At 71.1% G+C, this 114,615-nt stretch carries 106 protein-coding genes, 1 tRNA gene and 1 pseudogene; 73 read left to right on the top strand and 35 right to left on the bottom strand.

Going from position 1 to position 114,615, the window contains the following annotated elements:
- Nucleotides 1-134: 134 nt before the first annotated feature.
- Entirely contained in the window at nt 135-728 is a 594-nt protein-coding gene (locus tag IF655_RS18715) for a TetR/AcrR family transcriptional regulator (RefSeq protein WP_199585997.1), read from the top strand.
- 92 nt (nt 729-820) lie between these two features.
- Here the strand turns inward: IF655_RS18715 and IF655_RS18710 are convergent, their stop codons facing one another.
- From IF655_RS18710 to IF655_RS18700, 3 genes are all read right to left on the bottom strand, one after another.
- Nucleotides 821-2,035, bottom strand: a complete 1,215-nt coding sequence (locus IF655_RS18710) for an acyl-CoA dehydrogenase family protein (protein WP_199585995.1) — start codon at nt 2,033-2,035, stop codon at nt 821-823.
- A gap of 6 nt (nt 2,036-2,041) precedes the next feature.
- On the bottom strand, nt 2,042-3,064 hold the full coding sequence (locus IF655_RS18705) for a phosphotransferase family protein (RefSeq protein ID WP_199585993.1): 1,023 nt from the start codon (nt 3,062-3,064) through the stop codon (nt 2,042-2,044).
- Between the two features lie 181 nt (nt 3,065-3,245).
- Complete coding sequence (locus IF655_RS18700) at nt 3,246-3,545, bottom strand: hypothetical protein (protein ID WP_199585991.1); 300 nt, start codon at nt 3,543-3,545, stop codon at nt 3,246-3,248.
- Between the two features lie 126 nt (nt 3,546-3,671).
- Here IF655_RS18700 and IF655_RS18695 point away from each other — a divergent pair, with 126 nt between their 5' ends.
- Nucleotides 3,672-4,604 (top strand): NADP-dependent oxidoreductase, encoded by a 933-nt coding sequence (locus tag IF655_RS18695; protein WP_199585989.1) that lies wholly within the window; start codon nt 3,672-3,674, stop codon nt 4,602-4,604.
- 60 nt (nt 4,605-4,664) lie between these two features.
- Here the strand turns inward: IF655_RS18695 and IF655_RS18690 are convergent, their stop codons facing one another.
- Genes IF655_RS18690 through IF655_RS18675 form a run of 4 tightly spaced genes read right to left on the bottom strand, consistent with a single transcriptional unit; the run spans nt 4,665 to nt 6,870 of the window.
- Nucleotides 4,665-5,012 carry a DUF202 domain-containing protein gene (locus IF655_RS18690; protein ID WP_374100299.1) on the bottom strand — a complete coding sequence of 116 codons (348 nt, stop codon included), beginning with the start codon at nt 5,010-5,012 and terminating at the stop codon, nt 4,665-4,667.
- Nucleotides 5,000-5,392 (bottom strand): DUF202 domain-containing protein, encoded by a 393-nt coding sequence (locus IF655_RS18685; RefSeq protein ID WP_199585985.1) that lies wholly within the window; start codon nt 5,390-5,392, stop codon nt 5,000-5,002. The genes IF655_RS18690 and IF655_RS18685 overlap by 13 nt, the downstream gene beginning before the upstream one ends.
- 21 nt (nt 5,393-5,413) lie before the next feature.
- Nucleotides 5,414-5,929 carry an NUDIX domain-containing protein gene (locus tag IF655_RS18680; protein WP_199585984.1) on the bottom strand — a complete coding sequence of 172 codons (516 nt, stop codon included), beginning with the start codon at nt 5,927-5,929 and terminating at the stop codon, nt 5,414-5,416.
- A 29-nt stretch (nt 5,930-5,958) separates the two neighbouring features.
- Nucleotides 5,959-6,870, bottom strand: coding sequence for a DMT family transporter (locus IF655_RS18675; RefSeq protein ID WP_199585982.1), 912 nt, complete (start codon nt 6,868-6,870; stop codon nt 5,959-5,961).
- 387 nt (nt 6,871-7,257) lie between these two features.
- Here IF655_RS18675 and IF655_RS18670 point away from each other — a divergent pair, with 387 nt between their 5' ends.
- The 3 genes from IF655_RS18670 (at nt 7,258) to IF655_RS18660 (ending at nt 9,788) form a co-directional block, all read left to right on the top strand.
- Entirely contained in the window at nt 7,258-8,325 is a 1,068-nt protein-coding gene (locus tag IF655_RS18670) for a hypothetical protein (RefSeq protein WP_199585980.1), read from the top strand.
- A gap of 184 nt (nt 8,326-8,509) precedes the next feature.
- On the top strand, nt 8,510-9,187 hold the full coding sequence (locus IF655_RS18665) for a molybdopterin-dependent oxidoreductase (protein WP_199586122.1): 678 nt from the start codon (nt 8,510-8,512) through the stop codon (nt 9,185-9,187).
- Nucleotides 9,171-9,788, top strand: coding sequence for a cytochrome b/b6 domain-containing protein (locus IF655_RS18660; RefSeq protein ID WP_199585978.1), 618 nt, complete (start codon nt 9,171-9,173; stop codon nt 9,786-9,788). The genes IF655_RS18665 and IF655_RS18660 overlap by 17 nt, the downstream gene beginning before the upstream one ends.
- 10 nt (nt 9,789-9,798) lie before the next feature.
- On the opposite strand, the gene IF655_RS18655 is transcribed toward IF655_RS18660, so the two are convergent.
- The 3 genes from IF655_RS18655 to IF655_RS18645 are packed head-to-tail and all read right to left on the bottom strand — an operon-like array spanning nt 9,799 to nt 13,214.
- A complete protein-coding gene (locus IF655_RS18655; RefSeq protein ID WP_242488802.1) occupies nt 9,799-10,344 on the bottom strand; it encodes a hypothetical protein in 546 nt (181 codons plus the stop codon).
- 31 nt (nt 10,345-10,375) lie between these two features.
- Nucleotides 10,376-12,649, bottom strand: coding sequence for a hypothetical protein (locus tag IF655_RS18650; RefSeq protein ID WP_199585976.1), 2,274 nt, complete (start codon nt 12,647-12,649; stop codon nt 10,376-10,378).
- Nucleotides 12,650-12,704: 55 nt separating this feature from the next.
- Nucleotides 12,705-13,214 carry a hypothetical protein gene (locus IF655_RS18645; protein WP_199585975.1) on the bottom strand — a complete coding sequence of 170 codons (510 nt, stop codon included), beginning with the start codon at nt 13,212-13,214 and terminating at the stop codon, nt 12,705-12,707.
- A gap of 172 nt (nt 13,215-13,386) precedes the next feature.
- Between IF655_RS18645 and IF655_RS18640 the strand changes: the two genes are divergently transcribed.
- On the top strand, nt 13,387-13,794 hold the full coding sequence (locus IF655_RS18640) for a YchJ family protein (protein WP_199585972.1): 408 nt from the start codon (nt 13,387-13,389) through the stop codon (nt 13,792-13,794).
- 36 nt (nt 13,795-13,830) lie between these two features.
- On the opposite strand, the gene IF655_RS18635 is transcribed toward IF655_RS18640, so the two are convergent.
- Entirely contained in the window at nt 13,831-14,532 is a 702-nt protein-coding gene (locus IF655_RS18635; RefSeq protein ID WP_199585970.1) for a FadR/GntR family transcriptional regulator, read from the bottom strand.
- 142 nt (nt 14,533-14,674) lie between these two features.
- On the opposite strand from IF655_RS18635, the gene IF655_RS18630 reads away from it, so the two are divergent.
- From IF655_RS18630 to IF655_RS18620, 3 genes are all read left to right on the top strand, one after another.
- A complete protein-coding gene (locus IF655_RS18630) occupies nt 14,675-15,193 on the top strand; it encodes a gluconokinase (RefSeq protein ID WP_199585969.1) in 519 nt (172 codons plus the stop codon).
- Nucleotides 15,194-15,274: 81 nt separating this feature from the next.
- Nucleotides 15,275-16,672: a GntP family permease gene (locus tag IF655_RS18625; RefSeq protein WP_199585967.1), complete on the top strand. Its 1,398-nt coding sequence runs from the start codon at nt 15,275-15,277 to the stop codon at nt 16,670-16,672.
- Between the two features lie 16 nt (nt 16,673-16,688).
- Nucleotides 16,689-17,453: an SDR family oxidoreductase gene (locus IF655_RS18620; RefSeq protein WP_199585965.1), complete on the top strand. Its 765-nt coding sequence runs from the start codon at nt 16,689-16,691 to the stop codon at nt 17,451-17,453.
- Nucleotides 17,454-17,499: 46 nt separating this feature from the next.
- Here IF655_RS18620 and IF655_RS18615 read toward each other — a convergent pair.
- Nucleotides 17,500-18,077 (bottom strand): annotated as a pseudogene (locus tag IF655_RS18615) (helix-turn-helix domain-containing protein).
- A gap of 560 nt (nt 18,078-18,637) precedes the next feature.
- Between IF655_RS18615 and IF655_RS18610 the strand changes: the two are divergent.
- The 4 genes from IF655_RS18610 to IF655_RS31205 all read left to right on the top strand — a co-directional run bounded on the left by IF655_RS18610 (nt 18,638) and on the right by IF655_RS31205 (nt 20,944).
- On the top strand, nt 18,638-18,847 hold the full coding sequence (locus tag IF655_RS18610) for a hypothetical protein (RefSeq protein WP_199585964.1): 210 nt from the start codon (nt 18,638-18,640) through the stop codon (nt 18,845-18,847).
- A complete protein-coding gene (locus tag IF655_RS18605) occupies nt 18,831-19,352 on the top strand; it encodes a DUF6879 family protein (RefSeq protein ID WP_199585962.1) in 522 nt (173 codons plus the stop codon). The genes IF655_RS18610 and IF655_RS18605 overlap by 17 nt, the downstream gene beginning before the upstream one ends.
- Nucleotides 19,349-20,182, top strand: coding sequence for a helix-turn-helix transcriptional regulator (locus tag IF655_RS18600; protein ID WP_199585960.1), 834 nt, complete (start codon nt 19,349-19,351; stop codon nt 20,180-20,182). Before IF655_RS18605 ends, IF655_RS18600 begins: the two co-directional genes overlap by 4 nt.
- 552 nt (nt 20,183-20,734) lie before the next feature.
- Complete coding sequence (locus IF655_RS31205; protein WP_199585958.1) at nt 20,735-20,944, top strand: DUF397 domain-containing protein; 210 nt, start codon at nt 20,735-20,737, stop codon at nt 20,942-20,944.
- A gap of 391 nt (nt 20,945-21,335) precedes the next feature.
- Here IF655_RS31205 and IF655_RS18590 read toward each other — a convergent pair.
- Nucleotides 21,336-21,423 (bottom strand) — tRNA-Leu (locus IF655_RS18590).
- Between the two features lie 257 nt (nt 21,424-21,680).
- Between IF655_RS18590 and IF655_RS18585 the strand changes: the two genes are divergently transcribed.
- From IF655_RS18585 to IF655_RS18575, 3 genes are all read left to right on the top strand, one after another.
- Complete coding sequence (locus IF655_RS18585; protein WP_199585956.1) at nt 21,681-23,006, top strand: M20/M25/M40 family metallo-hydrolase; 1,326 nt, start codon at nt 21,681-21,683, stop codon at nt 23,004-23,006.
- Between the two features lie 147 nt (nt 23,007-23,153).
- Nucleotides 23,154-23,387, top strand: coding sequence for a chaplin ChpH (gene chpH / locus IF655_RS18580; RefSeq protein WP_018549193.1), 234 nt, complete (start codon nt 23,154-23,156; stop codon nt 23,385-23,387).
- A 121-nt stretch (nt 23,388-23,508) separates the two neighbouring features.
- Nucleotides 23,509-24,576: a chaplin gene (locus IF655_RS18575; protein ID WP_199585955.1), complete on the top strand. Its 1,068-nt coding sequence runs from the start codon at nt 23,509-23,511 to the stop codon at nt 24,574-24,576.
- Between the two features lie 127 nt (nt 24,577-24,703).
- On the opposite strand, the gene IF655_RS18570 is transcribed toward IF655_RS18575, so the two are convergent.
- On the bottom strand, nt 24,704-24,892 hold the full coding sequence (locus tag IF655_RS18570) for a DUF5703 family protein (RefSeq protein ID WP_005485166.1): 189 nt from the start codon (nt 24,890-24,892) through the stop codon (nt 24,704-24,706).
- Nucleotides 24,893-24,939: 47 nt separating this feature from the next.
- Between IF655_RS18570 and IF655_RS18565 the strand changes: the two genes are divergently transcribed.
- Complete coding sequence (locus IF655_RS18565; RefSeq protein WP_199585953.1) at nt 24,940-25,638, top strand: hypothetical protein; 699 nt, start codon at nt 24,940-24,942, stop codon at nt 25,636-25,638.
- Nucleotides 25,639-25,700: 62 nt separating this feature from the next.
- On the opposite strand, the gene IF655_RS18560 is transcribed toward IF655_RS18565, so the two are convergent.
- On the bottom strand, nt 25,701-27,992 hold the full coding sequence (locus tag IF655_RS18560; RefSeq protein WP_199585951.1) for a helix-hairpin-helix domain-containing protein: 2,292 nt from the start codon (nt 27,990-27,992) through the stop codon (nt 25,701-25,703).
- Entirely contained in the window at nt 27,989-28,972 is a 984-nt protein-coding gene (locus IF655_RS18555) for an aldo/keto reductase (RefSeq protein ID WP_199585949.1), read from the bottom strand. The genes IF655_RS18560 and IF655_RS18555 overlap by 4 nt, the downstream gene beginning before the upstream one ends.
- Nucleotides 28,973-29,177: 205 nt before the next feature.
- Here IF655_RS18555 and IF655_RS18550 point away from each other — a divergent pair, with 205 nt between their 5' ends.
- Together IF655_RS18550 and IF655_RS18545 are read left to right on the top strand one after the other, a co-directional pair.
- Entirely contained in the window at nt 29,178-30,233 is a 1,056-nt protein-coding gene (locus tag IF655_RS18550; RefSeq protein ID WP_199585947.1) for an LLM class F420-dependent oxidoreductase, read from the top strand.
- A 259-nt stretch (nt 30,234-30,492) separates the two neighbouring features.
- Nucleotides 30,493-31,281 (top strand): ferritin-like domain-containing protein, encoded by a 789-nt coding sequence (locus IF655_RS18545; RefSeq protein ID WP_199585945.1) that lies wholly within the window; start codon nt 30,493-30,495, stop codon nt 31,279-31,281.
- A gap of 36 nt (nt 31,282-31,317) precedes the next feature.
- On the opposite strand, the gene corA is transcribed toward IF655_RS18545, so the two are convergent.
- Nucleotides 31,318-32,316 carry a magnesium/cobalt transporter CorA gene (gene corA / locus IF655_RS18540; RefSeq protein WP_199585943.1) on the bottom strand — a complete coding sequence of 333 codons (999 nt, stop codon included), beginning with the start codon at nt 32,314-32,316 and terminating at the stop codon, nt 31,318-31,320.
- Nucleotides 32,317-32,414: 98 nt separating this feature from the next.
- Here corA and IF655_RS18535 point away from each other — a divergent pair, with 98 nt between their 5' ends.
- From IF655_RS18535 to mshC, 4 genes are all read left to right on the top strand, one after another.
- Nucleotides 32,415-33,101 (top strand): histidine phosphatase family protein, encoded by a 687-nt coding sequence (locus IF655_RS18535; protein WP_199585941.1) that lies wholly within the window; start codon nt 32,415-32,417, stop codon nt 33,099-33,101.
- A 58-nt stretch (nt 33,102-33,159) separates the two neighbouring features.
- Nucleotides 33,160-33,750 carry a DUF3090 domain-containing protein gene (locus IF655_RS18530; protein WP_199585940.1) on the top strand — a complete coding sequence of 197 codons (591 nt, stop codon included), beginning with the start codon at nt 33,160-33,162 and terminating at the stop codon, nt 33,748-33,750.
- Nucleotides 33,714-34,547, top strand: a complete 834-nt coding sequence (locus IF655_RS18525) for an SCO1664 family protein (RefSeq protein WP_199585939.1) — start codon at nt 33,714-33,716, stop codon at nt 34,545-34,547. Before IF655_RS18530 ends, IF655_RS18525 begins: the two co-directional genes overlap by 37 nt.
- A 141-nt stretch (nt 34,548-34,688) precedes the next feature.
- Nucleotides 34,689-35,918, top strand: coding sequence for a cysteine--1-D-myo-inosityl 2-amino-2-deoxy-alpha-D-glucopyranoside ligase (mshC, locus tag IF655_RS18520; protein WP_199585938.1), 1,230 nt, complete (start codon nt 34,689-34,691; stop codon nt 35,916-35,918).
- A 74-nt stretch (nt 35,919-35,992) separates the two neighbouring features.
- On the opposite strand, the gene IF655_RS18515 is transcribed toward mshC, so the two are convergent.
- The 5 genes from IF655_RS18515 to IF655_RS18495 all read right to left on the bottom strand — a co-directional run bounded on the left by IF655_RS18515 (nt 35,993) and on the right by IF655_RS18495 (nt 42,451).
- Nucleotides 35,993-36,988 carry a PAC2 family protein gene (locus IF655_RS18515; protein ID WP_199585937.1) on the bottom strand — a complete coding sequence of 332 codons (996 nt, stop codon included), beginning with the start codon at nt 36,986-36,988 and terminating at the stop codon, nt 35,993-35,995.
- A 163-nt stretch (nt 36,989-37,151) separates the two neighbouring features.
- On the bottom strand, nt 37,152-38,768 hold the full coding sequence (locus IF655_RS18510; protein ID WP_199585936.1) for a glycerol-3-phosphate dehydrogenase/oxidase: 1,617 nt from the start codon (nt 38,766-38,768) through the stop codon (nt 37,152-37,154).
- 52 nt (nt 38,769-38,820) lie between these two features.
- On the bottom strand, nt 38,821-40,359 hold the full coding sequence (gene glpK, locus IF655_RS18505; RefSeq protein ID WP_199585935.1) for a glycerol kinase GlpK: 1,539 nt from the start codon (nt 40,357-40,359) through the stop codon (nt 38,821-38,823).
- A gap of 97 nt (nt 40,360-40,456) precedes the next feature.
- Nucleotides 40,457-41,248: an MIP/aquaporin family protein gene (locus tag IF655_RS18500; protein ID WP_199585933.1), complete on the bottom strand. Its 792-nt coding sequence runs from the start codon at nt 41,246-41,248 to the stop codon at nt 40,457-40,459.
- Nucleotides 41,249-41,686: 438 nt separating this feature from the next.
- Complete coding sequence (locus IF655_RS18495; protein ID WP_199585931.1) at nt 41,687-42,451, bottom strand: IclR family transcriptional regulator; 765 nt, start codon at nt 42,449-42,451, stop codon at nt 41,687-41,689.
- A 292-nt stretch (nt 42,452-42,743) separates the two neighbouring features.
- Between IF655_RS18495 and metH the strand changes: the two genes are divergently transcribed.
- The 4 genes from metH (at nt 42,744) to IF655_RS18475 (ending at nt 50,828) form a co-directional block, all read left to right on the top strand.
- Nucleotides 42,744-46,256, top strand: a complete 3,513-nt coding sequence (metH, locus tag IF655_RS18490; RefSeq protein WP_199585929.1) for a methionine synthase — start codon at nt 42,744-42,746, stop codon at nt 46,254-46,256.
- 231 nt (nt 46,257-46,487) lie between these two features.
- Nucleotides 46,488-47,207: an HAD family phosphatase gene (locus IF655_RS18485; protein ID WP_199585927.1), complete on the top strand. Its 720-nt coding sequence runs from the start codon at nt 46,488-46,490 to the stop codon at nt 47,205-47,207.
- A 373-nt stretch (nt 47,208-47,580) separates the two neighbouring features.
- Nucleotides 47,581-49,185 (top strand): ABC transporter substrate-binding protein, encoded by a 1,605-nt coding sequence (locus IF655_RS18480; RefSeq protein ID WP_199585925.1) that lies wholly within the window; start codon nt 47,581-47,583, stop codon nt 49,183-49,185.
- A 62-nt stretch (nt 49,186-49,247) separates the two neighbouring features.
- Nucleotides 49,248-50,828, top strand: coding sequence for an ABC transporter substrate-binding protein (locus IF655_RS18475; RefSeq protein ID WP_199585924.1), 1,581 nt, complete (start codon nt 49,248-49,250; stop codon nt 50,826-50,828).
- A gap of 82 nt (nt 50,829-50,910) precedes the next feature.
- On the opposite strand, the gene IF655_RS18470 is transcribed toward IF655_RS18475, so the two are convergent.
- Both IF655_RS18470 and IF655_RS18465 read right to left on the bottom strand, forming a co-directional pair.
- A complete protein-coding gene (locus IF655_RS18470) occupies nt 50,911-51,585 on the bottom strand; it encodes a response regulator transcription factor (RefSeq protein WP_199585922.1) in 675 nt (224 codons plus the stop codon).
- 15 nt (nt 51,586-51,600) lie between these two features.
- Complete coding sequence (locus IF655_RS18465; protein WP_199585920.1) at nt 51,601-52,605, bottom strand: RecB family exonuclease; 1,005 nt, start codon at nt 52,603-52,605, stop codon at nt 51,601-51,603.
- 176 nt (nt 52,606-52,781) lie between these two features.
- Here IF655_RS18465 and IF655_RS18460 point away from each other — a divergent pair, with 176 nt between their 5' ends.
- The 3 genes from IF655_RS18460 to IF655_RS18450 all read left to right on the top strand — a co-directional run bounded on the left by IF655_RS18460 (nt 52,782) and on the right by IF655_RS18450 (nt 56,066).
- Nucleotides 52,782-54,206, top strand: a complete 1,425-nt coding sequence (locus IF655_RS18460) for a site-2 protease family protein (protein WP_199585919.1) — start codon at nt 52,782-52,784, stop codon at nt 54,204-54,206.
- A gap of 142 nt (nt 54,207-54,348) precedes the next feature.
- Nucleotides 54,349-55,251, top strand: coding sequence for a tRNA (adenine-N1)-methyltransferase (locus tag IF655_RS18455; protein WP_199585918.1), 903 nt, complete (start codon nt 54,349-54,351; stop codon nt 55,249-55,251).
- Nucleotides 55,252-55,481: 230 nt separating this feature from the next.
- Entirely contained in the window at nt 55,482-56,066 is a 585-nt protein-coding gene (locus tag IF655_RS18450) for a hypothetical protein (protein WP_199585917.1), read from the top strand.
- Nucleotides 56,067-56,168: 102 nt separating this feature from the next.
- Here the strand turns inward: IF655_RS18450 and IF655_RS18445 are convergent, their stop codons facing one another.
- The gene (locus IF655_RS18445; protein WP_199585916.1) at nt 56,169-56,471 is read right to left on the bottom strand and encodes a ferredoxin; all 303 of its coding nucleotides are present in this window, start codon (nt 56,469-56,471) and stop codon (nt 56,169-56,171) included.
- Nucleotides 56,472-57,003: 532 nt separating this feature from the next.
- On the opposite strand from IF655_RS18445, the gene arc reads away from it, so the two are divergent.
- The 6 genes from arc (at nt 57,004) to prcA (ending at nt 63,157) form a co-directional block, all read left to right on the top strand.
- On the top strand, nt 57,004-58,770 hold the full coding sequence (arc, locus tag IF655_RS18440; protein WP_199585915.1) for a proteasome ATPase: 1,767 nt from the start codon (nt 57,004-57,006) through the stop codon (nt 58,768-58,770).
- A 235-nt stretch (nt 58,771-59,005) separates the two neighbouring features.
- Nucleotides 59,006-60,517, top strand: coding sequence for a depupylase/deamidase Dop (dop, locus tag IF655_RS18435; protein WP_356103392.1), 1,512 nt, complete (start codon nt 59,006-59,008; stop codon nt 60,515-60,517).
- 167 nt (nt 60,518-60,684) lie between these two features.
- Nucleotides 60,685-60,903, top strand: a complete 219-nt coding sequence (locus IF655_RS18430; RefSeq protein WP_018549164.1) for a ubiquitin-like protein Pup — start codon at nt 60,685-60,687, stop codon at nt 60,901-60,903.
- Between the two features lie 32 nt (nt 60,904-60,935).
- On the top strand, nt 60,936-61,529 hold the full coding sequence (locus tag IF655_RS18425; RefSeq protein WP_374100296.1) for an endonuclease VII domain-containing protein: 594 nt from the start codon (nt 60,936-60,938) through the stop codon (nt 61,527-61,529).
- Nucleotides 61,481-62,326 carry a proteasome subunit beta gene (gene prcB, locus IF655_RS18420; RefSeq protein WP_199585914.1) on the top strand — a complete coding sequence of 282 codons (846 nt, stop codon included), beginning with the start codon at nt 61,481-61,483 and terminating at the stop codon, nt 62,324-62,326. Before IF655_RS18425 ends, prcB begins: the two co-directional genes overlap by 49 nt.
- Before the next feature lie 78 nt (nt 62,327-62,404).
- Nucleotides 62,405-63,157: a proteasome subunit alpha gene (gene prcA, locus IF655_RS18415; protein ID WP_199585913.1), complete on the top strand. Its 753-nt coding sequence runs from the start codon at nt 62,405-62,407 to the stop codon at nt 63,155-63,157.
- A 101-nt stretch (nt 63,158-63,258) separates the two neighbouring features.
- Here prcA and IF655_RS18410 read toward each other — a convergent pair whose 3' ends face one another.
- Nucleotides 63,259-64,374, bottom strand: a complete 1,116-nt coding sequence (locus IF655_RS18410) for a LacI family DNA-binding transcriptional regulator (RefSeq protein WP_199585912.1) — start codon at nt 64,372-64,374, stop codon at nt 63,259-63,261.
- Nucleotides 64,375-64,462: 88 nt separating this feature from the next.
- On the opposite strand from IF655_RS18410, the gene IF655_RS18405 reads away from it, so the two are divergent.
- The 16 genes from IF655_RS18405 (at nt 64,463) to IF655_RS18330 (ending at nt 81,045) form a co-directional block, all read left to right on the top strand.
- Nucleotides 64,463-65,722, top strand: coding sequence for an MFS transporter (locus IF655_RS18405; protein ID WP_199585911.1), 1,260 nt, complete (start codon nt 64,463-64,465; stop codon nt 65,720-65,722).
- Between the two features lie 9 nt (nt 65,723-65,731).
- A complete protein-coding gene (pafA, locus tag IF655_RS18400; RefSeq protein WP_026249154.1) occupies nt 65,732-67,093 on the top strand; it encodes a Pup--protein ligase in 1,362 nt (453 codons plus the stop codon).
- A gap of 145 nt (nt 67,094-67,238) precedes the next feature.
- Complete coding sequence (locus tag IF655_RS18395; RefSeq protein WP_199585910.1) at nt 67,239-68,240, top strand: FKBP-type peptidyl-prolyl cis-trans isomerase; 1,002 nt, start codon at nt 67,239-67,241, stop codon at nt 68,238-68,240.
- 90 nt (nt 68,241-68,330) lie between these two features.
- Nucleotides 68,331-68,711 carry an FKBP-type peptidyl-prolyl cis-trans isomerase gene (locus tag IF655_RS18390; RefSeq protein WP_199585909.1) on the top strand — a complete coding sequence of 127 codons (381 nt, stop codon included), beginning with the start codon at nt 68,331-68,333 and terminating at the stop codon, nt 68,709-68,711.
- A gap of 173 nt (nt 68,712-68,884) precedes the next feature.
- Nucleotides 68,885-69,838, top strand: coding sequence for a YafY family protein (locus tag IF655_RS18385; protein ID WP_199585908.1), 954 nt, complete (start codon nt 68,885-68,887; stop codon nt 69,836-69,838).
- Nucleotides 69,839-69,858: 20 nt separating this feature from the next.
- Nucleotides 69,859-70,926 carry a YafY family protein gene (locus tag IF655_RS18380; RefSeq protein WP_199585907.1) on the top strand — a complete coding sequence of 356 codons (1,068 nt, stop codon included), beginning with the start codon at nt 69,859-69,861 and terminating at the stop codon, nt 70,924-70,926.
- 59 nt (nt 70,927-70,985) lie between these two features.
- Nucleotides 70,986-71,246, top strand: a complete 261-nt coding sequence (locus IF655_RS18375; protein ID WP_199586118.1) for a hypothetical protein — start codon at nt 70,986-70,988, stop codon at nt 71,244-71,246.
- A 63-nt stretch (nt 71,247-71,309) separates the two neighbouring features.
- Nucleotides 71,310-71,504: a hypothetical protein gene (locus IF655_RS18370; protein ID WP_199585906.1), complete on the top strand. Its 195-nt coding sequence runs from the start codon at nt 71,310-71,312 to the stop codon at nt 71,502-71,504.
- Between the two features lie 263 nt (nt 71,505-71,767).
- Nucleotides 71,768-72,046 carry a Sec-independent protein translocase subunit TatA gene (tatA, locus tag IF655_RS18365; RefSeq protein ID WP_199585905.1) on the top strand — a complete coding sequence of 93 codons (279 nt, stop codon included), beginning with the start codon at nt 71,768-71,770 and terminating at the stop codon, nt 72,044-72,046.
- Between the two features lie 45 nt (nt 72,047-72,091).
- Complete coding sequence (gene tatC / locus IF655_RS18360) at nt 72,092-73,039, top strand: twin-arginine translocase subunit TatC (RefSeq protein WP_199585904.1); 948 nt, start codon at nt 72,092-72,094, stop codon at nt 73,037-73,039.
- Nucleotides 73,040-73,182: 143 nt separating this feature from the next.
- Complete coding sequence (locus tag IF655_RS18355; protein ID WP_199585903.1) at nt 73,183-76,041, top strand: RNA helicase; 2,859 nt, start codon at nt 73,183-73,185, stop codon at nt 76,039-76,041.
- Nucleotides 76,042-76,363: 322 nt separating this feature from the next.
- Entirely contained in the window at nt 76,364-77,998 is a 1,635-nt protein-coding gene (locus IF655_RS18350; RefSeq protein ID WP_242488801.1) for an ATP-binding protein, read from the top strand.
- Nucleotides 77,995-78,402 (top strand): roadblock/LC7 domain-containing protein, encoded by a 408-nt coding sequence (locus tag IF655_RS18345; protein ID WP_018549147.1) that lies wholly within the window; start codon nt 77,995-77,997, stop codon nt 78,400-78,402. The genes IF655_RS18350 and IF655_RS18345 overlap by 4 nt, the downstream gene beginning before the upstream one ends.
- Nucleotides 78,399-78,827, top strand: coding sequence for a DUF742 domain-containing protein (locus tag IF655_RS18340; protein WP_199585901.1), 429 nt, complete (start codon nt 78,399-78,401; stop codon nt 78,825-78,827). Before IF655_RS18345 ends, IF655_RS18340 begins: the two co-directional genes overlap by 4 nt.
- Nucleotides 78,808-79,440 carry an ATP/GTP-binding protein gene (locus tag IF655_RS18335; protein ID WP_199585900.1) on the top strand — a complete coding sequence of 211 codons (633 nt, stop codon included), beginning with the start codon at nt 78,808-78,810 and terminating at the stop codon, nt 79,438-79,440. The genes IF655_RS18340 and IF655_RS18335 overlap by 20 nt, the downstream gene beginning before the upstream one ends.
- A 48-nt stretch (nt 79,441-79,488) precedes the next feature.
- On the top strand, nt 79,489-81,045 hold the full coding sequence (locus IF655_RS18330; protein ID WP_199585899.1) for a cytochrome P450: 1,557 nt from the start codon (nt 79,489-79,491) through the stop codon (nt 81,043-81,045).
- 30 nt (nt 81,046-81,075) lie between these two features.
- Here the strand turns inward: IF655_RS18330 and IF655_RS18325 are convergent, their stop codons facing one another.
- On the bottom strand, nt 81,076-82,032 hold the full coding sequence (locus IF655_RS18325; RefSeq protein WP_199585898.1) for an RluA family pseudouridine synthase: 957 nt from the start codon (nt 82,030-82,032) through the stop codon (nt 81,076-81,078).
- Nucleotides 82,033-82,109: 77 nt separating this feature from the next.
- On the opposite strand from IF655_RS18325, the gene IF655_RS18320 reads away from it, so the two are divergent.
- A complete protein-coding gene (locus IF655_RS18320) occupies nt 82,110-82,691 on the top strand; it encodes a GNAT family N-acetyltransferase (protein WP_199585897.1) in 582 nt (193 codons plus the stop codon).
- Nucleotides 82,692-82,724: 33 nt separating this feature from the next.
- On the opposite strand, the gene IF655_RS18315 is transcribed toward IF655_RS18320, so the two are convergent.
- Nucleotides 82,725-83,573 (bottom strand): siderophore-interacting protein, encoded by an 849-nt coding sequence (locus IF655_RS18315; protein ID WP_199585896.1) that lies wholly within the window; start codon nt 83,571-83,573, stop codon nt 82,725-82,727.
- Between the two features lie 150 nt (nt 83,574-83,723).
- The gene (locus IF655_RS18310) at nt 83,724-84,644 is read right to left on the bottom strand and encodes a 5'-3' exonuclease (RefSeq protein WP_199585895.1); all 921 of its coding nucleotides are present in this window, start codon (nt 84,642-84,644) and stop codon (nt 83,724-83,726) included.
- Nucleotides 84,645-84,846: 202 nt separating this feature from the next.
- On the opposite strand from IF655_RS18310, the gene IF655_RS18305 reads away from it, so the two are divergent.
- From IF655_RS18305 to IF655_RS18290, 4 genes are all read left to right on the top strand, one after another.
- A complete protein-coding gene (locus IF655_RS18305) occupies nt 84,847-85,935 on the top strand; it encodes a glycine betaine/L-proline ABC transporter ATP-binding protein (RefSeq protein ID WP_199585894.1) in 1,089 nt (362 codons plus the stop codon).
- Nucleotides 85,928-88,543, top strand: coding sequence for an ABC transporter permease/substrate binding protein (locus IF655_RS18300; RefSeq protein ID WP_199585893.1), 2,616 nt, complete (start codon nt 85,928-85,930; stop codon nt 88,541-88,543). The genes IF655_RS18305 and IF655_RS18300 overlap by 8 nt, the downstream gene beginning before the upstream one ends.
- A gap of 433 nt (nt 88,544-88,976) precedes the next feature.
- Nucleotides 88,977-89,549, top strand: coding sequence for a helix-turn-helix domain-containing protein (locus tag IF655_RS18295; RefSeq protein WP_199585892.1), 573 nt, complete (start codon nt 88,977-88,979; stop codon nt 89,547-89,549).
- Nucleotides 89,550-89,557: 8 nt separating this feature from the next.
- Nucleotides 89,558-90,286 carry a helical backbone metal receptor gene (locus tag IF655_RS18290; protein ID WP_199586117.1) on the top strand — a complete coding sequence of 243 codons (729 nt, stop codon included), beginning with the start codon at nt 89,558-89,560 and terminating at the stop codon, nt 90,284-90,286.
- Here IF655_RS18290 and IF655_RS18285 read toward each other — a convergent pair.
- Entirely contained in the window at nt 90,198-91,376 is a 1,179-nt protein-coding gene (locus tag IF655_RS18285; protein ID WP_199585891.1) for a TDT family transporter, read from the bottom strand. The two genes, IF655_RS18290 and IF655_RS18285, sit on opposite strands and share 89 nt — an antisense overlap.
- Nucleotides 91,377-91,446: 70 nt before the next feature.
- On the opposite strand from IF655_RS18285, the gene IF655_RS18280 reads away from it, so the two are divergent.
- Nucleotides 91,447-92,352 carry a LysR family transcriptional regulator gene (locus IF655_RS18280; RefSeq protein WP_199585890.1) on the top strand — a complete coding sequence of 302 codons (906 nt, stop codon included), beginning with the start codon at nt 91,447-91,449 and terminating at the stop codon, nt 92,350-92,352.
- Nucleotides 92,353-92,460: 108 nt separating this feature from the next.
- Here IF655_RS18280 and IF655_RS18275 read toward each other — a convergent pair whose 3' ends face one another.
- Entirely contained in the window at nt 92,461-93,156 is a 696-nt protein-coding gene (locus IF655_RS18275; protein WP_199585889.1) for a gamma-glutamyl-gamma-aminobutyrate hydrolase family protein, read from the bottom strand.
- Between the two features lie 53 nt (nt 93,157-93,209).
- Complete coding sequence (locus IF655_RS18270) at nt 93,210-94,052, bottom strand: FadR/GntR family transcriptional regulator (protein ID WP_242488800.1); 843 nt, start codon at nt 94,050-94,052, stop codon at nt 93,210-93,212.
- A gap of 96 nt (nt 94,053-94,148) precedes the next feature.
- Between IF655_RS18270 and IF655_RS18265 the strand changes: the two genes are divergently transcribed.
- The 4 genes from IF655_RS18265 (at nt 94,149) to IF655_RS18250 (ending at nt 99,284) form a co-directional block, all read left to right on the top strand.
- A complete protein-coding gene (locus IF655_RS18265; RefSeq protein WP_199585888.1) occupies nt 94,149-95,510 on the top strand; it encodes a glutamine synthetase family protein in 1,362 nt (453 codons plus the stop codon).
- 354 nt (nt 95,511-95,864) lie between these two features.
- The gene (locus IF655_RS18260; protein ID WP_199585887.1) at nt 95,865-97,238 is read left to right on the top strand and encodes an aldehyde dehydrogenase; all 1,374 of its coding nucleotides are present in this window, start codon (nt 95,865-95,867) and stop codon (nt 97,236-97,238) included.
- Nucleotides 97,235-98,017, top strand: coding sequence for a 3-oxoacyl-ACP reductase (locus IF655_RS18255; protein WP_199585886.1), 783 nt, complete (start codon nt 97,235-97,237; stop codon nt 98,015-98,017). Before IF655_RS18260 ends, IF655_RS18255 begins: the two co-directional genes overlap by 4 nt.
- 25 nt (nt 98,018-98,042) lie before the next feature.
- Nucleotides 98,043-99,284: a haloacid dehalogenase-like hydrolase gene (locus IF655_RS18250; protein WP_199585885.1), complete on the top strand. Its 1,242-nt coding sequence runs from the start codon at nt 98,043-98,045 to the stop codon at nt 99,282-99,284.
- Between the two features lie 28 nt (nt 99,285-99,312).
- Here the strand turns inward: IF655_RS18250 and IF655_RS18245 are convergent, their stop codons facing one another.
- Complete coding sequence (locus IF655_RS18245; protein WP_199585884.1) at nt 99,313-100,515, bottom strand: amino acid deaminase/aldolase; 1,203 nt, start codon at nt 100,513-100,515, stop codon at nt 99,313-99,315.
- A gap of 274 nt (nt 100,516-100,789) precedes the next feature.
- Here IF655_RS18245 and IF655_RS31200 point away from each other — a divergent pair, with 274 nt between their 5' ends.
- From IF655_RS31200 to IF655_RS18230, 3 genes are all read left to right on the top strand, one after another.
- Complete coding sequence (locus tag IF655_RS31200) at nt 100,790-102,157, top strand: hypothetical protein (protein WP_242488799.1); 1,368 nt, start codon at nt 100,790-100,792, stop codon at nt 102,155-102,157.
- Entirely contained in the window at nt 102,154-103,407 is a 1,254-nt protein-coding gene (gene mycP / locus IF655_RS18235) for a type VII secretion-associated serine protease mycosin (protein WP_199585883.1), read from the top strand. Before IF655_RS31200 ends, mycP begins: the two co-directional genes overlap by 4 nt.
- 80 nt (nt 103,408-103,487) lie before the next feature.
- Complete coding sequence (locus tag IF655_RS18230) at nt 103,488-104,321, top strand: alpha/beta fold hydrolase (RefSeq protein ID WP_199585882.1); 834 nt, start codon at nt 103,488-103,490, stop codon at nt 104,319-104,321.
- A gap of 39 nt (nt 104,322-104,360) precedes the next feature.
- On the opposite strand, the gene IF655_RS18225 is transcribed toward IF655_RS18230, so the two are convergent.
- Nucleotides 104,361-105,317, bottom strand: coding sequence for a serine hydrolase (locus IF655_RS18225; RefSeq protein ID WP_199585881.1), 957 nt, complete (start codon nt 105,315-105,317; stop codon nt 104,361-104,363).
- A gap of 158 nt (nt 105,318-105,475) precedes the next feature.
- Between IF655_RS18225 and IF655_RS18220 the strand changes: the two genes are divergently transcribed.
- A complete protein-coding gene (locus IF655_RS18220) occupies nt 105,476-106,207 on the top strand; it encodes an SseB family protein (protein ID WP_199585880.1) in 732 nt (243 codons plus the stop codon).
- 10 nt (nt 106,208-106,217) lie between these two features.
- Here IF655_RS18220 and IF655_RS18215 read toward each other — a convergent pair whose 3' ends face one another.
- On the bottom strand, nt 106,218-106,574 hold the full coding sequence (locus IF655_RS18215; RefSeq protein ID WP_199585879.1) for a DUF1844 domain-containing protein: 357 nt from the start codon (nt 106,572-106,574) through the stop codon (nt 106,218-106,220).
- A gap of 382 nt (nt 106,575-106,956) precedes the next feature.
- On the opposite strand from IF655_RS18215, the gene infC reads away from it, so the two are divergent.
- The 7 genes from infC (at nt 106,957) to pheT (ending at nt 114,461) form a co-directional block, all read left to right on the top strand.
- Entirely contained in the window at nt 106,957-107,658 is a 702-nt protein-coding gene (infC, locus tag IF655_RS18210; protein ID WP_199585878.1) for a translation initiation factor IF-3, read from the top strand.
- A 109-nt stretch (nt 107,659-107,767) separates the two neighbouring features.
- Nucleotides 107,768-107,962, top strand: coding sequence for a 50S ribosomal protein L35 (gene rpmI / locus IF655_RS18205; RefSeq protein WP_018549118.1), 195 nt, complete (start codon nt 107,768-107,770; stop codon nt 107,960-107,962).
- Between the two features lie 106 nt (nt 107,963-108,068).
- Nucleotides 108,069-108,452 carry a 50S ribosomal protein L20 gene (gene rplT, locus IF655_RS18200; RefSeq protein WP_162469411.1) on the top strand — a complete coding sequence of 128 codons (384 nt, stop codon included), beginning with the start codon at nt 108,069-108,071 and terminating at the stop codon, nt 108,450-108,452.
- Nucleotides 108,453-108,606: 154 nt separating this feature from the next.
- Nucleotides 108,607-109,482 carry an RNA methyltransferase gene (locus IF655_RS18195; RefSeq protein ID WP_199585877.1) on the top strand — a complete coding sequence of 292 codons (876 nt, stop codon included), beginning with the start codon at nt 108,607-108,609 and terminating at the stop codon, nt 109,480-109,482.
- Between the two features lie 50 nt (nt 109,483-109,532).
- Entirely contained in the window at nt 109,533-110,666 is a 1,134-nt protein-coding gene (locus tag IF655_RS18190; RefSeq protein ID WP_199585876.1) for an ATP-binding protein, read from the top strand.
- A gap of 160 nt (nt 110,667-110,826) precedes the next feature.
- Nucleotides 110,827-111,948 (top strand): phenylalanine--tRNA ligase subunit alpha, encoded by a 1,122-nt coding sequence (pheS, locus tag IF655_RS18185; RefSeq protein ID WP_199585875.1) that lies wholly within the window; start codon nt 110,827-110,829, stop codon nt 111,946-111,948.
- Nucleotides 111,948-114,461, top strand: coding sequence for a phenylalanine--tRNA ligase subunit beta (pheT, locus tag IF655_RS18180; protein ID WP_199585874.1), 2,514 nt, complete (start codon nt 111,948-111,950; stop codon nt 114,459-114,461). Before pheS ends, pheT begins: the two co-directional genes overlap by 1 nt.
- Nucleotides 114,462-114,615 lie beyond the last annotated feature (154 nt).

Here is a 114,615-nt window from a genome sequence, read left to right as displayed (position 1 = left end):
CCGGGTCCGGACGGAGAACCGGGGGCATCCGTCCGGGACCGGTAATGGGAAGATCCTCCGGCGGGACACGCGTCCCACGCGTGCGACCAGGACGACGACAGTCGGCGACGACGACGGAAAGGCAGGTGGCGACAGTGCCCAGGACGACGGACGGGGACGGGACGCCCGTACCCCGGCGGCTGCTGGACGCCGCCACCCGCCTCTTCGCCGAGCAGGGCTACGACCGCACCTCGGTCCAGGAGATCGTGGAAGCCGCCGGAGTCACCAAGGGCGCGCTCTACCACTACTTCGGCTCCAAGGACGACCTTCTGCACGAGGTGTACGCGCGCGTGCTGCGCCTCCAGCAGGAGCGCCTGGACACCTTCGCGGACGCGGACGAGCCGATCGAGAAGCGGCTGCGCGCCGCGGCGGCCGACGTGGTGGTCACCACCATCGACAACCTGGACGACGCCGCGATCTTCTTCCGCTCCATGCACCATCTGAGCCCGGAGAAGAACAAGCAGGTCCGCGCCGAGCGCCGCCGCTACCACGAACGCTTCCGCGCGCTCATCGAGGAGGGCCAGCGCGAGGGCGTCTTCTCCACCGCCACCCCGGCCGACCTCGTCGTGGACTACCACTTCGGCTCGGTCCACCATCTGTCGACCTGGTACCGCCCGGAGGGTCCGCTGACCCCGCAGCAGGTGGCCGAACACCTGGCGGACCTGCTGCTGCGCGCGCTGCGCCCGTAAGGCGTACGGGATACGGCTCACCGGGCACGAGTAAGGGGCGCCCGCCATGGCGAACGCCCCTTACCTCAGACCCTGTCGACTCCGGGTCCCTCCTACAGGTACTTCTTCAGCTCCCGCCGCGCCAGCGACCGCTGGTGCACCTCGTCGGGACCGTCCGCCAGCATCAGCGTGCGCGCGCTCGCGTACACCTCGGCCAGCGGGAAGTCCTGGCTCACCCCGCCCGCGCCGTGCAACTGGATCGCGCGGTCCAGGATCTCCACCACCGCGCGCGGCGTGGCGATCTTGATGGCCTGGATCTCGGTGTGGGCGCCCTTGTTGCCGACGGTGTCCATCAGCCACGCCGTCTTCAGCACCAGCAGCCGCAACTGCTCGACCGTCACCCGGGCGTCCGCGATCCAGTTCTGCACCACACCCTGCTGGGCCAGCGCCTTGCCGAACGCCGTACGGGACACCGCCCGGCGGCACATCAGCTCGATCGCCCGCTCGGCCATGCCGATCAGCCGCATGCAGTGGTGGATACGCCCCGGACCGAGCCGCGCCTGTGCGATGGCGAAGCCGCCGCCCTCCTCGCCGACCAGGTTCGACACCGGCACACGCACCTGGTCGAAGACGACCTCGGCGTGACCGCCGTGCGAGTGGTCCTCGTAGCCGAAGACCTTCATGGCGCGCTTGACCGTCAGACCGGGCGTGTCGCGGGGGACCAGCACCATGGACTGCTGGCGGCGGATGTCGGCGCCGTCCGGGTCGGTCTTGCCCATCACGATGAAGATCTGGCAGTCCGGGTTCATCGCCCCGGAGATGTACCACTTGCGCCCGGTGATGACGTACTCGTCGCCATCCCGCTCGATGCGCGTGGTGATGTTGGTGGCGTCCGAGGAAGCCACCTCCGGCTCGGTCATCGCGAACGCCGAGCGGATCTCCCCGGCGAGGAGCGGCTCCAGCCACTGCTTCTTCTGCGCCTCGGTGCCGAACTGCGCCAGCACCTCCATGTTCCCGGTGTCGGGTGCCGCACAGTTGGTCGCGGGCGGCGCCAAGTGCGGGGAACGACCGGTGATCTCGGCCAGCGGCGCGTACTGGAGGTTGGTGAGCCCCGCGCCGTACTCGGCGTCGGGCAGGAACAGGTTCCACAGCCCCTGCCTGCGCGCCTCCGCCTTCAGCTCCTCGACCACCGCCGGGGTGTCCCACGGCGAGGCGAGCTGCGCCCGCTGCTCCTCGGCGACCGGCTCGGCGGGGTACACGTACTCGTCCATGAAGGCGAGGAGCTTGGCCCGCAGCTCCTCGGTGCGCGCGTCGAACGCGAAGTCCATGTGCGGTCAGCCTTCCTGAAGAGTCGTCAGTCCGTGGTTGATGAAGACCGGCACGAGGTCCCCGATGCGGTCGAAGCCGCGCCCGACCGTCTGGCCGAGGGTGTAGCGGTAGTGGATGCCCTCCAGGATCACGGCGAGCTTGAACCAGGCGAACGCCGTGTACCAGTTGACGTCCGACACATCGCGCCCGGAGCGCGCCGCGTACCGCTCGATCAGCTCGCGCGGCGCGGGGTGACCCGGCGCCTCGGCGGTGGTGGAGACGGGGGAGTCGGCCATGCCGAGCGGCTGGCTGTACATCACCAGCAGACCCAGGTCGGTCAGCGGATCGCCGAGCGTGGACATCTCCCAGTCGAGGATGGCCTCGATCCGGTCGTCGGTGCCGATCAGCACGTTGTCCAGGCGGTAGTCGCCGTGCACGACCGTGGGGGCGGGGGAGGCGGGCAGCGAGCGGCCGAGCGCCGCGTGCAGCTCGTCGATGCCCGCGAGGTCGCGGTTGCGGGAGGCGTCCAACTGCTTGCCCCAGCGGCGCAGTTGGCGGTCCAGGAAGCCCTCGGGGCGACCGAAGTCCGCGAGCCCCACCTCGCCGGGGTCCACCGCGTGCAGCTCGACCAGGGTGTCCACCAGCGAGAGCACCGCGTCCCGGGTGCGCTCCGCGCCGAGCGGGGCGAGCTGGTCGGCCGTGCGGTAGGGGGTGCCCTCGACGTACTCCATGACGTAGAACGGAGCCCCGAGCACCTCCTCGTCCTCGCACAGCAGCACCGGACGGGGGACCGGCACGTCGGTCGGGTGCAGGGCGCTGATCACCCGGTGCTCGCGCCGCATGTCGTGCGCGGTGGCGAGCACATGACCCAGCGGCGGACGGCGGACGACCCACTTCGAGGTGCCGTCGGACACCGCGTAGGTGAGGTTCGACCGTCCGCCCTCGATCAGCCGGCCGGTCAGGGGTCCGCTGACCAGACCGGGGCGCTCACGGTCGAGCAGCGCGCGCAGCCGGTCGGGATCGAGTCCGGGCGGGTGGTCGGCGCTCATACATCACTCCTGGGAACGGGCGGACAGGAACGGGTGAACAGGAACCCGTCTCATGATGCCGACCGGTCGGTATGTCGTCCAGTGTGTTCACCGGAACCGGTCCGATCAGTGACCGGGACCACAGTGACGCGCGAGGGCCCCTCCGGCGCGGCGCCGGAGGGGCCATGGATGTGGAGCGGGCTCAGTGGTCGTCGTAGTGGTCCCCGTGCTCGGCGTGCCGGTGCCCGTCGTGCAGATAGTCCACATGGTCGCCGTGCACCACGCGCGCGTGCCCGCACTCCTCGTGGTGCACATGGTCGTGGCCGGGGTGCGCGGTGTGCCCGGCGGGCTCGCACTCGTCCCAGTGGTCGCTGTGGGCGCGGTGCAGATGGCCGTCGTGCGCGTAGTCGACGTGGTCGCCGTGCGGTACGGCGGAGTGCCCGCAGCCCGGCCCGTGACTGTGCGCGCCGTGCTCGGAGTGTTCCTGGTGAAGGTCGGTCATGGGGCTCACCTTCGAGAGGCGGGATGGGGGGGTGTCGGGGGACGACGACCGACAGGCTACGCGCGAATGGGGCGTATCCCGGCATATGGGTTGCGTGGCGTCCGGGTACCCAGGAAGGTCTAGGACATGAAGGCGATCAGCTACCGCCGCTACGGCGGACCCGAGGTGCTGGAGTACGGCGACCGGCCCGAACCCAAGCTCGGACCCGACCAGGTGCTGGTCCGGGTGCGCGCGGCAGCCGTCAACCCGGTGGACTGGAAGTGCCGCGAGGGTTACCTCGACCCGATCCTGGAAACGGTGTTCCCGGTGATCACCGGCTGGGACATGAGCGGGGTCGTGGTCAAGCCCGGCGCCTCGGTCACGGAGTACGCCGAGGGGGACGAGGTGATCGGCTACGTCCGCGAGGACTTCCTCTCCCTCGGCACCTTCGCCGAGTACGTCTCCGCCCCCGTGCGCACCCTCGCCCCCAAGCCCCGCGCCCTGTCCTTCGAGGAGGCGGCGGGGCTGCCCCTGGCCGGGCTGACCGCCTATCAGTGCGTGGTCACCGTCCTCGGTGTCAAGCGCGGCGAGACCCTCCTCGTGCACGCCGCCGCGGGCGGGGTCGGTTCCCTTGCCGTCCAGATCGGCGTCCACCTCGGCGCCCGCGTCATCGGCACCGCGAGCGAGCGCAACCACGACTACGTCCGCTCCCTCGGCGGCGAACCCGTCTCCTACGGCGAGGGGCTGGCCGAGCGCGTGCGCGGGATCGCCCCCGAGGGCGTCGACGCGGTCTTCGACACCATCGGCGGCGAGACCCTCAAGATCTCCGCCAACCTGCTCGCTCCCGGCGGTCGCCTCGTCTCCATCGCCGACCCCGAGGTGGTCACGTACGGCGGCCGCTACTGGTTCGTCCGCCCCGACCCCGAAGACCTCACCAAGCTGTCCCAGTGGGCCGACCAGGGCGTGGTCTCCGTCCACGTGGACAAGGTCCTCCCGCTGGAGGAAACGGCGGAAGCCCAGAAGCTGAGCGCGAGCCATCACGCCCGCGGCAAGATCGTCGTGACGGTGCCGGAGAAGTAGCGGCGCGGGGGAGCAAGTGGCGCGGGGGAGCAAGTGGCGCGGGGGAGTGGCGCGCTGCCCTCAGACCAGCAGCGCCGCCGCGCACACCGCCAGCGTCGCCGCGCACACCGCCGCCGCCGTCGCATGACGCGGGGTCAGCGCGGCGGGGCGGTCGTCGGTCGCCAGGGCGCGGATGCGGTGGTGGGCGATGCGCAGGAACCCCAGCCACAGCCCGCAGCTCGCCGCGCACAGCAGCGCGGCGGCGACCGGCTCGCCCGCGCGCAGCGCCGCCCGCACCGCGAGCACCGCCACCACCGTGCACGCCAGCGTCGTACGCCGCCAGGCGAGGCGGGTCCGCTGCGGCTGGAGCCCCCGGTCCTGGCCGGACGGCGTGCCGCCCGAGCCCTGACCCGTACTCACCCCGCCCACCCCGCCAGCACCACCACGACCATCGCGAGGGCCACCACCGCGACCACCAGGCTCAACAGCACCGGGAAGCGGGAGACCGGCAGGTCCTCGCCGCGCCGCATCGCCCGCTCGCAGCGCACCCAGTGGTTCACCGCGCGCAGCGCGCACAGCACCCCGGCCGCGAGCAACGCCAGCGCGAGTCCCGCGCGCCACGCCCAGCGCAGGTGCGGCAGGAACTGGTCCACCGCGAAGCCGCCGCCGATCAGCGCGAGCGCGGTGCGCAGCCAGGCGAGGAACGTGCGCTCGTTGGCGAGCGAGAACCGGTAGTCGGGGGTGCTGCCCTCGTCCCGTACCCGCTCGGGGGCGAACCAGAGGCGGACGTTCCGCGCGAATTCGATCACGCCACGGACACTACCGGCGCCTCACGCGCCCGCCCGGAACGCCCTCAGCCGCTCGTACGCCGCGAGCCCGTCCGGCACCCACTCCCACGCGCCGAGTCGCCGCTCCACCTCGTCCTCGGTGAGGAAGTCGTGCCACTGCACCTCCTCCACCTGCGGCTGGACCGGCAGCTCGCAGCGCACCTCGTACACCGCCGACCACCAGCTCCTGCCCGACCCGTCGTCGTAGAGGAACTTGAACAGGAACTCCGGGCGGTCAAGACCCGACACCCCCAGCTCCTCCTCCGCCTCCCGCAGCGCCGCCTCGTCGTAGGACTCGCCCGCGCCCACCACCCCGCCGACGAACATGTCGTACAGCGCGGGGAACACCAGCTTGGTCGCGGTGCGGCGGTGGACGAAGAGCCGCCCGTCCGCGTCCCGGGCCTGGACGAAGACGCAGCGGTGGCGCAGCCCCCGGGCGTACGCCTCACCGCGCGGGACCTGGTCCACCACCCGGTCCCGCTCGTCCACGATGTCGAGGATCTCGTCGGCAGGATTCATACGGCCATCCAAGCAGGCACGCCCCGGATTCAGTTCCGCTGAAGGTCCCGCACCCGCCGCTCCTCAGCCGTCCCGCACGGCATCGCCGGATGCAGTCCAAGGAGCACGATGCCCGCCACGATCGCCGCGAGCCCCGCCGCCTCCCAGGCCAGCGCCCCGGTGTCGGTGTGCAGCCGGTCGCCCAGGAAACCCACCCCGCACAGGATGCCCGCGAGCGGCTGCGCCGCCGTCAGCGCGGGCAGCGACATCCGCAGCGGCGCCGTCTCGAACGCGCTCTGCACCAGCATCAGCCCGGTCACCCCGAGCACCAGCACGCCGTACGGCTGCCAGCCGGTGAACAGCTCCGCCGGACCGCCCTCCGCCCAACGCGTCGCGCTCACCCGGGTCAGCGCGTCCTGGACGCCGTACAGCAGCCCCGCCGCCGCGGCCAGCAGCACCGCGCCCCAACCCGTCCGCGACCGCTTGGCGTACCCGGCGAGCGCGAGCGCCGTCGCCAGCATCGCGCCCATGATCAGCCAGTGCCGCAGCGGATCGGTGACAGCGGTGCCCGCCTGCGGGCGGCCCGCCAGGATGAACGCGCTCACCCCGCCCGCCAGCAGCGCGAGCCCGGTCCAGCCCTGACGGCCCAGCGGCTGCCCGGTCTGACGGCGGGACAGGGCGAGCGCGAAGAGGAGGTTGGTGGCGAGCAGCGGCTCCACCTCGGAGATCTCGCCCTGCCCGAGCGCGACCGCGCCGAGCGCCATCCCCGCCACCATCAGCGCCGTACCGCCCAGCCAGCGCGGCACCCGCATCAGGTCGAGCAGCAGCCGGAAGGACAGGAAGTCGCTGAGCGGAGCCCGTTGCGCCACGTTCTGCTGGAGCACGAACCCGAACCCCACACAGCACGCGGCGCCCATGGCGAGAAGGACAACCAGAAGGGACACGCTGCGTACCTCGATCATCGGCCGGGCCACGATTGCGTGTGGCCGACTGTAGCGCCCTCGGACGGCGTCGCCGCGGAGAGCGCCCGGATGGGGGCGGGTTGGCGCGGTCCCGTCGTCCGGCCGGACGGGGCACCGGACCGGGGTCGCGGGGCCGTTCCGGACAGCGGCGGGCGGAACCGTCGGCTCATGTTCCGCCGCCCCGCCCCCGGGCGCCATGGCGTACGACACAATCGGGTCCCCGAACCCCCGCGCCGGGCCCGTCACCAGGTCTCCCGAACCCCAAGTGCCCCTGAAGCAACGCTCGTTGAACCCAGTAACACTCGGATTCCGCTTGACGCAATCCCTGGCGGGGAGTTTGCTGTGCGTGATCGGCCGATGGCAGCCCGAGAAACAGGAAGTCCAGCGGTGCCCCCACTCCCGTCCCTGCTCGGCACATGCCGGGCCCCCGCTCAACCGTCCGGCGACACCGCTCCCGACGACCCCCGCGGCTCCGACGACCCCCGCGGCTCCGACGACCCCCGCGGTTTCGACGCCGCCCTCGGCGACGCCGAACTGCAAGCCGCCCGCGCCGCCCTGGCCCGCGGCAGATGGCAGCCCGTCCGCTCCCTGCTGGCACACACCGGCGACGAATGGGACCGCCGGGGCCACCGGATCACCGTGCTCGCCCAGGAGCCGTACACCGAGGCGCGCGTCCGCGAGTGGCTCCTCGCCGAACCCGGCTCCGCCGACGCCACCGCCCTGCTCGCCCTCACCCAGGTCCACCGCGCCCTCACCGGCCGCGAGGAACCCGACCGCGCCCGCGCCGCCTGCCACGCCGCCGCCACGCTCGCCCCCGCCGACCCCACGCCCTGGCTCGGTCTCCTCCTGCTCGCCCGCGCCCTCGGACCCGAGCCCGAGCTGTGGCGCGCCTTCGCGGAACTGCGGCTGCGCCACCCCGAGCACCACCACGGCCACCATCTGATCGTCGCCGCCCTGGCCGAACGCCCCGCCGCCGCCCGCCCCGAGTCCCACGAGGCGTACGACCTCGCCGAGCACGCCGCCGCCCAGGCACCGGCCGACTCCCCGCTCGCCGTCCTGCCGGTCGTCGCCCACACCGAGCGCCACCGCCACCTTGCCGCGACCGGGCTCGCCCCCGCCGACCCGGCAGCCGCCGGGCACTGGGGCGGACGACGTGCCCGCCGTGCCCTGCGCGCCGCCTTCGACTGGTGGCTGGAGTGGGAGCACGACGACCACCCCCGCCGCCACCTCGACCTCAACCACCTGGCGTTCGCCATGTCCGCCGCCGGACGCCCCGCCGAGGCCGCCGCCCTCTTCCACCGCATCGGCCCGCACGCCACCCGCGAACCCTGGTGCCACCTGGGCGGCGACCCCCGTACGGCCTTCCACGAGGCCCGCGCCCGCGCGCTCGGATTACCGAACTCTGACATCCGCCCGGATCCACTGGCCCCACCCGCCCCGACGGTGTTCGAATGACGGCGTGAAGCCCGAAGAACCTCCGGAGGACGGCGCGGACCTCCCCGAAACCGAAGCCGGTGCCGACGCCGAAGCCGCTTCCGCTGCCGACACCGCTTCCCCTGCCGAAGCGGACGCCGCTGCCGAAGCGGACGCCACTGCTGCCGCCGAAGCCGCTGCCGCTGCCGAAGCCCGCGGCAAACCGATCGGCCGCCGAATCTTCCTCGGCACCGTCGCCCTCGGCGCCCTCGGCGTGGTCACCGCCCCCGCCCTCCAGCGCGGCTTCGAAGCGCTCTCCGGCCAGGACCCCACCGGACTGAGCGGCCTGCTGCCCAACGGCGGCGGCTTCCGCTACTACTCCGTCACCGCGTCCGTCCCCCGCAAGGGACCCGCCGACTACCGGCTCACCGTCGGCGGCATGGTCGACCGCCTGCACACCTACACCCTGGACGACCTGCGCGCCCTGCCGCAGACCCGGCTCGTCAAGGACGTCCAGTGCGTCACCGGCTGGCGCGTCCCGGGCACCCCCTTCCAGGGCGTACGCCTGGCGGACCTGCTGGACGCGGCGGGCGTCCAGTCCTCCGCGCGGGCCATCCGCTTCACCTGCTTCGACGGCGCCTACACCGAGAGCCTCACCCTCGACCAGGCTCGGCGCGCCGACGTCCTGGTCGCCCTGCGGATGCAGGACAAGGACATCGGCCACGACCACGGCGGGCCCGTCCGCCTCTACGTCGCCCCGATGTACTTCTACAAGTCCGCCAAATGGCTGTCCGGCATCACGGTCACCGACCGCGTCCGCCCGGGCTACTGGGAGAACCGCGGCTACGACGTCGACGCCTGGGTCGGCCGCTCGAACGGACGGACCGATGACCCCACCAACTGACACCGCCGCCCCGACCGGGACCCGCGTCCGCCGCTTCACCCCCGCCGAACGCTGGACCCACCGCGTGACCGCGCTCCTGATGGGCGTCTGCGTGGCGACCGCCGCCTGCCTCTACATCCCGCAACTCGCCGTCCTGGTCGGCCGCCGCGACCTGATCGTCCGCATCCACGAATGCGCGGGGCTCGCCCTCCCCGTCCCCGTCCTCCTCGGCCTGACCTCCCGGGCACTCCGCGCCGACCTCGGCCACCTGAACCGCTTCGGCCCCCACGACCGCGCCTGGCTCCAGGCCGTACTGCGCCGCACCCCCCACCGCCCCGCCGCCAAGTTCAACGCGGGCCAGAAGATCTACACCGCCTGGATCGCCGGAGCCACCCTCGTCATGCTCGGCACCGGCCTGATGATGTGGTTCACCCACCTCACCCCCCTGATGTGGCGCACCTCCGCCACCTTCGTCCACGACTGGCTCGCCCTCACGATCGGCATCGTCCTCGCCGGCCACACAGGAATGGCCCTGGCAGACCCAGAAGCCCGCCAGGGCCTACGCACCGGCACGGTGAGCCGCGCGTGGGCGGAACGGGAACATCCGCTGTGGCGCCCTTAGCGGTCTCGCCTCACCGGCAGGCGCTCGACTTCTCCACCGCCTCGGTGTAGCTGACGATCAGCTTCTTCATGGCGGCGGGGTCGCGGTGCTTGGAGCCGAAGGCTTGGACTCCTGTGTAGAGGACACGATCGACGCGGTGCTTGCTGTGGTCGCAGTCGGTGATCTTTCCGTAGGCCAGGTACCCGGAGTAGATGAAGCGCCTGTCCTTGGTCTGGTGATCGAGCGCGTCGGGCGTCAAGCCCATGGTGTACTGCCGCATCGACATGTCCTCCCACCACTCCTGGGAGGTACGGACGATCTTCTTGCCGTCAACCGTCAGCGCGCACCAGGTCACATTGGCCGACTTCTTGGTGATCCGCGATGACACCTTCTTGCCGGGAGGGAGGAACGCGTACAGCTCCTTGGACTCCACCGGCGTGCCACACAGGGAACGGGGAGCGGCGTACTCGCGCTTCGGGGCATCGCCGGAGCAGCCGGAGAGGGCGACAAGAACGGCACACAAAGTGCCGGCCAGACCCGCGCGGCGAAGGCGGCGGTGAGACAGGGACGCGTTCATGGTGATGCCACTTCTCGCAGTCGGAACGGGGTCAGGAAGAGGTGGTGATGCTGCCGGGCGCCTGCCCGTTCAGCAGGGGTCCGGAGTTGAGAAATCCCTGTCGGGCGCCATCCCGGGCCCACCTTGCGATGTCGTCGGAGTTGGACAGGTGGTGCCTGTCCGCCGCCGCGTGCGCACCCGCAGCCACGTACTCGTTGTTCCTCGTCATGGCCGCCTCCCAGCGTTCGCCTCTCGTGTTGGCGATCTCGTCGAGGGACGACCCCTCCGCATCCTTGAACACCCGCTCCAGCACCACGCTCGTGGCAGTCCCCGCCACGCCACCCGCCGCCGCGCCCACCCAGGGCGTCGCGACGAACGAGGTGCCGACGCCGACGACCGTGCCGACGCCGCCGGAGATCCAGTTCTTCCGCTGGGAGATGCTGTACTCGAAAGCCTTGTCCTTCTCACCCGCCGGATTGGCGAGTTCCTCCTGGCGGCCGAGGCCGAGGACGCCCGAGACCTCGCCGGAGCGCTCGGAGATGTAGCGGACGGTGGTCTCCTGGTCCTGGGAGAAACGCTGGTCCGCCGGAAGGTCCGGGTCGAGGTGGTACGCCATGAGCTTGGACATGTACGCCTCCTGGCCCACCTCCACCGCCGCGTAGCCCGACGGGTTCTGGCCGACGGCGAAGAGGAACTTGTTCACGTCGCGGTGGTCCACCCGGGCGTCCGTACCGGCGATCGGGTAGAGCTTCTCGATCTTGTCCCAGTCCTCGGAGTCCCGGCTCACGTCGGCTGCGGCGCGGTTGATGTCGGGGAGGTATTCCGACGCGATCTGCCCCATGCTGTCGGACATGTAGTCGTGCCCGGTGAGCCGCTCCGGCTCGTCGCCCACCGAGGACACGATGGCGTTGAAGAGCTTGGCCTGGGCCGCGCTGTGCGCCGGAGTGTCGAGCGTCGGCATCTCCCCGGCCGGATGGCCCGTCGTCGCCGCTTCCAGAGCCGACGCGAGGTTGTTCCGTCCGTCGTTGCTCATGTCGCCGCTGAAGTCGTTCTTGATGCTCTCCGGCCAGTGCCGGTCCTCGAAGAGGTACGTGAAGTTGGAGACGGCGTGCTTGTGGTCGCCGCCCTTCGGGAGGAAGTCGTCGTTGAAGAACTCCGTCGCGGCTTCAGGGCTGTTGGAGAGCCCCTTGAGGTAGCCGCTCAGCGGATCCCAGCCCGTGTCTCCGTTCATGCGGTTGAGGAAGGGGCTGAATCCCGTCGGCCGCCAGGAGGTGTGCTCGCCGCCGTCCGTGAACTTCCGCTCGGTGGCCATGAGTTTCTTGCCGTACTCGGTCATGAACGCGTCGTCGTAATCGCCCGCGCGCATCAGGTTGCTCATGACCTGGACACCGAGGACGTCGGGACGGTGGCCCACCGGCTGGTCGCCGAGCTGGATGACGCCGCTCTTCCACCGGGCCATCGCCGGGCTGTCGCTCTGGCTCGCCTCGGCCAGTGTCAGGCTCAAGTTCTTCTGCAGTGAACCGAGTTGCTTGAGGCGCTCGCGCGTGAGATCCGGCGTCACCTGAGGGTCGGCGACCCCGGCCCAGAACTCCAGGGTCTTCTTCGGACCGAGGTCGGAGGCGAACCGCTCCGCGAAGAGGGGATCGGAGTGGTACTTCTTCAGCCCGGCGTTGAGACGGTCGAACTCCGCGACCGTGAGGTCCTGCGGATCCTGCTTCGCCAACTCGGCCAGCTCGTCGGCTTCCTTCACGGCTGCCGCCGCGGCGTCCCTGTCCTTGTACGCGGCATCCGTGAACCCCAGCGCCGCCCGGTCCGCGATCGCCTTGAGCACCGTCCGGGCCGAGTTGTCGCTCTCCGTGGCCTTGCGCAGAATCCCCTGCACCTCGTCCCGCAGAGCCGTGACGTCGGACTCGTCGTGCTCGGGGACGGTGGTGCCCTGCGCGGCCCGGTCGGGATGGATGTTCATGCTGACCGTGAAGCTTCCGTGGCCCGTGTCCATCACGGTCAGGTTCTTCTTCAGACCGCGCTCGATGGCCGCGTCGAGGTCCTCGCGGTACTGCTTCAGCTCGCCGACCGTGTCGCCGAGGATGCTGTGAATCGTCTTCGCCTGGGTGTGGGCGTCCGCGAACTCACCGGCGGTCTTGCCGATGAACTCCTTGGTGACCTGCGCGTTGATACCTGCCCAGTCGGCCTGGTTCGCGGCGCGGTGCAGACCCTGTTCGGCCTGCTTGCGCAGATCCTCCAGGTTGCGGACCAGCAGGCCCCAGTCCGTGACAGCCTCGGTGACCGAGGCGAAGTTGGCGAAGCGCAGGGTGTCGAGATCCACGGGTACGGCTCTTTCGCAGAAGGGGGAACGGTGGGGGACAAGGGCTGCGGCGCCCTCAGCCGCCGGGCTTCTCGCCCTTCTCCTGCCTGCCGTACTCGTTCTTCCCGCCCGGGGCGCCGACCCGTTCGTCGAAACCCGCGTCCAGGGCGGCGATGCCGCTCATCTGCCGCTGGATGTACGACTCGTCGCCGGCGTGGATCTTCTTCGTCGTCTGCATGTGGTTCGAGATCTGGGCACAGGCGTCCATGAGGGACTTCAACTGCTCCTCCCAGCGGTTCGACACGTGCTGGAGCCCGCCGCCCAGGGCGAAGCCCTGCGACGAGAGGTCGTTCGCCGCCGAATCGCTGCTGGGAACGCTCACCCGGGCCTTGTCCCACAGTTGGTTGTACAGCTCGTGAGCGCTCTTGCCGAGCTTGACCAAGTCCTCGTGGCCGACCCGGAGATCACCGGTCCGGCTCGGCACCACGTACGGTCCGTAGGTTCCGCCGCCGTCAGGCGCGCTGTTCAGCCGCGTGTGCGCCGACTGATGCTCAGCCTTCAGCTCTTCCCACTCGTCCCATGCCATGGTCGGCTTTTCCCCCGGTACCTCAGGCCCCCGGCACTTCAGTCCCCCGTTGGACCGGTGCTGCGGCTTCGCTGGTGTGACGCCGTACAAATTAGCAACCTTGGCCAAGCCAAAAGTAAGTCATGTACATGAGGCAAGAATCGTCTCCGGCCAATCCGGCACAATGACCCCCATGCCCCGACGCGCCCCCCGCCCCGCCCCCGTCACCCCCACCACACCCTGCCCCTGCGGGCTGCCCAAGGCGTACGGGGAGTGCTGTGGGCGGTTCCATGCCGGGGCTGCCGTCGCGCCGAGTGCCGAGGCGCTCATGCGGTCGCGGTACTGCGCGTTCGTCGTCGGGGATGTGGCGTATCTACTGAAGAGCTGGCACCCGCGTACCCGCCCGGCGCAGCTCGAACTCGACCCCGACATGCGGTGGACCGGGCTTGAGATCCTCGACCGCGCCGACGGGTCGGCGTTCCACGACCGGGGGACCGTGACGTTCCGGGCGTCCTACCGGGGCGGGGAACTGTGCGAGCGGAGCCGGTTCGAGCGGGTCGGCGGGGAATGGGTGTACGTCGACGGGGAGTTCCTCGACTGACGAGGGGTCACAAAGAACACCCCCCGCTCAACTCCCCTACGGCACCAGGATGTCCAGCTCCTGGAGCGCCCCCACCGTGATCTCGCGGGTGAGTTCCTCCGCGCGGGCGCTGTCGCGGGCGCGTACCGCTTCGGCGACGCGGACGTGAAGGGTGACGGCGGCCGGATCGGGGTCCTCGAACATGACCTCGTGGTGGGTGCGGCCCGCCAAGACCTCGGCGACGACGTCGCCGAGGCGGGCGAACATCTCGTTGCCGGAGGCGGTGAGGATGATGCGGTGGAAGGCGATGTCGTGGATCAGGTACTGGTCCAGCCGGTGGCCGCGTGAGTTGGAGACCATGCCGAGCGCGCACTCGGTGAGTTCGGCGCACTGTTCGGCGGTGGCCAGGCGCGCGGTCAGGCCCGCCGCGACCGGCTCGATCGCGGAGCGCAGCACGGTCAGGGAGCGGAGCTGGTACGGCCGGTCGGCGCCGGCCAGCCGCCAGCGGATGACCTGCGGGTCGTAGACGTTCCACTCGGCCTTGGGGCGCACCGTCACGCCCACCCGGCGGCGGGATTCGACCAGGTGCATGGACTCCAGGACGCGGACCGCCTCGCGCATCACGGAGCGGGAGACCTCGAAGTGCTGGGCCAGCTCGTCCGTGCGCAGCACACTGCCCGGCGGGTACTCGCCCGCGGTGATGGCAGGGCCGAGGGTGTCCAGTACGCGGCCGTGCAGCCCCCGGCCCGGTGTGCTCATGCACTCAGCGTACGGCCTGGATCACAGAGACAAAAAGTCAGACTTATATGTCACAGACTCTTGAATTTGTCGTACCTAATAGGTTTCAGTGTGGCGACGCCGGAGTTCGGCGTCGGATGTCGAAGAAGACAGCGAGGCAGTCATGCGCACCCCCCAGGTCGTCGTCGTGATGGGCGTCGCCGGGACGGGCAAGACCACGATCGGTCCGTTGCTCGCCGCCCGGCTGGGCGTTCCGTACGCCGAAGGCGACGACTTCCACCCGCAGGCCAACATCGACAAGATGTCGGCCGGGATCCCGCTCGAGGACGCCGACCGGTGGCCGTGGCTGGACGCCATCGGCACCTGGGCGCACAGCCGGGCGGGGCTCGGCGGGGTGGTGAGCAGCTCGGCGCTGAAGCGGTCGTACCGCGACCGGCTCCGCGCCGAGGCGCCCGGGATCGTCTTCGTCCACCTCACCGGCAGCCGCGAGCTGATCGAGGGACGGATGTCCCAGCGGCAGGGGCACTTCATGCCGACCGCGCTGCTGGACTCCCAGTTCGCCACGCTCCAGCCCCTTGAGGCGGACGAGGCAGGAGTCGCCGTGGATGTCGGCGGCGGCCCCGAAGAGATCACCGAGCGTGCTGTCCAGGCCCTGGAAGCGCTTCCCGTCGCATCCCAGTAGTGCCCCAGCGGGGCGCAGTAGTGCCCTCGTAGCACCCCGTAGCACCTTCACCCACGTCCCCCGTACCTGCAAGGGAACCCCGTGACCAGACTCAGCGTCGAGATGCTGGCAGCGGACAGCGTCCAGCCGATCACCTCGGCCGGCCACGCCCAGTTGGGCATAGCCGTCCTGGCGGGCATCGCCGTCATCGTTTTCCTCATCACCAAGTTCAAGCTCCACGCCTTCCTGGCCCTGACCATCGGTTCGCTGGTCCTGGGCGCGGTGGCCGGTGCGCCGCTCGACAAGGCGATCGTGAGTTTCACGACCGGTCTCGGCGGCACGGTCGCCGGTGTCGGCGTGCTGATCGCGCTGGGCGCGATCCTCGGCAAGCTGCTCGCCGACTCCGGCGGCGCCGACCAGATCGTCGACACGATCCTCGCCAAGGCGGGCGGCCGTGCGATGCCGTGGGCCATGGTGCTCATCGCGTCCGTGATCGGTCTGCCGCTCTTCTTCGAGGTCGGCATCGTCCTGCTGATCCCCGTCGTGCTCATGGTCGCCAAGCGCGGCAACTACTCCCTGATGCGCATCGGCATCCCGGCGCTGGCCGGTCTGTCCGTGATGCACGGTCTGATCCCGCCGCACCCCGGCCCGCTGGTCGCGATCGACGCGGTCAAGGCCAACCTGGGTGTCACCCTGGCGCTCGGTCTCGTCGTCGCCATCCCGTCGGTGATCATCGCCGGTCCGCTGTTCTCGAAGGTCGCCGCCCGCTGGGTGGACGTCCAGGCGCCCGAGCGGATGATCCCGGAGCGCGCCTCCGAGAGCCTCGAGAAGCGTCCGGGCTTCGGCGCGACCCTCGTCACGATGCTGCTGCCGGTCGTGCTGATGCTGGCCAAGGCGCTGGTGGACATCGTCATCGACGACCCGGCGAACATGACCCAGCGGGTCTTCGACGTGGTCGGCTCCCCGCTGATCGCGCTGCTCGCCGCGGTGATCGTCGGCTTCTTCACGCTGGGCCGGGCCGCGGGCTTCACCAAGGGCCGGATGCAGCAGACCGTCGAGAAGGGCCTGATGCCGATCGCCGGCATCCTGCTGATCGTCGGCGCGGGCGGTGGCTTCAAGCAGACGCTGATCGACTGCGGTGTGGGCCAGATGATCCTGGACATCTCCAAGGACTGGTCGATCCCGGCGCTGCTGCTCGCCTGGCTGATCGCGGTGGCGATCCGTCTCGCGACCGGCTCCGCCACGGTGGCCACGGTCTCGGCGGCCGGTCTGGTCGCGCCGCTCGCGGCCGACATGTCCACCACGCACACCGCCCTGCTGGTCCTGGCCATCGGCGCCGGTTCGCTCTTCTTCAGCCATGTCAACGACGCCGGCTTCTGGCTGGTGAAGGAGTACTTCGGCCTGAGCGTCGGCCAGACGGTCAAGACCTGGTCGGTGATGGAGACGATCATCTCGGTGGTCGCGGGCGCCCTGGTGCTGCTGCTCTCCTTGGTGATCTAGGGACGGTCATACGACGATGACGGCTCACCCTCTCTTCGACATAGGCGGCCGTACGGCACTGGTCACCGGGTCCAGCCGGGGCATCGGCCTCGCGCTGGCCCGGGGGCTGGCGGAGGCGGGCTGCACCGTGGTCCTCAACGGCCGCGACGCGGACCGCCTCGCGCGAGCCGCCGCGGAGCTGCCCGGCGACCGGGTGCACGCGGCGGTGTTCGACGTGACCGACGGTCCCTCCGTGGCCGCGGGCATCGCGGACGTCGAGGAGCGGGTGGGCCCGCTCGACATCGTGGTCAACAACGCGGGTGTCCAACTGCGCGCGCCGCTCACGGAGTTCACCGACTCCGACTGGCGGCACGTGCTGGACACCAACCTCACGAGCGCGTTCCTGGTCGGCCGCGAGGCCGCCCGGCGCATGACCGAGCGCGGCCACGGCAAGATCGTCAACATCTGCTCGCTCCAGAGCGAGGTCGTCCGCCCCGGCATCGCCCCGTACGCGGCGGCCAAGGGCGCCCTGAAGATGCTCACCAAGGGCATGTGCGCCGACTGGGGCCCCTCCGGCATCCAGGTCAACGGCCTCGGCCCCGGCTACATCGAGACCGACCTGACCCGACCCCTGGTCGAGAACCCCGAGTTCAGCGCGTGGGTCCGCGGGCGGACTCCGGCGGGGCGGTGGGGCCGTACGGAGGACCTGGTGGGCGGGCTGCTGTTCCTGGCGTCGCCTGCGGCGGACTTCGTGAACGGGCAGGTGCTGTATGTGGACGGCGGGATGACGAGCGTGCTGTGACCGGCTGCGGGGCTCCCGCTCGAGCAGCCTCCAGCCTCCCGCCCCCTCAGCCCAGTGATCCCAGCGCGGCCGCTATCAGAGAGCGTGCCGCGCTTCCTCGTACGGTCCCCTGCGAAAGCCGCTCGAAGGCGCGGGTGTACAGCTCGACCTGGCTGGGCTGGGTGAGGGTGGACGCGGCGTCCAGTGTGTCCGCGTGCACTCTGGTGTCGTCGAAGATCGTGAAGGTCGGCATGGGCCACACGGTCCGCTGCTCGGAGAACGGGACGATGCCCACGGCGACGTTCTGCAGATCCATGACCGCGAGCAGGTGTCCGAGCTGCGCCGCCATGGTCTCCGTGCCACACAGCCGGTACCGCAGCACTGATTCCTCCAGGACGAACGAGAACCGCCGGCTGCCGTTGTTCAACACCTCGTTGCGCCTCATGCGGGCCGTCACCGCGCCCTGATGTCCGCGTCGGAGGGCGGCGTTCTGGCGTTCTCGATCCGGGACGACTTCGACTCCGACCAACCGCATCTGGCCGCCAGCTCCCGTCCGGTGGTCCCTGCGTCCTTCCGGATCTCACGGAGATGGCCGGCGAGGCGTTCCCGCGCTTTCTGGAGGCTGGACGAGGGGTGCGGGGGCATGGAGCCGACTTCCGTCAGATCGTCTACTGGTGGTGCGGGATCGCTCGCTCCGTGGTCTCATCCACGAACACGCCCCTGGCACTGGAGAAGTGGTGTGCGAAGCAGCGCGCTGTCGAACAGTGGCCCGTCGTCTCGGAGGCCACCTGTCCTCCTCGCTCGCCGTGACGTTGGCTTGTGTGACGCAGCGCTTCCAGCGGTGTACTCCGGTACGGGCTCGGATCGGCTGGTCGTACGAATGTCACCAGGACTCGCGGTCCACACTTGCAACAGTGGGGCGGTGTCAAGGTCGATCCCAACGAACTTTACGGCCGTGGCTCGCTCCTTGGCCAAGCAAAGGACACGCCGCAGAGTTGAGAGCCTCCGCTTGTCATTCTTTCCCTGTGTTTCCTGCCGTTTCGGACCGCTGTTGGCCATGCGTTGGTCGCCATGCCAACCCGGCCTCGCAGAGATCGTTTATGCCGGGTCGGGAATAGTCCGGAGTCGGCATGGACGAGGGACGATGCCCTGCATACCGTCGTCGGACGGTGGCCCCGACCGGGGCCGACGACGGAGGGGACGCCATGGCGCGCAGCGAACTGACCCGGCTTACCGGCAGGCTCGACGGGCCCAACTGCGACGACGACGATTGCCCGAACGTCTACCGCGCGATGAGCGGCGCCATCGTGGTCCAGGGGAACCTGTCGGACGCCTTCCAGCCGCCGGAGGGTGAGGCCCTGGTGGAGATCCCGGAGTCGGTCCTGAGGGAGGCTGTCCGTGTTCTTGGATGGTGACGAGTGGCGGCAGACGTTCGACACGTACCAGCATTCCGCGTGGCGGTTCGAGGCGCAGCCCACGTACACCATGCCGAAGGAGGCTGAAAACGTCGCCCGCTTCCTTCGGGGAGAGCTGAAGCCTGCGGACCACAATGCGCGGTGGCACGAGCGCGTCCGTGGCTATCTGGCATCGGGGCGCACCATCGGGCGCGTACGAATCGTGCGGAAGCCGCTGACCGACTACCAGCGGTATCAGTTCGCCTGGGGGATCCCCGGCAACGTCCAGGCCGGGGAAGACATCCGTGTCCTGGACGTCACCCAGGACGACTACGGGCTCCCACTGTCGGGAACCGACTGGTGGATGTTCGATGAGTCACGAGTCGTGCACCTGAACTTCCGGCCGGACGGTACGCAGATCAACCGAGAACTGTTCACGGGCGACGTGACTCCGTACCTGGAGTGGCAGCGCATCGCCCTGGCCCATGCCGTGCCGTTCTCCGAGTACGTGAAAGACACCGTGTGACATTCGAGCCCGAGCAGCTTGGCCAGTCGAGAACCGACCTGGCGGAAAAGCTCCGCGAGCTACGGAAGCGAGCCGGCCTCACAGGGGACCGGCTCGCTCGGCGCTGCAACATGTCTCAAAGCCAGATCAGTAAGTTCGAGACGGGCAAGAAGACCCCGAAGCTCGTGGATGTCGAGCGCATCTTGCGGGCGGTCGATGCTCCCCCTGAGATGGTCGCAGAGATTACCGCTCTCGCGCGGGTCGCCAATACCGAGTGGCAGGACAAGCGTTCTTCCTGGCGCCGTGGGATGGAGAAGCGACAAGCGGAGCTTGCGGCCCTGGAGTCAGACGCCACAGAACTCAGGTACTTCCTGCCGTCGATGGTTACCGGGCTGCTGGCCACGCCCGAGTACATTCGTGCCAGCCTGAGCCATACCCCAGGTGACTCGTCTCGGACCGTGGCGCGCAAGCTGGAACGGCAGGCTGTCCTGTACAACACGGCGAAGCGGTTCACTTTCCTGATCACGGAACAGGCGGCACGTTGGGCCGTCGTTCCCGCTCCCGCGATGTCCGTGCAGATTGACCGGCTGGCTTCGCTGTCGCATCTGCCCAATGTGAGGATCGGGGTTGTTCCTCTGGGCACGCCCACGGGCCGTGGCCCGATGAACACGTTCACGGTCTATGACAATCGGCTGGCGACGGTAGAGAACTTCACCGGCAGAATGGTGTTCCGAGATGCGCGCGACATCTCTGAATACCTTGCCGTGTTCACCCAGTTCGAACAGCACGCCCGCTTTGGGGACGACGCCAGATCCTTGCTCCGGCATTGGGCGGACGACTGTCGCAACTGATCTTTAGTCCGCAACGGGAATAACCCTCGGTGGTATCGGTCAACCGGCAGATCATGGGTGAACCACGAAGCCGGGGAGGACTGATGGCGAATACGGAGACGCCCAAGGAATACGGGCTGACGGAACTTCCCCCGGAACCCAAGCCCGTTCCGAGTTGCAAGATCTGCTTGGGTTTCAGCGTACGGCGCGGGAACGCGCGCTCAAGAGGCGACTACAGCGGTGTCTCCGACGCGAACGTCGAGATGCGCCGGCACCAGCGGGGCGCGCACCCGGAGGATCGGTTGTGAGCGTGTCGACCGGCAGGCGGGTGGCGAACAACGCCGGGCGAGTGGGCATCCTTCGTGCCGTGATCCCGGGCTGGGAGGACCCGGCCAAGCACCCGGCGAGCGCCGCAAGGTTCCGACAGCCTTTGTGCTGCCCGGGGAGTGGCCGCTTAGGTTCCCGGCCCTTGGTGAGGCCCTGTCATCCGTACTGTCGCCGACACGGGCGGCTGGGGGCACGACAACGGCACGGGGACCGTTTCCCCGTTCGGTGTGTCGAAAGGATGGCACGGTGACCGGAGTTCCGGAGTTCGAGTTCCGCACGTCGAGTGCGTGTAAGTACGACAACAACAACAAACTGTGCGTTGAGGTCGCGACCAACGTTCCCGGCAAGGTGGCCGTCCGCAACTCCGGGACCGGCCGCACCGTCGAGTTCACGGCCGCCGAGTGGGCCGCGTTCCTTCCCGGTGCCAAACTGGGGGAGTTCGACGTCACGGCGTAGGGAGTCATCATGCAGGAGTGCCCCCGGTGTGGTGGCGGCGCGGTTGGTGATCCGGAGCATTCCGGGGTGATGCGCTGCATGTCGTGCTGGGAGGCGTGGACGCTGCCTGCTGAGCAACGCTGTCCCGGTGTGGGCCGGGGCAGCTTCGCCCCCGCGCTGCGGGTGCTGGAAGAGTGTCGGGATCTGCGACGCTGACTGAACCAAGGTAAGCGTTGAGTGGGACGACCGGTCTTCATTCTCCGTTCCACGATCACAGGGGGCCAGGCGCCTTTCCCAAGCGTGACCACGCGCGCCGAGCCGTGGTTCAGCCGTTGTCCCTGGTCCGACAGGCGTGTTGGCCGCGCCACAGCACAAAAAACAGAAAGACCCCAGATCGACTGGGGTCTCTCGCTGGTGTCCGAGGGGGGACTTGAACCCCCACGCCCGATAAAGGGCACTAGCACCTCAAGCTAGCGCGTCTGCCATTCCGCCACCCGGACAAGGTGTCTGTCGTGCGGGGTTTCCCTCGCGGCGACAGAGGAAACATTACCAGGCTTTCGGGGGTGTCCGATCACCCCCCGGGTCGCCCGCCGGTCGCCCCCGGGTCGTGGGGGCCGTTCCCGTGAACGGTGTGTTGCCGAGGGGGCCCGGTCTTGGACGCGGGCGGGGGCGGGGAGAGGATGAAGGGGGAGCCGGCGGACACCTCGGCGGAACCCCACCAGCACATCCACCAGCAGTGACAGCGGGAGGAAGCAGCGTGAGCGAGACGGACACGGCCAGGGGCGTCACCGGTGAGGACGAGGTCGTGGACCTCTGCCGCGAGCTGATCCGGTTCGACACCAGCAACTACGGCGACCACTCGGGCCCCGGCGAACGCGCCGCCGCCGAGTACGTCGCGGAGAAGCTCGCGGAGGTCGGGCTCCAGCCGGAGATCTTCGAGTCGCACCCGGGGCGCGCCTCCACCGTCGCGCGGATCGCGGGCGAGGACCCGTCCCGGCCCGCGCTGCTGATCCACGGCCACCTGGACGTCGTACCGGCCAACGCCGCCGACTGGACCCACGACCCCTTCTCCGGCGAGGTCGCCGACGGGTGCGTGTGGGGGCGCGGGGCGGTCGACATGAAGGACATGGACGCCATGACGCTCGCCGTCGTGCGCGACCGGCTGCGCAGCGGGCGGCGTCCCCCGCGCGACATCGTCGTCGCCTTCCTGGCCGACGAGGAGGCGGGCGGCACGTACGGCGCCCGCTACCTCGTGGACAACCACCCCGAGCTGTTCGAGGGCGTCACCGAGGCGATCAGCGAGGTCGGTGGATTCTCGTTCACCGTCAGCGAGCAGCGTCGGCTCTACCTCATCCAGACCGCCGAGAAGGGCATGCACTGGATGAAGCTCACCGTGGCCGGCACCGCCGGGCACGGCTCGATGATCCACCGGGACAACGCCATCACCGAGCTGTCCGAGGCGGTCGCCCGGGTCGGCCGCCACAAGTTCCCGGTACGGGTCACCAAGACCACCCGCGCCTTCCTGGACGAACTCGGCGACGCGCTCGGCACCGAGCTGGACCCCGAGGACATGGAGGCGACGCTCGCCAAGCTCGGCGGCATCGCCAAGCTCATCGGCGCCACCCTCAGCAACACCGCCAACCCCACCCAGTTGAACGCGGGCTACAAGGTCAACGTCATCCCCGGCGAGGCGACCGCCCACATCGACGGCCGCTTCCTGCCCGGTCACGAGGAGGAGTTCCTCTCCGACCTCGACCGGCTGCTCGGCCCGCACGTGCGCCGCGAGGACGTGCACGCCGACAAGGCGGTCGAGACCACCTTCGACGGCGCCCTCGTCGAGGCGATGCAGTCCGCGCTGCTCGCCGAGGACCCCGCCGCCAAGGCGATCCCGTACATGCTCTCCGGCGGCACCGACGCCAAGTCCTTCGACGACCTCGGCATCCGCGGCTTCGGCTTCGCGCCGCTCAAGCTGCCCCCGGAGCTGGACTTCGCGGGCATGTTCCACGGCGTGGACGAGCGGGTGCCGGTGGACGGTCTTCAGTTCGGTGTGCGCGTGCTCGACCGGTTCATCGACGCCTCGTGACCCTTGCGGGGGCCATTAATCAGGCAGGCGTACGAGATCTACTGAGAAGGGTGAATGCGACCATAAGCTCGTAGCTCCATTACTCCCTCCTCGTTACACGTGATGCGACTCCGCACCTGGGAGCCGCAGTGCCAACTAGGAGGAATGATGATCAAGAAGGTCGTCGCTGCCGCGGCTGCCACCGGTGGACTGGTTCTCGCCGGCGCGGGTATGGCCGCCGCCGACTCGGGTGCCCAGGGTGCCGCCGTGGGTTCGCCGGGTGTGCTGTCCGGCAATGTCATCCAGGTGCCGGTGCACGTTCCCGTGAACGTCTGCGGCAACACGGTCAACGTGATCGGGCTCCTGAACCCCGCCTTCGGCAACACCTGCGTCAACGACTGACGCGGGCTCCCCGAGGGGCGTCTTTTACGAGCCGTCGGCCCCGTGGTGCGCGCCATGCGCTACGGGGCCGACCGGCCTTTTCCGTAGTCGAGGGCAGGGAATTTCAGGGGGGAACAGAGTTATGCGACAGGGCACCCGTAAAGGACTGCTCACCATGGCCGCCGCCACCGGTGTGATCGCCGCCGCGAGCGGCTACGCGCACGCCGACGCGGGCGCGGGCGGCTCCGCCGCCGGATCACCCGGCGTACTGTCCGGCAACAGCGTGCAGGTCCCGGTGCACATCCCGGTGAACGCCTGCGGCAACACCGTCAACGTGGTCGGACTGCTCAACCCGGCCGCGGGCAACGCCTGCGGCAACTCCGGCGGTGGCGGCAACGGCAGCGCCGGGGGCGCGCACGCCGGCGCACACACCGGCAAGTCGCCCGGCGTGGGCTCGGGCAACACCGTCCAGGTACCGGTCGACGTCCCGGTCAACCTGTGCGGCAACACCGTCAACGTCATCGGTCTCGGCAACGCCGCGGGGGGCAACGACTGCGGCAACGGCGGGAGCGGCCACCAGAACCCTCCGGGTGGGGGCCAGGAGAACCCGCCGGGAAACCCGGGACACCCTGGTCACCCCGGCCACCCTGGGCATCCGGGCAACCCCGGTACGCCCGGTCACCCGGGGAACCCCGGTACGCCGGGACACCCGGGTCATCCGGGCCACCCCGGAAACCCGGACGAGCCGTGCCCTCCGGGACACCACCACCCCGGTCACCCGGGTCACCCCGGTCACCCGGGTAACCCTGGGACTCCTGGCCACCCGGGACACCCTGGTCATCCGGGACACCCCGGCCACCCGGGTAACCCCGGCACCCCTGGAAACCCGGGCACTCCGGGAACCCCCGGTACGCCGAGCAATCCGGGCACCCCGGGCACGCCCGGCACCCCCGGTACGCCGAGCAACCCGGGCACCCCCACCACCCCCGGAACGCCGAGCACCCCCACCACCCCCGCCAAGCCCACCACCCCGAGCCACCACGGCTCCTCCCAGGTGAGCACCGGCGGCGGCTCGGTCCAGTCCCCGGCCGGAGGCCAGCAGCTCGCGCACACCGGTGCCGACGTACCCCTCGGCCTCGCCCTCCCGTCGGGCGCGGTGGCCCTGCTCGCAGGCGCGGTCCTGTACCGCAAGGCTCGCCGAGCCGCGTAGCGGAACCGAAAGACCGGGCCGAAGCAGCGCAGCGCCACCGCAAGGCCCGCCGAGCCGCGTAACCGCGCCGGGAAAAACGGAGCGGGCCCCACCGCAGTAGGGGCCCGCTCCGTTCAGTCGTCCTGCTTCACCACGTGGCCCGCACCTGGCGGATGATCCGCCGGCGCAACCGCACCCTGCGGCTGCCGTCACGCAGCAGGCTCAGTCGGTCCAGCTCCCAGTGTCCGTACTCGGCATGGTCCGTCAGCAGACGCGTGGCGTCCTTGCGGGAGACCCCGCGAGGTACGTACACGTCGACAAATTCGTATTCCGGCATCGCATCTATTGTGCGGGCACGCGCCCGGTACGGATAGCGTCTGCACTATGTCTGATGCTGCGCAGCCCACCGCTGCCGAGGTACGCGCCGCCGCCGAGGCCGTCAAGACCGCGCTCGACCGCCACCTGGCGGCTGTCGAACGCCGGTCGGGTGAGGACGACCCGGCCGTCTACGAGGCGTTCAACAACCTGGCAGCGGCCGCAGAGGTGTACGACGAGCTGCTCTACGACCGCTACGACGAGGTCACCCCGTTCGAGATCCCCGGCGGGGACGACTCCCTGCCCCCGTACGCGGGCCCCGAGGAGCCCCACGCGATCAGCGTGCTGATCCGTCGTGACTACGCGGTGTCCGAGCCCCAGCGGCTCCTGGCGCAGGCCGAGCGCGTCGAGGCGGCGGAGTACGAGAGCGCCGGACTGGACGACGACGCCGCGGCCACGGTGCCCGGCGCGCTGACCATCCTGTTCGGGGAGTTCGAGCCCGACGAGATCGCCACCCGGCACAAGGAGTTCGGGCTGACCGAGGGCGATTCCACCCTGTGGGTGACCGCGGCGGAGGAGGCGGCAGAGCCGGGCGAGTGGCTGGAGGCACCCTTCGAGCAGCTCGACCCGCAGCACGTGGTCTGCCGGTTCGACGTGAGCGCGGTCTTCGACCAGGACGAGGACGCCGAGTCCGACGACGAGCTGGACGACGACATCGTGGAACTGGACGGCGACGACGACCTGGAGCCCCTGGACGCCGACCGCTGAGCCTTGAACGGTGGCGGTGCGGACCCCGGTCCGCACCGCCACCGTTCACATGAGAATCCCGCTCAGCCCGCCACCGGCACCTGCGCGCCGAGCAGCGCCCGCAGCCGGGTCGTACGCGGCTTCGCCGGGACCTCCGCCACCGCCTGGGGCAGCGCCTGCTCCACCCCGTGCACCACGGAAAGGTGCCGCTCGGCACGCCCGAACGCCGTGTACACCCACGGCCTGCTGAGCGCCTGCGCGGCGTCGCCCGGCAGCACCACCACGGCGGCGGGCCAGCGGGCGCCCACCGCCTGGTGCGCCGTCACCGCCCAGCCGTGCCGCACCCGGCTCTCCACCAGCTCCTTCGGTACGACCACGGGACCGCCCGCGCACTCCAGGCGCAGCCCCTCGGCGTCCGCCCCTACGACCCGGCCCGGCACCGCACGGCCCGGGGCGGGGGAGTGGACGACCACGTCGCCGGGGTCGAAGCCGCCGAAGCGGCCCGGCCCGGGATTCAGCCGTTCCTTGAGCGCGGCGTTGAGCGTGCGCGTACCGGCCGCGCCGCCGTGACCCGGGGTGATCACCACCGTCTGCTCGGGCCGCACGCCGAACGCGCGGGGGACCGAGTCCGCGACCAACTGCACGGTGCGGTGCACGGCCTCGCCCGCGTCGCGCACCGGGACGATGACGATCTCCTTGCCCGGCGCCTCGACCTGGCCCAGCTCGCCCACGCCGATCCCGGACACCAGCTCACCGAGCGGACCCGGGTCGGGGACGCGGGAGGCGAGCTGCGGGCAGGCGCGGGAGGCGAGGAGGTCGGCGAAGACCCGGCCGGGTCCGGCCGACCACAGCACCGCCGGGTCGCCGCTCAGCAGCAGCCGCGCCCCGTCGGGCAGCGACTCCGCGAGCATCGCGGCGCTCTCCACGTCGAGCTGGGGCGCGTCCAGCACGATCAGCAGATCGAGGTCGAGGGCGCCCTCCTGGTCGCGGCCGGGACCCTCGGTGCCGGAGAGGACACCGGCGACGGTGCCGACGTACGAGGCGGCGTCGGACAGCAGCGCGGCGAACCGCCGGGCGCCGTCGGGCGTGTGGCAGACGGCGAAGGCGCGCAGCCCCGCCGCACGGGCGGCGTCCAGCAGCGCGGCGGGTTCGGCGCGGGCCGCCTCGCCGCCGGTGTGCAGGACCAGACCGTGCCCGGCGACCGCGCGGACCAGCTCGGACGCGCCGGAGGACACCGCCTTCTCCCACGCGGGCGGGGTCTCCTCCGACGGCGCGTTGATCAGCCGGCCCAGCGCGTCGGCCAGGCTCTCCTCCGCGAGCGCGTACCGCTCCAGACCCGCCAGCACGCGGACCGGGCGCTCCTCCTCGCCCTCGGACTCCTCGTCGGCAGCAGGGGTGACCGCAGGCGCGGCGGCGGGACGGGCAGGCGCGCCGGGTTCCTCCAGGGCGTCCTGGAAGGCCAGCGCGTCCCCCTCCGCGAGCGCCGCCTGCACCGCCGCCTCCGCGTCCGGGACACCGCGCTGGGCGAGGGCCGCCGTCAACGCCGGGAGTTCCAGGGCGGTGTGCCCGGCGAGCGCGGCCTGCTCAAGCAGCCACACGGTGAGCGCGCGGCCGCGCCGCTCGTCGTCGGGACCGCAGTCGGCGCCGAGCAGGGCGCGCGCGAAGCCGTCTGCCTGCTCGGGGCGCACGCCGGTGATCCGCAGCAACTGCCAGGGGTCCTCGTGGAGTACGGCGTCGGCACCCTCGCCGAGCACCGAGGTCGCCTGGGCGGCCAGGACCGGCGGCGCACCGCCCTCGGTGAGGACACGGCGCACGGCGTCGACCGCCTCGGCGGGCGGTGCGACGGGCGCGCTGGGTACGGGCGCGGGCCGGGGCGGGGTCACCGGCGCGGGGGCGGGGCGGCGCGGGGCCGGGGCGGGCTCGGTGAACGCGGGGCGCGCGGGCTTCTCGCCGCTCTCCACCGCGCGGACCGCCGCGAGCAGATCGGCGGCCGTGCCGCTCAGCTTGGCGCCGCTCGCGACGGGCCCCGTCTTCTCGGCCTTGCGCCGCTCGATCCGCTCCCGCTCAAGGCGCTGCGCGGCCAGCTCGGCCGCGGCCTCGGACAACTTGGGCGCGTCGTCACCCTCAGGAGTGCTCTCGGCGTCACCCGAGGCGATGCCCTCACCCTCAGGAGTGGACCCCGCGTCAGCCGGGTCGCCGCCCCCGTCACCCTCACGAGCACCCTCGACCCCACCCGGGACGGCACCCATGTCCTCACCCGAAACGGCGCCCGTCTCCGCACCCGGGACCGCACCCTCGGCGCTCTCCGGGACACCCGGGCTCTCCGGGACGCCCTCCGCCCCGGTCTCCTCCGTGGTCTCCGGCTCCGTGCTCACAGCGTGCTCCAGTCGTGATCGGGATAGCGGTGCACGGGCGCCGACACGTCGTCGAGAGCCCGGCAGATCTCGTCAGGAAGATTAAGCGCCTCCACTGACAACGCCGCCGCGAGCTGCCGCGCGGTGCGCGCCCCGACGACCGGCGCGGCCACGCCTGGCCGGTCGCGGACCCAGGCCAGGGCCACCTGGAGCGGGGTGACCGCGAGCCCGTCGGCTGCCGTCGTCACCGCGTCCACGATGCGGCTCGCGGTGTCGTCCAGATACGGCTCCACGAACGGCGCCATGTGGTCGGAGGCGCCGCGCGAGTCCGGGGGAGTGCCGCCCCGGTACTTGCCCGTCAGCACGCCCCGGCCGAGCGGGGAGGAGGGCAGCAGCCCGATCCCGAGGTCCAGCGCGGCGGGCAGCACCTCGCGCTCGACGCCCCGCTGGAGCAGCGAGTACTCGAGCTGCGTACCGGCGAGCCGGGTCCGCGTGCCCGGAGCCGCGAGCTGCCAGGTGGCCGCCTTGGCGAGCTGCCAGCCGCAGAAGTTGGACACGCCCGCGTACCGCGCCCGGCCGCTGCTCACGGCCAGGTCGAGCGCCTGGAGCGTCTCCTCCAGCGGGGTGTCCGGGTCGTAGCAGTGGATGTGCCACAGGTCGACGTACTCGGTGCCCAGGCGGGTCAGGGAGGCGTCGAGGGCGGCGAGCAGATGGCCGCGCGAGCCGTCGGCGCGGCGGTCGGGGTCGGGCACGCTGCCCGCCTTGGTGGAGATCACCAGGTCCTCGCGGGGGACGAGACCGTCGGTGAGCCGGCCGAGCAGATACTCGGCGGCGCCGTCGCCGTACACGTCCGCCGTGTCGACCAGGGTGCCGCCCGCTTCCCAGAACGCCTTCAGCATGTCCGCGGCGTCGTGCTCCTCGGTGTCCCGGCCCCAGGTGAGGGTGCCGAGCCCGATCCGGGACACGCGCAGGCCGGTACGGCCGAGATGCCTCTGCTCCATGTGCGCGAGATTACTGGCCAGAGGTGGTGCCGTGGGTTGCCTGTGGACAACCGGATCGGGTTGCCTGTGGACAACCGGATCGGGCTGCCTGTGGACAACGGGATCCGGCCGTGGCCCGCCGAACACGCCGGGCGGGGTGGGCCACGCGGGAAAGGGTCGCTAAGGTCGGCCGCAGGTACGTTACTTGCGAGTAAGGGGATCGGTCATGCAGCTCGGGATCAACCTCGGCTACTGGGGCGCCGGGATGGACGGGGACAACCTCGCCGTGGCGCAGGAGGCGGACCGGCTCGGCTACAGCGTCTGCTGGGCCGCCGAGGCGTACGGCTCCGACGCCGCCACGGTGCTGAGCTGGGTCGCCGCGCAGACGGAGCGGATCGACGTGGGCTCGGCGATCTTCCAGATCCCGGCGCGCCAGCCCGCCATGACCGCGATGACCGCGGCGACGCTCGACTCCCTCTCCGGCGGCCGCTTCCGCCTCGGTCTCGGCGTCTCCGGACCGCAGGTCTCCGAGGGCTGGTACGGCGTCAAGTTCGACAAGCCGCTCGCCCGCACCCGCGAGTACGTGGAGATCGTCCGCAAGGCGATGACCCGCGACCGTCTGTCGTACGAGGGCGAGCACTGGACGCTGCCGCTGCCCGGCGGCCCCGGCAAGCCGCTCAAGCTGACCGTGCACCCGGAGCGCGAGCACATCCCGCTGTACATCGCCGCCATCGGTCCGAAGAACCTGGAGCAGACCGGCGAGATCGCCGACGGCGCCCTGCTGATCTTCCCGGCCGCCGAGCACCTGGAAGAGACCGCCATCTCCTCGCTGCGCGCGGGCCGCGAGAAGGCGGGCAAGACCATGGAGGGCTTCGACGTCTGTCCGACCGTGCCGGTCGCGGTCGGCGCCGACGTGGACGTGACCCGCCTCGCCGACACCTTCCGCCCCTACACCGCGCTCTACGTGGGCGGCATGGGCAGCCGCAAGCAGAACTTCTACAACCGGCTCGCCCAGCGCATGGGGTACGAGAAGGAGGCCGCCGAGATCCAGGACAAGTACCTTTCCGGCGACAAGCAGGGCGCCGCGGCCGCGATCCCGCACGACCTCATCGACAAGACCACCCTGCTCGGCTCCGTGGACCGCATCGCCGACCGTATGAAGGCGTACGCGGCCGCCGGGGTCACCACCCTCACGCTCGCCCCCGCGGGCTTCACCCTGGAGGAGCGGATCGCCTCCCTGCGCGGCGGCGCCGAAGCCCTGGAGCGCGCCGGGCTCGCGTAAGCGCGGGACTCGCGCAAGCGCCGGTCACGCACAAGCGCCGGTCACGCACAAGGCGGGGCGGCGGAAGTTTTCGCGGCCGTGGTGGGGGCTCGGGGGTCTTCCCCGCCACGGCCGTCACGCGGAACAACGCGCCGGTCCCCGCCCCGGTTACGCCCTCGCTCTTCCCTCTTTCGGCCCAGTGCGCGCACACCGCGGTTGCGGGTCCTCTTTATCCGCATTTGACTTTTTCACTGCGGAGACCTGCAGAGAGGTGCCCACGATGCTTTCGGCCAAGAGCCTGTTCCAGGAGATCCTCGACAACGACGCGTCCTTCCGGCTCTTCTGCTCCATCGCCGCAAGCGGGGAGGCGCAGGGCGGCTGGGAGAACGGCCGCATCGCCGCCCTCGTCCCGCAGAGCGAACGCGCCCTCGCCCCCAAGATCGCCCGCCATGGTGCCGACGAGGACAAGCACGGGCGGATCTTCCACGCCCTGCTGCGCAAACGCGGCCTCGCACCCGTGCCCGTCCCGCCCGACACCGACTACACGATGCTCCTGGAACGGCACGGCATCGGGCTCACCCACGACAAGCTCACGGCCGACCGGCCGCTCACCGTGGCCGACATCGTCACCTACCTCGCCCACAGCCGCGTCACCGAACAGCGCGCCTCCGAGCAGATGCGGCTGCTGCGCAGACACTTCGCCGACCACCCGGACATCGGGCGCGCCGTCCGCATGATTTCCAACGACGAGGACAACCACCTCGCCTACTGCCACGAGGAACTCCTGCGCCTCGCCCACGCCGGACACGGCCGCGCCATCCAGCGCGTCCTGCGCGAGTGCGCGCTCGCCGAGATCCGGATCTACCGGGACGTCAGCCTCGCCGTCATGACCCACATGGGCCGCGTCCTGCGCTGGTCCCGCCTCCGCAACGCGCTGCTCGCCGCCGGTATCCACGCCCTCTACGCTTGGGAGCGGGCCGTCGGCTGGCGCCGCATGGTCACCCTGGAGATGCCGGAACGGCGCGACGCGCTCGGCGGTCCCGCCCCGAAGGCGGCCGAGTTCGCCTGAGCCCGGAAAGCCCCCGCAGCCGTCCCGGAAGGCTCCCTACAGCCAGCCCCGCCGCCGGAAATTTCGGTACAGGAAGACCTCCAGCAGCACCATCACCGCCACCACCGCCGGATAGCCCCACACCCAGCGCAGCTCCGGCATGTTCTCGAAGTTCATGCCGTAGATCCCGGCGATCAGCGTCGGCACCGCCGCCATCGCCGCCCAGGACGAGATCTTCCGCATGTCGTCGTTCTGCCGCACGCTCATCTGCGCCAGATGCGCCGAGAGGATGTCGGACACCAGCCGGTCCAGACCCTCCACGGACTCGTTCACCCGGGTCAGATGGTCGTTGACGTCGCGGAAGAACGGCCGCGCCCCCTCGTCCACGAACGGCACCGGCGCGCTGCTCGTGCCCGTGCCCGAGAGCCGGGTGAGCGGCACCGTGAGCGGCACCGTCGCCCGCCGGAACTCGAGGACCTGCCGCTTGAACGTGTAGATCCGGGACGCCGTGTTGCGCGACCCGGCGTCCGACGGCGAGAAGACCTCCGCCTCCAGCTCGTCCAGGTCCGTGCCCAGCTCGGTGGCGACCTCCAGATAGGCGTCCACCGTGGCGTCCATGATCGCGTAGAGCACCCCGGTCGGACCGTGCCGCAGCTTCGCCGGGTCCGACTCCACCCGGCGCCGCACCTCCTCCAGCGGAGCCGCCTTGCCGTGCCGCACCGTCACCACGAACGAGTCGCCGATGAACACCATGACCTCGCCGGTGGTGACCGTGTCCCGCTGCTGCTCGTAGAACACCGGCTTGATCACGACGAACACCGAGTCGTCGTACACCTCCATCTTCGGCCGCTGGTGCGCCTTCAGCGCGTCCTCCACCGCCAGCGGATGCAGCCCGAACGCCTTGCGGACCAGGTCGAACTCCTCCGCCGTGGAGTCGTGCAGCGCGATCCAGACGAACGCGTCGTCCTGCGCCCGCGCCTCCTTCAGTGCCTCGGCCGGGTCCTTGAAGGCTTTGGCGCGGCGTCCGTCACGGTAGATGGCACAGTCGAAGATCACGGGGAGCATTTTCCCGCCCACCGGCGGCTTACGCACGCGGGGTCCCCGAATCGCCTTCCCCGGCCGCCCCGCGCGCCCGCCGGTCTACGCTGGGGCGCATGCCGACCCTGATCCTCGTCCGGCACGGACGCTCCACGGCCAACACCGCGGGCCTGCTCGCCGGATGGACCCCCGGTGTCGCCCTCGACGAGCGCGGCACCGAGCAGGCCGCGGCGCTGCCCGGCCGCCTCGCCGCGCTGCCGCTGCGCGAGGTGGTGGTCAGCCCGCTCCAGCGCTGCCAGGAGACCATGCGGCCGCTCCTCGACGCCCGCCCCGACCTGCCCGTCCACACCGACGAACGCATCGGGGAGTGCCACTACGGCGACTGGTCGGGGCGCAAACTCGCCGAACTGAAGGACGAACCCCTCATGGAGGTCGTCCAGAGCCACCCCTCCGCCGCCGCCTTCCCCGGCGGCGAGTCCATGCGCGCCATGCAGCACCGCGCCGCCGAAGCCGTACGCGAGTGGAACGCGCGCGTGGAGCGCGAGCACGGCGCCGACGCCGTCTACCTCATGTGCTCCCACGGCGACATCATCAAGGCGCTGGTGGCCGACGCGCTCGGACTCCACCTCGACCTGTTCCAGCGGGTCGCCGTCGAACCCTGCTCCGTCACCGCGATCCGCTACACGCGCCTGCGCCCCTACCTGGTGCGCCTCGGCGACACCGGCGACCTTTCGTCGCTGGCCCCGCGCGAAACACCCCCGGAGGACGACGCACCGGTCGGGGGCGGCGCGGGCGCACCGTGATCGCCGCCCGCAGTAGGGTGAGGCCACCCGAACCCACTCGATCCCATGGAGACAGGACGTGTCCCGTCAGGTGTTCCTCTACGACCCGCCGGACCGCTTCGTGGCCGGCACGGTCGGACTGCCCGGACGCCGTACGTTCTTCCTCCAGGCCATCGCGGGCCCCCGGGTGACCAGCGTCGCCCTGGAGAAGACGCAGGTCGCCGCCCTGGCCGAACGGATGGACGAACTGCTCGACGAGGTCGTGCGGCGCAGCGGCGGCAACGCGGCCGTGCCCGCCGTCGCCCCCACCGAGATCGCCGACACCGGCCCGCTGGACACCCCCATCGAGGAGGAGTTCCGCGTCGGCACCATGGCGCTCGCCTGGGACGGCGAGGAACAGCGCATGATCGTCGAGGCGCAGGCGCTCGTCGAACTGGACGCCGAGACCGAGGAGGACCTCGCCCAGGCCGAGGAACGCCTCCTCCAGGACGAGGAGAACGGACCCCCGATGCTGCGGGTCCGGCTCACCGGCGCGCAGGCCCGTGCCTTCGCCAAGCGCGCCCTCGACGTCGTCAACGCCGGGCGGCCGCCGTGCCCGCTGTGCAGCCTCCCGCTCGACCCGGAAGGACACGTATGTCCGCGCCAGAACGGATACCGCCGGGGAGCGTGACCGCCACCGACGCGGACCTCGCGGAGCTGATCGCGCGGGGCGAGCTGACCGTACGCGGCCGGATCCGCGACGCCTCCAACGCCGCCCTGTTCTGCACGGTCGCCCTGGACGGCCGGGAAGCGTCCTGCGTGTACAAGCCCGTCGCCGGGGAGCGCCCGCTGTGGGACTTCCCCGACGGCACCCTGGCGGGCCGCGAGGTCGCCGCCTACGAGGTCTCCGAGGCGACCGGCTGGGGACTCGTGCCGCCCACCGTGCTGCGCGAGGGCCCCTACGGCGAGGGCATGTGCCAGCTCTGGATCGACGTGAGCCCCGAGGCCGAACTCCTCGCCCTGGTCGACGGCGAGGAGCCGGAGCCGGGCTGGAAGGCGGTCGGCTTCGCCGAGGTCGGCGAGGGCCGCACCGCGCTCCTCGTGCACGCCGACGACGTACGGCTGCGCCGCCTCGCCGTCCTGGACGCCGTGATCAACAACGCCGACCGCAAGGGCGGTCACCTCCTGCCCACCGCGACCGGCGCGCTCTACGGCATCGACCACGGCGTCACGTTCCACACCGAGAACAAGCTGCGCACCCTGCTGTGGGGCTGGGCGGGCGAACCGCTGGCCGAGGATGCCGTCTCCGTCCTCGACCGCCTTCAGGACGAGCTGGCCGAGGGCGCGCCCCTGGCCGGGCGCCTCGCCCCGCTGCTCACCCCCGCCGAGATCGAGGCCACCCGCGCCCGCGTCGCCGACCTGCGCGCCTCGGGACGCCACCCGGAACCGTCGGGCGACTGGCCCGCGATCCCCTGGCCACCGGTCTGACGACAACGCCGACATCAGCGGCGTTCTGCCCGGCGACAGCGGTGTCCTGCACGGAATCCGCCGCCGCGCAAGAGCGCCGAACCGGCCATCCGGCCCGATCCGGTTCGTATGCGCCGCTCGCGGGCGGTTAGTCTCATGTACATGCATGCCTGGCCCGCTTCCGAGGTCCCCGCCCTGCCCGGTCAGGGCCGCGACCTGAGGATTCACGACACCGCGACCGGCGGTCCGGTCACCCTGGACCCCGGTCCTGTCGCCCGGATCTACGTCTGCGGCATCACGCCGTACGACGCGACCCACATGGGTCACGCGGCGACCTACAACGCGTTCGACCTCGTGCAGCGCGTGTGGCTCGACACCAAGCGGCAGGTCCACTACGTCCAGAACGTCACCGACGTCGACGACCCGCTCCTGGAGCGGGCCGACCGGGACGGCGTCGACTGGGTCGCCCTCGCCGAGAAGGAGACCGCCCTCTTCCGCGAGGACATGACCGCCCTCAGGATGCTGCCCCCGCAGCACTACATAGGCGCCGTCGAGGCCATACCCGGCATCGTCCCCCTCGTGGAGCGGCTGCGTGACCTCGGCGCCGCCTACGAGCTGGACGGCGACATCTACTTCTCCGTCGAGTCCGACCCGCACTTCGGCGGCGTCTCCCACCTCGACTCCGCCGCCATGCGGCTGCTGTCCGCCGAGCGCGGCGGCGACCCCGACCGGCAGGGCAAGAAGAACCCGCTGGACCCGATGCTGTGGCTGGCCGCCCGAGAGGGCGAGCCGAGCTGGGACGGCGGTTCGCTCGGCCGCGGTCGCCCCGGCTGGCACATCGAGTGCGTCGCCATCGCCCTCGACCACCTCGGCATGGGCTTCGACGTCCAGGGCGGCGGCTCCGACCTCGCCTTCCCGCACCACGAGATGGGCGCCTCCCACGCCCAGGTGCTGACCGGCGAGTTCCCCATGGCCAAGGCGTACGTCCACGCGGGCATGGTCGGTCTGGACGGCGAGAAGATGTCGAAGTCGAAGGGCAACCTCGTCTTCGTCTCGCAGCTCCGCCGCGACGGCGTCGACCCCGCCGCCATCCGGCTCGCCCTGCACTCCCACCACTACCGCTCCGACTGGGAGTGGACCGACCAGGTCCTCCAGGACGCCGTGGACCGCCTCGGCCGCTGGCGCGCCGCCGTCTCCCGGCCCGACGGCCCCTCCGCCGACGCGCTGGTGGACGAGGTCCGCGCCGCCCTGGCCGACGACCTCGACGCGCCCGCCGCCCTGGAGGCGGTGGACCGCTGGGCGGCCCGCCAGGAGACCGAGGGCGGCACCGACATCGGCGCGCCCGGTCTGGTCAGCCGTACGGTCGACGCGCTGCTCGGCGTGGCGCTCTGACGCCCGCACGGCTCTGACACCCGCACAACGCGGTGGGGCGGTACCCGATCCGGGTACCGCCCCACCGCGTTCACTCAGTCCTCCGAGCCGTCCGCGTCCTCGCCGCCTTCCGACGCGCCCGGCGCCTCCGGCTTCGGGGGCTTGGGCGGTCGGGTCCGCCCGCTCGGCGTGTCGCGCCGGAACGGTCCGCTGTCCGAGCCGTCCGCCGTGGCGTGTCCGCCGCCCGGTCCGACGTCCCGCCGCCGCAGATAGCGCTCGAACTCACGCGCGATGGCCTCGCCGGACGCCTCCGGCAGCTCGGCGGTGTCCCGCGCCTGCTCCAGCGTCTGCACGTACTCCGAGACCTCGCTGTCCTCGGCCGCGAGCTGATCCACGCCCACCTGCCAGGCACGCGCGTCCTCGGGCAGCTCGCCCTGCGGGATGCGCAGGTCCAGCAGATCCTCCAGACGATTCAGCAGCGCCAGGGTGGCCTTCGGGTTGGGCGGCTGCGACACGTAGTGCGGCACCGCCGCCCACAGCGACACCGCCGGGACCCCGGCGTGCGTGCAGGCTTCCTGGAGGACGCCGACGATGCCCGTCGGGCCCTCGTACTTCGTCTCCTCCAGATCCATCCGGCGCGCCAGGTCCGCGTCCGAGGTCACCCCGCTGACCGGGACCGGCCGGGTGTGCGGGGTGTCGCCGAGCAGCGCGCCCAGGATCACCACCAGCTCCACGCCCAGCTCATGGGCGAAGCCGAGGATCTCGTTGCAGAACGAGCGCCAGCGCATCGACGGCTCGATGCCGCGCACCAGCACCAGGTCACGGGGCTTGTCACCGCCGACCCGGACCACCGAGAGCCGCGTGGTCGGCCAGGTGATCTTGCGTACGCCGCCCTCCATGAAGACCGTGGGCCGGTTGACCTGGAAGTCGTAGTAGTCCTCCGCGTCCAGCGCGGCGAAGACCTCGCCCTTCCACTCGCGTTCCAGATGGCCGACCGCCGTGGAGGCGGCGTCACCGGCATCGTTCCAGCCCTCGAACGCGGCCACCATGACTGGGTCGATCAGCTCGGGAACACCCTCCAGCTCGATCACCCAGTGCCTCCTTCCGACGTGCTCTCGCCTGACCACCCAACCTTACGGCGTCCGGCCGGAGCGCCCGCAGCCCCCTGGACGGGGGGTTGAACGGATCACTGCCCCGATCCCCGGCCCGGAACACCCCGCACGCGCGGCGATCCGGACCGGGGGAGCCGGCGGGCTAGCGCTGGTCGAGCAGACCCTGCACCCCGGCGCGTATCTCGTCGGTGGCCAGACCCCGGATCGTCAGCGTCGTACGGCGGCGCAGCACGTCGTCCGGCGTCTCCGCCCACTCGTGGTCACGCGCCCACACCACCTGCGCCCAGATCTCCGGCGCGTCGGGGTGGACACGCTCGGCCAGCTCCGGGTGCTCGTTGGCCAGGCGCGCGATGTCGAAGGCGAGCGAGCCGTAGTGCGTGGCCAGATGCCGGGCGGTGTCGGCGCCCATGCGCGGACCCGGCGCCGGACGGTCCACCAGGAGCCGGTGAGCGACCGCGCGCGGATTGGCCACACCGGGCAGCGGCAGCCGCTTGGGCAGCGCGGAGACCGGCTCGAAGTCGTCCCCGAGCGGGTGACCCGGCAGCTCCTCCAGCTTCTTCATGACCGTACGGCCGATGTGCCGGAAGGTCGTCCACTTGCCGCCCGCGACGGACAGCATCCCGCCCCGGCCCTCGGTGACCACCGTCTCCCGCTTGGCCTTGGCGGTGTCACCGGGTCCACCGGGCAGCACCCGGAGCCCCGCGAAGGCGTACGTCATCAGCTCCCGCCTGAGCTGGTTGTCCCGGACGGAGAACGCCGCCTCGTCCAGGATCTGCGCGATGTCCTTCTCGGTGACGGACACCTCGCCCGGGTCGCCCTCGTACTCCTCGTCGGTCGTGCCGAGCAGCAGCATGTCCTCCCAGGGGAGGGCGAAGGTGATGCGGTACTTGTCGATGGGCGTCGCCAGCGCCGCCTTCCAGGGCGCCGTGCGCTTGAGCACCAGGTGCGCGCCCTTGGACAGCCGGATCGACGGCGCCGCCTGCGGGTCCTCCAGACGGCGTACGTGGTCGACCCAGGGACCGGTGGCGTTGAGCACCAGCCGGGCGTTCACGCCGAACTCCTCGCCCGACACCCGGTCCCGCAGCTCGGCTCCGGTGACCCGGCCGCGCGTGAAGCGCAGCCCGGTGACCTCGGCGTGGTTGAGGACGACCGCGCCCGCGTCGACCGCCGCGCGGACCGTCATCAGCGCCATGCGCGCGTCGTTCATCTGGTCGTCGCCGTAGACGGCCACGGCCTTCAGGTTCTCGGTGCGCAGCTCGGGCACGTCCCGCGCGGCCCGGGACGGCGAGAGCAGATGCCCCACGCCGTCCCCGAACGCGGAGAGCGCCGAGTACGCGAACACGCCCGCGCCGAGCTTCGCCGCGCCGTGCGGCCCGCCCTTGTACACCGGGAGGTAGAAGGTGAGCGGGTTCGCCAGGTGGGGGGCCACCTGGCGGGAGACCGCACGGCGCTCGAAGTGGTTCTCCGCAACCAGCTTCACCGCGCCGGTCTGCAGGTACCGCAGACCGCCGTGGAGCAGCTTGGAGGAGGCGGAGGAGGTGGCACCGGCGAAGTCACCGGCGTCGACCAGCGCCACCCTGAGCCCGGACTGCGCGGCGTGCCAGGCGGTGGAGATGCCGAGGATGCCGCCGCCGATCACCAGGAGGTCGTAGGACGCCCTGGCGAGCTGCTCCCTGGTCTCGGCCCGGCTCGGGTTGGACCCGGAGGCGGGGCGCGTGCCCAGGGTGGGTACGGGCGGCAGGGTGGTGGGACTGGTCATGTCGGGTACTTCACTCCTCGTCAGAGCCGGATGGGCGGTCCTTGCCGCCCGCTCAGCTCTCGTCCTCGAGCCAGCCCATGGTCCGCTCGACGGCCTTGAGCCAGCTCTTGTACTCACGGTCGCGGGTCTCCGCGTCCATGCGGGGGGTCCACTCGGCGGCCCGGCGCCAGTTGGCGCGCAGCTCGTCGGTGCTGGACCAGAAGCCGACGGCGAGGCCGGCGGCGTAGGCGGCACCGAGACACGTGGTCTCGGCGACCATGGGGCGCACCACGGGGGCGTCGAGCACGTCCGCGAGCTGCTGCATCAGCAGGTTGTTCGCGGTCATGCCGCCGTCGACCTTCAGCGTGGTCAGTTCCACGCCGGAGTCCTTGGTCATGGCGTCCGCGATCTCCCGCGTCTGCCAGGCCGTGGCCTCCAGGACGGCGCGCGCGAGGTGCGCCTTGGTGACGTACCGGGTCAGACCCGCGATCACACCGCGCGCGTCGGAGCGCCAGTGCGGGGCGAACAGGCCGGAGAAGGCCGGTACGAAGTAGGCGCCGCCGTTGTCCTCGACCGAGAGCGCGAGGGTCTCGATCTCGGCGGCGGTGGAGATGAGGCCCATCTGGTCGCGCATCCACTGCACCAGCGAGCCGGTGACGGCGATGGAGCCCTCCAGGGCGTACACCGTCGGCTTGTCACCGATCTTGTAGCCGACCGTGGTCAGCAGACCGGCGTAGGAGTTGATGATCTGCTCACCGGTGTTCATCACCATGAAGGTGCCGGTGCCGTAGGTGGACTTGGTCTCGCCCTCGGAGAAGCAGGTCTGGCCGAACAGGGCCGCCTGCTGGTCGCCGAGCGCGGAGGCCACCGGGATGCCGCCGAGCAGCTCGCCGAGGCTGCCGCCGGTGATGTCGCCGTAGACCTCGGCGGAGGAGCGGATCTCGGGCAGCATCTGCTGCGGGACGCCGATGGACTCGCAGATCTTCTCGTCCCACTGCATCGTGTGCAGGTTCATCAGCAGGGTGCGGGAGGCGTTGGTGACGTCGGTGACGTGCTTGCCGCCGTCGACGCCGCCGGTCAGGTTCCAGATGACCCAACTGTCCATGGTGCCGAAGAGGATGTCGCCCGCCTCGGCGCGCTCGCGCAGACCCTCGACGTTGTCCAGCAGCCAGCGGGCCTTGGGCCCGGCGAAGTACGAGGCCAGCGGCAGCCCGGTCTGGCGGCGGAAGCGGTCCTGGCCGACGTTGCGGCCCAGCTCCCGGCAGAGGGCGTCGGTGCGGGTGTCCTGCCAGACGATGGCGTTGTGGACGGGCTCACCGGTGTTCTTGTCCCACAGCACGGTCGTCTCGCGCTGGTTGGTGATGCCGATGGCCTTGATGTCGTCGCGGGTGATGCCGGCCTTCTCGACGGCTCCGGCGACGACCTCCTGGACGTTGGTCCAGATCTCGTTCGCGTCGTGCTCGACCCAGCCCGGCTTGGGGAAGATCTGCTCGTGCTCCTTCTGGTCGACGGAGACGATGCGGCCGTCCCGGTCGAAGACGATGCAGCGCGAGGAGGTCGTGCCCTGGTCGATCGCCGCGATGAACGGTCCTGCGGTGTGGGCGTCGGTCACTGTGTGCTCCTGGGAGATCCGAGGTGAGGGTGCGGTGCGTGCGGTGTGTACGGCGCGTACTCGAATGATCGGCTCTTTTGCGGCAAATCGTTACTCATCAAGCAAAAGCGACGTTGTAGATGCCCGCAGCGATCGCGCCGCCGATCAGTGGACCGACGACCGGAATCCACGCGTAGCTCCAGTCCGAGCCGCCCTTGTTCGGCAGCGGCAGCAGGGCGTGCACGATGCGCGGGCCCAGGTCGCGGGCCGGGTTGATCGCGTACCCCGTCGGGCCGCCGAGCGAGAGGCCGATACCGACGACCACCAGCGCGGTGATCAGGGCGCCCAGGACGCCCAGACCGTTGCCCTTGTCGTTCAGGCCCTGGGTGAGCACCGCCAGGACCAGCACCAGCGTGCCGATGATCTCCGTGAGGAGGTTCTGCACCGCGTTCCGGATCTCCGGACCGGTGGAGAAGATGCCCAGGACCGGGCCCGCGGCGGCTTCCTCGGCCTCGACCGCCTTGACCGTGTCCTGCGCGCCCGGACCGCCGACGATCTCCCGGTCGGTGAGGTGGGCGTGGAACTGGCCGTAGTAGGCCACCCAGACCAGCGTGGCGCCGATCATCGCGCCGAGGAGCTGACCGCCCCAGTACTCCGGGAGGGTGCTGAAGTCGTGGTCCTTGATGGCGAGCGCCAGCGTCACGGCCGGGTTCAGATGCGCGCCGGAGAGCGGCGCGGAGGTGTAGACCGCCGTCAGAACGGCGAAACCCCACCCGAAGGCGATGGCGAGCCAGCCGGCGCCCCGCGCCTTGGAGGCCTTCAGCGTCACGGCGGCACACACACCGCCGCCGAGCAGGATGAGTATGGCGGTACCGATGGTCTCGCCGATGAAGATGTCGGAGCTGGACACCCGCGACTCCTTTGTCCTTCGTCCAGGGAATGCCGAACCCCGCGTCCCTTCGGGGGTTCTCGTGCCCTCGGGGGTGAGAGCGGTGTCGGTCCTGGGCGCTGTCACACCCTAACGTGCATTACCGGTAAGTGTTCGACAATGCCGACCGATGGACGGGAGTCTCGCTTTGGGGTCGTCCATGCGTCAAGGGTTCTGTAATCGAAAACGCGATCGTTACTGATCGGCGGGGGCTATCGCCCGGCGTGGCACGAGGGGCGCGTGGGGCGTCAGGGGCGGCGCAAGGTGTGACGGGCGCGCCACGGCGGGCGCGGTGCGTGCAGGGCGCGCGGGGCATGAGGGGCGTGCGGGCGAGCGCGGGCACGCGTACGACCGCCCCGGCGCGACGGCCCGGGCGGGGGAGTGCGGGCAAGGGCCGGCGGAGACCCGGCGGGACCCGCCTCAGAAGCGGGCCGCGCCCAGGTCCCGGGAGACCGCGCGGGCGCAGTCCCGCACCGCCGCGATCAGCTCCGGGCGGAGTTCGCCCTCGCGGCCAAGACGCTCCACGGCGCCGGTGATGCCGACCGCGCCCACCGGCATGCGGCGGCGGTCGTGGATGGGGGCGGCGATGGACGCCATGCCCTCCCAGGTCTCCTCCACGTCGGCGGCGTACCCCCGCGCGCGGGTGAGGTCGAGGATGTGCTCGAAGTCCTCGGGACCGCACACCGTACGGTCGGTGAACGCCTTGCGCGGGGCTTCCAGCGCCTCGCTGTGGGCCACCGGGTCGTACGCGGCGAGCACCTTGCCGAGCGCCGTCGAGTGCAGCGGCTGCATGGCGCCGATCTCCAGCACCTGCCGGCTGTCGTCCGGACGGAAGACGTGGTGCACGATCAGCACGCCCTGCTGGTGCAGCACCCCCAGGTGCACGCTCTCGCCGCTGGAGCGGGCCAGGTCGTCGGTCCACACCAGTGCCCGTGCCCGCAGTTCGTGCACGTCCAGATAGGTGGTGCCCAGGCGCAGCAGCTCCGCGCCGAGCTGATAGCGCCCGGACGCCTCGTCCTGCTCGACGAAGCCCTCGTGCTGGAGGGTGCGCAGGATGCCGTGCGCCGTGCCCTTGGCGAGGCCCAGCGACGAGGCGATGTCCGACAGTCCGAGCCGTCGCTCGCCGCCCGCGAGCAGGCGCAGCATCGCGGCCGCCCGTTCGAGCGACTGGATGTTCCGTGCCATCGCCGTCCTACCTCCGTCCGCCGGCCGCCATCGAAAGACACCTCAGGCATCGTTCGACAATGCCGAACACTACCGGTCCATGCCGACCTCCCGCCAATGACCGCGCCGTACCGGCACGGCGCGCGGACCCGGCCGCGCTTCCCCAAGGGGCCGGTTCCGCCGTCCGCGTCCGTGTGGTGGACGCCGGTGCCCATCCAAGCCCACCGCCGGTTAGTCTGACGCCGTGCCCCTCGCCCGGCTCGCCGGGGCAGGGCGCATAGCCGACAGCCGTCGCATCCCAGGGAGCCCCTTCATGGCCTCGTCGCCGACGTCCCCCCACGCCGACCTCCGGACCCGTGTGTCCGCGCTCCGAGAGGCACTCGCCGCCCGCGTGGTGGTCGCCGACGGAGCGATGGGCACCATGCTCCAGGCCCAGGAGCCCACGCTCGACGACTTCCAGCAGCTCGAAGGCTGCAACGAGATCCTCAATCTCACCCGCCCCGACATCGTCCGTTCGGTCCACGACGCCTACTTCGCCGTCGGCGTCGACTGCGTCGAGACCAACACCTTCGGCGCCAACCACTCCGCCCTCGGCGAGTACGACATCCCCGAGCGCGTCCACGAACTGTCCGAGTCCGGCGCCCGCGTCGCCCGCGAGGTCGCCGACGAGTACACCGCGCGCGACGGCCGCCCCCGCTGGGTCCTCGGCTCCATCGGACCCGGCACCAAGCTGCCCACCCTCGGACACGCCCCGTACACCACCCTGCGCGACGCCTACCAGCGCAACGCCGAGGGACTGGTCACCGGCGGTGCCGACGCCCTGCTGATCGAGACCACCCAGGACCTGCTCCAGACCAAGGCCGCCGTCCTCGGCGCCCGCCGCGGTCTGGACGCCCTCGGTCTCGACCTGCCCGTCATCGTCTCGGTCACCGTCGAGACCACCGGCACCATGCTGCTGGGCTCCGAGATCGGCGCCGCGCTCACCGCGCTCGAACCGCTCGGCATCGACATGATCGGCCTGAACTGCGCCACCGGTCCCGCCGAGATGAGCGAGCACCTGCGCCACCTCGCGCGCAACGCCCGCATCCCGCTGTCCTGCATGCCCAACGCCGGTCTGCCCGTCCTCGGCAAGGACGGCGCCCACTACCCGCTGACCGCGCCGGAGCTGGCCGACGCCCAGGAGACCTTCGTCCGCGAGTACGGTCTGTCGCTGGTCGGCGGCTGCTGCGGCACCACCCCGGAGCATCTGCGTCAGGTCGTGGAGCGGGTGCGGGATCTGACGCCGGGGGAGCGCAGCCCGCGCCCCGAGCCGGGTGCCGCCTCGCTCTACCAGTCGGTGCCGTTCCGTCAGGACACCTCCTACCTGGCCATCGGTGAGCGCACCAATGCCAACGGCTCCAAGAAGTTCCGCGAGGCCATGCTGGAGGGCCGCTGGGACGACTGCGTGGAGATGGCGCGCGAGCAGATCCGCGAGGGCGCGCACATGCTCGACCTGTGCGTGGACTACGTCGGGCGCGACGGCGTCACCGACATGGCCGAGCTGGCCGGACGCTTCGCCACCGCCTCCACCCTGCCGATCGTCCTGGACTCCACCGAGGTGGACGTCCTCCAGGCGGGTCTGGAGAAGCTCGGCGGGCGCGCGGTCATCAACTCCGTCAACTACGAGGACGGCGACGGTCCCGACTCCCGCTTCGCCAAGGTCACCGGGCTGGCCCGGGAGCACGGCGCGGCGTTGATCGCGCTGACCATCGACGAGGAGGGCCAGGCACGGACCCCCGAGAAGAAGGTGGAGATCGCCGAACGGCTCATCGACGACCTCACCGGGAACTGGGGCATCCGTGAGGAGGACATCCTCGTGGACTGTCTGACCTTCACCATCTGCACCGGCCAGGAGGAGTCCCGGGGGGACGGCATCGCCACCATCGAGGCGATCCGCGAGCTGAAGCGGCGTCACCCGGACGTGCAGACCACGCTCGGTCTGTCCAACATCTCCTTCGGTCTCAACCCCGCCGCCCGCATCCTGCTCAACTCCGTGTTCCTGGACGAGTGCGTCAAGGCGGGACTGGACTCGGCCATCGTGCACGCCTCCAAGATCCTGCCCCTCGCCCGCTTCAGCGAGGAAGAGGTGCGCACGGCACTCGACCTCATCCACGACCGCCGCGCCGAGGGCTACGACCCCCTGCAGAAGCTGATGGCGCTGTTCGAGGGCGCCACCGCCAAGTCCCTCAAGGCCGGCAAGGCCGAGGAACTGGCCGCCCTGCCGCTGGACGAGCGCCTCAAGCGCCGCATCATCGACGGCGAACGCAACGGTCTGGAAGCCGACCTCGACGCCGCACTCCAGGACCGCCCCGCCCTCGACATCGTCAACGACACCCTCCTGGACGGCATGAAGGTGGTCGGCGAGCTGTTCGGCTCCGGCCAGATGCAGTTGCCGTTCGTCCTCCAGTCCGCCGAGGTCATGAAGACCGCGGTGGCGCATCTGGAGCCGCACATGGAGAAGTCCGACGCCGAGGGCAAGGGCACCATCGTGCTGGCCACCGTCCGCGGCGACGTCCACGACATCGGCAAGAACCTCGTCGACATCATCCTGTCCAACAACGGCTACAACGTCGTCAACCTCGGCATCAAGCAGCCCGTCTCCGCGATCCTGGACGCCGCCGAGGAACACCGCGCCGACGTCATCGGCATGTCCGGTCTCCTGGTCAAGTCCACCGTGATCATGAAGGAGAACCTGGAGGAGCTGAACCAGCGCGGACTCGCCGCCGACTACCCCGTCATCCTCGGCGGCGCCGCCCTCACCCGCGCCTACGTCGAACAGGACCTCCACGAGATCTACGAGGGCGAGGTCCGCTACGCCCGCGACGCCTTCGAGGGACTGCGCCTCATGGACGCCCTCATCGGCGTCAAGCGCGGCGTCCCCGGCGCCAAACTGCCCGAACTCAAGCAGCGACGGGTGCGCCCGGCAGCCGTAGAGGTCGAGGAACGGCCCGAGGAGGGCCACGTCCGCTCCGACGTCGCCACCGACAACCCCGTCCCCACCCCGCCCTTCTGGGGCACCCGCGTCGTCAAGGGCATCCAGCTCAAGGAGTACGCCTCCTGGCTCGACGAGGGCGCGCTGTTCAAGGGCCAGTGGGGCCTCAAGCAGGCGCGCGCCGGAGACGGTCCGACCTACGAGGAACTGGTGGAGACCGAGGGCCGCCCCCGGCTGCGCGGACTGCTCGACCGGCTCCAGACCGAGAACCTGCTCGAAGCAGCCGTCGTCTACGGCTACTTCCCCTGCGTCTCCAAGGACGACGACCTCATCATCCTGGACGAGGGCGGCAACGAGCGCACCCGCTTCACCTTCCCGCGCCAGCGCCGGGGGCGCCGCCTGTGCCTCGCCGACTTCTTCCGCCCGGAGGAGTCGGGGGAGACGGACGTCGTCGGACTCCAGGTCGTCACCGTCGGCTCCCGCATCGGCGAGGAGACCGCCCGCCTCTTCGCCGCCGACGCCTACCGCGAGTACCTCGAACTCCACGGACTGTCCGTGCAGTTGGCCGAGGCGCTGGCCGAGTACTGGCACGCCCGCGTGCGTTCGGAGCTGGGCTTCGCCGGGGAGGACCCCAGCGAGATCGAAGACATGTTCGCCCTCAAGTACCGGGGCGCCCGCTTCTCCCTCGGCTACGGCGCCTGCCCCGACCTCGCGGACCGCGCCAAGATCGCCACGCTCCTGGAACCCGAGCGCATCGGCGTCCACCTGAGCGAGGAGTTCCAGCTCCACCCCGAGCAGTCCACGGACGCCATCGTGATCCACCACCCCGAGGCGAAGTACTTCAACGCACGCTGACGAACGCGGCGCGCCGGGCCCGCCACAGGGCTCGGCACGGCAGGCACCGGGCGCGTCGAGGGCACGCCGGAAACCCCCCCTGGCCTGCGGCGCAGGCTTATCCGGTGTACCCCGGCGCGCCCCGGATAAACGAGGCGATTCGCCGCGCGGAGTCGTACACTGGTCGGTCCATCGCAGGCCGGCTCCCTGTCCGGGAGCCGGCCTGGTCGTCCCTCAAGGAGGTGCGCCCGGATGACCAGTACGGTCCCCGCGCCCGGACCCGCTCGGGCAACGCAGACCACCACGGCCGAGGATTTCGCCCTGCAGGCGGTCCTGCTGGACATGGACGGCACCCTGGTGGACACGGAGGGCTTCTGGTGGGACGTGGAGGTCGAGGTCTTCGCCGCCCTCGGTCACGCCCTCGACGAGTCCTGGCGGCACGTCGTCGTCGGCGGTCCCATGACCCGCAGCGCCGGTTTCCTCATCGAGGCCACCGGAGCCGACATCACCCTCGAAGAGATCTCCGTCCTGCTCAACGACGGTTTCGAGCGGCGCATCGGCCGCGCCCTGCCGCTCATGCCCGGCGCCGCCGACCTCCTCGCCGAACTCCACCGGCACCGGGTCCCGACCGCCCTGGTCTCCGCCTCCCACCGGCGCATCATCGACCGTGTGCTGACCGTCCTCGGCCCGCACCACTTCACCCTGTCCATCGGCGGCGACGAGGTCTCCCGCACCAAGCCGCACCCCGACCCCTACCTCCTCGCCGCCGCCGGACTCGGCGCCGACCCGGCCCGCTGCGCGGTCGTCGAGGACACCGCGACCGGCGTCGCCGCCGCCGAGGCGGCCGGCTGCCATGTCGTCGCCGTGCCCTCCATCGCCCCCATCGTCCCCGCCCACCGGCGCACCGTCGTCACGTCCCTGGAGGACGTCGACCTGGCCTTCCTGCGCGGGCTGCTGGCGGGCAGTCGGTGACGGGCGCCCGGGACGCCCCGATCGTCACTCAGCGAATTCCGTTCCCGGCCACCGGAGTTGAATTGTGAGGTTCGCCACTCCGTAAGGTCTGGACAGCGCGGGAGTCCTGTGCCGACCACCCCGAAAGCGGGGTGGTCGGCCGGTCTTTGTGTCCCAGTTGATGATCCGTTGCACCAATCCTGCCGCTGTCGGTTTTTCGGTGCGTCCACACCCGGTTTCACTGCGTGATGAGCCCTCAACTCGGGCACCCGTCGGCCCGTCGGCGGGCGCGGACTAATGTCGTCGCGACAACATCGCAGCAACTCCCGTGAACCGCCGCGCCACCCCTCGTCGCCGGGTCCACGGAACCGAACGCTCTGGAGAAAAGTCCCGCATGAACCGCAAGACTCTGGTGCTGCCGGCAGTGGCCGGCCTGCTTACGCCGGTGCTCGCCGCGTGCGGTGGATCGGACAGCGGGAGCCAGGGCGGCAAGCCCATTGTCGTCGGTACCACGGACCAGTTCACGGCCACCTCGGACGCCCCCGCGCCGCTCGACCCCGCCTACGCGTACGACGTCGGCACCTGGAACGTCCTCCGCCAGACCGTGCAGACCCTCATGACCCAGCCCAAGGGCGAGGGCAACCCCGTCCCGGAGGCGGCCGAGAGCTGCGGCTTCACCGACTCCGGCAACGAGCGCTACGCCTGCAAGCTGCGCGACGGCCTGAAGTTCGCCAACGGCGACGCCGTCACCGCCGCGGACGTGAAGTTCTCGATCGACCGCGCCATCCACCTCAAGGCGGACAGTGGCGTCTCCGCCCTGCTCAACACCATCGACACGGTGGAGACCCAGGGCGACCGCGAGGTCATCTTCCACCTGAAGACCGCCGACGCGACCTTCCCGTACAAGCTCTCCACCCCCGTCGCGGGCATCGTCGACCCGAAGATCTACTCGGCCGACAAGCTGCGCAACGGCTTCCAGGTGGACGGCTCCGGCCCGTACACCTTCAAGGCCGAGGTCAAGAACAACGCGGTCGTCAGCGCCACGTACACGAAGAACCCGAACTACAAGGGCAGCACCAAGCTCAACAACGACAAGGTCGAGATCCGGTCCTTCGCCGACGCGCAGGCCATGGGCTCCGCCCTCGACCGCGGCGACATCGACGTCATGACCCGCACCATGACGCCGTCGCAGATCCAGAAGCTGGACTCCGGCTCCGACGAGAACGCCGAGCTGGTCGACATGCCCGGCCTCGAGATCCGCTACCTCGCCTTCAACACCAACGCCACGACCGTCAAGGACAAGGCCGTCCGCCAGGCCATGGCCCAGGTCATCGACCGCGGCGAACTGGTCTCCAAGGTCTACGGCACCCAGGCCGAGCCGCTGTACTCGCTCGTCCCGGCCACCCTCGCGGGCCACTCCAACTCGTTCTTCAACAAGTACGGCGACCCGAGCGTCCCGAAGGCCAAGGACCTCCTCGTCAAGGCCGGCATCACCACGCCGATCAAGCTGACGCTGCACTACACCACCGACCACTACGGCTCGGTGACCAAGCAGGAGTTCGAGATCCTGCAGAAGCAGCTCAACAACAGCGGTCTGTTCGACGTGAGCATCCAGGGCCACCCCTGGGCCACCTTCCGCCCCGCGGAGCAGAAGGGCCAGTACGACGTCTACGGCATGGGCTGGTTCCCCGACTTCCCCGACGCCGACAACTTCGTCGCGCCCTTCCTCGACAAGGACAACTTCCTCGGTTCGCCCTACTCGAACACCACCATCCAGCGCACTCTGATCCCGCAGAGCCGCCGCGAGGCGGACCGGCTGGACGCGGCCAAGACCCTGACGACGATTCAGGACGACGTCGCGGAGGACGTCCCCGTGCTGCCCCTGTGGCAGGGCAAGCAGTACGTTGCCGCGCGGGACGACATCACGGGCGTCTCCTACGCCCTGAACTCCTCCTCGACGCTGCAGCTCTGGGAGCTCGGCCGCGGCGTGAGCGGCTGACGGCTCCCTCCCCGGGGCCGGGACGGCGGTCCCGGGAGGCCCCCGACGAGAAGGCACATGCTGTGAACATGCGCACCCACTGGCCAGTCCTGCCCATCGCGGCAGGGCTGGCCTGCGGCCTTTTGACCGGCTGCGGCACGAACGGCGACGGCTCCGGGACCGAAGGCAACCGCGTGGTGATGGGGATGTCCGACGACGTCCTCGCCACCGACCCGGCCTCCGGCTACGACCCCGGCTCGTGGCTGTTGTTCGACAACGTCTTCCAGTCGCTCCTCGGCTTCCCCAAGGGAGGCACCGAACCCCAGCCCGAACTCGCCAAGTCCTGCGGGTTCAGCGACACCCGCGCCACCGTCTTCAAGTGCGAACTGAAAGACGGCCTGAAGTTCAGCAACGGCGACCCGCTCACCTCCGAGGACGTCAAGTACTCCTTCGACCGGATGCTGAAGATCAACGATCCGGGCGGCCCCGCCGTCATGTTCCCCTCGCTCGGCAAGGTCGAGACCCCCGACGAACACACCGTCGTCTTCCGGCTCACCACCCCCGACGCCACCTTCCCCAGCAAGGTCGCCTCCGGCGCCGGATCCATCGTCGACCACCGCCAGTACCCGGCGGACCGGCTGCGCGCCGACCACAAGGCCATCGGCTCAGGGCCCTACACCCTCGACTCCTTCGACAAGGGCCGGGCGGTCTTCTCCGTCAACCCGCACTACAAGGGCACCGCCGAGGTCAAGAACGCGGGCGTCACCCTCACGTTCTTCCACGGCAACCAGACCGCGCTGAAGAAAGCCCTCCTCGGCGGCTCCGTCGACATCGCCTACCGCGGACTGAGCGCCCGCGACATCGACGACATCGACAAGCAGGACGGCACCAAGGGCATCGACGTCGTCGAGGGCAGCAGCGCCGAGGTCCAGCACCTCGTCTTCAACATGAAGAACCCCGTCGCCGGAAAACTCGGCGTCCGCAAGGCCATGGCCTACCTCATCGACCGCGACGCCCTCATGCGCGACGTCTACAAGAACACCGCCACCCCGCTCTACTCGATCGTCCCGGCCGGCATCCTGGGCCACAACACCGCCTTCTTCGACACCTACGGCGACCACCCCTCCCGCGCCAAGGCCGCCCAGGCCCTGCGCGCCGACGGCATCACCGGCAAGGTCAAGCTCACCCTCTGGTCCACCCCGGTCCGCTACGGCCCCGCCACCGACGCCGAACTCAAGGCGCTCGCCGGTCAGCTCAACGCCAGCGGCCTCTTCGACGCCGACGTCAAGTCCGTCGCCTTCGACCAGTACGAGAAGGACATAGCCGCCGGAAAGTTCGGCGTCTACGTCAAGGGCTGGGTGCCCGACTACCCCGACGCCGACAACTTCACCGCCCCGTTCTTCGGCAAGGGCAACGTCCTCGGCAACCACTACGACAACAGCCGGATCACCCGCACCCTGCTCCCCGCCACCGCCGCCCAGAGCGACCGCGCCGCCACCGACAACTCCTTCGCGGAGCTCCAGGACATCGTCGCCCGGCAGATCCCCGTCCTGCCCGTCTGGCAGGGCAAGCAGTACGCCGTCGTCCGCGACGGGGTCTACGGCCTCGAGTACTGCCTCGACGCCTCGACCGTCTTCCGGTTCTGGGAACTCAGCAAGAGCTGACGCCGTACCGGCACCGGACACGCCAAGGGCGCCCCTCCCTCAGGAAGGGCGCCCTTCGCCGTCGTACCTCACGCGCCGCCCGCTACTGCTGCGCCCCCGGACGCACCAGCCCGCTCTCGTACGCGTACACCGCCGCCTGCACCCGGTCGCGCAGACCCAGCTTCGTCAGCACATGCCCCACATGGGTCTTCACCGTCGTCTCGCTGACGAACAGATCCGCCGCGATCTCCGCGTTCGACAGCCCCCGCGCCACCAGCTTCAGCACCTCGACCTCACGGTCCGTCAGCGTGTGCAGCGTGTCCCGCACCGGCTCCTCGCCCGAGGGCAGATGCGTCGCGTACTTGTCCAGCAGACGGCGCGTGATGCTCGGCGCCAGCATCGCCTCGCCCGCCGCCACCACCCGGATCGCCTGCACCAGCTCGTTCGCCGGGGCGTCCTTCAGCAGAAAGCCGCTCGCCCCCGCCCGCAGCGCCTCCACCACGTACTCGTCCAGATCGAACGTGGTCAGCACCAGCACCTTCGCCGGACCGTCCCGGCCAGGACCGGTGATCTGCCGGGTCGCCTCCACCCCGTCCATCCGGGGCATACGGATGTCCATCAGGACCACATCCGGCTGCAGCGCGCGCACCTGGTCGAGAGCCTGCAGACCGTCCCCGGCCTCACCGACGACCGCGATGTCCGGCTCGGCCTCCAGGATCATCCGGAAGCCCGTACGCAGCAGCGGCTGGTCGTCCACCAGCAGGACACGGATCGCCACGTGACAACTCCTTCGCTAGTCGGACCCCATTCTGCCCAACGCCTCCGCCCCGGACTCCGGCGCCCTCACCGGCAGCGGATACGGCGGGGGAGTACCGCCGAACTCCGGACAGCACGCCTGGTGGTCGCACCAGCCGCACAGCTTCGTCGGACGGGGCCGCCACTCGCCCGTCTCCGTCGCCCGCGAGATCGCCTCCCACAGCGCCAGCAGCCGCCGCTCCATCCGCTCCAGATCCCCCGGCACCGGGTCGTACGTCAGCACGTCCCCGCTGCCCAGATACACGAGCTGGAGCCGCCGGGGCACGACCCGCTTCAGCCGCCACACCACCAGCGCGTAGAACTTCATCTGGAACAGCGCGCTCTCGGCGTACTCCGGGCGGGGCGCCTTGCCCGTCTTGTAGTCGACGATCCGCACCTCACCCGTCGGCGCCACGTCCACCCGGTCGATGATCCCGCGCAGCCGCAGCCCCGACTCCAGCTCCGCCTCCACGAACAGCTCACGCTCGGCGGGCTCAAGACGCGTCGGATCCTCCAGCGTGAACCAGCGCTCCACCAGCCGCTCCGCCTCACCCAGCCAGCGCGCCAGCCGCTCGCCCTCCGGGTCGTCCGCGAACAACTCGCCGATCTCCGGCCGGCTCTCCCGCAGCTTGTCCCACTGCCCGGGCACCAGCGACTTCGCCCGAGGCGCCGTACGCTCCCCCGCCGGGGCGTCGAAGAGCCGCTCCAGGACCGCGTGCACCAGCGTGCCCCGCGTCGCCGCCTCGCTCGGCTTCTCCGGCAGCCGGTCGATCACCCGGAACCGGTACAACAGCGGACACTGCATGAAGTCACTCGCCCGCGACGGCGACAGCGACGAGGGCGCCACCGGAGCACGCCGGGCCACCGCCCCGCCCGCACCGTCCCCGGCCTGCGCCGGTACGGCCACGGACACGGGCGCGCTCGCGGGCACCGTCACGCCCACCGGAGCCGCGCCCTCCACCACGCCCGGCGCCGTCCCCGTGTCCTCACTGCTGCTGTCCATGACCCAAGACCATACGGCCCACCACTGACAGCGACCCACCCCCGAGGTGCGTCACCGGCGCGCGGCCGGGGCAAAGTCAAGGGGTGCCGAGGCGTACCGCGCCACCCCGGCCGCATACCATCGACCCGAGACCCTTGTGCCCCCAGGCGCGAGGACGCTTCGAACGAGGGGACACCGTGGACGTGAGCGGCGGGAACGGGCAGCCGCGGTCCGGCAGCGACGAGCCGGCCGACCGGCCCGAAGTCCCTGCGACCCCCGGCCCCCAGAACCCGGACCCCGGCCGGGAGACGGACCACGACAGCCACGACAGCCACAGCACCGAAGGCGCGGTCCCCGAGGAACGCCCCCACGTCGGCGACCCGGGTCACGACCACCGCTCCCTCGCCCACTCCGGCACCGGGACCGGCGCAGGCACCGGCTCCGGCAAGGGCGAGCCGCCCCAGCCCCCCGCCGAACCCGGCGGCGGCATCCTCATGGGCCGCCCGTTCGGCGTACCGGTCTACGTCGCACCGAGCTGGTTCCTCGTCGCCGCCCTCATCACCTGGGTGTTCGGCGGACAGCTCGACCAGGTCCTGCCCGAACTCGGCGCCGCCCGCTACCTCGTCTCCCTCTTCTTCGCCGTCGCCTTCTACGCCTCGGTCCTCGTCCACGAACTCGCCCACACCGTCGCCGCCCTCCGCTTCAAGCTCCCGGTGCGCCGCATCCAGCTCCAGTTCTTCGGCGGCGTCTCCGAGATCGAGAAGGAGGCGGAGACCCCCGGACGCGAGTTCGTCCTCGCCTTCGTCGGACCCCTGCTCTCCCTGATCCTCGCCGGGATCTTCTACCTCGCCCTCAAACCCGTCGAACCCGGCACCGTCCCCGGCGTCCTGCTGGCCGGACTGATGATCTCCAACCTGATCGTCGCCATCTTCAACCTGCTCCCCGGACTGCCCCTCGACGGCGGCCGGATGCTGCGCGCCGTCGTCTGGAAGATCACCGGACGCCCCATGACCGGCACCGTCGCCGCCGCCTGGGTCGGCCGCGCCCTCGCCCTCAGCGTCCTCATCGGCCTGCCCCTGCTCAACCACTCCGGACTCTTCGGCGGCGACGCCGACATCAGCAGCATGGACACCGTCACCGACGCCCTGCTCGCCGCCATCCTCGCCGCCATCATCTGGACCGGCGCCGGAAACAGCCTCCGCATGGCCCGGCTGCGCGAACACCTCCCCGAACTGAGCGCCCGCACCCTCACCCGCCGCGCCGTCCCCGTCGAGACCGACACCCCGCTCTCCGAGGCACTGCGCCGCGCCAACGCCGCCGGAGCCCGCGCCCTGGTCGTCGTCGACCCCGACGGCACCCCCCTCTCCCTCGTCCGCGAGTCCGCCATCGTCGGCGTCCCCGAACACCGCCGCCCCTGGGTCGCCGTCAGCGGCCTCGCCCAGGACATCACCGACGGCATGCGCGTCTCCGCCGAACTCTCCGGCGAAGAACTCCTCGACACCCTCCGCGCCGCCCCCGCCACCGAATACCTCGTCGTCGAGAACACGGGCGAGATCTACGGCGTCCTGTCCGCGGCGGACGTGGAACGGGCTTTCGTGAAGGCGATGGCAAGGCCGAGCTGACACCAGCGCGGGGGCGGGCGGGCCATTCCTGGGGGCGCGGGGAACTGCGCGAGCGACCACACGCGGACCCGCACCCGCCGACCGCCGCTCGCCGCCCCCGTCGCCGGTCAAACCCCCGGCAGGGAACCGGTAGGCTGGTCTTATGTCCGAACCGACCGGTGCCGCCCGCAGGCGCGGGCCCTTCAAGGTCGGGGACCAGGTTCAGCTGACCGACCCCAAGGGTCGCCACTACACGTTCACGCTCGAAGCCGGGAAGAACTTCCACACCCACAAGGGCTCCTTCCCGCACGACGAACTGATCGGCGCCCCCGAGGGCAGCGTTGTCCGTACCACCGGCAACGTCGCCTACCTCGCGCTGCGCCCCCTGCTCCCCGACTACGTCCTCTCCATGCCCCGAGGGGCAGCCGTCGTCTACCCGAAGGACGCGGGGCAGATCCTCGCCTTCGCCGACATCTTCCCCGGCGCCCGCGTCGTCGAGGCCGGCGTCGGCTCCGGCTCGCTCAGCAGCTTCCTGCTGCGCGCCATCGGCGACCAGGGCATGCTGCACTCCTACGAGCGCCGCGAGGACTTCGCCGAGATCGCCAAGCAGAACGTGGAGCGCTACTTCGGCGGCGAGCACCCCGCCTGGCAGCTCACCGTCGGCGACCTCCAGGACAACCTGTCCGACACCGACGTCGACCGCGTCATCCTCGACATGCTCGCCCCCTGGGAATGCCTGGAAGCCGTCTCCAAGGCACTCGTCCCCGGCGGCATCCTCTGCTGCTACGTGGCCACCACCACGCAGCTCGCCCGGACCGTCGAGTCCATCCGGGAGATCGGCTCCTTCAACGAGCCGACCGCCTGGGAGACGATGATCCGCAACTGGCACATCGAGGGCCTGGCCGTCCGCCCGGACCACCGCATGATCGGCCACACCGGCTTCCTGCTCACCGCCCGCCGCCTCGCCGACGGCGTCGAGCCCCCTATGCGCCGCCGCCGCCCCGCCAAGGGCGCCTACGGCGAGGACTACGCGGGACCCAACGCCGACGGCGGCTCCGGCCGCTGACCGGACCCCGTCCCCTCCAACGCGAAGGCGCCGTGGCCGAGTTTCCGGACCCCCTCCGGAACTCGGCCACGGCGCCTTCCGCTTGACCCCGCACCAGAAACCGCGCCCCCGCGCACACCCCGCCCGCCACCACTGGAAACCGGCCCCCACCCCGCCGTTCCCCCCGCACAGTGACCTGTGGCACCATGCTGGCCACCCCCTCGGCACAGCCCTCACAGGAGACACTCCTAGTGCAGCAATCCGCCGTCCCGGAGCTCGCCCACGCCCACCCCAGGCCCATCCACTGGGTCGGCACCGCCACCGCGGTCGCCGGGGTGATCGCGCTGTGCTCCCTTGTGCAGCCCGGTCCGGCCACCGCCGCCCAGGCGACCCCGGCGACACCCGCGCCCGCCCCCGCCCGCACCACCGCCGCGCCCCCTCCCACCGAGGGCGTCGCCTTCCCGCTCCAGTGCGGCCCGGTCAAGCCCGTGGTCGCCAAGAAGACCACCGGGGACCTCGACGGGGACGGCAACCCGGAGACCGTCGCGGTCGTCCACTGCGACGCCCCCATGGGCACCCCGCCCGACGGTGTCTACGTCCTGACCCGGAACGCCGACGGCACCGGCTCCCGCGTCGTCGCCACCCTGGTCGACCCCAAGGACCGCATCACCGTCACCGACCTCGCCGTACGCGCGCGTACCGTGAGCGCCACCCTGCTCGGCTACTCCACCAACGACGTGCCCAGGTGCTGTCCCGACGTGAAGAAGCCCGCCCAGTGGCAGTGGAAGGGCAACGCGTTCATACGCTCGACGCCGACGGCGTCCCACAGCGTCTGACCGCCGCCCGTCCCACCCGTACGCGCATACACGCGCGCGCGTGCCGCCGGTCCCCACCGGTACGCACGCGCGCCCATCACACCGGGTCCGCCCGGCCCCCGCTCACTCCGCCTCGGGGCCGTACACCTCGACCTTGTCCGAAACGCGGCGCACATGGATGCACGCGCCCGGACACTCCTTCGCCGAGTCCACCACGTCCGTCAGCAGCGGCAGCGGCACACCCGTGGTGGCCCCCACCTCCTGGAGCAGCTCGTCGTCGGCGCTCTTCACATAGGCCAGCCCGTCGATGTCCAGCTCGAACACCTCCGGCGCGTACTGGGCGCAGATGCCGTCGCCGGTACACAGGTCCTGGTCGATCCAGACCTCCAGCGCCTCGCCGCCCGGGGCCTCCTGCTGCACGGTCACCTCTCCTGCCGTCGGTTCGCCGGACGACGGTCCGGGGGCGCGCCCCGGCCCGGTCGGTGCCGGACGCTCATGAACACCCCGACCCTACCTCCCGCCCGCTTTTCCCTCCTGTGCGCCGGGGTGCGGGGGTTTCTCCCCGCGCACGGCAGGTACGGCGCGCGCGGTCGTACGCCACCGGGCACCGGCGAAATCAAGCCGCCCCCGAGCACCCCCCGAAGCCCCCTCGCATCACCCCGGCCACCCCCGTCATCGCTCTGTGTGATCATCGTACGAACTCTCGTACTCCTGCCCAGGAACCGGCCGGACGACCCGCACCGGACAACTCCAGCCACTCCTGAAGGGTCTTGACCACACCCGGCACGGAACAAGCGGCTTCCGAATCACGTTGAGTGGGTATCCCCTCCGTGCGAGAGGGAGCGCACCGGGTGACCGACGACACACCTTGACAGTCTTTGTGATCTAGGGGTTTCAATCGACACCCACCCAGGTAGGGTCTGGAAGCGTCCAGCTCCCCTTGGAGGAGGTGAGGACCGTGGCAGCCCACGACGACGACATGAACCGCGGCATCCGCCCGGGACGAGGGTCCGACGACCCGGCCGGGCAGATCGCCTACCTTGAGCAGGAGATCGCCGTCCTGCGACGCAAGCTCGCCGACTCTCCGCGGCACACGAGGATTCTCGAGGAGCGGATCGTCGAGCTGCAGACCAACCTGGCCGGCGTCTCCGCGCAGAACGAACGCCTGGCCAACACACTCCGTGAGGCACGCGACCAGATCGTGGCCCTCAAGGAAGAGGTCGACCGGCTCGCCCAGCCCCCCGCAGGCTTCGGAGTCTTCCTCCAGGCCAACGAGGACGGCACCGCCGACATCTTCACCGGCGGCCGCAAACTCCGCGTGAACGTGAGCCCCAGCGTCGAACTCGACGAACTCAGGCGCGGCCAGGAGCTGATGCTCAACGAAGCTCTCAACGTGGTCGAGGCCATGGAGTTCGAGAGCGTCGGCGACATCGTCACCCTCAAGGAGATCCTCGAGGACGGCGAACGCGCCCTGGTGCTGGGCCACACCGACGAGGAACGGGTGGTCCGGCTCGCCGAACCCCTGCGGGGCATCACCATCCGCCCCGGCGACGCCCTCCTGCTCGAACCCCGCTCCGGATACGTCTACGAAGTCGTGCCCAAGAGCGAGGTCGAGGAACTCGTCCTCGAAGAGGTCCCCGACATCGGCTACGAGCAGATCGGCGGACTCGGCGGCCAGATCGAGGCCATCCGCGACGCGGTCGAGCTGCCGTACCTCTACCCCGACCTGTTCAAGGAGCACGAACTCCGCCCGCCCAAGGGAGTCCTCCTCTACGGCCCCCCCGGATGCGGCAAGACGCTCATCGCCAAGGCCGTCGCCAACTCGCTGGCCAAGAAGGTCGCCGAGGTCACCGGACAAGCCGCCGGCAAGAGCTTCTTCCTCAACATCAAGGGCCCCGAACTCCTCAACAAGTACGTGGGCGAGACCGAACGCCAGATCCGGCTCGTCTTCCAGCGAGCCCGCGAGAAGGCCAGCGAGGGTACCCCCGTCATCGTCTTCTTCGACGAGATGGAATCCCTCTTCCGCACCCGCGGCTCCGGCGTCAGCTCGGACGTGGAGAACACCATCGTCCCCCAGCTCCTCGCCGAGATCGACGGTGTGGAGGGACTGCAGAACGTGGTCGTGATCGGCGCCTCCAACCGCGAGGACATGATCGACCCCGCCATCCTGCGCCCCGGCCGCCTCGACGTGAAGATCAAGATCGAGCGCCCGGACGCCGAAGCCGCCAAGGACATCTTCGGCAAGTACCTCACCGAGCGCCTCCCCCTGCACGCCGACGACCTCGGCGAGCACGGCGGCGACAGGACGACCACCGTCCAGAGCATGATCCAGACAGCGGTCGAGCAGATGTACGCCGAATCCGAGGAAAACCGCTTCCTGGAAGTCACCTACGCCAATGGCGACAAGGAAGTCCTGTACTTCAAGGACTTCAATTCCGGCGCCATGATCGAGAACATCGTGGGCCGCGCCAAGAAGATGGCGATCAAGGACTTCCTCGAAAAGACCCAGAAGGGCCTCCGCGTCTCCCACCTCCTCCAGGCATGCGTGGACGAGTTCAAGGAGAACGAGGACCTGCCCAACACCACCAACCCGGACGACTGGGCCCGCATCTCCGGAAAGAAGGGCGAGCGGATCGTCTACATCCGCACCCTCATCACCGGAAAGCAGGGCGCGGACACCGGACGCTCCATCGACACGGTGGCGAACACCGGTCAGTACCTGTAAAAAGGCCGGCCGGCTGCGGGTGCCCCACGTCGGGCACCCGCAGCCGCCTGCTTTCCGGACCGCCACCGCAGCAGGCAATGACGCAAATGATCTCCACACCAGCGCAAAGGCGTTCTAGGCTCTTTCCTACCGCCGAGTCGCGCAGTGCGGGGACGGGCACCGCACACGCACCGGAGCGCCAGCGGTACGCGAGCGGCGCCCACCACCGAGGGCGCCGCCGGGCAAGGAGGGCCGCATGACCGTACGGCGAGTAATGGGCATCGAGACGGAGTACGGCATCTCCGTCCCCGGCCACCCCAACGCCAATGCCATGCTCACCTCGTCCCAGATCGTCAACGCCTACGCGGCGGCGATGCACCGGGCCCGCCGGGCCCGCTGGGACTTCGAGGAGGAGAACCCGCTGCGCGACGCGCGCGGCTTCGACCTCGCACGGGAGGCCGCCGACTCCAGCCAGCTCACCGACGAGGACATCGGCCTCGCCAACGTCATCCTCACCAACGGCGCCCGCCTCTACGTCGACCACGCCCACCCCGAGTACAGCGCCCCCGAGGTCACCAACCCGCGCGACGCCGTCCTGTGGGACAAGGCGGGCGAACGCATCATGGCCGAGGCCGCCGAGCGGGCCGCCGCGCTGCCCGGCGCCCAGCCCATCCACCTCTACAAGAACAACACCGACAACAAGGGCGCCTCCTACGGCACGCACGAGAACTACCTGATGAAGCGGGAGACCGCCTTCTCGGACATCGTGCGCCACCTGACGCCCTTCTTCGTCTCCCGCCAGGTCTTCGCGGGCGCCGGACGCGTCGGCATCGGACAGGACGGCCACGAACACGGCTTCCAGCTCAGCCAGCGCGCCGACTACTTCGAGGTCGAGGTCGGACTGGAGACCACTCTCAAGCGGCCCATCATCAACACCCGCGACGAACCCCACGCGGACGCGGAGAAGTACCGCCGACTGCACGTGATCATCGGCGACGCCAACCTCTCCGAGATCTCGACCTATCTCAAGCTCGGCACCACGGCGCTGGTCCTCTCCATGATCGAGGACGGCTTCATCGCGGTGGACCTCGCCGTCGACCAGCCCGTACGCACGCTCCACCAGGTCTCGCACGACCCCTCGCTCAAGCACCTCGTCACCCTGCGCAGCGGCCGCACGCTCACCGCGGTCCAGTTGCAGATGGAGTACTTCGAGCTGTCGCGCAAGTACGTCGAGGAGCGGTACGGCGCCGACGCCGACGAGCAGACCAAGGACGTCCTCGCCCGGTGGGAGGACACCCTCACCCGGCTCGAGAACGACCCGATGAGCCTGGCGGGCGAGCTGGACTGGGTCGCCAAGCGGGAGCTGATGGAGGGCTACCGCCGCCGCGACAACCTCGACTGGGACGCCGCCCGCCTCCACCTGGTCGACCTCCAGTACGCCGACGTACGCCCCGAGAAGGGGCTGTACAACCGGCTGGCGGCCCGGGGACGCATCAAGCGGCTCCTGACCGACGACGAGGTCGAGCGGGCGCGCACGGCGCCGCCGGAGGACACCCGGGCGTACTTCCGCGGGCGCTGCCTTGAGCAGTACGCGGACGACGTCGCCGCGGCGTCCTGGGACTCGGTCATCTTCGACCTGCCGGGACGCGACTCGCTCCAGCGGGTGCCGACCCTGGAACCGCTTCGCGGAACGCGAAATCACGTCAAGGAGCTGCTGGACCGCTGCCGCACGGCGGACGAGCTGGTCAGGGTGCTCTCCGGCAATTGAAACCCCTGCTAGGGGCATTGATTGGGTTCTCTTCGCAGGGTGGAAAACCCGGCGTCAGGGAATCATCGAGATGGCCCCCGTACGTTCCCTGAACTACGGGGCCGATGTCGGACCCGGCTTGTAGGGTCTGATCATCACCGAACGGCGAACTGAGCGGGGTGAGGGTTATGGCAACCAAGGACACCGGCGGCGGCCAGCAGAAGGCCACACGCTCCACCGAAGAGGTCGAGGAGCAGACACAGGACGCACAGGGCTCCGAGGACCTCAAGGAGCGCCAGGAAAAGCTGAGCGACGACGTGGACGACGTCCTCGACGAGATTGATGACGTCCTCGAGGCTAATGCCGAGGATTTCGTTCGGAGCTTCGTTCAAAAAGGCGGCGAGTAGCCTTTAGATCGAAGGTTCGGGGGGCGTCAGGGTTGGCAATTGAAGAAGGTGTGAAACGCTGCCCGCGGTGTGCGGAGCTCAAGCCGCGAGCAGCGTTCGCACGAAACAAGGCGATGCGGGATGGCTTGCAGGCCTACTGCAGGGAGTGCTCGGCCGCTTACCACCAGGCACGTCAGGTGGCCAAGGGTCGCAACGTTCGGCCTCGAGTGGATGTGCCGAACGGGCACAAGTACTGCCGGACGTGTGGTCAGATCAAGCCGCACAGCGAGTGGCATCGCAACGCCACTGCGTCCGACGGCCTGTCGACCCGCTGCAAGTCATGCCGGGTCGTCCAGGGGCGGCAGGGGCACCTGAAGCGCCAGTACGGAATCACCGAGGCTGAGCGCGATGAACTAATCGCCTCGCAAGGCGGTGTCTGCTGCATCTGTCTTTCCGCTCCGCCTGCGCATGTGGATCACTGCCATGAGACGGGTAGGGTCCGAGGCGTACTGTGCTTCAGTTGCAATGCCGCGCTGGGGCAGTTCAAGGATCGGCCCGATGTCATAAGGCGGGCTGCCGAATACGTGGAAGGAAACGCGTGGAAGCCAACACTCGTAGCACCGGGCGTCTACCGGCTGCCTTCCTGACGCCTGGGTCGTCCTCCTTCATGGACTTCTTGTCCGACCACCAGCCCGAGCTGCTGCCCGGTAAGCGGACCTTGCCGCCCATGCAGGGGGTGATCGAGGCTCCGCACGGGACGACCATCGTGGCCGTGACGTTCCCGGGGGGCGTCGTGCTGGCCGGTGACCGCCGGGCGACCATGGGCAACGTCATCGCGCAGCGGGACATCGAGAAGGTGTTCCCGGCGGACGAGCACTCGGCCGTCGGTATCGCCGGTACCGCCGGTCTCGCCGTGGAGATGGTGAAGCTCTTCCAGTTGGAGCTGGAGCACTTCGAGAAGGTCGAGGGCGCCCAGTTGTCGCTGGAGGGCAAGGCGAACCGCCTGTCGACCATGATCCGCTCCAACCTGGGCATGGCCATGCAGGGTCTGGCCGTGGTCCCGCTGTTCGCGGGGTACGACCTGGACCGGGAGAAGGGCCGCATCTTCTCCTACGACGTCACCGGCGGCCGCTCCGAGGAGCACAACTTCGCGGCGACGGGCTCCGGCTCGGTCTTCGCGCGGGGTGCGATGAAGAAGCTGTTCCGGGACGACCTGACCGAGGAGCAGGCCACCACTCTGGTCGTGCAGGCGCTGTACGACGCGGCCGACGACGACTCGGCGACCGGTGGACCCGACGTCGCCCGCCGGATCTACCCGATCATCACCGTGATCACCGACGACGGTTTCCGCAGGCTGACCGAGGAGGAGGCGTCGGAGATCTCCCGCGCGGTGCTCCAGCGGCGTCTCGAGGAGCCGGACGGCCCGCGGGCCGCGCTGCTCTGAGCGCGGGCCGGGTGCTCCCGGCCGGTCTTCTTCATCCGAGGTGATCCAGTGACCATGACAGAAAGGGACGGATAACCGGTGTCGACGCCGTTCTATGTCTCACCCCAGCAGGCCATGGCGGACCGCGCGGAGTACGCCCGCAAGGGCATCGCGCGCGGTCGCAGCCTGGTGGTCATGCAGTACGCCGACGGCATCGTGTTCGTCGGTGAGAACCCGTCCCGTGCGCTGCACAAGTTCAGCGAGATCTACGACCGGATCGGTTTCGCGGCCGCCGGTAAGTACAACGAGTACGAGAACCTGCGCATCGGTGGTGTGCGCTACGCGGATCTGCGTGGTTACACCTACGACCGTGACGACGTGACCGCGCGCGGTCTGGCGAACGTGTACGCGCAGACGCTGGGCACGATCTTCTCCTCGGCGGCCGAGAAGCCGTACGAGGTGGAGCTGGTGGTGGCGGAGGTCGGTGAGACGCCGGACGGCGATCAGATCTACCGGCTGCCGCACGACGGTTCCATCGTGGACGAGCACGGTTCGGTCGCGGTGGGTGGCAACGCGGAGCAGATCAGTACGTTCCTGGATCAGCGGCACCGGGACGGGATGACGCTGGCGGAGGCGTTGAAGCTGGCGGTGCAGGCGCTGTCGCGGGACACCAACGGCAGCGAGCGGGAGATCCCGGCCGAGCGTCTTGAGGTGGCGGTGCTGGACCGTACGCGTCCGCAGAAGCGGAAGTTCAAGCGGATCGTGGGTCGTCAGCTCGACCGTCTGCTGGCGGGGGACGGTGCGTCGACGCTGTCGAAGAGTGCGGGGGAGGACGACTCCGAGGAGGAGTGAGTTTCCCGCGACCTCCAGGTGTGCGAGGCGGGTGTGCCCCGGCCGGTTCTCCGGCCGGGGTTTTTCCGTGTTCGGGGCGCCGGTTGTCCGGTGGTGGCCCGCTAGGCGTCTCTGGCGGGGCCTGTGGAGCCGCGTACGACGAGCTGGACGGGGATGTCGCCACCGGCGGGTGCGCGGCCGTCCAGGACGGCGAGGAGGGCTTCCATGCCGCGTTCGCCGAAGAGTTCGGCGTCGAGGCGGACGGTGGTGAGTTCGGGGTCGATGGCGGTGGCGAGGGCGAGGTCGTCGAGGCCGGTGACGGAGATGTCGTCGGGGACGCGGAGTCCGAGGCGGCGCAGGGCTTTGTAGGCGCCCGCGGCGAGTTTGTCGTCGTCGCAGACGACGGCGGTGGGGCGGGGTCCTGGTGCGGTGAGGGCGGTTTCGGTGGCGGCGCGGGCGTCGTCGATGGTGATGGGGGCGGTGGCGGTGCGCAGCCGGGTGCCGGGTACGGCGGCGAGGCGGTCGGCGAGTTCGCGGGCGCGGGCGCGGAAGGTCCAGGAGGGGATGTCGGCGGCGAGGTGGAGGACGTGGCGGTGGCCGAGGGCGAGGAGGTGTTCGGCGACCTGGCGGACGCCGTCGGCGATGTCGAGGTTGACGGTGGCGGCGCCGAGGCTGCCGTGGGGGTCGCTGTCGAGCATGACGAGGGGGAGTTGGTCGCCGCGGATGGCGGTGAGGGCGTCGGCGGCCATGGAGGAGGCGATGACGCCGTCGAGGGCGGCTTCGGCAGAGGCGAAGGGGTCTGGGATGGGGGCGGCCCGCAAGGGCCTTCCTTTGAGGGCGGTGGTGGGAGACGGGTGGGCCGGTCCGACGCCTTCGGGGGAGGGGTAGAGGACGACGCCGAAGCCGTGGGTGGCGGCGACGCGGGCGGCGCCGGTGTAGACGCCTGCGAAGAATTCGGTGGTGAGGGCGGGGACGACGAGGAGGACGGTGCGGGTGCTGCCGAGGCGGAGGTTGCGGGCGGCGAGGTTGGGGCGGTAGCCGAGGGCGCGGGCGGCTTCGCGGACGCGTTCGGCGGTGGTCTCGGAGACGCGGCCGCGCCATTTGTCGCCGAGGACGAGGGAGACGGCGGCCTGGGAGACTCCGGCGGCCTGGGCCACGTCACGGCTGGTCGGGCGCGTGCTGCTGCTGCGTGCCACCGTGGGCCTGCTCCTTCGTGTGGACGGGTGAACAGCGCACATGGTACGTATGAATGCGTTAGTTATACGTAACACTTCGGAGGCGTCGAGGCGGCCCGGAGGGGCTGGGCGAAGGGCGGCTGGGCGGCACATGGCGACGGGGTATCTGGAGATCCTGCGGGCGAGACACGCGATGCGGCTGCTGACCGGCACCCTGGTGGGCCGTTTGCCCAACGCGGTGGCGTCGATCGCGCTGTTGCTGTTCGTGCGGGCCGAGGGGGGTTCGTACAGCCTGGCGGGGGCGCTGGCGGCGGTGTACGGGGTGGCGAACGCGGTGGGGCAGCCGCTGCTGGGCCGTCTGGTGGACGTCCATGGGCAGCCCCGGGTGCAGTTGCCGGCGGCGGTGCTCTCCGCGCTGGCCATGGTGGGGTTCGCCTTCGTGGGGATCGGTCCGCTGCCGCTGGCGTATGTCCTGGTGGCGGCGTCGGGGCTGTTCACGCCGCCGCTGGAGGGCGGGTTGCGGGCGTTGTGGCCGTCGGTGCTGCGCCGGGAGGACCAGGTGCACACGGCGTACGCGCTGGACGCGGTGGCGCAGGAGGTCATGTTCACGGCGGGTCCGCTGCTGGTGACGTTGTGCGTGTCGCTGTGGTCGGAGCGGGCGGCGCTGCTGGTGCTGAACGGACTGGGGGTGCTCGGGGCGCTGTCGGTGGTGCTTTCGCGGCCGTCGCGTCAGTGGCGTTCGGAGCCGAGGGAAGCGCACTGGCTGGGGGCGCTGCGGTCGCCCGGGCTGCTGGCGCTGCTGGCGGCGTTTTTGTTCGTGGGGATCGCGATGGGGTCGATCGCGGTGGCGGCGGTGTCGTACGCGGACGGTCACGGGGGTGACGCGGTGTACGGCTGGATGATGGCGGGGGTCGGTCTGGGCGCGCTGGTGGGCGGCACGGTGTACGGGGCGCGGCGCTGGGCGGGGGCGCCGGAGCGGCGGCTGCGGGTGCTGGTGGCGCTGCTGGCGGTGTGTTACGTGCCGCTCACGCTGATGCCTGGTCCGGCGTGGATGGTGCTGCTGTCGGTGCTGGCGGGGGTGTTCCTGGCGCCGTGCATCGCGTGTGCGTTCGTGATCGTGGACCGGCATGCTCCGGCGGGGACGGTGACGGAGGCTTTCTCGTGGCTGGTGACGACGTTCGTGGTGGGTGCGTCGGTGGGTACGGGTCTTGCCGGTCCGGTGGTGGAGGCGGGCGGGGCGCTGTGGGGTTTCGCGCTGCCGGGTGTGGCGGGGGCCGTGTCGTTGCTGGTCCTGCTGGCCACGGGGCGGGTGCTGACGGGCCCGGCGGTGGGCGGGGTCGTGGTGGTGTCCTCGGAAAATGATCCGAATCGTGCTGCCCAACCCCGTTTCAGTTCAGGGGATCGGGCGTAATGTTCATGCATGGACCGCCGCATTTTCGGGCTGGAGAACGAGTACGGCGTCACGTGCACGTTCAGGGGACAGCGGCGACTGTCTCCTGACGAGGTGGCGCGGTACCTCTTCCGCCGTGTCGTGTCATGGGGTCGCAGCAGCAATGTCTTTCTGCGAAACGGCGCCCGGCTGTATCTCGACGTGGGCTCACATCCGGAATACGCGACACCCGAGTGTGACAATGTGACCGAGCTGGTCACTCACGACAAGGCTGGCGAGCGCATTCTCGAAGGACTCCTGGTGGACGCGGAACGACGCCTGCACGAGGAGGGAATCGCGGGCGACGTCTACCTTTTCAAGAACAACACCGACTCGGCGGGCAATTCGTACGGGTGCCACGAGAACTATCTGGTGGCCCGGCACGGTGAGTTCTCCCGCCTCGCGGACATTCTCATCCCGTTCCTGGTGACGAGGCAGTTGCTGTGCGGCGCGGGCAAGGTGCTCCAGACGCCGCGGGGCGCGGTGTACTGCGTCAGCCAGCGCGCGGAGCACATCTGGGAGGGCGTGTCGTCGGCGACGACGCGTTCGCGGCCCATCATCAACACCCGCGACGAGCCGCACGCGGACGCCGAGCGCTACCGGCGTCTGCATGTCATCGTGGGCGACTCGAACATGTCCGAGACGACCATGCTGCTGAAGGTGGGCGCGACGGACCTGGTGCTGCGCATGATCGAGGCGGGCACCGTGATGCGCGACCTCACCCTGGAGAACCCGATCCGGGCGATCCGCGAGGTGAGTCACGACATCACCGGGCGGCGCAAGGTGCGCCTGGCCAGCGGTCGCGAGGCGTCCGCGCTGGAGGTGCAGCGCGAGTACTTCGACAAGGCGGTCGACTTCTGCGACCGGCGGGGTATCCGTACGGGCACGGTGGCGCAGGTCCTGGAGCTGTGGGGCCGCACGCTGGACGCGATCGAGACCGAGGAGCTGGACCGGATCGGTACCGAGATCGACTGGGTGATGAAGTACAAGCTCATCGAGCGGTACCGCGAGAAGCACAACATGACGATGTCGCATCCGCGGGTCGCGCAGATAGACCTCGCGTATCACGACATCCACCGTCGTCGTGGGCTGTACTACCTGCTGGAGAAGAAGGGTCAGGCGGCGCGGATCTGCAACGACCTGAAGATCTTCGAGGGCAAGTCGGTGCCGCCGCAGACGACTCGGGCGCGCCTTCGCGGTGACTTCATCCGGCGCGCGCAGGAGCAGCGCCGGGACTTCACGGTGGACTGGGTGCATCTGAAGCTCAACGACCAGGCGCAGCGCACCGTGTTGTGCAAGGACCCGTTCCGTTCGGTGGACGACCGGGTGGAGAAGCTGATCGCGGGAATGTAGTGCCGACCGCGTGAAGGGGTGGTTTTCCGTGGGTGTCTGACGGATCGCCACACGGGCGCCGTACGTTTCCCGTACGGCGCCCTTCTCACGCCGTAGAGTTGCGCGCACGCCAATCCGCAAGATCGACCGATTACGAGGCATCTCCGTGCGCCGACGTTCACTGCTCCTCGCCGCCGTTCCCGCAGGACTGGTCACGCTCGCCGGGTGTGGCGACGGCGATTCGAAGTCCAGCAAGGCGAGCGCGTCTCCGTCTCCGTCGGCGTCGTCCGCGCCGCCGCCGAAGATCGTGGACGGTCCGCTGCCGGCGATCACGGGGGGCAAGGAGTTCGGCCAGAAGCCGACGGTGGCCAAGGGCGAGGGGGAGCCGTCGAAGAACCTGGCGGTGCGCACGGTCATCGCGGGCAACGGCCGGGCGGTCGCGGAGAACGACTTCATCCAGGCGAACTACCTGGGTCAGATCTGGAGCTCGGGCAAGGTCTTCGACAACTCCTACGACCGGCAGCCGCTGGTGATCCAGTTGGCGCAGGGCAGCATCATCGACGGCTGGCGGTACGCGCTGGCGGGCAAGAAGACCGGCAGCCGGGTGGAGATCGCGGTGCCGCCGACCTGGGGGTACGGCGAGTCGGGCAACTCGCAGGCGGGGATCAAGGGCACCGACACGCTGGTGTTCGTCATCGACGTGATCGACTCCTTCAACTCCAAGAGCTCGGCCAAGGGCAAGGCCGTCCCGCAGGACGACGCGGCGCTGCCGAAGGTCGCCACGAACACCGACGGCGCCGCGCCGAAAGTGACCGTTCCGAAGTCGGCGCCGCCGAAGAAGCTGGTGTCGAACTACGTACTGGAGGGCGACGGCCAGGCGGTCAAGAAGGACCAGACGGTGCTGTGCCAGTTCCAGGGTCTGGTGTGGGACAGCGGCAAGGTGTTCCAGCAGACGTACGGCACCGGGCGGCTGAGCCAGTTCTCGGTGGAGCAGATGGAGCAGGTCGTCAAGGGTCTGGCGCAGGGGATCACCGGGAAGAAGATCGGCAGCCGGGTGCTCGTCGTGGTCCCGCCGGACCTCGCCTACGGCGACAACCCGCCCGGCGGGGGCGACATCAAGAAGGGCTCGACGCTGGTGTTCACGGTGGACATCCTCGCCGCGATGTAGGGCGTGCCGGGTGCCCCGTACGGGGCGCCGCGGCCGTGAGCAATGAAAGACTGTCCGTGTTACGTGTCGTACACAAGCAGGAGCTTTGACGTGAACATCGACAAGCCGGAGATCGACTTCCCGGGCGGCGAGCCGCCGGCGGACCTCGAGATCAAGGAGATCTGGGAGGGTGACGGCGAGGTGGCCGAGGCGAAGGACTTCGTCAAGGTCCACTACGTGGGTGTCGCCTTCTCGACCGGCGAGGAGTTCGACGCCTCCTGGAACCGCGGTACGCCGCTGGAGTTCCAGCTCGGTGTCGGCCAGGTCATCCAGGGCTGGGACAAGGGCGTGCAGGGCATGAAGGTCGGCGGCCGCCGCCAGCTCACCATCCCCGCGCACCTCGCCTACGGCGACCGCGGTGCCGGTCGCGCGATCGCCCCGGGCGAGACCCTGATCTTCGTCTGCGACCTGGTGGGCGTGAACAAGCGCTGACCCGGTGACCGACCGGATCTGATCGAGGAAGGGCTCGTACCCCGGGTACGGGCCCTTCTTTTATGACCTTTGCTGTCCGTAATGGCCCTTCTTCTTTGTTCTGGCTTTTGCCGTGCCACCGCTGGGCGGTACGGTCGACGATCGGAAGCACCAGAGGAAGGCGAAGGGCGTCGATGGCCATTGCCAAGGCCGAGCGGCTGATGAACCTCGCGCTGTGCCTGCTCGGCACACGGCGGCCGCTCAGCAAGCGCGAGCTGCGCGAGTCCATCGAGGCGTACCTGGAAGCGGGCTCGGACGACGCCTTCAACCGCATGTTCGAGCGGGACAAGGACGATCTGCGCGAGCTGGGACTCGTCATCGAGACCGTCGAGAACATCGAGGGCGAGGTCGGCTATCTCGCCCGCGGCGACAGCAACCGGCTGCCGCCCATCACCCTGGACGCCGAGGAGGCCGCGGCCCTCGGTCTCGCCGCCAAGGTCTGGCAGCAGGCGCGGCTCGCCGGTGCCGCCAGCGGCGCCCTGCAGAAGCTGCGCGCCGCCGGACTGCCCGAGGACGTCGACCCCTACGGCGCGCACAGCGCCCTGGAGCCGCGCATCCCGGTGCACGAGGCCGCCTTCGAGCCGCTGATGCTCGCCTGCCGTGACCGCCGCCCGGTGCTCTTCGACTACCGCAAGGCGTCCGCCGCCCACCCCGAACCCCGGCACGTCGAGCCGTGGGCGCTCGAGTGCTGGCGCGGGCACTGGTACCTCGCGGGCTGGGACCGCGACCGGGGCGCCGAGCGCGTCTTCAGGCTCTCCCGGATCACCGGCAAGGTCCGCGCCCGCGGCACCGGCTTCACCGCGCCCGTGCCCGACGTCGTCACCGTGCGCGAGACTGTGGCCGGGTGGGCGGGCGAGAGCGCCGACCGCTCGGCGCTGATCCGGCTGCGCTCGGGCGCCGGGTACCCGCTGCGCGCGAAGGCCGTCAAGGTCCGCGACCTCGGCGACGGCTGGGACGAGCTGGAGATTCCGTACGGGCACGGTCTCGACGCCTGGCTGGTGGAGTTCGGACCCGACGTGGTGGTGCTTGAACCCGCCGAGCTGCGCGCGGACGTGGTGGACCGGCTGCGTGCCGTGGCCAAGGGCTGATGGGGGAGCTGAGCACAACCATGGCAGGAAAAGCGGTCAGGCCCGCGAGCGCCATCGACCAGACCCGGCGGATGCTGTCCCTGGTGACCTATCTGCGCGAGCGCCCCGGCGCCCGCATCGCGGACGTGGCCCGCGCCTTCGGCATCACCGAGGACGAACTGGTCTCCGACCTCGACGTGCTGCCCATGTGCGGCACCAGCTTCCGGGGCGGCGACCTCCTCGACATCGACACCGACGGCGAGCGCATCTGGTGGCACAACCCCGCCGCCCTGGGCGCCGACGCCGCCGAACCGCTGCGGCTGGCCGCCGACGAGGCGACCGCGCTGCTGGTCGCCGCCCGCGCGGTGGCCACCCTGCCCGGTCTGCGCGAGAGCGACCGCCAGGCTCTGCTGCGCGCCACCGCCAAGGTCGAGACCTCGGCGGGCGACGCGGCGGGGGCCAGCTCGCGGCTCTCGGTGACCTTCGAGTCCGAGGGCGGCGTCTTCGCCGACGTGGACCGCGCCATCTCCGAGCGCCGCAGGCTGTGGATCCGCTACTACTCCCCGGCCCGCGACGAGCTGACCGAGCGCGAGATCGACCCGATCCGGCTGGTCAGCGTCGGACACACCTACGTCGAGGCGTGGTGCCGCCGCTCCGAGGCGCGCCGCACCTTCCGCCTCGACCGCGTGGCGGAGATCCGCATCCTGGACGAGCCGTCCGCGCCGCCCGAGATAGCACCCCGCGACCTCTCCGAGGCGCTGGTGCAGCCGGCCGCCGAGGATCCCGAGGTCGTGGTCGAGGTCGGCCCGGGCGGGCGCTGGGTCGCCGAGTACTACCCGCACGACAGCGCCGATGAGCTTCCCGACGGCGGGCTGCGTATCACTCTGCGCACCCCCGATCCGGCCTCGCTCAGGCGGCTCGCCCTGCGGCTCGGCCGCGACGGCCGGATCGTCTCGCCGCCCGAACTGGCCGACAGCGCCCGCCGGGCGGCCCGCGAGGCGCTGGCGGCGTACGAGTCCTACGACGCCGACGACAGCGCCGACGGCGCGGCCGAGGGGGTGTCCGGCGGCGCGGACGGGACGTACGAGCGGGGGGAGCACGGGCTGTGAGCGAGATTTCGGTGCCGGAGGCGCGGACGGCGGGCGGTGGCCGGGGGACAGGGGTCGGGATGACGGTGGCCGCCGCCTTCGCCGGGATGCGACGCGTGGTGCCGGTGGTGTTCAAGGCGGGCTGCCCGGACTGCCGGGGCCGCTTCGAACTGGCGGCGAGCGCGCTGCGCCTGGCCGTCGGCGCCTCCAGCCGCACCACCTTCTACGCCTTCACCTGCCCCAACTGCGGGGCGGCGGTGCGCAAGCCCGCGGGGGAGCGGATCGTGGAGCTGCTGACCGGCGGCGGGGTGCGCACCCTGCGGCTGCACTCCACCGCGTGAGCGCGACCGTGGACTGCGGGACCGTGCACGGACGGCCGTCCGGAACCGTCTAGGCTCTTCGGCATGTTCTGGCCGATGTTCGCGGTAGCCATGGGTTTCCTGGGTCTTGTCGTCCTCGGGGTGCTCGCCGTCCGGGTGTTCCTGGCGGCGCGGGGCCTGGGAGAGCAGGTCGCGCGGTCGGCCGACCGCATCGGCCGGGCGGCGGAGGACCTGGAGCGGGCCGCGGTGAGCGCGGCACGGGCCGCCGACACGCTGTGACGTCCGCCATCCCCGGGCCCGCGGGTCCCGGCCGTACCAAGGGCGGGACGGCCCTCCTCCCTGTCGGACGACCGGGGCGGGCAGGTACGCTGCTTCTCGCGGTGCGCAGATCGAGGCTCGCATCGCGGACCGGGACGATGCGCGGGGATCGCTTCGCGTTCACCTCTGAGCGTTACGATCGCCGCGACCACGATCGCTCGGACGCCTGCCCGACTGGTCGGACAAGCCCCCACCCAGCCGCCTCGGTGAGAAGGTAAAGACTTATGTTCGGAAGGCTCGGAGCCCCCGAGATCATTCTCCTCCTCGTCGTCATCATCCTGCTGTTCGGCGCGAAGAAGCTTCCGGACATGGCCCGCTCGCTCGGCAAGTCCGCGCGCATCCTCAAGAGCGAGGCCAAGGCCATGAAGGAAGAGGGCGGCAGCAACCAGGCCGGTTCGCCGACCGGCGAGCAGCCCCCCGCGCAGCGCACCATCCAGGCCGCCCCGGGCGACGTGAACAGCGCGCGCCCGGTCAACGAGCCCACGGACACCACCCAGCGCTGACCCGCGGCCGGACCCCCGGCCTGCCGCACGAGATGAGGACGTGGGTTGCTCAAGTCTGCCCGCAAGCAGGAGAAGGACCCCGAGGGGCGGATGCCCCTGGCGGACCACCTGCGTGAGCTGCGCAACCGGCTTGCGAAGGCGCTGCTGGCCGTCACCGTGGTGACGTGCGTCGCCGCCTTCTACTACAACGACATCATCAATGTCGTCACCAGGCCGATCATGGACTCGGTCGGCTGCACCAAGTCCTTCGCGGAACTGGCGAAGGCGCACGACGGTCACACCTGCGCGCGGATCACGGTCAACGGCCTGCTCGGACCGTTCACGCTGGCGCTGAAGGTCTCCCTCATGGCCGGTGTCGTGGGCGCCTCCCCGGTGTGGCTGTACCAGCTCTGGGCGTTCATCGCGCCCGGTCTGCACCGGCACGAGAAGAAGTACGCCCTCGGCTTCGTCGCCACCGGCGCCCCGCTGTTCTTCGCCGGCGCCTACTTCGCCTACAAGGTGCTGCCCACCTCGGCGAAGGTCCTGATCGGCTTCACCCCGCAGAACGCCGACAACCTGCTGCCGCTGGACGATCTCCTCGACATCGTCATGCGCATGGTGCTCGTGTTCGGTCTCTCCTTCGAGCTGCCGCTGCTGCTGGTCATGCTCAACATGACCGGCGTGCTCTCCGGCAAGCGGATGCTCGGCTGGTGGCGGGGCATGATCCTCGGCATCACCGTGTTCGCCGCCGTCGCCACGCCCAGCACCGACCCGCTGACCATGCTGGCGCTCGCCGCCCCGATCTGGGTGCTGTACTTCGGCGCGGTCGTCCTCTCGCTGCTCAACGACCGCCGCAAGGCCCGCCGTCTGGCCGCCGGACCCGACGACGACGAGGCGTCCGAGCTGGACCTCACCCCCGAGGCCATAGACGAGGTCGAGCCGGTCCGCGCCGGGCGCACGCTGCCTGAGCAGGCGAGCGGGGAGCGGTCGGGCGACTACGACGACGTGACCTGAGCGCCGCCGCGCCGGGCGGTCTCGTGCGCCGGGCGCCGCCGCGCCGTCACCGGATGCCCCCTCCCACCTGGGACGGGGGCATCCGGCGTCCCGGGGCAGCCCGGAGCTTTCCGGATCTTCAAGGATCCCCCGACTTCCGGATAATGATCGTCCTGTTGTCGGTGCGGCCCGGTACGCTCGAAAGCACGATGACAGAGGACCTCTCACCGGCCGAGCGGTACGCGGCGTCCCGAGTGCGGGCAGCCGAGCAGGCCACCGCGCTCGCGGACTTCCGCGAGATGTACGACTTCGGCCTCGACCCCTTCCAGATCGAGGCGTGCCAGGCGCTGGAGGGCGGCAAGGGCGTCCTGGTGGCCGCCCCCACCGGCTCCGGCAAGACGATCGTGGGCGAGTTCGCCGTCCACCTCGCCCTGGAGCAGGGCAAGAAGTGCTTCTACACGACGCCCATCAAGGCGCTGTCGAACCAGAAGTACGCCGACCTGTGCCGCCGCTACGGCGCGGACAAGGTCGGACTCCTCACCGGTGACAACAGCGTCAACTCCGACGCCCCGATCGTCGTCATGACGACCGAGGTGCTGCGGAACATGCTGTACGCCGGTTCCCAGACCCTCCTCGGTCTCGGCTACGTGGTCATGGACGAGGTGCACTACCTCTCCGACCGCTTCCGGGGCGCCGTCTGGGAAGAGGTGATCATCCACCTGCCCGAGTCGGTCACGCTGGTCTCGCTGTCCGCCACCGTGTCCAACGCCGAGGAGTTCGGCGACTGGCTGGACACCGTGCGCGGCGACACCGAGGTGATCGTCTCCGAGCACCGCCCCGTCCCGCTGTTCCAGCACGTGCTCGCCGGACGGCGGATGTACGACCTGTTCGAGGAGGGCGAGGGTCACAAGAAGGCCGTCAACCCCGACCTCGCCCGGCTCGCCCGCATGGAGGCCACCCGCCCCTCGTACCAGGACCGCAGGCGCGGTCGTGCCATGCGCGAGGCGGACCGGGAGCGCGAGCGCAGGCAGCGCTCGCGGGTGTGGACGCCGAGCCGTCCCGAGGTCATCGAGCGCCTCGACGCCGAGGGTCTGCTGCCCGCCATCACCTTCATCTTCAGCCGCGCCGCCTGCGAGGCAGCCGTCCAGCAGTGCCTGTACGCGGGACTGAGGCTCAACGACGAGGAGGAGCGGGAGCAGGTCCGCGCCCTGGTCGAGGAGCGCACCGCCAACATCCCGCCGGAGGACCTGCACGTCCTCGGCTACTACGAGTGGCTGGAGGGTCTGGAGCGGGGCATCGCCGCCCATCACGCGGGCATGCTGCCGACCTTCAAGGAGGTCGTGGAGGAGCTGTTCGTGCGCGGGCTGGTCAAGGCGGTGTTCGCCACCGAGACCCTGGCGCTCGGCATCAACATGCCCGCCCGCTCGGTCGTGCTGGAAAAGCTCGTCAAGTGGAACGGCGAACAGCACGCCGACATCACCCCGGGCGAGTACACCCAGCTCACCGGGCGTGCGGGACGGCGCGGGATCGACATCGAGGGTCATGCCGTGGTGCTGTGGCAGCGGGGGATGAGCCCGGAGCACCTGGCCGGGCTCGCGGGCACCCGCACCTATCCGCTGCGCTCCAGCTTCAAGCCGTCGTACAACATGGCGGTCAACCTGGTCGAGCAGTTCGGGCGGCACCGCTCGCGCGAACTCCTTGAGACGTCGTTCGCGCAGTTCCAGGCCGACAAGTCGGTCGTCGGGATCTCCCGGCAGGTGCAGCGCAACGAGGAGGGTCTGGAGGGCTACAAGGACTCCATGACCTGTCACCTCGGCGACTTCGACGAGTACGCGGGGCTGCGCCGCGAGCTGAAGGACCGGGAGACCGAGCTGGCCCGGCAGGGCGCCAACCAGCGGCGCGCGGAGGCAGCCGTCGCGCTGGAGAAGCTCAAGCCGGGCGACATCATCCACGTGCCCACCGGCAAGTACGCGGGTCTCGCGCTCGTCCTCGACCCCGGTCTGCCCGCCGGGCGGACCGGCGGGCACCGCGGCTTCGACCAGCACGACGGACCCCGCCCGCTGGTGCTCACCGCCGAACGGCAGGTCAAGCGGCTGGCGTCCATCGACTTCCCGGTGCCGGTGGAGGCGCTGGACCGGATGCGCATCCCGAAGACGTTCAACGCGCGCTCCCCGCAGTCCCGCCGGGACCTCGCCTCCGCGCTGCGCACCAAGGCGGGGCACATCCCGCCGGAGCGCGCCCGCAAGAAGCGCTCGCAGGCCGCCGACGACCGCGAGATCGCCCGGCTGCGCACGGCGATCCGCGCGCACCCCTGCCACGGCTGCGACGACCGCGAGGACCACGCCCGCTGGGCCGAGCGCTACCACCGGCTGCAGCGCGACACCTCGCAGTTGGAGCGGCGCATCGAGGGCCGTACCAACACCATCGCGCGGACCTTCGACCGGATCGTGGCGCTGCTGACCGAGCTGGACTATCTGCGCGGCGACGAGGTCACCGAGCACGGGCGGCGCCTCGCGCGGCTCTACGGCGAACTCGACCTGCTCGCCAGCGAGTGTCTGCGCGAGGGCGTCTGGGAGGGGCTCAGCCCCGCCGAACTCGCCGCGTGCGTCTCGGCGTTGGTCTACGAGTCGCGGGTCGGCGACGACGCGATGGCGCCCAAGCTGCCCGCGGGGCAGGCGAAGGCGGCGCTCGGCGAGATGGTGCGGATCTGGGGGCGCCTCGACGCACTCGAAGAGGACTTCCGGATCAGCCAGACCGAGGGTGTGGGGCAGCGGGAGCCGGACCTCGGGTTCGCCTGGGTCGCCCATCAGTGGGCCTCGGGGAAGGGGCTCGACGAGGTGCTGCGGGAGGCGGAGATGCCGGCGGGGGACTTTGTCCGCTGGACGAAGCAGGTGATCGATGTGCTGGGGCAGATTTCCGCGGCGGCGCCGGCTCCTTCGGAGGGATCTACGGTGGCCAAGAACGCGCGTAAGGCTGTTGATCAGTTGCTGCGGGGTGTGGTGGCCTACTCGTCCGTGGGGTAGCTGTCGTCGGGCGGCTGCGGGTTGTACGTGGCTTGTCGCGCAGTTCCCCGCGCCCCTAAAAGCAAAAGGCCAACTGTCCTTCTCTGGGTTGAGATGTGGTGGTTGGCCTTTCGCGTGCCCGTACCTCGCTACTTGCTGTGTTCGAATAACTGCCCTGCGTGTAAATGGGGTTGAGGTTACTCCTGGTATCGCGGCGATTTCAGGTGCTTGCCGAATATGACACCGCGATGATCCGGTCGGACTAAGCTCGCCCGCGGCGCACCCGGTTGAGATGAATTCGGGTGCCTGTACCCAAACATACGATTCGCCCCAGAAGGCATCCATGGTGAGTGTTCAGAAACCTCCCGGTGTCCGTGAACGTCCTTACGTACGCGTGTTGTTGCCCCCCGGTCTGCTGATGATCGCCGTGACCGCCGCCGCCGTCACCCTGACGCCGGCCGCCGCCCGGATCGCCGTCGCCTGCTGCGGTGCCGTCGCCACGCTGCTGGTGCTCGTCACGGCCGGTGAAGCCGTGCGGCGCGGGCGGGAGTTGCGGGCGGTGCGCGCCGAACACGCCCGGCACACCGCTTACTTGGAGCAGCGCGTCGCCGCCCACGACGCCCAGCTCGACCGGCTGACCACCGATGTGCTGCCCACGGCGGTGTACCGGCTGCGCGGCGGCGACCTGCTCCGGGAAGTGCTGCCCAAGGTCGTCGACAACGACCCCGAACTGCGCAACATGCCGCGCTCGCAGCGCGATCTGCTCTACGCGGCGCTGCGCGCGGTGGACCGCGAGATCTCGATGCGTGACGCCTCCGAGCGCGCGTTCGTCACCATCGCCCGCCGCGTCCAGGCCATCGTGCACCAACAGGCCAAGGAACTGCGGGAGATGGAGGAGGACCACGGCCGCAGCCCCGAGGTCTTCGACGACCTGCTGCGCATCGACCACGGCACCGCGCTGATCGGCCGTCTCGCCGACACCATCTCCGTCATCGGCGGCGGACGACCCGGGCGTCAGTGGCCCAAGCCCGTGTCGCTGTACAGCGTGCTGCGCGGTGCGATGTCCCGCATCCTGGAGTTCCCGCGCATCAACCTGAGTTCGATCGTCAACATCAACATCAAGGGCACCTCGGTCGAGCCGATCATCCACGCGGCCGCCGAACTCCTCGACAACGCCACGCGCTACTCGCCGCCCACGGCCAAGGTGCACGTCACCGCCGTCGAGGTGCAGAGCGGTGTCGTCATCGAGATCGAGGACGCGGGCGTCAGCCTCAGCGAGGAGTCCCGCGCCCGCATCGAGAAGATGATCGACGACGCCAAGCACGCGGACGACGCCGACTCCCTCGGTGAGAACCCCCGGCTCGGACTCGCGGTCGTCGGCCGGCTGTGCACCTCGTTCGACATGGACGTCTCGCTGCGCGCCTCCGCGTACGGCGGCGTCCGCGCCATCCTCATGGTGCCGCGCAACATGACCACCACCGAACCCGGTGTGGGCGTCGCCCACGGCATCGGCGCCACCGCCGTGCCCATGCCCGAACTCGGCGCGCTGGAAGGTCCCAAGCGGCCGCCCAAGAAGCGCCGCCCCACCAGCCCCCGCATCCCCGCCGGTGTCTCCCTGGAGGACGACGTCCCGGAGGTCACCGAGTGGACGGCGGGCGGGCTGCCGCAGCGGCGCAGCCGGGTGAAGACCCCGCTCGCCCAGCGGTACGCCGAGCAGGAGGCGATCGAGCGCGCCGAGGCCGAGGGCAGGCCCACCATCTGGTCCCAGCGGCAGGAACCGGAGCCCGAGATCGACCCCGAGCGGCAGAAGCTGCTCGACCGGGAGCCCGGCCTGTGGGTCGACGCCTTCTGGGAGGGGCTGAAGAAGGACAACCCGGGCGTGCACCCGACCGACTTCACGCGGAACCCGACCGCCTATCTGCACCTGATCAACGACTCGGCCGACACGGAAGCCGGCGACGAGGGGGACCTCAAGTGATCCAGCAGCGCGCGAACTTCGACTGGATGCTCAAGCAGTTGCACGACGGCGTGCCGGGCATCGAGATGATCGTGGTCCTCTCCGCGGACGGACTGCGCATCGCCCGCTACGGCGGCGACCCGGACGCCGCCGACCGGATGGCCGCCGCCTGCGCGGGAGTTCAGAGCCTCGCGGGCGCGGTGGCACAGGAACTGCCGGGCAGCAGCGGGGAGATGAAGCTCGTCGTCATCGAGATCGACGGCGGCTACTTCTATCTGATGGCCGCGGGCGACAACGCCTATCTCGCGGTGCTCGCCGACGTGGTGTGCGAACCGGGCCGGATGAGCGGCATGATGCGCGACCTCGTCGTCCGGATCGGCGCCCACCTCACCAGTCCGCCCCGGCGGAACGGGCAGACCGTATGACTCCACCGCGACGCACCCGGCGGGCGCCGAAGGAACCGCCCTCGCCGCCGCCCCTCCCCGCCCCGGCGCCCGCCGCACCGGCCGAGGGCGAGGAGAGCCCGGGCAACCCGGAGCGGCTGTACGCCCTGACCGGGCTCAGCGACGGCGGACGGATGCACCTCGACCTGGTCACCCTGGTCGTGGCGCGTTCCGCCCCGCCGCGCTCCGGCACCCCCGAGCAGGCGGCCGTGCTCCGGCTCTGCGGCAACCCCTTGTCCGTGGCCGAACTGTCGGCCTATCTGAAACTGCCGTTCAGCGCGATGACCGTACTGATCACCGAGCTGATCACGGCCGAACTGGTGCAGGTGCGCGCCCCGATCGTGCGGCAGGCGAGGCCCGACCGTTCCATCCTCGAAGCGGTGATGCATGGACTTCAACGGCTCTGACACCCGGAGCGCCCCGATCCCCGGACCGCGCACCGAGGACCGGCTCCCGCACACGGCGCAGGCCGCCGTGAAGATCGTGATCGTGGGCGGCTTCGGCGTCGGCAAGACCACCATGGTCGGCTCCGTCAGCGACATCCGGCCGCTGACCACCGAGGAGACCATGACCCAGGCCGGCATCGGCGTGGACGACAACTACGGCTCCGACACCAAGACGGCCACCACCGTGGCCATGGACTTCGGCCGCATCGGCATCACCGAGAAGCTGGTGCTCTACCTCTTCGGCACCCCGGGCCAGGAGCGCTTCTGGTTCCTGTGGAACCGGCTCTTCGAGGGCGCCCTCGGCGCGGTCGTCCTGGTGGACACCCGGCGCCTGGAGGTCAGCTTCGACGTCATGGGGCGCCTGGAGGAGCGCGGCGTGCCCTTCATCGTCGCCGTCAACTCCTTCCCGGACGCGCCCCGGCACCCCGTCGAGGAACTGCGCACCGCGCTCGACCTCGCCGAGGACATCCCGATCGTCGAGTGCGACGTACGACGCCGCGCCTCCAGCAAGGACGTGCTGCTGACCCTCATGCGGTTCCTGCACTCGCTGGCGCTCTCCGGAGCCCTCGTCTGACCCGCGCGGGCCCACCGACCCGCCTCCCCTCCGTCCCGGAGCGACACTGTGACGCCTGAAACCCACCCCCCGACGGGCACCCACGACCCCGGCGCGGGACCGCCCCCCGGCTGCCCCGCCCACCACCTCGGACCCGGCGCCCTCCACCGGCTCCACGGACCCGGCGCCGAGGACCTCGACGACCTCTACGAGTGCCTGCGCGAGCAGTACGGCCCCGTCGCCCCCGCCCTCCTGCACGAGGACGTGCCGATGTGGGTCGTCCTCGGACACGCCGAGAACCTCCAACTGGTGCGCAGCCCCTCGCAGTACACCCGCGACAGCCGCATCTGGACCCCGCTGCTCGACGGCCAGGTCAAGCCCGACCACCCGCTGATGCCGCACATCGCCTGGCAGCCCATCTGCTCGCACGCCGAGGGCGACGAGCACCAGCGGCTGCGCGACGCGGTCACCTCCGCGATGGCCACCATCGACCACCGCGAGATGCGCCGCACCATCGGCCGCTACACCCAGGGTCTGGTCAACGCGTTCTGCGAGCGCGGCCACGCCGACCTCGTCCCGCAGTTCGCCGAGCATCTGCCGATGGCCACGCTGTGCGCGATCCTCGGGATGCCCGAGGAGTACAACGACCGGATGGTGCAGGCGGCCCGCGACGCGCTCAAGGGCACCGAGACCGCCATCCAGAGCCACGCCTACGTCATGGAGGCGCTCGGCAGACTCGCCCTGCGCCGCCGCGCGCGCCCCGAGAACGACTTCACCAGTCACCTCGTCACCCATGAGGCGGGGCTGAGCGACGACGAGGTCCGCGAGCATCTGCGGCTCGTCCTCTTCGCCGCCTACGAGGCCACCGCCAACCTGCTCGCCAACGCCCTGCGCATGGTGCTCACCGAGCCCGGTTTCCGCGCCCGGCTCAACGGCGGTCAGATGACGGTGCCGGAGGCGATCGAGCAGTCCCTGTGGGACGAGCCGCCGTTCTCCACCGTCCTCGGCTACTACGCCAAGCAGGACACGGAGCTGGGCGGTCAGCGCATCCGCCGGGGCGACGGGCTGCTGTTCGCGCCCGCCCCCGGCAATGTCGACCCCCGGGTACGGTCCGATCCCCGGGCGCAGATGAAGGGCAACCGCTCCCATCTCGCCTTCGGCGGCGGCCCGCACGAGTGCCCGGGACAGGACATCGGGCGTGCCATCGCGGACGTGGGCGTGGACGCCCTGCTGACCCGGCTGCCGGACATCCGCCTCGACTGCCCGGAGGAGGACCTGCGCTGGCGTTCGTCCATCGCCTCCCGGCATCTGGTCTCGCTGCCGGTGCGGTTCGAGCCCAAGGTCCAGCAGGACGTCTCCCTGCCGCCCAGCCAGTCCCCGATCCCGCGCCCGCGCGAACAGTGGCAGGTCACGGCTCCGGCGAGGGCGGCTGCCCCGGTGCCCGAACCGCGCCCGGAACCGGTACGGTCCGCGCCCGAGGCGGTACGGTCCGCGGCCGAGCCGGTGCGCGTGCGGGAGTGGGAGTCCGTGCCGATGCCCGAGCCGGTCGGCGCGGGCGTCCCGGGTGGGGAGTCCGGCCGGGAGAGCGTGTGGCGGCGGCTGATGCGCTGGTGGGTCGGGGAGTGACGTCCCCGCTTCGGGGGTGAGCGGACCCGGTCAGTCCTCCCCGGCCCACGCGGCCGAGGAGGACCACGCCTGGAGCGTGCGCCCGCTGGTGAACGCGTGCCGCGCCCCCGTCACCGGGTCGGTGAACTCCAGCTCGCGCGCCAGCAGTTGCAGCGGGCGCCGGAAGACACCGGGCGGTTCCGGCTCGGCCACCTCGGGATAGAGGGGGTCGCCGAGGATGGGGATGCCGAGGGCGTTCAGATGCACCCGGAGCTGATGGGTCTGCCCGGTGCGCGGCACCAGCCGGTACCGGGCGAGTCCGTCCCGTTCGCGGTGCTCGGCGCACTCCACCAGCGTCTCGGCGTTGGGTTCGCCCGGCACCTCGAACGCGGCCAGCGTGCCGCGCTCCTTCACGATCCGGCTGCGCACGGTCCGGGGCAGGACGAGTTCCGGGTCGTACGGCGCGATCGCCTCGTACTCCTTGCGCACCAGGCGGTCGCGGAACAGCGTCTGGTAGGCGCCGCGTTCCTCGGGCCGTACCGTGCACAGGACCAGTCCGGCGGTGAGCCGGTCCAGGCGGTGCGCGGCGCTCAGCGCGGGCAGGTCGAGGTCACGGCGGAGCCGGGCGAGCACGGTCTCGGTGACATGGCTGCCGCGCGGGGTGGTGGCGAGGAAGTGCGGTTTGTCGGCGACCACGATGTGCTCGTCCCGGTGGACCACCTCCACCGCGAACGGCACCGGCGTCTCCGGCGGATGCTCGCGGTGGAACCACACGTACATCCCCGGCACGTACGGCGCGTCCGGCGCCACCGGTTGCCCGTCGGCGCCCACGATCAGCCCGGCCTCGAACATCGCGGCGATCGTCCCGGGTCCCGCCCCGGTCAGCCGCTCCACCAGGTGTTCCCGCACGGTGGACCACGCCCCGTCGGCGGGCAGTCGCACCCGCACCGGGTCGATTCCCCCGCGCTGGGGGAGCGGGGCGGGCGGGGGCGGGGTGCGGCGTCTCATCGGGTCCCAGGGTACGGGGGCGGTGCGGGGCGGAAATGCGGTGCGCGCGGGGGCGGGGCGTTGGCAGGATGCGGTCCATGCCGATTCTCGTACCCCCCGTCCTGCCCGCCGGCGCCCTCGCGCGTCTTCCCCAGCCCGTGATCCCCGCCGCCGACGGTCTGCTGCTGCGTCCCTGGCGCAAGGAGGACGCCCCGGGCGTGCACGCCGCCTTCCAGGACCCGGCGCAGCGCCAGTGGCACGGCAGGTTCAGCGAGTCCGTGGACGAGGTCGAGGGCTGGATCGAGCGCTGGCTGGACGACTGGACGGAGGAGAGCCGGGCTTCCTGGGCGGTGGCGGAGGCGGACACCGGCGAGGTGGTGGGGCGGGTCGCGCTGCGCGAGATCCATCTGGAGGACGGTTGCGCGGAGGTCGCCTACTGGACGGTGGCGCGCTCGCGCGGGCGGGGCGTCGCGGTGACGGCGACCGGGGCGCTCACCCGCTGGGCGTTCGAGGACATCGGCTTCCACCGCCTGGAACTCACGCACTCCACGGCCAACGAGGCGTCCTGCCGGGTCGCCGCCAAGGCGGGGTACGACCTGGAAGGCACCCGGCGCAGCTACGTCCTGCACCAGGACGGGTGGCACGACATGCATCTGCACGCGCGCGTGAACGAGCGCTGACCCGCCGCCCCGGGTCGGCGTGCCGGGGCGGGGTCAGGCGGCGGTGCCGTCGCTCTCCTGCTCGGCCTCGATGCGGGCGTTCCACTCGCGCTTGGACGCCTGCCAGCCGTCCTCGTTGTGGCCCAGGCGCCAGTAGCCGGAGATCGACAGGTCCTCGCGGGGGAGCTGCCGCTCGACGCGCAGCATCCGGCGCAGCTCCTTCACGAAGGACGCCTCGCCGTGCACGAAGACATGGGGGCGCCCCTCGGGGAACTCCAGTGCCTGGACGGCTTCCACCAGCGCCTCGCCCACCGGGCGGTCGCCACGGTGCAGCCAGACGACCTCCACGTCGGAGTCGATCTTCTGCTCCTCCTCGGGCCCGGACACCTCCACGAAGGTGTGCGCGCGCGAGCCCGGCGGCAGTGCCTCCAGGGCGCGGGCGATGGCGGGCAGCGCGCTCTCGTCCCCGGCGATGAGATGCCAGTCGGCGGTGGGGTCGGGGGCGTAGGCGCCGCCGGGACCCATGAAGCGCAGGGTGTCGCCGGGGCGTACCCGCAGGGCCCACGGTCCGGCCACGCCCTCGTCGCCGTGGATGACGAAGTCCAGGGTGAGCAGCCGCTGTTCGGCGTCCCAGTCGCGCACGGTGTAGGTGCGCGTCACCGGCCAGCTCTCGCGCGGGAGTTCGGCGTGGATGAGGTCCAGGTCGAAGGGCTCGGGGTAGACGATCCCGGGGTCGGGGGCGAAGAGCAGCTTCACATAGTGGTCGGTGTGGGTGTCGGCGGAGAACTCGGCGAGGCCGTCGCCGCCGACCACGACACGCTGGGTGTGCGGGGTCAGCCGCTCGGTGCGCACCACCTGGGCGGTGTGGAGCTTGCGCGGCTTTCGCCCCGGACGCTCTGCCATGACGGCCTCCTGCTGCCTTGGTTAGGTTTACCTAAGCTAGCATCCCGGTCCGTGAAGCACGCTCCCTGCGGGGGAGTGGGTGGCTATGTCCGGAACATTCCGTCCGGTCGGTCCCCCTGGAAAGCGCCGTCGCCCCCGCTCTTCCCGGGGTCACGCGCCAAGCGTGCCCAGGAGTCGCTGCAGGGAACCCCCCAGACCCCAGCGCGCCGCCAGTGCCTCCAGTGCCGCCGGGTCGCGCGGGGTGTGCGGAAGCGCGGTGTCCACGGCGGGCAGTGGCACGTCACCGGCCACCCGGACCACCTTCGGCGCCACCTCCAGATAGCCGCGCGCCTCGGTCAGCCGCCTGCGCTGGGTGGGGGTGAGCCGGGAGGCGGGGTCCTCGGCGGCCGCGACGATCCCGGCGAGGTCGCCGTACTCCGCGAGCAGCTTGGCGGCCGTCTTCTCGCCGACCCCGGGCGCGCCCGGCAGACCGTCGCTCGGGTCGCCGCGCAGCAGCGCCAGGTCCGCGTAACCGCGGCCGTCGACGCCGTACTTCTCGCGCAGGACCGCCTCGTCGGTGAGCTGGAGGGTGCCGACGCCCTTGAGGGGGTACAGCACGCGGATGGAGCGGGCGTCGTCGACCAGTTGGTAGAGGTCGCGGTCGCCGGTGACGATGTCGACCGGGCCGTCCGCGCGGGCGGTGAAGGTGCCGATCACGTCGTCGGCTTCGTATCCGGGGACGCCGACGCGGGCGATGCCGAGCGCGTCAAGCACCTCCTCGATGACCGGCACCTGGGGCGTGAGGGTGTCCGGCACCTCCTCGGTGTCCGGTCCTTCCGGCTGCTCCTCGGCGACGCGGTGCGCCTTGTAGGAGGGGATCAGCTCCACGCGCCAGGCGGGGCGCCAGTCGGCGTCCATGCAGGCGACGAGCCGGTCGGGGCGGTGGTCCTTCACCAGGCGGTCGATGAAGTCGAGCAGCCCGCGCACGGCGTTCACCGGCGTGCCGTCCGGCGCCCGCACCGAGTCCGGCACGCCGAAGTAGGCGCGGAAGTAGAGCGAGGCGGTGTCGAGGAGCATGAGTCGTCCGGTCACGCTCGCATCATGCCGTACGGCACCGACAGCGCGGTTCATACCGGACGGCAGCGGGGAGGTCGCCCCGAATGTGACCTGGATCACTCTTACGTTTGTCATGTGGGCGTCCGGGCAGGCGCCGCCACGGAGTGGAGTAGTTGCTCATGTAAACAACAGAACGACCGCTCGTCTCCTCACCTTGCCGCCGAGACGAGAGGTATGCATGTCCGCCAGACTTGCCGCCGAGCACCTGTACAAGGTGTTCGGACCAGAACCGGACCAGGCAGTGCAACGGCTCGAACAGGGCGCCGACCGTGAGGAGTTGAGGGCGGAAGGCGTCACCGCCGCCGTCATCGACGCCTCCTTCGCCGTCGAGCCGGGGGAGATCTTCGTGGTCATGGGCCTGTCCGGCTCCGGCAAGTCCACGCTGCTGCGGATGCTCAACGGCCTGCTGGAGCCGACCTCGGGTCATGTCTCCTTCGACGGGCAGGACCTCACCCAGCTCACCGCGGCGCAGATGCGCGAGGTGCGCGCACGCAAGATCAGCATGGTCTTCCAGCACTTCGCGCTCTTCCCGCACCGCAGCGTCCGCGCCAACGCCGCCTACGGCCTTGAGGTCCAGGGCGTGCCCCGCGCCGAGCGCGAACGCCGCGCCGACGAGGCTCTCGCGCTGTGCGGTCTGGCCGGGTGGGAGGACTCCTGGCCCGACGAACTCTCCGGCGGCATGCAGCAGCGCGTCGGACTCGCCCGGGCGCTGGCCACCGACGCCGACCTGCTCCTCATGGACGAGTCGTTCAGCGCGCTCGACCCGCTGATCCGCCGTGACATGCAGGACCAGTTGCTGGAACTGCAGAAGACGCTGCGCAAGACCATCGTCTTCATCACCCACGACCTCAACGAAGCCATGCGCCTGGGCGACCGCATCGCCGTCATGCGCGACGGCCGCGTCGTCCAGACCGGCACCGCCGAGGACATCCTGCTGCGCCCCGCGGACGACTACGTCGCCTCCTTCACCCAGGACGTCGACCGCGCCCGGGTGCTGACCGCCGGAGCCGTGATGGACACCGACGTGCGTGGCGACGAAGCCGACTGCGCCTGCGAGACCGCCACGCCCGAGACGCCGTTCACCGACCTGTGCGCGATCAGCGCCCGGCTCTCGCACCCCGTGGCCGTCGTCGACGGCTCGCGCGGGCTCGTCGGGGTCGTGCCCCGGCAGCGGCTCGTCGGGTTCCTCGGCGAGGAGGAGGGCAGCCCCGAACCCTGCGACAACCGGCGCGACCAGGGCGGGAAGAAGGTGACCGCCCATGCCTAGGATCCCGCTCGGCAACTGGGTCAACGACATCGTCGACTGGCTCACCGGTCACATGGCGTGGCTGTTCGACTTCTTCAAGACCGTTTTCCAGGGCACCTACGACGGCATCGACACCGTCCTCCAGGCGCCCCAGCCGCTGATCCTCGCGGGCATCCTCGCGATCGTCGCCTTCTGGCTGCGCGGCACCGTCGCCGGAGTCCTCACCTTCGTGGGATTCGCCTTCATCGACTCCCTCGGGCTGTGGGACGACGCGATGATCACCCTGTCGCTGGTGCTCGTCGCCACGATCATCGCCCTGGTGGTCTCGGTGCCCGTCGGCGTCTGGGCGGCCCGCTCGGACCGCGTCAGCGGTCTGATCCGGCCCGTCCTCGACTTCATGCAGACGCTGCCCGCGATGATCTACCTCATCCCGGCCATCCTGTTCTTCGGCACCGGAGCCCCCGCCGGAATCGTCGCCACCCTGATCTTCGCGCTCGCCCCCGGTGTGCGCATGACCGAGCTGGGCATCCGGCAGGTCGACAAGGAACTGGTCGAGGCGGCCGACGCGTTCGGCACCACGCCCCGCGACACCCTGCTGCGCGTCCAGCTCCCCCTGGCCCTGCCGACCGTGATGGCCGGCGTCAACCAGGTGATCATGCTCGGGCTGTCCATGGCCGCGATCGCCGGCATGGTCGGCACCGGCGGACTCGGCGGCGACGTCAACGAGGCCATCGGCCAGCTCGACGTCGGTCTCGGCTCCGAGGCGGGCATCGCCATCGTCATCCTCGCCATCTACCTCGACCGGATGACCAGCGCCCTCGGCACCCAGGTCTCCCCGATGGGGCGCCGCGCCGCCGCCAAGCTGCGCGCCGTGCGCGGGGTGCGCATCCGCTCCTACCGGCCGCGTCCGGCCGTCGCCGTGATCGGCATCGTCGTGCTCGCGCTGGTCGCGGGCGGCATGGGGATCTTCGGCGGCAGCCACACCGCCACCACCACCGCGGACGCCGACAACGTCGGCCAGGGCAAGAAGATCAGCATCGGCTACATCCCCTGGGACGAGGGCGTCGCCTCCACCTTCCTCTGGAAGGAGATCCTGGAGCAGCGCGGCTACGAGGTCGATGCCAAGCAGTTCGACGCCGGACCGCTCTACACATCCCTCGCCCAGGGCGACGTCGACTTCGAGACCGACTCCTGGCTGCCCACCACCCACGCGCAGTACTGGAAGAAGTACGGCAAACGGCTCGACGACCTCGGCTCCTGGTACGGGCAGACCTCGCTGGAACTCGCGGTGCCCTCCTACATGAAGGGCATCGACTCCCTCGCGGACCTCAAGGGCCAGGCGTCGAAGTTCGGCGGCAGGATCACCGGCATCGAGTCCAGCGCCGGAGAGATGGCCCTGCTCAAGTCCAAGATCCTGCCCGCCTACGGTCTCGACAAGGAGTACAAGGTCGTCGACAGCTCCACCCCGGCGATGCTCGCCGAGCTGAAGCGCGCCTACGCCAAGAAGCAGCCGGTCGTCGTCACCCTCTGGTCCCCGCACTGGGCGTACAGCGACTACGACCTGAAGAAGCTCAAGGACCCCAAGGGCGCCTGGGGCAAGGGCGACGGCGTGCACACCCTCAGCCGCAAGGGCTTCGCCGCCGACAACCCCGTCGTCGCCAAGTGGCTGAAGAACTTCAAGATGAGCGAGCAGCAGCTCACCGGTCTGGAAGCCGAGATCAACAAGGCGGGCAAGGGCAAGCAGCAGGACGCCGTCCGCGCCTGGCTGAAGAAGAACCCCGGCGTCGTCGACAAGCTCGCCCCGGTGAAGAACGCGGGCGGCGCCACGCCCGCCGAGGCCAAGCGCCCCGTGAACGTCGCCTGGTTCCCCTGGGACGAGGACGTCGCCGTCACCTACCTGTGGAAGAACGCCCTGGAGCGGCGCGGCTACAAGCTGAACCTCAAGCAGATGGACGTCGGCCCGGTCTACACCGGTCTCGCCTCCGGCGACCTCGACGTCAACTTCGACGCCTGGCTGCCGTACGCCCAGAAGAACTTCTGGGACAAGAGCAAGGACCGGCTCAAGGACCTCGGCACCTGGTACAAACCCACCTCGCTGGAGGTGGCGGTGCCCTCCTACGTCAAGGGCGTGAAGTCCCTGGCCGACCTCAAGGGCAAGTCCTCGACGTTCCACGGGAAGATCATCGGCATCGAGCCCGGCACCGGCGAGATGAACCTGCTCAAGAACAAGGTCCTGCCCGGATACGGACTGGACAAGGAGTACAAGGTCGTCGACGGCTCCACCCCGGCGATGCTGGCCGAGCTGAAGCGGTCCTACGCCAAGAAGGAGCCCGTGGCCGTGGTGCTGTGGTCGCCGCACTGGGCGTACAGCGAGTACGACCTGACCAAGCTGGCCGACCCGAAGAAGGCGTTCGGCGTGGGCAACACCATCCGCACCATCTCCAGCCAGAAGTTCCCGGAGCAGTACCCGCAGCTCACGAAGTGGATCAAGGGCTTCACGATGAGCGAGGGTGAGCTGGGCAGCCTGGAGGCGCAGATCACCAAGGCGGGTCAGGGCAAGACCGAACAGGCCGTCGCCGCCTGGGCGAAGCAGCACCCGGACGTCGTACGGCGCATGACCCCGCAGTGACGACGCGGTAGACCGGGCACAGCAAGGATCCGGCCAACCACACAGCGCGAGGCGAAGCCCCGAGCGCCGCACCCCACCCGTCCGCCCGGCACCGCACCCAGGTGCCGGGCGGACGGCGCGTACCAGGGAACACCACGGGCGGCGAAGGCATTGAAAGGTACGCCAAGGGTGTCCGGCGCGCCCGCGAGGAGGGACCTGCCGGACGCCGGGCGACCGACCGACGGTCACCGGCCCCACGGCGCTGCCGCCGGACCCGTGGCGTGAACCGTCGCGTCGGTCATGACCGGTATGACATCGATGCGACAGACGCGCGAAACGGTTTGCCGAACATGCGTAGGGTGCAGACAACCTTGCGGACAACGTTTTGGGACACGGGTGCCGCCGAATGGGTACCCGGGCAGCCGCGCGACGCCTGAAGGAGGGAGCCGCAGCGATGGGCGACCACAAAGAGCGACAGCCCGTGCGGGTCGGCGCGGCCGTCCGGCGGCGTCGCCGCGCCCTCGAACTCACCCTCGCGGTCGTGTCGGAGCGCAGCGGCCTGTCGGTGCCCTTCCTCAGCCAGGTGGAGAACGACCGGGCCCGCCCGAGCCGCACCTCCCTGGAGAAGCTGGCCGACGCGCTGCGCACCACCGCCGTCGAACTCCTCGCCGCCGCCGACCCCGCGTGCAGCGTCGACGTCGTACGCGCCGAGCACGTCGAGGACGGCGACTTCGAGCCGCGCACGCGCCCCCTGGTGCGCGGACACCACCAACTGCACGCCTCCGAGTTCACCGGCGACCACGACGCGGGCCGCGAGTTCCGCCACCGCAACGACGAGCTGATGTACGTCGCCGACGGCGCCGTGGAGATCGAGGCGGAGGGACGTGCCTACCGCCTCGGCAAGGGCGACACCCTCTACCTGACCGGCGGGGTACGGCACCGCTGGCGGGCGACCGTGCCGGACACCCGGGTGATCGTCGTCGCCGTCGCCGAGCACATCGAGGCGGTCAAGGACCGGTCCCGCTAGTGCGGGCGGTGTCCCCGGCGCGGGTGGTCTCCCTGGTCCCGTCCCTCACGGAGGCGGTCGCCACCACCCTGCCGGGCGCCCTCGTCGGCGCCACCGACTGGTGCACCCACCCCGCCGACCTGGCCGTCACCCGTATCGGCGGCACCAAGAACCCCGACCTCGCACGGATCACCGCCCTCGCCCCCGACCTCGTCGTCGCCAACGAGGAGGAGAACCGCGCCCCCGACCTCGCCGCCCTGCGCGCCGCGGGCCTGGAGGTGCTGGTCACCGAGGTGCGCACCCTCCCGCAGGCTCTCCGCGAACTGGACCGCGTGCTCAGGGTCTGCGGCGCCCGCACCCGCCCCCGCTGGCTCGACGACGCCGAGTCCGCCTGGACCGCGCTCCCCGCGCCGGAAACCCCGGCCACCGCTGTCGTACCGATCTGGCGCCGCCCCTGGATGGTCCTCGGCCGCGACACCTTCGCCGGTGACGTCCTGGCCCGCCTCGGCATCCGCAACGCCTACGCCGGTCACGCCGAGCGCTACCCCCGCATCCCGCTGCCCGAGCTGTGCGCGACCGCCCCCGACCTGGTCGTCCTGCCCGACGAGCCGTACCGCTTCACCGCCGACGACGGACCCGAAGCCTTCCCCGCACTGCCCTGCGCCCTGGTCAGCGGACGGCACCTGACCTGGTACGGACCCTCGCTGGCCGAGGCTCCGGACGCGCTCGCGGAGGCGCTGCGGGCAGCCGTCCGCTGAGCAGACCGCGCAGCGTGCCGGACGCGGCGGCGGTCCACGCGGCCAGCAGCAGGACGTACAGCCCGACCGCGAGCACCGCGTACGCCGCCAGCCCCGTGTGCCGGGCGAGCGACGCCGCGCCCGTCACACACGTGCCCACCGGGAAGGTGAACGCCCACCACGTCAGCGAGAACCCCATCCCGCGCCGCCGCGCCCGCACCACCTGCGCGGCGGCGAACGCCAGCCACAGCAGCGCGAACCCCATCACCGGCACGCCGTAGAGCACGGCGAACACTGTCAGACCGTGCGCGTACGGCTCCGGTACGACCCCGGGCGCCAGGTCCGCGACGGCGCCGGTCGCGGTGGTGGACTGCCCCAGCGGGCCGAGCACCAGGAACAGGGTCGGGGTGAGCGCGAGCGGCAGCGGACCCGCGAGGAGGAGGCGCGCGAGGATCAGCGGCAGCATCAGCAGCGTGGCCAGCAGGCTGAGCCCGAACAGCGCGAAACAGCCCAGCAGCAGGGTCGCGCGCGGCTGCCCCGGCGGCAGATGCGGGACGAGCGCCGGGCCCAGCGCGGCGGACACCATCGGCGCGACCAGCGGCAGCAGCCAGACCGGAGTGGCCTGCTCCGGCTCGATCCGGTGCCGTACGACCATCAGATACGGCACCGCGACCGCCGCCGCGAGCCCCACCGCCGTACCCGACGTGAACAGCACGGCGTCCAGCGCGACCGCCGTTCCCGTGCCGAGCAGACCCCGCCCCGCCGTCAGGGCGGCGCCGCCGACCGCCAGCAGCGCCATCGACAGACAGCCGTAGAACGGCGCCGTCGCCGGGTCGAGGAGGTGGGCGCGGGCCTGGTCGCGGTGGTGGGTCCAGTGCAGGGCGCGGGCGGCGAGGAGCGCGGTCAGGAGGACGAGGGACAGCGCCCAGACGGCGGCGAGGACCGGCTGCGGGGGTCGTATGTGCGCGGGCAGCGCGGCGCCCGCTCCGGCGAGGGCGGCGGTGCCCATGACGGCGGAGTACCAGTTCGGGCCGAGGTGCCGGACGCGGGGGACCCGTACGGCGGCGGGGTGGCCGGGGGCGGCGGGCGGACAGAGGGCAGGGGTGACCATGACCTCAGCCTCCCCGCCCGTACCCGGTCCGACCAGGGACCTTGTCTCTATCAGGACATAAGCTGGGTTTATGAGTGAGAGCGAGGTTCCGCTGGCGCACCGGGTGCCCGACCTGGGCGCGCTGGAGCTGCTGCTGGCCGTGGCGCGGCTCGGCAGTCTGGGCGCGGCGGCGCGGGAACTGGGCATCACCCAGCCCGCCGCCAGCAGCAGGCTGCGGTCCATGGAACGGCAGCTCGGCGTGGCCCTGGTCGACCGCTCGCCGCGCGGCTCGCGCCTCACCGACGCGGGCGCCCTGGTCACTGACTGGGCGCGACGGGTGGTGGAGGCGGCGGAGGCGTTCGACGCGGGCGCGCGCGCCCTGCGCGACCGGCGGGACTCACGGCTGCGCGTGGCGGCCAGCATGACCATCGCGGAGTACCTCCTGCCCGGCTGGCTGCTCGCCCTGCACGCCGGACGCCCGGGTACGGCGGTCTCGCTGCTCGCGGGCAACTCCGCGCGGGTCGCCGAACTGCTGCTCGCGGGCGAGGCGGACCTCGGCTTCGTGGAGGGGCTGTCCGTGCCGACGGCGCTGGACTCGGCGGTTGTCGCCCGGGACCGCCTGGTCGTCGTCACCGCGCCCACCCATCCCTGGGCCCGCCGCAGCCGCCCGCTCGCCCCCGAGGAACTCGCCGCCACCCCGCTCATCCTGCGCGAACGCGGCTCCGGCACCCGGCAGGTCCTGGACGCGGCACTCGGCGGACTCGCCCGCCCGCTGATCGAGCTGTCCTCCACCACGGCGGTGAAGGCGGCTGCCGTGGGCGGGGCGGGTCCCTCGGTGCTCAGCGAGCTGGCCGTGGGGGAGGAGCTGGCGACCCGGCGTCTGGTGGGGATTCCGGTGGCGGGACTCGCGCTGCGGCGGGAGCTGCGGGCGGTGTGGCCGGTGGGGCACCGGCCCACGGGTCCGGCACGGGAGCTGCTGGCGCTGACGCGGAGTTGAGCGGGGGCGGGGGCGCGGTGGGTCGAGGCGCGCTGAGGTGGGCCGGGGCGCGCTGAGGTGGGGCGGGGCGCGCTGAGGTGGGCCGGGGCGGGGCGAGGCGGACCGGATTCAGGAGGCTGCCGCGTCCACCAGGGCCCGCATGACCCGGACGTCCTCGCCCATCTCGGGGTGCCACTGCACACCGAGCACCCACCCCTCGGTCGCCGGGAGTTCGACCGCCTCCACCGTGCCGTCCGCCGCGTGGGCGGAGGGGATCAGGTCCCGGCCCAGACGGTCCACGCACTGGTGGTGGTACGTCGGCACGTGTGCCGTCTCCTCCGGGGCGATCTTGGCGTACAGCGTGCCCCCGACCGGGGTCACCGGGTGCGTGCCGAAGACACCGGTCTCCACCACGTGACCGTCCAGGTGCTGGACGAGGGTGCCGCCCAGGGCGACGTTCAGGAGCTGCATCCCCCGGCAGATGCCGAGGAGCGGTACGCGTGCCTCCAACGCCGCCTCGATCAGGGCCAGTTCCCAGACGTCCCGGTCGGGGGCGGGCGGTCCGGTGCGGGGGGAGCGCTCGGCGCCGTAGCGGGCGGGGTCCACGTCCGGGCCGCCCGCGATCACCAGCCCGTCGAGGCGGGCCACCGCGGCGGCGGCGCGCTCGGGGGCGTCCGGCGGGAGCAGGGCGGCGATGCCTCCGGCGCGCTGGACGAGGCGGGGGTAGGCGGCGGGCAGCAGGGCGGCGGGGAGTTCCCACACGCCCCAGCGGGCGGCGCCCTCCAGGTAGGTGCTCACGCCGATCAGCGGCGGCTGTCCGGTCACGCGGTTTCTCCCGTCGTACAAAGGTTTCCGTGCCTACCTTTGCAGAATCCGGCTCACGCCAGGAAGCCCCGCAGGAGTGCCGCCGTGCCCGCGCAGTGCTCGCGCGCGATCTCCCGGGCCGCCTCCGCGTCGCCGGTGAGCACCGCTTCCACCAGCGCGGTGTGCTGGCGCTGGGAGTGCTCCAGGTTGCGCACCAACAGGGGGATGCAGTCGAGGAGTTCGTTGACGCTCGCGCGCACCGACGCGTACTGCGCCGCCAGTGAGGGCGAGCCGCACAGCTCGGCGAGGGTCAGGTGCAGCAGGGTGTCCAGGCGACGGTAGTCGGCGAGGGGGGCGTCGTGGGTGCGCTCCAGTGCCCGCCGCAGCCGGGACGCGCCGTCCTCCGTGAGCCCGTGCGCCGCGCACAGTCCTGCCGCGCCGGTCTCCAGCACCTCGCGGAAGCGGAGCACGTCCTCGATGTCGACCTCGGTGACCCGCCGCCGCAGCTCGTCCTCGCCGCCCGCGTCCGGACGGGGTCGTACGAACGTGCCGCCGTACCTGCCGCGCCGCGACTCGACCAGACCCTGGTCGTGCAGCACCTTGAGGACCTCGCGCAGGGTGACCCGGCTGATGCCGAGACGTTCGGCCAACTCCCGCTCCGCGGGCAGCCGTTCGCCGCCGGGCACCAGTCCGAGGCGGACCACCTGGAGGATCTGCTCCAGTGCCTCCTCGAAGCCGTTGCCCGCGCGGACGGGGCGCAGCACGGCGCCGAGGCGGTCGGCGGGCTCGCGTGCGCCGGCTTCCGGCGCGTGCGTCTCCGGTACGTGAGTGTCCCGTACGGGAGTGTCTCGTACGTGACTCTCCCGTACGTCAGTCTCCTGTACGTGGGTGTCCCGTATGTCGGTGTCCCGCGGCATCCGGCCGCGCCCCCTTCCCAAGCAATGGTCTCCGGCAATACCTTATGGCCACCGGACCGGCCGCACCGCGTGAAGGAGCCTAAGGAGGCTTTTCTGGTGGCAGACCGCACACCCCCGCTGACCGTCGAGGAACTGCGGGCGCTCGTCGCCGGCGGCGAGATCGACACCGTCGTCCTCGCCTTCCCCGACATGCAAGGGCGGCTCCAGGGCAAGCGGTTCGCCGCGCGCTTCTTCCTCGACGAGGTCCTCGGTCACGGCACCGAGGGCTGCAACTACCTCCTCGCCGTCGACACCGAGATGAACACCGTCGACGGCTACGCCATGTCCTCCTGGGACCGCGGCTACGGCGACTTCGCCATGCGCCCCGACCCCGCCACCCTGCGCCGTCTGCCCTGGCACCCCGGCACCGCGTTCCTGCTGGCCGACCTCGCCTGGGAGGACGGCTCCCCGGTCACCGCCGCCCCGCGCCAGATCCTGCGCCGCCAGCTCGACCGGCTCGCCGCGCTCGGCTACACCGCCCAGGTCGGCACCGAGCTGGAGTTCATCGTCTTCAAGGACAGCTACGAGCGCGCCTGGGACGCGAACTACCGGGACCTCACCCCGGTCAACCAGTACAACGTCGACTACTCCATCCTCGGCACCGGCCGCGTCGAGCCCCTGCTGCGCCGCCTGCGCAACGACATGGCGGGCGCCGGGCTCACCGTCGAGTCCGCCAAGGGCGAGTGCAACCCCGGGCAGCACGAGATCGCCTTCCGCTACGACGAGGCGCTGGTCACCTGCGACCAGCACGCGCTGTACAAGACCGGCGCGAAGGAGATCGCCGCGCAGGAGGGGGTGTCCCTGACGTTCATGGCGAAGTTCAACGAACGCGAGGGCAACTCCTGCCACATCCACCTCTCGCTGGCGGACGCCTCCGGCGGCAACGCGATGGCCGGGTCCGACGGCGGCATGTCCGACGTGATGCGGCACTTCCTCGCGGGACAGCTCGCCGCGCTGCGGGACTTCTCCCTGCTCTACGCGCCCAACATCAACTCGTACAAGCGCTTCCAGCCCGGCTCCTTCGCGCCCACCGCCGTCGCGTGGGGGCACGACAACCGGACCTGCGCGCTGCGGGTGGTCGGGCACGGGCGCTCGCTCCGCTTCGAGAACCGGCTGCCGGGCGGCGACGTCAACCCCTACCTCGCGGTCGCCGGGCTCGTCGCGGCCGGGCTCTACGGCATCGAGCAGGGGCTCGAACTGCCCGAGCCGTGCGCGGGCAACGCCTACGCCGCCGAGTACGACCACGTCCCCGCGACCCTGCGCGAAGCCGCCGACGTGTGGGCGGCGAGCCCGCTGGCGAAGGAGGCGTTCGGGGAGGAGGTCGTCGCGCACTACCTGAACATGGCGCGGGTGGAACTGGCCGCGTTCGACGCGGCGGTGACGGACTGGGAGCTGCGGCGATCCTTCGAACGGCTGTGAACCGGGTTCACGGGCAGCGGGGGTGGTGGCCGGTTCACGCGGGGCGGGGCTTGTGAACTGTTCCGCGCGCTCGGCGCGTGTGAACCGCTCCGTGCGCTGGGGGCGTGTGAACCGCCCCCGCCGCCAGGCGCCTGTGAACGGCCGCACCCACTCGGCGCCTGTGAACCGCCTCGCCCACCCGGCGTCTGTGAACAGCCCCCGCCCACTCGGCGCCTGTGAACAGCCCCCGCCCACTCGGCGCCTGTGAACGCCCCCGCCCACCCGGCATCTGTGAACCGCCCCGCCCGCCGAACCCCTGTGAACCCCCCTCCCCGCCCCACCCCCCGTGAACCGCCCTCCCCGAAAGGTCACCCCTTGACGGACCCGCAAGAACTCCAGGTGGTCAACCCCGCCACGGAGGAACTCCTCGCCACCGTCCCCGCCGCGAGCGCGGACGACGTGGCCGCCGCCGTCACCCGCGCCGCCCGCGCCCAGGAGACCTGGGCCGCCCTCGCCCCCGCCGACCGCGCCCGGCTGCTGCGCCGCTTCGCCGATGCCGTCGACGCCCACACCGAGGAGCTGGCCCGCCTGGAGGTCCGCGAGGCCGGGCATACGATCGGCAACGCCCGCTGGGAGGCCGGCAACGCCCGCGACCTCCTCCTCTACGCGGCCGGTGGCATCGAACGGCTCCTCGGCAAGCAGATCCCCGTGCCCGGCGGCTGGGACATCACCTTCCACGAACCCCTCGGCGTGGTCGGCGTCATCGCCCCCTGGAACTTCCCCATGCCCATCGCCGCCTGGGGCTCCTTCCCCGCGCTCGCCGCGGGCAACGCCGTCGTCCTCAAGCCCGCCGAAGCCACCCCGCTCACCGCGCTCCGGCTGGCCGAACTCGCCCTGGAGGCGGGCCTGCCCGAGCACCTTTTCCAGGTGCTGCCGGGCTACGGCCACACCGCAGGACGCGCCCTCGTCGAGCACCCCGGCGTCGCCAAGATCGTGTTCACCGGCTCCACCCGCACCGGCCGCGAGGTCATGGAGCGCTGCGCCCGGCAGGTCAAGCCGGTCACCCTGGAACTCGGCGGCAAGAGCCCCAACGTCGTCTTCGCCGACGCCGACCTCAAGACCGCCCTCGACCCCTTCTCCTTCCTCGACAACTCCGGCCAGGACTGCTGCGCCCGCACCCGCGTCCTGGTCCAGGAGGAGATCTACGAGGAAGCGCGCGCCTTCCTCGCCGACGCGCTCGCCGCCGTCGTCGTGGGCGACCCCGCCGACGAGAAGACGCAGATGGGACCGCTGATCTCCCGCGCCCAGCTCGACCGCGTCCGCTCCTACGTCCCGGGCGACGCCCCCGCCCTGCGCGGCACCGCGCCCGAAGGACCCGGCTTCTGGTTCCCGCCGACCGTCCTCACCGACACGACCCCCGACAGCCCCGCCGCCCGCGAGGAGATCTTCGGACCCGTCGCCGTCCTGCTGCCCTTCACCGACGAGCGGGACGCGATCCGGCTCGCCAACGACACCCCCTACGGGCTCTCCGGGTCCGTCTGGACCCGCGACCTCGGCCGCGCCCTGCGCGTCACCCAGTCCGTCCGCGCGGGCAACCTGTCCGTCAACTCCCACTCCAGCGTCCGCTACTGGACCCCGTTCGGCGGCTTCAAGCAGTCCGGACTCGGCCGCGAACTCGGTCCCGACGCCCTGACCGCCTTCACCGAGACCAAGAACGTCTTCATCAGCACGGAGGGCCCCGCACAGTGACCGAGAACCCTGTCTGCCGCCGCCTGATCGGCCGCACCGCCGTCGTCACCGGAGCCGGAAGCGGCATCGGCCTCGCCACCGCGCGCCGACTGGCCGCCGAGGGCGCGCACGTCGTCTGCGCCGACATCGACGAGACCGCCGGAAAAGCCGCCGCCGAGGAAACCCGCGGACTCTTCGTCAAGACCGACGTCACCGATCCGGAGCAGGTCGAGGCGCTGTTCCAGGCCGCCTTCGACACCTACGGCAGCGTCGACATCGCCTTCAACAACGCCGGTATCTCACCGCCCGACGACGACTCCATCCTCGACACCGGGCTTGAGGCGTGGAAGCGGGTCCAGGAGGTCAACCTCACCTCCGTCTACCTGTGCTGCAAGGCCGCGATCCCCTACATGCGCCGCCAGGGCAAGGGCTCCATCATCAACACCGCCTCCTTCGTCGCCCGCATGGGCGCGGCCACCTCCCAGATCTCCTACACCGCCTCCAAGGGCGGCGTCCTCGCCATGTCCCGCGAACTCGGCGTGCAGTTCGCCCGCGAGGGCATCCGGGTCAACGCCCTGTGCCCCGGACCCGTCAACACCCCACTCCTGCAAGAACTGTTCGCCAAGGACCCCGAGCGCGCCGCCCGCCGCCTCGTCCACATCCCGCTCGGTCGCTTCGCCGAGGCCGACGAGATCGCCGCCGCCGTCGCCTTCCTGGCCAGCGACGACTCCTCCTTCGTCAACGCCACCGACTTCCTGGTGGACGGAGGAATCTCCGGCGCGTACGTAACACCGCTGTAGCACAAGGGTGTACGGTCCCCGTCCTATGCGACAGCTTCTCGCCTGGACCCTGGCCGCGGCCGCCGCCCTGGCGGCCGCCCCGCCCCTCGCCCCCACCGCAGCGGCAGCCGACTCCAACTGCCCGAGACTGAGCACCAGTTGGTACGGCAACAACCGCGCCCGACTGCAACACGTCATCGACGCGTACGGCACCTGCTCCGGACACCGGGGCGCGGTCGCCGCGTTCGACTGGGACAACACCATCACCAAGAACGACGTCACCGACGCGACCATCTCCTGGGCGCTGCGCCACGACGTCCTGCCCCGCCCCGCCCGCTGGAAGGACACCAGCGCCTGGATGACCGACGCCGCCGACCGCGCGCTCACCGCCGCCTGCGGCACCGGCGCGGGCGTCTCCCTGCGGACCTCCCGGATGCCCCGCTGCACCGACGAGATCCTGGAGATCCGCGAGAACGCCAAGACGGTGAGCGGCGCCCCCGCCTTCGCCGGCACCTGGAACCACCGGCACACCGTCCCGCAGTACGCCTGGGTGCCCCAGCTCTTCGCGGGGCGCACCGTCGCCCAGCTCACCTCCTACGCGAGCGCCGCCCGCCGCGAGGCGCTCGCCGCCCCCGTCGGCGCCACCCGCACCCTCGGCACCCACACCGTCCCCGCCTACGTCCGCTACTACGACCAGCAGCGCGACCTCGTCCGCACCCTCCAACGGGCCGGATTCCGCGTCTACATCGTCTCCGCGGGCTCCGAACCCGTCACCGAGGTCTGGTCCCGCGCCATCGGCGTCGACGCCGCGCACACCATCGCCATCCGCTCCGTCCTCGACCGCCACGGCCGCATCACCTACGCCAACGAGGGCTGCGGCGGCGTCCCGGCGGGCAAGGGCACCGCGATCCCGTACATCGACGGCAAGCGGTGCTGGATCAACCAGGACATCTACAAGATCCACGGTCCCGCCGCCTGGAAGAAGCAGCCCGCCGCGAAGCGCATCGCGATCGGCGGCGGCGACGCGGACACAGACGTCACCTTCGTCGGCGACGCCACCGGCGCCCACCTCGTCCTCAACCGCAACAAGGCCGAGGTGATGTGCCGTGCCTACGACAACGCCGACGGACGCTGGGTGATCAACCCCATGTTCATCGACCCGCTGCCCCGCAAGTCCGACCCGTACCCCTGCTCCACCACCGCCTACAACGCCCCCGACGGCAGCCACACCCCGGTGCGGCGACCCGACGGCTCGGTGGTGCCGGACCAGGCGGACACCGTGTACTGACCTTCTTTCGCGACCTGTTGACGAGGGGTTAGAGGAACGTGTGCCCCTCACCCCGGTAGGTGGGCACGGTCTGCGTGACCGTGTCCCCCTCCAACAGGTGCAGTACGTCGAACCGTTCGCACAGCTCGCCCGCCTTCGCGTGCCGGAACCACACCTTGTCGCCGATCAGCAGATCGTCGGCGGGCGAGCCCAGCAGCGGGGTCTGCACCTCACCGGCGCCTTCCTGCGGGTCGTACCGCAGCCCCTCGGGCAGATACGGCTCCGGCAGCCGGTCCCGGCCCGCCGCGCCGGACGCCGGATAGCCGCCGCCGAGCACCGTGACGACCCCGACACCGGGCCGCCGTACGACGGGCAGCGCGAACAGGGCGGCCGGACGGCCCCTGAACGACGTGTAGTTGTCGAACAGCCGGGGCACGTACAGACCCGAACCGGCAGCGATCTCGGTGACCGCGTCCTCCGCCGCCGTGTACTGCACACTCCCCGTGCCGCCGCCGTTGACGAACTCCAGCTCCGGCGCCACCGCCCGCACGGCACGCACCGCCGCCCCGCGCCGCTCGGCCAACTCCCGCCGCGCCGCCGCCTGCATCAGCCGGATCGCCCGCGAGCGCACCGGACGCCCGGCCAACGCGTCCCCGACGCCCGCGACATGACCCTCGTACGCCATGATCCCCACCAGCCGGAACCCCGGGCGCCGCGCCACCGACCGCGCCAGCTCCGCCAGTTGGGCGGGGGAGTGCAACGGAGAGCGTCGCGCGCCGACCCGTATCCGACCGCCCAGCAGTTGCAGCGAGGTGTCCAACTCCAGGCAGACCCGGACGACTTCACGACCCCCTTGCCGCGCCGCGTCGATGAAATCCAACTGCGTCACGTCGTCCACCATCACCGTGACGGCCGCGGCAGCCTTCGGGTCGGACGCCAGCTCCGCGTAGCCCGCCCGGTCGGCGGACGGATACGCCAGCAGCACGTCGTCGAACCCGGACCGCGCCAGCCACAGCGACTCCGCCAGCGTGAACGACATGATCCCCTGGAACCCGTCCCTCGCCAGCACCCGCTCAAGCAGCGCCCGGCACCGGACCGACTTGGAGGCGACCCGCACGGGTTTCCCCTGAGCCCGGCGCACCAGATCGTCGGCATTGGCATCGAAGGCATCCAGATCCACCAGAGCGAGCGGAGCATCCAGAGCGGCGGTGGCCCGGTCGTACCGGGCCCTGTCGGCGGCACGCGCAGTCATGACGGCAGCCTGCCAGACGCGATTACCGCAGGGTAGGGGGACGTTCCGGGCAGATGCCGCGGGGGTGCGGACTGGTTCCGTCCGTGGGGGTGGCAGCCCGTAGAGTGACGCGCACGTACGGCGGAACGCCCCCGGCCGCATCGGCTGAACAGGGATGGCCGTCCGGCCGTACGGGTATGCGTGCCCGGACGGAACTCGCCCGCCGGGCCCGGCCGACCAGTCAGAACGGCCCGCGCACGAGCAGTCGGCCCGGGCAACAGGAAACGGGGGGTGCATGAGCACGGAAGCGCGCCGCGCCCCGTCCTCCGAGGCCGACGACTCCGGCAGTCCGTCCACGGGTACCGCGGAGCCCTCTGTGTTCACTCCGCGTCCGCGTGGGGAGAAGAAGTCGGCGGCCGCCGTGCCCGCCCCGGACGCGCCGACGAGTCCGCCTCCGCCGCCTGCTTCGGCGCGTTTTCCCGACGCACCGCCTGTCTCCGCGCCTTCGGGCGAGCGGGCTGCCGCACGGGCTGCTGATCCGGTCGCTCCCGCCGCCTCACCCCGCCCCGCCTCGCGACCTGCCCCTCCCGCCGAGGCTCCCGAAGAGACCACCACCCGGCTGCGTCCCGTACCGCCCGCGCCCAAGGTGACCGATCCCGCAACGACCGTGCGCAGCAGCGGAGTTGGGGCCAGTACTCGTCCCGCGACAGCCCCCGTCGCCCCGGCGCCCCCCGCCACCGACTCCCGCACGGCCTGGAGCCCCACCGCCCCCACCGCGCCCCTTCTCGGCAGCCCCCCGCCCGCGCCCGACCCCTCCTACTCCTGGAGTGCCGGGGCGCCGACGTGGTCGCTGGGGACGTTCGGGGAGCCGGAGCCGTTCGACGGCGGAAGTGCCTCAGGGTCGATGGCGTGGGCGCGGGGGCGTGTCGTCGGGGCGGCGGTGTGTGTCGTGCTCGGGCTGGGGCTCATCGGCGGTGCCGCCGTGGGGAGTTGGCTCAGCGGGGACGGGGATGCTCCCGCGCCCGCGAGTGCCTACGAGGCTGCCGGTGGGCTGTGGCACAGCGTGCCCGTGGACAAGCTCTTCCCGCCCACCCTCGACGGCAAGGGCGCCGGACCCGGCGGAGCCGACCGCACCTGGACCCGGATCGCCGTGGCACCGGACAGCGGCTGCGCGGACGCCTTCGACCCGTTGCTGCGCAAGGCGCTCGCGCCCGTCGGCTGCCGCAGACTGCTGCGTGCCACCTACACCGACGCCACGCAGAGCTATGTCACCACCGTCGGACTGCTGTTCACCAAGGCCGACCCCGCCGCCATGACCTCGCTCGCCAACCGCTTCCGCGGCGAGCACCTGGACCGCCGTACCGACCTGCTGCCCCGCCCTTACGCCGCCAAGGGCACCGCGGCGGCGAAGTTCGGGGACGCGCAGCGCGCGAGCTGGACCATCGACGTCCTCACCGACGCCCCGGTCGTCGCCTTCGCGGTCTCCGGCTGGGCAGACGGCCGGAGCGTCGACGCGCCGGAGCCCGCGGCGGACGCCGTACGCGCCGGTGCCACCAGCGCACCCGCCCAGGCGGGTCTCGGCAACGAGGCGCAGGGTCTGGCCGACCGTGTCGAACGGCGGCTGCGGCAGAGAGTCGGACCGGCCACGGAGAAAACCGCATGAGGCGTCCCACCCGTCCCTTCCGTCCCATCCACCCCACCCGCACCGTCCGTCGCACGCGCGCCGCCCGCGCCGTCACCCGCGCCCTCACCCGCCCCGCGCTCAGCCTCCTCGCCGCCGCCTCCCTCGCGCTGCTCCCGGCGACCGCCGCCCACGCGGACAGCATCCGCGCCCAGCAGTGGGGTCTGGAGGCTCTCCACCTGGACGAGGCGTGGCGTACGACGCAGGGGCAGGGCGTCACCGTCGCCGTCCTGGACACCGGGGTGGAGGACGACCACCCGGACCTCGCCGGGAACGTGCTGACCGGCAAGGACATGATCGGTTTCGGCGCCGGACCCGGTGACCGCGCCTGGGCGCGGCACGGCACCGCCATGGCGGGCATCATCGCCGGGCACGGCCACGGACCCGGGAACGCGGCCGGGGTCATGGGCGTCGCGCCCAAGGCGAAGATCCTTCCCGTACGGGTCATCCTGGAGGACGGCGACCCCGCCCGCGCCAAGGCCCGCACCACCCGCGCCAACGCCCTCGCCGAGGGCATCCGCTGGGCCGCCGACCACGGCGCCGACGTCATCAACCTCTCCCTCGGCGACGACTCCGACTCCGCGCACCCCGAGCCCACCGAGGACGAGGCGGTGCAGTACGCCCTGCACAAGGGCGTGGTCGTCGTCGCCTCGGCGGGCAACGGCGGCGACAAGGGCGACCACGTCTCCTACCCGGCCGCCTATCCCGGCGTCGTCGTCGCCACCGCCGTGGACCGCTACGGCACCCGCGCCTCCTTCTCCACCCGCCGCTGGTACGCCACGGTCAGCGCGCCCGGCGTGGACGTCGTGATCGCGGACCCCGACCATCGCTACTACGAGGGCTGGGGCACCTCCGCCGCCTCCGCCTTCGTCTCCGGCGCGGCGGCGCTGATCAAGGCGGCCCACCCCGACCTCACCCCCGCCCAGGTCAAGAAGCTCCTGGAGGACACCGCCCGCAACGCCCCGGCCGGGGGACGCGACGACTCACGCGGCTTCGGCATGATCGACCCTGCCGCCGCCCTCAAGTCCGCCGCCGGTCTCAGGACACAGGGGCTGAACTCGGCGGCGTACGGCGGGAAGTACTTCGGCACGGGTCCCGACACCCCCAGGTCCGCGGGCAGCGCGACCGACTGGGCGGCACCGCTCGCGGGCGGCACGGGCGGGGTGCTGCTGGTGGCGGCGGCGGTGCTGTGGCGCGGTCGCCGGGAGAACAGCGGGAGCCTGATCCCCTAGGGCTGTCCCACGTGCCTTCAGGAGTCTCCGGGGTATGAGTCCGTGCCGGACCACGGCGACGACGGAGAGGAACAGCCCCCGTGACCGAATGGCAGCTTTCGGAGACCTTCCCCAGCACGTCGGGCGATGTCCGCTGGGCGCGCCTCGGACCCTCGGGGCGGGACCCGGTCGTCCTCCTGCACGGCACGCCCTTCTCGTCGTACGTCTGGCGCGCCGTCGCCCGCGCGCTCGCCCGGCGCCACGAGGTGTTCGTGTGGGACATGCCGGGTTACGGGGCGTCGGAGAAGTCCGCGGGGCAGGACGTCTCCCTTGCCGCCCAGGGGAGGATCTTCACCGAGCTGCTGGCGCACTGGGGTCTGGAGGAACCGTCGGTGGTGGCTCACGACTTCGGGGGTGCCGTCGCCCTGCGGGCGCATCTGCTGCACGGAGCGCGCTACCGGGCGCTCGCGCTGGTCGACCCGGTCGCGCTGGCTCCGTGGGGCTCCCCGTTCTTCCGGCTCGTGGGCCGGCACCCCGAGGTCTTCGAGCAACTGCCGCCCGCCCTGCACCACGCGCTGGTCCGCGAGTACGTCACCTCGGCCAGCAGCCCGGGTCTGCACCCCGCCGTCCTCGAACGGCTCGTCGAGCCCTGGCTCGGGGACCCCGGTCAGGGCGCCTTCTACCGCCAGATCGCCCAGGCGGACCAGCGCTACACGGACGAGGTGCAGGACCGGTACGGGGAGATCGGGGTCCCGACGCTGGTGTGCTGGGGCGAGGACGACACCTGGATCCCCGCGGCGAAGGGACGGGAACTCGTCGACCGCGTCCCGGGCGCACGGCTCGAACCCGTCGCCGGGGCGGGACACCTCGTCCAGGAAGACGCCCCCGCCGAACTCACGGCACTGCTCGTCGACTTCCTCCAGCAGCCGGGCTGACACGGGCACACCCCCGGTGACGGTCACTGCCGGTGACGGTCACTTCGCGGTGAACGCCGACACCGCCGCCCCCGCCGCCGACTCCACCAGCGATATCCCCTTCGCCTGGGTCGCCGTCCCGCTGGAGAGCACCGCGACGAGGTAGGAGGTGCCGTCGGCGGCGCGTATCCGGCCGATGCTGTTCACCACCCACAGACCCGTCGTGCTGCGGGGCAGCCAGCCGTTCTTCAGGGCGGTGGTCCCGCCCTCGGCGGCGGCCGAGACGCCCCAGCGCTGATCGGCGTTCACGGACTCCATCAGCTCGCGCACGTACGCCCGCGAGGCGCTGCTCAGCAGCGAGTCGGTGCCGAACACCTGCTGGAGGAGGGTGAGTTGGTCCTTGGCGGTGGTACGGGTCAGCCCCCACAGCCCGTCCGCTCCTGCCGAGGTGTCCGTCATCCCGAAGCGCTTGTTCGCCGCGTCGAGCCCGTCCGCCTTGCCGATGGCGTCCCACAGGGCGGTCGCGGAGGCGTTGTCGCTGGCCTCGATCATCTTCACGGCGTACGCCTTCTCCGCCGCCGTCAGATGCCGTCCCTCGTCCTGCGCCCGGAGCAGCAGCGCGGCGAGGACGTCCACCTTGACGATGCTCGCGGTGGCGAAGTCCGCCTCGCCGTACACCGCGCTCTGCCCGGAGTCCAGGTCGAGCACCGCCGCCGAGACGGCCGCGCCCGAGGGCAGGCTCACCGCCTTCATCGCCTTGCCGAGCAGCGCCGTACGGTCCACGGCAGGCTGCGTCACGGGTTCCACCGATGCCTCCTCCTCGACCGCCGGGGACGAGCCCGACGCCGACGCCGCCGACGATACGGCCCGCCCGCCGTCGTGCGCCCGCGCCTTCACATAGACCGTGCCGCCCGCCGTGACCCCGCTGATCACGACGGCCACCAGCGCCGCGTACAGCAGCGGACGGCGGCGGACACGACGGCGACGGCGGCTCCGGCCGCTCCGGGAGGACTCCATGCCGCGATGCTCGGGGCGCGGGCTGTGCGTTCCGTTAGGCGGAGGTTAGAGGTACGTCAGGGAATCCCGGGTTCCTGTGAGCCGGGTGACGGGCGGGTTACCGTCCGGCACAAACCCGCCGACTTCCCCCGGGTCCGCCCCCGCTAGGCTCGGGCACCGTGGCGAACAAGAACATTCCCGACCCCGGTTTCTCCGACGACGACGGCTCCGCCGACCCCCGGCTGACCGCCGCGCTCGCGGGCTGGGCGGAGGACCGCACCGCCGTGGGACCCGTGCTGGAGGCGCTGAAGGGCGCCCGGCTGCTCGTGCCTGTCGTCGCCGTGCTCGGGGAGGTCGAGACGGACGAGAACGGGCTGCGCCGGGAGAAGACCAGCGACATGGCCGTGCCCACGCTGAAGGCGCAGGGGCGCACCGCGCTGCCCGCCTTCACGTCGACGGAGTCGCTCGCCCGCTGGGACGCCGCCGCGCGTCCCGTCGCCGTACCGCTGCACCAGGCGCTCCAGGCCGCCGCGCACGAGAAGGCGGACACGGTCGTGCTGGACCTGGCCGGTCCTGTGCCCTTCGAGCTGACCGGACCCGCGCTGCTCGCGCTCGCGGAGGGCAGGACCGGCGTCGACCCGCTCACCGACCCCGCCGTCGTCGCCGCCGTGCGCACGGCCGTGGCCGCCGAGCCCGCCGTGCTGCGCGCCCACCTCGGTCCCGGGCAGGCCGACGGCACCCTCGCTCTCGTCCTCGACCCCGCCGCCGCGCCCGCCGAGGCAGCCCGCGCGGTCGCCGGGCGCCTGGCAGCCGACGACACACTGAGGGCCCGCCTGGTGCGCGGTCTCGACCTGGCACTGCTGCCGGCCGGGACCACGCCTCCGGGCGAGCCCTTGTACGTACGCGACTGAACCCGAAGGGCTAGCCGTACACCGGTCCCGTGTACTTCTCGCCGGGACCCTGGCCCGGGTCGTCCGGGACCAGGGACGCCTCGCGGAACGCGAGCTGGAGCGACTTCAGACCGTCGCGCAGGGGGGCGGCGTGGAAGGAGCTGATCTCGGTCGCGCTGGCGTCGAGCAGACCGGCGAGCGCGGTGATCAGCTTGCGGGCCTCGTCCAGGTCCTTGTACTTCTCGCCCTCCTCGCTCAGCCCCAGCTTCACGGCGGCGGCGCTCATCAGGTTGACGGCGACCGTGACGATCACCTCGACGGCGGGGACCTCGGCGATGTCGCGCGTCATCTCGTCGAAATCGGGGTTCTCAGGAGGGGTTTCACTCATACCCCACACGATAGGCGGCGGGGTGGTCCGGACTTCGGGCCGGGCACGGTTACGGCTGGTCGGGCGTTCCCCGATTAGTGCCGGGAAAGCAAGCCTGCTAACCTGGTATCCGACCGGCCGGACAAGCGCGCCCTGCGGCGAGCGTTCCGGCCCACAAGTGGAGGCTTCGAACTCCCACCTGATCGCCCTCCGGGCGGCGGGTCACCGGTCAGACGGACCGCGGCTCTGCCGACGGCGTCCGTCCGAAGCGCGCCCCGCGACTGTCGCGGCGGTGTTCCGGTAGTTCGAGGAACCCGCCTGTGATCGTCCGGGGCATTTTTTGTGCTTCGGCGCGGTTAGGTCTTACGAACACAGACGTTACGCGGCTGTCCGCCAGACCGCCGTGTGGTGCTACCGAGGAGGATCCATCAGCGCCGAGCCCCGCATCAACGACCGGATTCGCGTTCCCGAGGTGCGACTTGTCGGTCCCAGTGGCGAGCAGGTGGGCATTGTCCCGCTGGCCAAGGCACTGGAGCTTGCGCAGGAGTACGACCTGGACCTGGTCGAGGTCGCGGCGAACGCCCGTCCGCCCGTGTGCAAGCTCATGGACTACGGGAAGTTCAAGTACGAGTCGGCCATGAAGGCCCGTGAGGCGCGCAAGAACCAGGCGCACACGGTCATCAAGGAGATGAAGCTCCGGCCGAAGATCGACCCGCACGACTACGACACCAAGAAGGGTCACGTCGTCCGGTTCCTCAAGCAGGGCGACAAGGTCAAGATCACGATCATGTTCCGTGGCCGTGAGCAGTCCCGCCCCGAGCTGGGCTACCGACTGCTGCAGCGCCTCGCGGAGGACGTCCAGGACCTCGGTTTCGTCGAGTCGAACCCGAAGCAGGACGGCCGAAACATGATCATGGTCCTCGGTCCGCACAAGAAGAAGACCGAGGCGATGGCCGAGGCCCGCCAGGCGCAGGAAGCCCGCAAGGCGGACGCGAAGGCCAACCCCGGCAAGTCGCAGAACGCCGCGGACGCCGACGGCGTCGAGGACACCGACAGCGTCGAGGTTCCTGCCGAGGACGTCGCCGAGGCTCCCGCCGAGGCGTGATCCCAGGGGCGCGAGCCCCGGGGAAGCAACCCATACAAGAGCGACGCTCCACCGTGCCCGGTTTCACGACCGGGCACCGGAGCGCCACCGACGAGGAGATAACGGCGCTATGCCGAAGAACAAGTCGCACAGCGGTGCCAGCAAGCGCTTCAAGGTCACCGGCTCCGGCAAGGTGCTCCGTGAGCGCGCCGGCAAGCGCCACCTGCTCGAGCACAAGTCGTCCCGCGTGACGCGCCGCCTCACCGGCACCGCCGAGATGGCCCCGGGCGACGCCGCGAAGATCAAGAAGCTTCTCGGCAAGTGACGCCTCGGCGCTGACCAAGCGCCGTACGTCTTCACCGGGACCCAATCGTTTCCGGGTCGTGCGAGTCTGAGTCCACTCCACGGCCCCGCTACAAGGAGTTAAAAAAGTGGCACGCGTCAAGCGGGCAGTCAACGCCCACAAGAAGCGCCGGGCGATCCTCGAGGCGGCCTCCGGCTACCGCGGTCAGCGTTCGCGCCTGTACCGCAAGGCCAAGGAGCAGGTCACCCACTCGCTGGTCTACAACTACAACGACCGCAAGAAGCGCAAGGGCGACTTCCGCCAGCTCTGGATCCAGCGCATCAACGCTGCGGCCCGCCAGAACGGCATGACGTACAACCGCCTCATCCAGGGTCTGAAGGCCGCGAACGTCGAGGTCGACCGCAAGATCCTGGCCGAGCTGGCCGTCAACGACGCCGGTGCGTTCGCCGCGCTCGTCGAGGTCGCGCAGAAGGCTCTCCCGGCCGACGTCAACGCGCCGAAGGCCGCGTGACGCTGCGCCGGCTTTAGGCCGGCGCGATTCTACGGACCCGTGGGCTTCGGCCTGCGGGTCCGTTCTCTGTGTGGTGCGGCTGGTTCGGCACCGTCGAAATCCGCCGTCGTGGCCGAGCGCCGTCGCGACGGGAAAACCCGAGGTGAAACTTCCCATGGCTCCCGCTCACCCCGACGCCACCCCCGAGCTGGTCTCTCCCCGGTCCTCGCGCGTCAGTGCCGCCCGGCGGCTCGCTCGGCGGAACTTCCGGGGCAAGGACCGGCTGTTCCTCGCGGAGGGACCGCAGTCCGTGCGGGAGGCGGCCGCGCACCGGGCGGCGGACGGTACGGCGACGCTGACCGAGCTGTTCGCCACCGTCGAGGCCGCGGAGCGCTACGCCGACATCGTGGCCGAGGCGCGGGACGCCGGAGCCCGGGTGCACCTGGCCTCCGAGGAGGTCATCGCCGACATCTCCACCACCGTGACCCCGCAGGGGCTCGTCGGGGTCTGCCGGTTCCTGGACACCCCGTTCGACGACGTCCTCGCCGCCCGCCCGAAGCTCGTCGCCGTCCTCGCCCACGTGCGCGACCCCGGCAACGCGGGCACCGTGCTGCGCTGCGCCGACGCCGCGGGCGCCGAGGCCGTGATCCTCACCGACGCCTCCGTGGACCTGTACAACCCCAAGGCCGTACGCGCCTCCGTCGGCTCCCTGTTCCATCTGCCCGTCGCCGTGGGCGTCCCCGTCGAGCAGGCCGTCCAGGGGCTGAAGGACGCCGGGGTGCGCATCCTCGCCGCAGACGGCGCCGGGGACCGCGACCTGGACGAGGAACTGGACAAGGGCGCGATGGGCGACCCCACCGCCTGGGTGTTCGGCAACGAGGCGTGGGGGCTCCCCGAGGAGACCCGCGCGCTCGCCGACGCCGTGGTCAGCGTCCCCATCCACGGGAAGGCCGAGAGCCTGAACCTCGCCACCGCCGCCGCCGTATGTCTCTACGCGTCGGCCCGTGCACAGCGCGCCCCCGGAGGGTGCCGTTCCGTCACCAACAGCTAGTAGGGTGACCCACTCGGGGCCCTGCGCAGCCTGAGAGGTGGGGTACGGGGATGAGTGTGGTCGGCACGAGCACCGCGCCGGACGGACGTGCGGCGCGCCCCGCGCCCGAAGCCGGGTTCCGGACCACGGGCGGTATCGATCCCGACCAGCTCCCCGACGGCCTGGTCGTCGCCGACGAGCACGGCCGGGTCGTCTGCTTCAACGCCGCCGCCACCCGCGTCACCGCCGTCCGCGCCGCCGACGCCCTCGGCGAGCCCCTGGAGAAGGCGCTGCCCCTTGAGGACCTGGAGGGCAGGCGCTGGTGGCAGCTCACCGACCCCTACGGCGGTCTCGCCATCCGCGTCCGCCAGCCCGAGCGCAACCTGCTGCTGCCCGGCGGCCGCGAGGTCCTCGTCTCCGCGCGGTACGTGCGCGCCGCACCCCTCGGACCCGTCCAGCGTCTCGTCGTCACCCTGCGCGACACCGAGGCGCGGCACCGCACCGAGCGCAGCCACGCCGAGCTGATCGCCACCGTCGCCCACGAGCTGCGCTCCCCGCTCACCTCCGTCAAGGGCTTCACCGCGACCCTGCTCGCCAAGTGGGAGCGGTTCACCGACGACCAGAAGCGGCTGATGCTGGAGACCGTCGACGCCGACGCCGACCGCGTCACCCGGCTCATCGCCGAGCTGCTCGACATCTCCCGCATCGACAGCGGCCGCCTGGAGGTGCGCCGCCAGCCCGTCGACATAGGCGCCGCCGTCGGACGGCACATCCAGGCCCATGTGGCCGCCGGGCAGTCCGCCGACCGCTTCCTGCTGCGGGTGGAGAACCCGCTGCCCGCCCTGTGGGCCGACCCCGACAAGGTCGACCAGGTGCTGAGCAACCTGCTGGAAAACGCGGTGCGCCACGGCGCCGGAACCGTCACAATCGACGTCACGCCCGCGCCCTCCCCGCGCGAGGGCGAGGAGACAGGCACGTCGGTCACGGTGAGCGACGAGGGGCCCGGCATCCCGGAGGAATCCATGAACCGCGTCTTCACCCGCTTCTGGCGGGGCAGCAAGCGCGGTGGCACCGGCCTCGGGCTCTACATCGTCAAGGGCATCGTGGAAGCCCACGGCGGCTCCATCACGGTCGGCCGCGCCCCCGGCGGCGGCGCGCAGTTCCGATTTACGTTGCCTGTGAGCACCCCGGCCTATCTGGCCTAGGCGCCCGCGGGCCATTCGTCCACCCCGTCCCCGTTAGACTCGGCCCCTGGCACCTTTGTGCCCGCACACGGCCCTGGCGAGTCCCGGAGCCGGTGACGGGGACCATCAGCCGGGGCACCTCCCAGCCGTAGCTGGGGGCCAATCGGAAGCACAGGAAGAGATGTCGGCACCGAATAAGTCGTACGACCCTGTCGAGGTCGAGGCGTTGAAACCGGAAGAGATCGAGCGTATGCGGGACGAGGCGCTCGCCGCCTTCCGTGCCGCGGACTCCCTCGACGCGCTGCACGAGGCCAAGGTCGCCCACACCGGCCCCGCCTCCCCGCTGTCCCTCGCCAACCGCGAGATCGGCGCCCTGCCCCCGCACGCCAAGGCCGAGGCCGGCAAGCGCGTCGGCATGGCCCGCGGCGCGGTCAACAAGGCGCTGGCCGGCCGCCAGACCGAGCTGGAGGCCGAGCGGGACGCCCGCGTGCTGGTCGAGGAGGACGTCGACGTCACGCTGCCGTACGACCGCGTCCCCGCCGGTGCCCGCCACCCGTTGACCACGCTCTCCGAGCGCATCGAGGACGTCTTCGTGGCCATGGGCTACGAGGTCGCCGAGGGCCCCGAGGCCGAGGCGGAGTGGTTCAACTTCGACGCGCTCAACATCGGCCCGGACCACCCCGCGCGCGGCGAGGCCGACACCTTCTTCGTGCGGGGCGAGAAGGGCGGCACCGACTCCGGCGTCGTCCTGCGCACCCACACCTCGCCGGTCCAGATCCGTTCGCTGCTCGACCGCGAGCCGCCGGTCTACGTGATCTGTCCGGGCCGCGTCTACCGCACCGACGAGCTGGACGCCACCCACACCCCGGTCTTCCACCAGGTCGAGCTGCTCGCCATCGACGAGGGCCTGACCATGGCCGACCTCAAGGGCACCCTGGACCACATGGTCCAGGCGCTGTTCGGCCCGGACATGAAGACCCGGCTGCGGCCGAACTTCTTCCCGTTCACCGAGCCGTCCGCCGAGATGGACATGGTCTGCTACGTCTGCCGCGGCGAGTCCGTCGGCAACCCCGACCGGCCGTGCCGCACCTGCTCCAGCGAGGGCTGGATCGAGCTGGGCGGCTGCGGCATGGTCAACCCCAAGGTGCTGACCGCCTGCGGCGTCGACCCGGAGAAGTACAGCGGGTTCGCCTTCGGGTTCGGCATCGAGCGGATGCTGATGTTCCGCCACAACGTCGAAGACATGCGAGACATGGTCGAGGGTGACGTCCGGTTCACCCGGCCGTTCGGGATGGAGATCTGATGCGTGTCCCGCTTTCCTGGCTGCGGGAGTACGTCGACCTGCCGGAGTCCGAGACCGGCCGTGACGTACAGGCCAAGCTCATCGACTCCGGCCTGGAGGTCGAGACCGTCGAGCAGCTCGGCGCCGGACTCAAGGGTCCCCTCGTCGTCGGTCAGGTGCTGACCATCGAGGAGCTGGAGGGCTTCAAGAAGCCGATCCGCTTCTGCACGGTCGACGTCGGCACCGCCAACGGCACCGGTGAGCCGCAGGAGATCGTCTGCGGTGCCCGCAACTTCGCGGTCGGCGACAAGGTCGTCGTGGTCCTGCCCGGCGCCGTCCTGCCCGGCGACTTCGCGATCGCCGCCCGCAAGACGTACGGCAAGACCTCCCACGGCATGATCTGCTCCACCGACGAGCTGGGCATGGGCGACGACGGCACCCACGGCATCATCGTGCTGCCGCCGGAGACCGAGACCGGGCAGGACGCCATCGAGCTGCTCGAGCTGGTCGACGAGGTCCTGGACATCGCCGTCACCGCCAACCGCGGCGACTGCCTGTCCATCCGCGGCGTCGCCCGCGAGACCGCCATCGCCTACGGCCTGCCGCTGCGCGACCCTGCCCTGATCGACGTGCCCGCGCCCAACGCCTACGGCTACCCGGTCAAGGTCTCCGAGCCGATGGGCTGCGACCGCTTCACCGCCCGGACCGTCACCGGTCTGAGCCCCGAGGCACGCTCCCCGATCTGGCTGCGCCGCCGGCTGCAGAAGGTCGGCATCCGCCCGGTCTCGCTCGCCGTGGACGTCACCAACTACGTGATGACCGAGCTGGGCCAGCCGCTGCACGCCTACGACCGCTCGCTGGTCCAGGGCACCATCGGCGTGCGCCGGGCCGAGGAGGGCGAGAAGCTCGTCACCCTCGACGGCGTCGAGCGCACGCTGCACGCCGAGGACCTCGTCATCACCGACGACCGCGGTCCGATCGGTCTCGCCGGTGTCATGGGCGGCCGCAACACCGAGATCGCCGACCACGACGACGAGGAGCACTCGACCACCGACGTGGTGATCGAGGCCGCCCACTTCAACGCCGTCTCCGTCGCGCGCACCGCCCGCCGCCACAAGCTGTCCTCCGAGGCGTCCCGGCGCTTCGAGCGCGGCGTCGACCCGCAGGCCACCGCGGCCGCCGCGCAGCGGACCGTGGACCTCCTGGTGCTGCTCGCGGGCGGCACCGCCGAGGCCGGGGTCACCGAGATCATCGCCCCGTCCGCGCCGCACAGCATCACCATCCCGGCCGACCACCCGGACAAGGTCGCGGGCGTGACGTACGGCCGCGAGACCGTCGTCCGCCGTCTCCAGGAGATCGGCTGCGACGTGTACGGGCAGGACGAGCTGATCGTCACCGTCCCGTCCTGGCGGCCCGACCTCACCGAGGCCAACGACCTGGCGGAGGAGGTCATCCGCCTGGAGGGCTACGAGAACCTGCCCTCCACGCTGCCCCGCCCCACCTCCGGACGCGGTCTCACCCACCGCCAGCGACTGCACCGCAAGATCGGCCGCGCGCTGGCCGGTGCCGGGTACGTCGAGGCGCCGAACTACCCGTTCGTCTCCGAGCAGGTCTTCGACCAGTTGGGTCTGGACGCCGAGGACCCGGCCCGCCGGGTCGTCACGCTCGCCAACCCGCTGAACGACGAGGAGCCCGCGCTGCGCACCACGCTGCTGCCGGGTCTGCTCGGCGCGCTGCGCCGCAACGACGGCCGCGGCTCGCACGACCTGGCGCTCTTCGAGACGGGTCTGGTCTTCCTGCCCCGCGCGGAGCGCGCCGCCGCCGTGCACCCGGCGGTCGACCGCCGTCCCACCGACGAGCAGCTCGCCGGGCTGAACGCCGCGCTGCCCGAGCAGCCGCGCCACGTCGCCGCCGTCCTCGCCGGGGCGCGCGAGCAGGCGGGCTGGTGGGGCAAGGGCCGCCCGGCCGACTGGGCCGACGCGATCGAGGCGGCGCGGACCGTCGCCCGTGAGGCGGGCGCCGAACTGATCGTCCGCAAGGGCCAGTACGGTCCCTGGCACCCCGGCCGCTGCGCCGAGCTGCTCGTCGTCGAGGACGGCGCCGAGCGGGTCGTCGGGCACGCGGGCGAGCTGCACCCGCGCGTGCTCAAGGCGCTCGGGCTGCCCGAGCGGACCTCCGCGATGGAGCTGGACCTGGACGCCCTGGAGCGCGTCGGCGACGACACCCCCCAGGCGCCGGGCATCTCCACCTTCCCGGTCGCCACGCAGGACGTCGCCCTCGTGGTCGACAAGCCCGTACCGGCCGCCGAGGTCGAGGCGGCGCTGCGCGACGGCGCGGGTGAACTCCTGGAGTCCATCCGGCTGTTCGACGTCTACGAGAACGCCGAGCAGCTCGGCGACGGCCGCAAGTCGCTGGCGTACGCGCTGCGCTTCCGCGCCGCCGACCGCACGCTGACGGTGGACGAGGCGTCCGCCGCGCGCGACGCCGCGGTCGCCCTCGCGGGCGAGCGGACGGGGGCGGTCCTGCGGGGCTGATCCTTCGCGAGGTGCCGTGAGGTGCCGCGAGGTGCTTCGTCGGAGCACATGTGACGGCGGCGGGGGGGGGGGGGGGGGGCCCCCCCCCCCCCCCCCCCCGGGGGGGGCCCCGGGGGGTTTTTAAAAAAAACCCCCCCCCCCCCCCCGGTTTTTT

The sequence above is a fragment of the Streptomyces sp. DSM 110735 genome (assembly GCF_016482685.1).
GTDB lineage: Bacteria > Actinomycetota > Actinomycetes > Streptomycetales > Streptomycetaceae > Streptomyces.
This window is presented reverse-complemented; position numbering and strand designations above follow the sequence as displayed.

Coding starts and splice junctions, on each gene's coding strand:
- IF655_RS18710 (WP_199585995.1), bottom strand. CDS start 2,035: ATGGACTTCGCGTTCGACGCGCGCACCGAGGAGCTGCGGGCCAAGCTC.
- IF655_RS18705 (WP_199585993.1), bottom strand. CDS start 3,064: ATGAGCGCCGACCACCCGCCCGGACTCGATCCCGACCGGCTGCGCGCG.
- IF655_RS18700 (WP_199585991.1), bottom strand. CDS start 3,545: ATGACCGACCTTCACCAGGAACACTCCGAGCACGGCGCGCACAGTCAC.
- IF655_RS18695 (WP_199585989.1), top strand. CDS start 3,672: ATGAAGGCGATCAGCTACCGCCGCTACGGCGGACCCGAGGTGCTGGAG.
- IF655_RS18680 (WP_199585984.1), bottom strand. CDS start 5,929: ATGAATCCTGCCGACGAGATCCTCGACATCGTGGACGAGCGGGACCGG.
- IF655_RS18675 (WP_199585982.1), bottom strand. CDS start 6,870: ATGATCGAGGTACGCAGCGTGTCCCTTCTGGTTGTCCTTCTCGCCATG.
- IF655_RS18660 (WP_199585978.1), top strand. CDS start 9,171: ATGACCCCACCAACTGACACCGCCGCCCCGACCGGGACCCGCGTCCGC.
- IF655_RS18655 (WP_242488802.1), bottom strand. CDS start 10,344: ATGAACGCGTCCCTGTCTCACCGCCGCCTTCGCCGCGCGGGTCTGGCC.
- IF655_RS18645 (WP_199585975.1), bottom strand. CDS start 13,214: ATGGCATGGGACGAGTGGGAAGAGCTGAAGGCTGAGCATCAGTCGGCG.
- IF655_RS18640 (WP_199585972.1), top strand. CDS start 13,387: ATGCCCCGACGCGCCCCCCGCCCCGCCCCCGTCACCCCCACCACACCC.
- IF655_RS18635 (WP_199585970.1), bottom strand. CDS start 14,532: ATGAGCACACCGGGCCGGGGGCTGCACGGCCGCGTACTGGACACCCTC.
- IF655_RS18630 (WP_199585969.1), top strand. CDS start 14,675: ATGCGCACCCCCCAGGTCGTCGTCGTGATGGGCGTCGCCGGGACGGGC.
- IF655_RS18620 (WP_199585965.1), top strand. CDS start 16,689: ATGACGGCTCACCCTCTCTTCGACATAGGCGGCCGTACGGCACTGGTC.
- IF655_RS18610 (WP_199585964.1), top strand. CDS start 18,638: ATGGCGCGCAGCGAACTGACCCGGCTTACCGGCAGGCTCGACGGGCCC.
- chpH (WP_018549193.1), top strand. CDS start 23,154: ATGATCAAGAAGGTCGTCGCTGCCGCGGCTGCCACCGGTGGACTGGTT.
- IF655_RS18575 (WP_199585955.1), top strand. CDS start 23,509: ATGCGACAGGGCACCCGTAAAGGACTGCTCACCATGGCCGCCGCCACC.
- IF655_RS18570 (WP_005485166.1), bottom strand. CDS start 24,892: ATGCCGGAATACGAATTTGTCGACGTGTACGTACCTCGCGGGGTCTCC.
- IF655_RS18565 (WP_199585953.1), top strand. CDS start 24,940: ATGTCTGATGCTGCGCAGCCCACCGCTGCCGAGGTACGCGCCGCCGCC.
- IF655_RS18555 (WP_199585949.1), bottom strand. CDS start 28,972: ATGGAGCAGAGGCATCTCGGCCGTACCGGCCTGCGCGTGTCCCGGATC.
- IF655_RS18550 (WP_199585947.1), top strand. CDS start 29,178: ATGCAGCTCGGGATCAACCTCGGCTACTGGGGCGCCGGGATGGACGGG.
- IF655_RS18545 (WP_199585945.1), top strand. CDS start 30,493: ATGCTTTCGGCCAAGAGCCTGTTCCAGGAGATCCTCGACAACGACGCG.
- IF655_RS18535 (WP_199585941.1), top strand. CDS start 32,415: ATGCCGACCCTGATCCTCGTCCGGCACGGACGCTCCACGGCCAACACC.
- IF655_RS18525 (WP_199585939.1), top strand. CDS start 33,714: ATGTCCGCGCCAGAACGGATACCGCCGGGGAGCGTGACCGCCACCGAC.
- mshC (WP_199585938.1), top strand. CDS start 34,689: ATGCATGCCTGGCCCGCTTCCGAGGTCCCCGCCCTGCCCGGTCAGGGC.
- IF655_RS18510 (WP_199585936.1), bottom strand. CDS start 38,768: ATGACCAGTCCCACCACCCTGCCGCCCGTACCCACCCTGGGCACGCGC.
- IF655_RS18495 (WP_199585931.1), bottom strand. CDS start 42,451: ATGGCACGGAACATCCAGTCGCTCGAACGGGCGGCCGCGATGCTGCGC.
- metH (WP_199585929.1), top strand. CDS start 42,744: ATGGCCTCGTCGCCGACGTCCCCCCACGCCGACCTCCGGACCCGTGTG.
- IF655_RS18485 (WP_199585927.1), top strand. CDS start 46,488: ATGACCAGTACGGTCCCCGCGCCCGGACCCGCTCGGGCAACGCAGACC.
- IF655_RS18480 (WP_199585925.1), top strand. CDS start 47,581: ATGAACCGCAAGACTCTGGTGCTGCCGGCAGTGGCCGGCCTGCTTACG.
- IF655_RS18465 (WP_199585920.1), bottom strand. CDS start 52,605: ATGGACAGCAGCAGTGAGGACACGGGGACGGCGCCGGGCGTGGTGGAG.
- IF655_RS18455 (WP_199585918.1), top strand. CDS start 54,349: ATGTCCGAACCGACCGGTGCCGCCCGCAGGCGCGGGCCCTTCAAGGTC.
- dop (WP_356103392.1), top strand. CDS start 59,006: ATGACCGTACGGCGAGTAATGGGCATCGAGACGGAGTACGGCATCTCC.
- IF655_RS18430 (WP_018549164.1), top strand. CDS start 60,685: ATGGCAACCAAGGACACCGGCGGCGGCCAGCAGAAGGCCACACGCTCC.
- IF655_RS18410 (WP_199585912.1), bottom strand. CDS start 64,374: ATGTGCGCTGTTCACCCGTCCACACGAAGGAGCAGGCCCACGGTGGCA.
- IF655_RS18405 (WP_199585911.1), top strand. CDS start 64,463: ATGGCGACGGGGTATCTGGAGATCCTGCGGGCGAGACACGCGATGCGG.
- pafA (WP_026249154.1), top strand. CDS start 65,732: ATGGACCGCCGCATTTTCGGGCTGGAGAACGAGTACGGCGTCACGTGC.
- IF655_RS18385 (WP_199585908.1), top strand. CDS start 68,885: ATGGCCATTGCCAAGGCCGAGCGGCTGATGAACCTCGCGCTGTGCCTG.
- IF655_RS18380 (WP_199585907.1), top strand. CDS start 69,859: ATGGCAGGAAAAGCGGTCAGGCCCGCGAGCGCCATCGACCAGACCCGG.
- IF655_RS18375 (WP_199586118.1), top strand. CDS start 70,986: ATGACGGTGGCCGCCGCCTTCGCCGGGATGCGACGCGTGGTGCCGGTG.
- IF655_RS18370 (WP_199585906.1), top strand. CDS start 71,310: ATGTTCTGGCCGATGTTCGCGGTAGCCATGGGTTTCCTGGGTCTTGTC.
- tatA (WP_199585905.1), top strand. CDS start 71,768: ATGTTCGGAAGGCTCGGAGCCCCCGAGATCATTCTCCTCCTCGTCGTC.
- IF655_RS18355 (WP_199585903.1), top strand. CDS start 73,183: ATGATCGTCCTGTTGTCGGTGCGGCCCGGTACGCTCGAAAGCACGATG.
- IF655_RS18350 (WP_242488801.1), top strand. CDS start 76,364: ATGGTGAGTGTTCAGAAACCTCCCGGTGTCCGTGAACGTCCTTACGTA.
- IF655_RS18340 (WP_199585901.1), top strand. CDS start 78,399: ATGACTCCACCGCGACGCACCCGGCGGGCGCCGAAGGAACCGCCCTCG.
- IF655_RS18335 (WP_199585900.1), top strand. CDS start 78,808: ATGGACTTCAACGGCTCTGACACCCGGAGCGCCCCGATCCCCGGACCG.
- IF655_RS18325 (WP_199585898.1), bottom strand. CDS start 82,032: ATGAGACGCCGCACCCCGCCCCCGCCCGCCCCGCTCCCCCAGCGCGGG.
- IF655_RS18320 (WP_199585897.1), top strand. CDS start 82,110: ATGCCGATTCTCGTACCCCCCGTCCTGCCCGCCGGCGCCCTCGCGCGT.
- IF655_RS18315 (WP_199585896.1), bottom strand. CDS start 83,573: ATGGCAGAGCGTCCGGGGCGAAAGCCGCGCAAGCTCCACACCGCCCAG.
- IF655_RS18305 (WP_199585894.1), top strand. CDS start 84,847: ATGTCCGCCAGACTTGCCGCCGAGCACCTGTACAAGGTGTTCGGACCA.
- IF655_RS18300 (WP_199585893.1), top strand. CDS start 85,928: ATGCCTAGGATCCCGCTCGGCAACTGGGTCAACGACATCGTCGACTGG.
- IF655_RS18295 (WP_199585892.1), top strand. CDS start 88,977: ATGGGCGACCACAAAGAGCGACAGCCCGTGCGGGTCGGCGCGGCCGTC.
- IF655_RS18285 (WP_199585891.1), bottom strand. CDS start 91,376: ATGGTCACCCCTGCCCTCTGTCCGCCCGCCGCCCCCGGCCACCCCGCC.
- IF655_RS18280 (WP_199585890.1), top strand. CDS start 91,447: ATGAGTGAGAGCGAGGTTCCGCTGGCGCACCGGGTGCCCGACCTGGGC.
- IF655_RS18270 (WP_242488800.1), bottom strand. CDS start 94,052: ATGCCGCGGGACACCGACATACGGGACACCCACGTACAGGAGACTGAC.
- IF655_RS18250 (WP_199585885.1), top strand. CDS start 98,043: ATGCGACAGCTTCTCGCCTGGACCCTGGCCGCGGCCGCCGCCCTGGCG.
- IF655_RS18245 (WP_199585884.1), bottom strand. CDS start 100,515: ATGACTGCGCGTGCCGCCGACAGGGCCCGGTACGACCGGGCCACCGCC.
- IF655_RS31200 (WP_242488799.1), top strand. CDS start 100,790: ATGAGCACGGAAGCGCGCCGCGCCCCGTCCTCCGAGGCCGACGACTCC.
- mycP (WP_199585883.1), top strand. CDS start 102,154: ATGAGGCGTCCCACCCGTCCCTTCCGTCCCATCCACCCCACCCGCACC.
- IF655_RS18225 (WP_199585881.1), bottom strand. CDS start 105,317: ATGGAGTCCTCCCGGAGCGGCCGGAGCCGCCGTCGCCGTCGTGTCCGC.
- IF655_RS18215 (WP_199585879.1), bottom strand. CDS start 106,574: ATGAGTGAAACCCCTCCTGAGAACCCCGATTTCGACGAGATGACGCGC.
- rpmI (WP_018549118.1), top strand. CDS start 107,768: ATGCCGAAGAACAAGTCGCACAGCGGTGCCAGCAAGCGCTTCAAGGTC.
- IF655_RS18195 (WP_199585877.1), top strand. CDS start 108,607: ATGGCTCCCGCTCACCCCGACGCCACCCCCGAGCTGGTCTCTCCCCGG.
- IF655_RS18190 (WP_199585876.1), top strand. CDS start 109,533: ATGAGTGTGGTCGGCACGAGCACCGCGCCGGACGGACGTGCGGCGCGC.
- pheS (WP_199585875.1), top strand. CDS start 110,827: ATGTCGGCACCGAATAAGTCGTACGACCCTGTCGAGGTCGAGGCGTTG.
- pheT (WP_199585874.1), top strand. CDS start 111,948: ATGCGTGTCCCGCTTTCCTGGCTGCGGGAGTACGTCGACCTGCCGGAG.